At 34.3% G+C, this 115,343-nt stretch carries 94 protein-coding genes, 1 tRNA gene, 1 other RNA gene and 1 pseudogene (1 of these 97 cut by a window edge); 45 read left to right on the top strand and 52 right to left on the bottom strand.

What is annotated here, in order from left to right; genetic code table 11:
• From PI23P_RS08510 to PI23P_RS08480, 7 genes are all read right to left on the bottom strand, one after another.
• Positions 1-806: the 5' portion of a 5-oxoprolinase subunit C family protein gene (locus PI23P_RS08510; protein ID WP_004570399.1), read on the bottom strand. Its footprint begins 46 nt before the window's first position; the window shows 806 of its 852 coding nt (coding positions 1-806); its start codon is at positions 804-806; its stop codon lies beyond the left edge, outside the window.
• Positions 799-1,530 carry a 5-oxoprolinase subunit PxpB gene (pxpB, locus tag PI23P_RS08505; protein ID WP_004570398.1) on the bottom strand — a complete coding sequence of 244 codons (732 nt, stop codon included), beginning with the start codon at positions 1,528-1,530 and terminating at the stop codon, positions 799-801. The genes PI23P_RS08510 and pxpB overlap by 8 nt, the downstream gene beginning before the upstream one ends.
• The gene (pxpA, locus tag PI23P_RS08500; RefSeq protein WP_004570397.1) at positions 1,520-2,254 is read right to left on the bottom strand and encodes a 5-oxoprolinase subunit PxpA; all 735 of its coding nucleotides are present in this window, start codon (positions 2,252-2,254) and stop codon (positions 1,520-1,522) included. Before pxpA ends, pxpB begins: the two co-directional genes overlap by 11 nt.
• Positions 2,255-3,481, bottom strand: coding sequence for an Nramp family divalent metal transporter (locus PI23P_RS08495; RefSeq protein ID WP_004570396.1), 1,227 nt, complete (start codon positions 3,479-3,481; stop codon positions 2,255-2,257). It lies immediately after the preceding gene.
• Positions 3,474-4,763: an amidohydrolase gene (locus PI23P_RS08490; RefSeq protein WP_004570395.1), complete on the bottom strand. Its 1,290-nt coding sequence runs from the start codon at positions 4,761-4,763 to the stop codon at positions 3,474-3,476. Before PI23P_RS08490 ends, PI23P_RS08495 begins: the two co-directional genes overlap by 8 nt.
• 159 nt (positions 4,764-4,922) lie before the next feature.
• Positions 4,923-6,530 (bottom strand): phosphoenolpyruvate carboxykinase (ATP), encoded by a 1,608-nt coding sequence (gene pckA / locus PI23P_RS08485; RefSeq protein ID WP_018941833.1) that lies wholly within the window; start codon positions 6,528-6,530, stop codon positions 4,923-4,925.
• Positions 6,531-6,611: 81 nt separating this feature from the next.
• A complete protein-coding gene (locus tag PI23P_RS08480) occupies positions 6,612-7,001 on the bottom strand; it encodes a DUF423 domain-containing protein (RefSeq protein ID WP_004570393.1) in 390 nt (129 codons plus the stop codon).
• Positions 7,002-7,075: 74 nt separating this feature from the next.
• On the opposite strand from PI23P_RS08480, the gene PI23P_RS08475 reads away from it, so the two are divergent.
• Positions 7,076-8,446, top strand: coding sequence for a saccharopine dehydrogenase family protein (locus PI23P_RS08475; protein ID WP_004570392.1), 1,371 nt, complete (start codon positions 7,076-7,078; stop codon positions 8,444-8,446).
• A gap of 80 nt (positions 8,447-8,526) precedes the next feature.
• Here PI23P_RS08475 and PI23P_RS08470 read toward each other — a convergent pair whose 3' ends face one another.
• The 4 genes from PI23P_RS08470 to PI23P_RS08455 form a co-directional block, all read right to left on the bottom strand.
• Positions 8,527-9,255: a tRNA1(Val) (adenine(37)-N6)-methyltransferase gene (locus PI23P_RS08470; protein WP_004570391.1), complete on the bottom strand. Its 729-nt coding sequence runs from the start codon at positions 9,253-9,255 to the stop codon at positions 8,527-8,529.
• Between the two features lie 131 nt (positions 9,256-9,386).
• Positions 9,387-9,473 (bottom strand) — tRNA-Ser (locus tag PI23P_RS08465).
• The gene (gene rimM / locus PI23P_RS08460; protein WP_004570390.1) at positions 9,472-9,996 is read right to left on the bottom strand and encodes a ribosome maturation factor RimM; all 525 of its coding nucleotides are present in this window, start codon (positions 9,994-9,996) and stop codon (positions 9,472-9,474) included. Before rimM ends, PI23P_RS08465 begins: the two co-directional genes overlap by 2 nt.
• A 19-nt stretch (positions 9,997-10,015) precedes the next feature.
• A complete protein-coding gene (locus tag PI23P_RS08455; RefSeq protein ID WP_004570389.1) occupies positions 10,016-10,558 on the bottom strand; it encodes a 30S ribosomal protein S16 in 543 nt (180 codons plus the stop codon).
• Positions 10,559-11,533: 975 nt separating this feature from the next.
• Here PI23P_RS08455 and PI23P_RS08445 point away from each other — a divergent pair.
• Positions 11,534-12,151, top strand: a complete 618-nt coding sequence (locus tag PI23P_RS08445) for a Crp/Fnr family transcriptional regulator (RefSeq protein ID WP_004570387.1) — start codon at positions 11,534-11,536, stop codon at positions 12,149-12,151.
• Here the strand turns inward: PI23P_RS08445 and PI23P_RS08440 are convergent, their stop codons facing one another.
• The 3 genes from PI23P_RS08440 to PI23P_RS08430 all read right to left on the bottom strand — a co-directional run bounded on the left by PI23P_RS08440 (position 12,152) and on the right by PI23P_RS08430 (position 17,756).
• Positions 12,152-13,501, bottom strand: a complete 1,350-nt coding sequence (locus PI23P_RS08440) for an alkaline phosphatase family protein (RefSeq protein WP_004570386.1) — start codon at positions 13,499-13,501, stop codon at positions 12,152-12,154.
• A gap of 15 nt (positions 13,502-13,516) precedes the next feature.
• On the bottom strand, positions 13,517-14,518 hold the full coding sequence (locus PI23P_RS08435; protein ID WP_238300006.1) for an endonuclease/exonuclease/phosphatase family protein: 1,002 nt from the start codon (positions 14,516-14,518) through the stop codon (positions 13,517-13,519).
• A gap of 64 nt (positions 14,519-14,582) precedes the next feature.
• Positions 14,583-17,756: a TonB-dependent receptor gene (locus PI23P_RS08430; protein WP_004570384.1), complete on the bottom strand. Its 3,174-nt coding sequence runs from the start codon at positions 17,754-17,756 to the stop codon at positions 14,583-14,585.
• A 326-nt stretch (positions 17,757-18,082) separates the two neighbouring features.
• Between PI23P_RS08430 and dnaE the strand changes: the two genes are divergently transcribed.
• A complete protein-coding gene (dnaE, locus tag PI23P_RS08425) occupies positions 18,083-22,420 on the top strand; it encodes a DNA polymerase III subunit alpha (RefSeq protein ID WP_004570383.1) in 4,338 nt (1,445 codons plus the stop codon).
• A 315-nt stretch (positions 22,421-22,735) separates the two neighbouring features.
• Here dnaE and PI23P_RS08420 read toward each other — a convergent pair whose 3' ends face one another.
• The gene (locus PI23P_RS08420) at positions 22,736-22,939 is read right to left on the bottom strand and encodes a hypothetical protein (protein WP_004570382.1); all 204 of its coding nucleotides are present in this window, start codon (positions 22,937-22,939) and stop codon (positions 22,736-22,738) included.
• 301 nt (positions 22,940-23,240) lie between these two features.
• On the opposite strand from PI23P_RS08420, the gene PI23P_RS08415 reads away from it, so the two are divergent.
• Both PI23P_RS08415 and PI23P_RS08410 read left to right on the top strand, forming a co-directional pair.
• Complete coding sequence (locus PI23P_RS08415; protein WP_004570381.1) at positions 23,241-24,545, top strand: D-arabinono-1,4-lactone oxidase; 1,305 nt, start codon at positions 23,241-23,243, stop codon at positions 24,543-24,545.
• 7 nt (positions 24,546-24,552) lie between these two features.
• Positions 24,553-25,227: an HAD family hydrolase gene (locus PI23P_RS08410; RefSeq protein WP_004570380.1), complete on the top strand. Its 675-nt coding sequence runs from the start codon at positions 24,553-24,555 to the stop codon at positions 25,225-25,227.
• 19 nt (positions 25,228-25,246) lie between these two features.
• On the opposite strand, the gene gldA is transcribed toward PI23P_RS08410, so the two are convergent.
• The 6 genes from gldA to PI23P_RS08380 form a co-directional block, all read right to left on the bottom strand.
• Positions 25,247-26,140 (bottom strand): gliding motility-associated ABC transporter ATP-binding subunit GldA, encoded by an 894-nt coding sequence (gene gldA / locus PI23P_RS08405; RefSeq protein WP_026288363.1) that lies wholly within the window; start codon positions 26,138-26,140, stop codon positions 25,247-25,249.
• Positions 26,141-26,188: 48 nt separating this feature from the next.
• Positions 26,189-26,998, bottom strand: a complete 810-nt coding sequence (locus tag PI23P_RS08400; RefSeq protein WP_238300005.1) for a hypothetical protein — start codon at positions 26,996-26,998, stop codon at positions 26,189-26,191.
• 24 nt (positions 26,999-27,022) lie between these two features.
• Entirely contained in the window at positions 27,023-29,776 is a 2,754-nt protein-coding gene (locus PI23P_RS08395; protein WP_004570377.1) for a TonB-dependent receptor, read from the bottom strand.
• A 32-nt stretch (positions 29,777-29,808) separates the two neighbouring features.
• Positions 29,809-30,633: a GLPGLI family protein gene (locus tag PI23P_RS08390; protein ID WP_004570376.1), complete on the bottom strand. Its 825-nt coding sequence runs from the start codon at positions 30,631-30,633 to the stop codon at positions 29,809-29,811.
• 104 nt (positions 30,634-30,737) lie between these two features.
• The gene (locus PI23P_RS08385) at positions 30,738-31,586 is read right to left on the bottom strand and encodes a GLPGLI family protein (protein ID WP_004570375.1); all 849 of its coding nucleotides are present in this window, start codon (positions 31,584-31,586) and stop codon (positions 30,738-30,740) included.
• Positions 31,576-31,941 carry a hypothetical protein gene (locus PI23P_RS08380; protein WP_004570374.1) on the bottom strand — a complete coding sequence of 122 codons (366 nt, stop codon included), beginning with the start codon at positions 31,939-31,941 and terminating at the stop codon, positions 31,576-31,578. The genes PI23P_RS08385 and PI23P_RS08380 overlap by 11 nt, the downstream gene beginning before the upstream one ends.
• A 116-nt stretch (positions 31,942-32,057) precedes the next feature.
• On the opposite strand from PI23P_RS08380, the gene PI23P_RS08375 reads away from it, so the two are divergent.
• The 3 genes from PI23P_RS08375 (at position 32,058) to PI23P_RS08365 (ending at position 34,959) form a co-directional block, all read left to right on the top strand.
• The gene (locus tag PI23P_RS08375) at positions 32,058-33,608 is read left to right on the top strand and encodes a sensor histidine kinase (RefSeq protein WP_004570373.1); all 1,551 of its coding nucleotides are present in this window, start codon (positions 32,058-32,060) and stop codon (positions 33,606-33,608) included.
• Complete coding sequence (locus PI23P_RS08370) at positions 33,601-34,278, top strand: response regulator transcription factor (RefSeq protein WP_004570372.1); 678 nt, start codon at positions 33,601-33,603, stop codon at positions 34,276-34,278. The genes PI23P_RS08375 and PI23P_RS08370 overlap by 8 nt, the downstream gene beginning before the upstream one ends.
• Positions 34,279-34,344: 66 nt before the next feature.
• A complete protein-coding gene (locus tag PI23P_RS08365) occupies positions 34,345-34,959 on the top strand; it encodes a deoxynucleoside kinase (RefSeq protein ID WP_004570371.1) in 615 nt (204 codons plus the stop codon).
• Between the two features lie 69 nt (positions 34,960-35,028).
• Here PI23P_RS08365 and rimO read toward each other — a convergent pair whose 3' ends face one another.
• The 15 genes from rimO to ffs form a co-directional block, all read right to left on the bottom strand.
• On the bottom strand, positions 35,029-36,381 hold the full coding sequence (gene rimO, locus PI23P_RS08360) for a 30S ribosomal protein S12 methylthiotransferase RimO (protein WP_004570370.1): 1,353 nt from the start codon (positions 36,379-36,381) through the stop codon (positions 35,029-35,031).
• 101 nt (positions 36,382-36,482) lie between these two features.
• Positions 36,483-38,132, bottom strand: a complete 1,650-nt coding sequence (locus PI23P_RS08355) for an amidase family protein (protein WP_004570369.1) — start codon at positions 38,130-38,132, stop codon at positions 36,483-36,485.
• A 278-nt stretch (positions 38,133-38,410) separates the two neighbouring features.
• The gene (ftsY, locus tag PI23P_RS08350; protein WP_004570368.1) at positions 38,411-39,364 is read right to left on the bottom strand and encodes a signal recognition particle-docking protein FtsY; all 954 of its coding nucleotides are present in this window, start codon (positions 39,362-39,364) and stop codon (positions 38,411-38,413) included.
• Positions 39,365-39,657: 293 nt separating this feature from the next.
• Positions 39,658-39,810, bottom strand: a complete 153-nt coding sequence (locus PI23P_RS12405) for a DUF4295 domain-containing protein (RefSeq protein ID WP_004570367.1) — start codon at positions 39,808-39,810, stop codon at positions 39,658-39,660.
• 52 nt (positions 39,811-39,862) lie between these two features.
• On the bottom strand, positions 39,863-40,045 hold the full coding sequence (rpmG, locus tag PI23P_RS08345) for a 50S ribosomal protein L33 (protein ID WP_004570366.1): 183 nt from the start codon (positions 40,043-40,045) through the stop codon (positions 39,863-39,865).
• Positions 40,046-40,072: 27 nt separating this feature from the next.
• Positions 40,073-40,312 (bottom strand): 50S ribosomal protein L28, encoded by a 240-nt coding sequence (gene rpmB / locus PI23P_RS08340; RefSeq protein WP_004570365.1) that lies wholly within the window; start codon positions 40,310-40,312, stop codon positions 40,073-40,075.
• An 88-nt stretch (positions 40,313-40,400) separates the two neighbouring features.
• Positions 40,401-41,642, bottom strand: a complete 1,242-nt coding sequence (locus PI23P_RS08335) for a CinA family nicotinamide mononucleotide deamidase-related protein (protein ID WP_004570364.1) — start codon at positions 41,640-41,642, stop codon at positions 40,401-40,403.
• A 55-nt stretch (positions 41,643-41,697) separates the two neighbouring features.
• The gene (locus PI23P_RS08330; protein WP_004570363.1) at positions 41,698-42,306 is read right to left on the bottom strand and encodes a fumarylacetoacetate hydrolase family protein; all 609 of its coding nucleotides are present in this window, start codon (positions 42,304-42,306) and stop codon (positions 41,698-41,700) included.
• A gap of 77 nt (positions 42,307-42,383) precedes the next feature.
• Positions 42,384-43,253: a formyltetrahydrofolate deformylase gene (gene purU, locus PI23P_RS08325; RefSeq protein ID WP_004570362.1), complete on the bottom strand. Its 870-nt coding sequence runs from the start codon at positions 43,251-43,253 to the stop codon at positions 42,384-42,386.
• 41 nt (positions 43,254-43,294) lie between these two features.
• Positions 43,295-44,134: a 1,4-dihydroxy-2-naphthoyl-CoA synthase gene (locus PI23P_RS08320; RefSeq protein ID WP_004570361.1), complete on the bottom strand. Its 840-nt coding sequence runs from the start codon at positions 44,132-44,134 to the stop codon at positions 43,295-43,297.
• A gap of 3 nt (positions 44,135-44,137) precedes the next feature.
• Positions 44,138-44,593, bottom strand: coding sequence for a S1 RNA-binding domain-containing protein (locus tag PI23P_RS08315; RefSeq protein WP_004570360.1), 456 nt, complete (start codon positions 44,591-44,593; stop codon positions 44,138-44,140).
• The gene (gene menD / locus PI23P_RS08310; protein WP_004570359.1) at positions 44,593-46,251 is read right to left on the bottom strand and encodes a 2-succinyl-5-enolpyruvyl-6-hydroxy-3-cyclohexene-1-carboxylic-acid synthase; all 1,659 of its coding nucleotides are present in this window, start codon (positions 46,249-46,251) and stop codon (positions 44,593-44,595) included. The genes PI23P_RS08315 and menD overlap by 1 nt, the downstream gene beginning before the upstream one ends.
• A gap of 137 nt (positions 46,252-46,388) precedes the next feature.
• The gene (gene fsa, locus PI23P_RS08305; RefSeq protein ID WP_004570357.1) at positions 46,389-47,042 is read right to left on the bottom strand and encodes a fructose-6-phosphate aldolase; all 654 of its coding nucleotides are present in this window, start codon (positions 47,040-47,042) and stop codon (positions 46,389-46,391) included.
• 198 nt (positions 47,043-47,240) lie between these two features.
• Entirely contained in the window at positions 47,241-48,044 is an 804-nt protein-coding gene (locus PI23P_RS08300) for an SDR family oxidoreductase (protein ID WP_004570356.1), read from the bottom strand.
• 155 nt (positions 48,045-48,199) lie between these two features.
• Positions 48,200-48,298, bottom strand: an RNA gene (gene ffs / locus PI23P_RS12400) — signal recognition particle sRNA small type.
• Between the two features lie 175 nt (positions 48,299-48,473).
• Here ffs and PI23P_RS08295 point away from each other — a divergent pair.
• The 4 genes from PI23P_RS08295 to PI23P_RS08280 all read left to right on the top strand — a co-directional run bounded on the left by PI23P_RS08295 (position 48,474) and on the right by PI23P_RS08280 (position 53,605).
• Positions 48,474-48,995 carry a DUF4199 domain-containing protein gene (locus PI23P_RS08295; RefSeq protein ID WP_004570355.1) on the top strand — a complete coding sequence of 174 codons (522 nt, stop codon included), beginning with the start codon at positions 48,474-48,476 and terminating at the stop codon, positions 48,993-48,995.
• Positions 48,996-49,060: 65 nt separating this feature from the next.
• Positions 49,061-50,017 (top strand): glycosyltransferase family 2 protein, encoded by a 957-nt coding sequence (locus tag PI23P_RS08290; protein ID WP_004570354.1) that lies wholly within the window; start codon positions 49,061-49,063, stop codon positions 50,015-50,017.
• A 43-nt stretch (positions 50,018-50,060) separates the two neighbouring features.
• Positions 50,061-51,776 (top strand): phospho-sugar mutase, encoded by a 1,716-nt coding sequence (locus PI23P_RS08285; RefSeq protein ID WP_004570353.1) that lies wholly within the window; start codon positions 50,061-50,063, stop codon positions 51,774-51,776.
• Positions 51,776-53,605 carry an ABC transporter ATP-binding protein gene (locus tag PI23P_RS08280; protein WP_004570352.1) on the top strand — a complete coding sequence of 610 codons (1,830 nt, stop codon included), beginning with the start codon at positions 51,776-51,778 and terminating at the stop codon, positions 53,603-53,605. Before PI23P_RS08285 ends, PI23P_RS08280 begins: the two co-directional genes overlap by 1 nt.
• Here the strand turns inward: PI23P_RS08280 and PI23P_RS08275 are convergent.
• Positions 53,597-55,018 carry a CCA tRNA nucleotidyltransferase gene (locus PI23P_RS08275; protein WP_004570351.1) on the bottom strand — a complete coding sequence of 474 codons (1,422 nt, stop codon included), beginning with the start codon at positions 55,016-55,018 and terminating at the stop codon, positions 53,597-53,599. The two genes, PI23P_RS08280 and PI23P_RS08275, sit on opposite strands and share 9 nt — an antisense overlap.
• A gap of 320 nt (positions 55,019-55,338) precedes the next feature.
• Between PI23P_RS08275 and PI23P_RS08270 the strand changes: the two genes are divergently transcribed.
• On the top strand, positions 55,339-57,360 hold the full coding sequence (locus PI23P_RS08270) for an LTA synthase family protein (protein ID WP_004570350.1): 2,022 nt from the start codon (positions 55,339-55,341) through the stop codon (positions 57,358-57,360).
• A gap of 54 nt (positions 57,361-57,414) precedes the next feature.
• Here PI23P_RS08270 and PI23P_RS08265 read toward each other — a convergent pair whose 3' ends face one another.
• Genes PI23P_RS08265 through PI23P_RS08250 form a run of 5 tightly spaced genes read right to left on the bottom strand, consistent with a single transcriptional unit; the run spans position 57,415 to position 59,969 of the window.
• The gene (locus PI23P_RS08265) at positions 57,415-58,392 is read right to left on the bottom strand and encodes a Stealth CR1 domain-containing protein (RefSeq protein ID WP_004570349.1); all 978 of its coding nucleotides are present in this window, start codon (positions 58,390-58,392) and stop codon (positions 57,415-57,417) included.
• Positions 58,393-58,713, bottom strand: coding sequence for a glycosyltransferase family protein (locus tag PI23P_RS08260; protein ID WP_238300004.1), 321 nt, complete (start codon positions 58,711-58,713; stop codon positions 58,393-58,395).
• A 46-nt stretch (positions 58,714-58,759) separates the two neighbouring features.
• The gene (locus PI23P_RS08255) at positions 58,760-58,999 is read right to left on the bottom strand and encodes a glycosyltransferase family protein (RefSeq protein WP_004570347.1); all 240 of its coding nucleotides are present in this window, start codon (positions 58,997-58,999) and stop codon (positions 58,760-58,762) included.
• 11 nt (positions 59,000-59,010) lie between these two features.
• The gene (locus tag PI23P_RS12850; protein ID WP_004570346.1) at positions 59,011-59,139 is read right to left on the bottom strand and encodes a hypothetical protein; all 129 of its coding nucleotides are present in this window, start codon (positions 59,137-59,139) and stop codon (positions 59,011-59,013) included.
• A gap of 14 nt (positions 59,140-59,153) precedes the next feature.
• Complete coding sequence (locus PI23P_RS08250; protein WP_004570345.1) at positions 59,154-59,969, bottom strand: 2,3,4,5-tetrahydropyridine-2,6-dicarboxylate N-succinyltransferase; 816 nt, start codon at positions 59,967-59,969, stop codon at positions 59,154-59,156.
• A 118-nt stretch (positions 59,970-60,087) separates the two neighbouring features.
• On the opposite strand from PI23P_RS08250, the gene ruvX reads away from it, so the two are divergent.
• The 5 genes from ruvX (at position 60,088) to PI23P_RS08225 (ending at position 62,983) form a co-directional block, all read left to right on the top strand.
• Positions 60,088-60,501 (top strand): Holliday junction resolvase RuvX, encoded by a 414-nt coding sequence (gene ruvX, locus PI23P_RS08245; RefSeq protein ID WP_018941831.1) that lies wholly within the window; start codon positions 60,088-60,090, stop codon positions 60,499-60,501.
• A 95-nt stretch (positions 60,502-60,596) separates the two neighbouring features.
• A complete protein-coding gene (gene def / locus PI23P_RS08240; RefSeq protein WP_004570343.1) occupies positions 60,597-61,187 on the top strand; it encodes a peptide deformylase in 591 nt (196 codons plus the stop codon).
• Positions 61,188-61,215: 28 nt separating this feature from the next.
• On the top strand, positions 61,216-61,635 hold the full coding sequence (locus PI23P_RS08235; RefSeq protein ID WP_004570342.1) for a DUF5606 family protein: 420 nt from the start codon (positions 61,216-61,218) through the stop codon (positions 61,633-61,635).
• Positions 61,636-61,742: 107 nt separating this feature from the next.
• Positions 61,743-62,522 (top strand): nucleoside triphosphate pyrophosphohydrolase, encoded by a 780-nt coding sequence (gene mazG / locus PI23P_RS08230; RefSeq protein ID WP_004570341.1) that lies wholly within the window; start codon positions 61,743-61,745, stop codon positions 62,520-62,522.
• A gap of 236 nt (positions 62,523-62,758) precedes the next feature.
• Positions 62,759-62,983: a hypothetical protein gene (locus tag PI23P_RS08225; RefSeq protein ID WP_004570340.1), complete on the top strand. Its 225-nt coding sequence runs from the start codon at positions 62,759-62,761 to the stop codon at positions 62,981-62,983.
• Between the two features lie 78 nt (positions 62,984-63,061).
• Here the strand turns inward: PI23P_RS08225 and PI23P_RS08220 are convergent, their stop codons facing one another.
• From PI23P_RS08220 to PI23P_RS08185, 8 genes are all read right to left on the bottom strand, one after another.
• The gene (locus PI23P_RS08220; protein WP_004570339.1) at positions 63,062-63,919 is read right to left on the bottom strand and encodes a DUF5777 family beta-barrel protein; all 858 of its coding nucleotides are present in this window, start codon (positions 63,917-63,919) and stop codon (positions 63,062-63,064) included.
• A gap of 3 nt (positions 63,920-63,922) precedes the next feature.
• Positions 63,923-64,468: a YceI family protein gene (locus tag PI23P_RS08215; RefSeq protein ID WP_004570338.1), complete on the bottom strand. Its 546-nt coding sequence runs from the start codon at positions 64,466-64,468 to the stop codon at positions 63,923-63,925.
• A gap of 13 nt (positions 64,469-64,481) precedes the next feature.
• Complete coding sequence (locus PI23P_RS08210) at positions 64,482-64,901, bottom strand: OB-fold protein (RefSeq protein ID WP_004570337.1); 420 nt, start codon at positions 64,899-64,901, stop codon at positions 64,482-64,484.
• A 10-nt stretch (positions 64,902-64,911) separates the two neighbouring features.
• Positions 64,912-65,259, bottom strand: coding sequence for a cytochrome c (locus PI23P_RS08205; protein WP_004570336.1), 348 nt, complete (start codon positions 65,257-65,259; stop codon positions 64,912-64,914).
• Between the two features lie 392 nt (positions 65,260-65,651).
• Entirely contained in the window at positions 65,652-68,105 is a 2,454-nt protein-coding gene (gene lon, locus PI23P_RS08200; RefSeq protein WP_004570335.1) for an endopeptidase La, read from the bottom strand.
• A 185-nt stretch (positions 68,106-68,290) separates the two neighbouring features.
• Complete coding sequence (locus tag PI23P_RS08195) at positions 68,291-69,277, bottom strand: Gfo/Idh/MocA family protein (protein ID WP_004570334.1); 987 nt, start codon at positions 69,275-69,277, stop codon at positions 68,291-68,293.
• A complete protein-coding gene (locus PI23P_RS08190) occupies positions 69,264-71,150 on the bottom strand; it encodes a sodium:solute symporter family protein (protein WP_004570333.1) in 1,887 nt (628 codons plus the stop codon). The genes PI23P_RS08195 and PI23P_RS08190 overlap by 14 nt, the downstream gene beginning before the upstream one ends.
• 466 nt (positions 71,151-71,616) lie before the next feature.
• On the bottom strand, positions 71,617-74,118 hold the full coding sequence (locus tag PI23P_RS08185; RefSeq protein WP_004570332.1) for a PIG-L family deacetylase: 2,502 nt from the start codon (positions 74,116-74,118) through the stop codon (positions 71,617-71,619).
• 172 nt (positions 74,119-74,290) lie between these two features.
• Between PI23P_RS08185 and dnaN the strand changes: the two genes are divergently transcribed.
• The 21 genes and pseudogenes from dnaN to PI23P_RS08080 all read left to right on the top strand — a co-directional run bounded on the left by dnaN (position 74,291) and on the right by PI23P_RS08080 (position 106,187).
• A complete protein-coding gene (gene dnaN / locus PI23P_RS08180) occupies positions 74,291-75,409 on the top strand; it encodes a DNA polymerase III subunit beta (protein WP_004570331.1) in 1,119 nt (372 codons plus the stop codon).
• A gap of 92 nt (positions 75,410-75,501) precedes the next feature.
• Positions 75,502-76,550, top strand: a pseudogene (gene amrB, locus PI23P_RS12910) (AmmeMemoRadiSam system protein B).
• 35 nt (positions 76,551-76,585) lie between these two features.
• Positions 76,586-77,191: an acyl carrier protein phosphodiesterase gene (locus PI23P_RS08170; protein ID WP_437438059.1), complete on the top strand. Its 606-nt coding sequence runs from the start codon at positions 76,586-76,588 to the stop codon at positions 77,189-77,191.
• Positions 77,192-77,278: 87 nt separating this feature from the next.
• Positions 77,279-78,970, top strand: a complete 1,692-nt coding sequence (gene ggt, locus PI23P_RS08165; protein WP_004570326.1) for a gamma-glutamyltransferase — start codon at positions 77,279-77,281, stop codon at positions 78,968-78,970.
• A 109-nt stretch (positions 78,971-79,079) separates the two neighbouring features.
• On the top strand, positions 79,080-79,496 hold the full coding sequence (locus PI23P_RS08160) for a VOC family protein (RefSeq protein ID WP_004570325.1): 417 nt from the start codon (positions 79,080-79,082) through the stop codon (positions 79,494-79,496).
• 83 nt (positions 79,497-79,579) lie between these two features.
• Positions 79,580-82,825, top strand: coding sequence for a S41 family peptidase (locus PI23P_RS08155; RefSeq protein WP_004570324.1), 3,246 nt, complete (start codon positions 79,580-79,582; stop codon positions 82,823-82,825).
• Positions 82,826-83,298: 473 nt separating this feature from the next.
• Positions 83,299-84,579, top strand: a complete 1,281-nt coding sequence (locus PI23P_RS08150) for a hypothetical protein (RefSeq protein WP_004570323.1) — start codon at positions 83,299-83,301, stop codon at positions 84,577-84,579.
• On the top strand, positions 84,576-85,658 hold the full coding sequence (locus PI23P_RS08145) for an AI-2E family transporter (protein WP_004570322.1): 1,083 nt from the start codon (positions 84,576-84,578) through the stop codon (positions 85,656-85,658). The genes PI23P_RS08150 and PI23P_RS08145 overlap by 4 nt, the downstream gene beginning before the upstream one ends.
• 5 nt (positions 85,659-85,663) lie before the next feature.
• Complete coding sequence (locus PI23P_RS08140) at positions 85,664-86,839, top strand: THUMP-like domain-containing protein (RefSeq protein WP_004570321.1); 1,176 nt, start codon at positions 85,664-85,666, stop codon at positions 86,837-86,839.
• 182 nt (positions 86,840-87,021) lie between these two features.
• Positions 87,022-87,828 (top strand): formate dehydrogenase accessory sulfurtransferase FdhD, encoded by an 807-nt coding sequence (gene fdhD / locus PI23P_RS08135; RefSeq protein WP_004570319.1) that lies wholly within the window; start codon positions 87,022-87,024, stop codon positions 87,826-87,828.
• The gene (locus PI23P_RS08130; RefSeq protein ID WP_004570318.1) at positions 87,821-90,136 is read left to right on the top strand and encodes an FdhF/YdeP family oxidoreductase; all 2,316 of its coding nucleotides are present in this window, start codon (positions 87,821-87,823) and stop codon (positions 90,134-90,136) included. Before fdhD ends, PI23P_RS08130 begins: the two co-directional genes overlap by 8 nt.
• 420 nt (positions 90,137-90,556) lie before the next feature.
• Positions 90,557-93,145 carry a PAS domain-containing sensor histidine kinase gene (locus PI23P_RS08125; protein WP_004570317.1) on the top strand — a complete coding sequence of 863 codons (2,589 nt, stop codon included), beginning with the start codon at positions 90,557-90,559 and terminating at the stop codon, positions 93,143-93,145.
• A complete protein-coding gene (locus PI23P_RS08120; protein ID WP_004570316.1) occupies positions 93,138-95,861 on the top strand; it encodes a response regulator in 2,724 nt (907 codons plus the stop codon). The genes PI23P_RS08125 and PI23P_RS08120 overlap by 8 nt, the downstream gene beginning before the upstream one ends.
• Before the next feature lie 4 nt (positions 95,862-95,865).
• Entirely contained in the window at positions 95,866-96,900 is a 1,035-nt protein-coding gene (locus tag PI23P_RS12905) for a helix-turn-helix domain-containing protein (protein WP_367888915.1), read from the top strand.
• A 132-nt stretch (positions 96,901-97,032) separates the two neighbouring features.
• Entirely contained in the window at positions 97,033-97,581 is a 549-nt protein-coding gene (locus tag PI23P_RS08110; protein WP_004570314.1) for a DUF4402 domain-containing protein, read from the top strand.
• Positions 97,582-97,644: 63 nt separating this feature from the next.
• A complete protein-coding gene (locus PI23P_RS08105; RefSeq protein ID WP_004570313.1) occupies positions 97,645-98,475 on the top strand; it encodes a fimbrial biogenesis chaperone in 831 nt (276 codons plus the stop codon).
• A gap of 13 nt (positions 98,476-98,488) precedes the next feature.
• A complete protein-coding gene (locus tag PI23P_RS08100; protein ID WP_004570312.1) occupies positions 98,489-99,004 on the top strand; it encodes a DUF4402 domain-containing protein in 516 nt (171 codons plus the stop codon).
• On the top strand, positions 99,004-101,685 hold the full coding sequence (locus PI23P_RS08095; RefSeq protein WP_004570311.1) for a hypothetical protein: 2,682 nt from the start codon (positions 99,004-99,006) through the stop codon (positions 101,683-101,685). Before PI23P_RS08100 ends, PI23P_RS08095 begins: the two co-directional genes overlap by 1 nt.
• Positions 101,686-102,103: 418 nt before the next feature.
• Positions 102,104-103,420 (top strand): ice-binding family protein, encoded by a 1,317-nt coding sequence (locus PI23P_RS08090; RefSeq protein ID WP_004570310.1) that lies wholly within the window; start codon positions 102,104-102,106, stop codon positions 103,418-103,420.
• Between the two features lie 100 nt (positions 103,421-103,520).
• Complete coding sequence (locus PI23P_RS08085; RefSeq protein WP_004570309.1) at positions 103,521-105,434, top strand: DUF8693 domain-containing protein; 1,914 nt, start codon at positions 103,521-103,523, stop codon at positions 105,432-105,434.
• Between the two features lie 207 nt (positions 105,435-105,641).
• On the top strand, positions 105,642-106,187 hold the full coding sequence (locus tag PI23P_RS08080; RefSeq protein WP_238300003.1) for a DUF4402 domain-containing protein: 546 nt from the start codon (positions 105,642-105,644) through the stop codon (positions 106,185-106,187).
• Between the two features lie 636 nt (positions 106,188-106,823).
• Here the strand turns inward: PI23P_RS08080 and PI23P_RS12690 are convergent.
• Entirely contained in the window at positions 106,824-106,991 is a 168-nt protein-coding gene (locus tag PI23P_RS12690; RefSeq protein WP_004570306.1) for a hypothetical protein, read from the bottom strand.
• 493 nt (positions 106,992-107,484) lie between these two features.
• Positions 107,485-108,282 carry an ice-binding protein gene (locus tag PI23P_RS08075; protein WP_004570305.1) on the bottom strand — a complete coding sequence of 266 codons (798 nt, stop codon included), beginning with the start codon at positions 108,280-108,282 and terminating at the stop codon, positions 107,485-107,487.
• A gap of 808 nt (positions 108,283-109,090) precedes the next feature.
• Between PI23P_RS08075 and PI23P_RS08070 the strand changes: the two genes are divergently transcribed.
• From PI23P_RS08070 to PI23P_RS08040, 6 genes are all read left to right on the top strand, one after another.
• Positions 109,091-110,407: an aminotransferase class III-fold pyridoxal phosphate-dependent enzyme gene (locus tag PI23P_RS08070; protein ID WP_004570304.1), complete on the top strand. Its 1,317-nt coding sequence runs from the start codon at positions 109,091-109,093 to the stop codon at positions 110,405-110,407.
• Positions 110,408-110,413: 6 nt separating this feature from the next.
• The gene (locus PI23P_RS08065) at positions 110,414-111,472 is read left to right on the top strand and encodes a GNAT family N-acetyltransferase (protein WP_004570303.1); all 1,059 of its coding nucleotides are present in this window, start codon (positions 110,414-110,416) and stop codon (positions 111,470-111,472) included.
• Positions 111,473-111,482: 10 nt separating this feature from the next.
• On the top strand, positions 111,483-112,562 hold the full coding sequence (locus PI23P_RS08060) for a serine hydrolase domain-containing protein (protein ID WP_004570302.1): 1,080 nt from the start codon (positions 111,483-111,485) through the stop codon (positions 112,560-112,562).
• Between the two features lie 1,199 nt (positions 112,563-113,761).
• Positions 113,762-114,271 (top strand): sigma-70 family RNA polymerase sigma factor, encoded by a 510-nt coding sequence (locus PI23P_RS08050; RefSeq protein WP_004570298.1) that lies wholly within the window; start codon positions 113,762-113,764, stop codon positions 114,269-114,271.
• 1 nt (position 114,272) lies between these two features.
• The gene (locus PI23P_RS08045; RefSeq protein ID WP_004570297.1) at positions 114,273-114,911 is read left to right on the top strand and encodes a hypothetical protein; all 639 of its coding nucleotides are present in this window, start codon (positions 114,273-114,275) and stop codon (positions 114,909-114,911) included.
• Between the two features lie 182 nt (positions 114,912-115,093).
• The gene (locus tag PI23P_RS08040) at positions 115,094-115,294 is read left to right on the top strand and encodes a hypothetical protein (protein ID WP_004570296.1); all 201 of its coding nucleotides are present in this window, start codon (positions 115,094-115,096) and stop codon (positions 115,292-115,294) included.
• Positions 115,295-115,343: the final 49 nt, after the last annotated feature.

Here is a 115,343-nt window from a genome sequence, read left to right as displayed (position 1 = left end):
TGAGCAATACAATTAATAGCCTCTTCAGATAATTGTAAAACTCTTGGGTATCCTCCAGTAACTTGGCAATCTCTCATCAAAATAATTAATTTTCCTGAAGGTGTTAGTTGCACTGTTCCGGGTAAAACAGCACTTGTTAGTATACTTGATAGGGTATTCGGTATTGTTTCATTCAAACGATAGCCCATTCGATTGATGTCCTTAGAAATAGAAAAAAAATTCTCAATTAACTTTTTTTGTTGGTCTGCTTGTAAACGTTCAAACTCGGGACCTTTGTAACATTTTATGTTTGAAGAACTAAAGTGTAATGCATTCACTTTAATGGAGGCATTTGAAACAAGTTCACTTTTTAGTACCTCTAAAATAGCGATCTTCATGCCTCTTTTTAAAAAGACATCTTGCGTAATGCCTTTATAAAAACTCCTACTATTCAATTTAACTTCGGATTGAATTCCGCCAGCAACTGCCAAATAACACCTTGCTCCATATTTTGCTTTTCCAAATGATACAATATCATTTGGAAAAACACTTATTTTCTTATTTAATCCAATTGCTTGATTGTTTATTTTTGCAGAAAAGTCACCCCCCGAAATACAAATAAAAGAAGCACATAAAAACTGAAACTCACAACTACCGCTGTAAATCTCTAAAACAGCGGCCTCTAAAGTATTGTTTAAGACGCTATTTGCCAACTCAGAAGCACTTTCATCCATGACCCCAGCAACAGGAACTCCTATCGCTGCAAAACCAAACCTACCCTTATCTTGAATGCTGTTAAAAAAACCAGGTTTTAGAACGCTAAGCATTGTAAAGAGTTTTAAAAATTTTATAAGAGGTATCTTGTACTTCTTTCTCTATTTGAAGAAATTGGTGTTTATCAATAGCCACAAATTTTATAAAGTCACCTGCTTTTGCAAAACATGGATTGTCCTTATTTATATTGAAAAAATTTATAGGAGTTTTCCCAATAATATTCCAACCGCCAGCACTTTCCGTCGGATAAACACCCGTTTGCTCTCCTCCTATTGCTACAGCTCCTTTTGGCACATGTAATCTTGGATTTGCTTTTCTTTCATTAAATAACTGCTTCTGCAAACCTCCTAAATACAAGAACCCAGGCAGAAATCCTATAAAATATACACGGTATCGTTCTTGTGAATGCAGCTTAATAATTTCTGAGACTTCGAGATTCACCTTCTTCGCCATTTCTTGCAAATCAATACCAAACTCCAAATCATAACACACAGGTATTTCCCAAATAAAAGGCATTTTTTTTAAGGCATTACATTCCGAAAAATAGGTTTTTTTTAAGCTTTTCACCGCATTCAAATACTCCATCTTTCTTTTTTTAAAAACAACCGTTAAAGAACTGTAGCCCATTATAACATCTACGATATTGTCATCTTTTAGGGCTTTTATTTTTTGCTGAAACTCTAAAATATCATTAGAAATTGAAATGGAAATCTCGGCATCCCATGCTATTAATATTGCGGCATCTCCAAAAGGTTTGTATGTGATTTTAAGATTCAATTGCAATGCCTTTCTTTTTTAATTCATCCATTAAAAAGGATGCAATTTCGATGACGTTCTCGGTATCTCCGTGAACACAAAAGGTATCTGCTTTTAATTCTTTTACAATGCCAGAAAAGGTTTTTACTTTATTCATTTTTATAATGTGTAAAACGTGCTCTACCACTTTTTTCGGATTTAAAATCAGCGCATTTTCATGATCTCTAGAAACTAAAGAAGCATCTTCATTATAGTTTCTGTCGGCAAAAGCTTCGTACTTAATTTTAATTTGGTGCGCTAAAGCAATTGTTGCTATTTCGGAAGCATAAGGAACGTATAAAAAACAATCCTTTACATATTTCTTTATAATCCGAATAAACTTCTGCGCCTCCTTTTTATCTGTAGCAATTAAATTATATAGCGCTCCATGCGGTTTTATATGATGCATTTTTTGGTTGAAATTTGCCATACACACTAAAAATAATTCTAACTGTCCTTCGATACTTTCTTTCAAAGCCTCCTCAGAAATATCTAAAATTTTCCTTCCGAAATTGCTTTTATCTGGAAAAGAAGGATGCGCACCTATAAAAACGTTATTTTCCACCGCAAGTTGTATGCTTTTGTCAATGGTTTTTTTATCCCCAAAATGACCTCCACAAGCAATGCTACAAGAAGAAATAAAAGGCATTATAAGATGCTCATTATTCATTCCTTCACCAACATCACAATTCACATCAATTTTCATTTATACCATGTTTAAAACTTCTAAGATTCCTTTTACACCTAAAAAAACAGTTACACAGACAATTAGAATTCCGAAGATATTCTGAATGTTAGAATTTACATAATTTCCTAAAACTGACTTCTTATTGACAATCCAAAGTAAAATCCCTGCAATTATGGGCAATAACATTCCATTAGCAACCTGTGCAAACTTTATAATTTCGATTGGTTTTATTCCTATCGAAGAAAATAAAACACCTAAAAATAAAATAGCAATCCAAACACATCTAAATTTTTTAGATTTTAAACTACCAGACCAACCCAAGCAACCTTTAGCCACATAGGCTGCAGCCAAAGGTGCTGTAATTGCCGATGTTATGCCTGCTGCAAATAAACCCAGCGCCATTAAATATTTTGCAAAGCCACCAAACAAAGGTGCTAAACCTTTTGCTAAATCTGCTGCATTGGCAATATCTTTAGTTTGAATGGCCTCCGCAGAGATTATAATTGCCATAGAAACAAGACCCCCAATAATAATTGAGATAATAGTATCTTTTCTTGCGAATTTTAAATCTTCTTTTTTTTGCCAACGTTCTTTTACCAAAGCTGCGTGCAAAAATAAATTATAAGGCACTACAGTGGTGCCCACCAAGCCGATTATTGTTAAAATACTCTTCTCAGGAAGTTTTGGAATAAAGACGCCGTTTAGCACTTCAAGAAAATTTGGTTTTGTAATTACTGCAGTTGCTACGAAAGAAATACTCATGAATAGCACCAGAGAAATTAAGGCTTTTTCTAAAAACTTATAACTGCCGTGATACAAAAGAATAAACGCAATTAAACCAATAAACAAGCTCATTAAATTGACAGAAATAGTTCCTAACGAAAAACTGTACTTTCCTAAAACACTTTCGAGTCCCAAGACTCCTCCACTAATATTTCCCGCTTCATAAGATGCATTTCCAACAACTACAGCAGATAAAATTAAAACCGTAATCCCTTTTCGTAAAAAAGGAGTTTTAATTTCTTCTCGAATGACTTCAGACAATCCTTTTCGAGAAATAATTCCCAATCTTGCTGCCATTTCTTGTAAAACAAGAGTAGCAATAATAGACAGCAACATTGCCCACAACAAGTTAAAACCGAAGTTTACGCCGGCTAAAGTACACAGTGTTACAGTTCCTGGCCCAATAAAAGCTGCTGCTACTAGAGTACCAGGTCCTGTATTTTTAAAAATATTTTTAATCATTTAAATAATCGAGTGTTAAAGCGGTCATTGTTTTTACTCCTAAAACAAAGCCACTTTCGTCAATTACAAAATCTGGTGTATGATGAAGAGATGCATCTTCTTCCTTTACATTTAAAGATTTTCCACCTAAAAAGAAATATAAACCAGGTACTTCTTGCTGATAAAATGAGAAATCTTCAGCTCCTGTAATTGCACTCATTTTAACAACGTTTTTGGAACCTGCATTTCGTTGTAAGGTAGGCAACATTTTTTCTGTTAATTTGAGATGATTGTAGGTAATTGGTATTCCTTTTGAAATTTCTATGGTTGCTTCTGCTCTATGCACCTTTGCAATTGCAGGCACCATTTCCTTCATCCGATCGTTGATGAATTTTTGCATATCATAGTCTAAAGTACGAATGGTACCCACTAATTTTGCGCTTTCTGGAATAATATTAGAGCGGATTCCTGCATTGATCATCCCTACTGTAATGACGGCACCTTCCTTAGTTAATTCTACTTCTCTACTAATTATGGTTTGTAAACCTTGTATGACAGTTGCTGCGGTTAATATGGGGTCTACGCCACTCCAAGGTCTAGAACCATGTGCTTGTTTTCCTTTGATGTTAATTTCAAAAATTTGGGTTGCTGCCATAATTCCGCCTGACTTGTATTTAATAGTTCCCACGTCTGCTGCAGAATCGATGTGCAATCCAAAAATAACATCTACATCAGGGTTTTTTAAAACATTTTCTTTGACCATTAATTCTGCGCCACCTTCTTCTCCTTTTGGAGCGCCTTCTTCTGCAGGTTGAAAGATGAACTTAACCGTTCCTGTAATTTCGCTTTTCATTTTAGAAAGCACCTCTGCTACTCCCATTAAAATAGCCACATGTGTATCATGACCACAAGCGTGCATTACCCCTATTTTTTTACCATTATATTCTGAAGTAACCACAGACTTATAAGGTAAATTATTTCTTTCCGTAACTGGCAGTGCATCCATATCTGCTCTTAAAGCAACTACTTTTCCAGGTAAATCTCCTTTTAACAAACCAACAACTCCTGTTTTTGCAACCCCTTCTTGAACTTCTATTCCCAATTCTTTTAAATGCTTCGCAATATATTTTGCGGTCTTAAATTCTCTGTTGGACAACTCTGGGTTTTCATGCAAATGTCGCCTCCATTCAATAACTTTAGCTTCAATATTATTTGAAAGTTTATTTATTTTTTCGTCATTCGTTTGGCCGAACGAATTTAAAATAAAGCCAAAAAATAAAAGAATAGATGCGATAGTTCTCATAGTTGAATTTGTTTTAGTTGCATAAAAGTAGATACCACAGATTTGATTATGTTACCTTTTTATGATTCCTTAAATATAGCACATAATAGGATAAAATAACAATCAAAAAAACGCCTAAAAATTTCTTTTTAGGCGCTTTTAATAAAAATACTTTTTTTGTTAAAGTGCAAACCGTTGAGGACCTCCTCTGCGAATGTCTTCACTCGCATTTTCCTCAAATTGCGTGAAATTTTCTCTGAATGCATTGGACAATTTAAAAGCGGTCTTATAATACAATTCATCGTTGTTCCATGTTGTCCTTGGACTTAATAATTCGTCGGGCACCCCAGGACAAGAGCGAGGTTGTGCAACTCCAAAAACTGAATGAATATGGTAATCTTCATATTTATAACTCCCCAAATCACCATTTAAAACAGCGGCAATCATTGCGCGTGTATACTTTAAAGGCATTCTTCTTCCAACTCCATACTGACCACCAGACCAACCGGTATTAATCAACCAAACATTGACGTTTGCATCTTTCATTTTTTTACTCAACATCTCCGCATACTTAGCAGGATGTAATGGCATAAAGGGAGCACCAAAACAGGCGGAAAAGCTTGGCGTAGGCTCTACAACCCCAGCTTCCGTGCCCGCTACCTTTGCAGTATATCCCGAAATAAAGTGATATGCTGCCTGATTTGGAGTTAATTTAGAGATGGGAGGCAATACACCAAAAGCATCCGCTGTTAGAAAAAAGATATTCTTGGGATTTTTGCCAATGGAGGGCTGCTGTATGTTGTCTATGTGATAGATAGGATAGCTAACTCTCGTATTTTGTGTAATAGAAGTATCTGCAAAATCGATGATTCCTTTTTCATCCATCACTACATTTTCTAAAATAGCACCCTTCTTAATGGCTGCAAAAATTTCAGGTTCTTGCTGTTGTGACAAATTAATTACCTTTGCATAACAACCACCTTCAAAATTAAAAATAGTATTCTCTGGAGTCCATCCGTGTTCATCGTCCCCGATTAAACTTCTGTCAGGATCTGTAGAAAGTGTTGTTTTCCCCGTTCCAGAAAGTCCGAAGAAAATCGCAGTATCTCCTTCTTTACCAATATTTGCCGAACAGTGCATTGGCAATGTTTTTTTATAAACAGGGAGTATAAAATTTAATGCAGAAAAAATTCCTTTTTTTATTTCGCCAGTATATCCAGTGCCCCCGATTAAAGCAACTTTTCTTGTAAAATTCAATATCGCAAAATTATGTTGTCGGGTACCATCCACTTCTGGGTCTGCCATAAAGCCAGGTGCATTTATAACCGTCCATTCTGGATCGAACGTTTTTAATTCTTGCTCTGTAGGCCTTAAAAACATGTTGTAAGCAAACATATTACTCCAAGGGAACTCTGTGACTACTCTAATGTTTAATTTGTAATCTGCATCTGCACAAGCATATGAATCTCTGACAAAAATTTCCTTCTCTGAAAGGTAATTCGTCACCTTCGTATACAAAGCATCAAATTTATCTGAATCAAAAGGAAGATTGATCGCACTCCACCAAACTTCATCTTTTGTAATAGCGTCTTTAACAATAAATCTATCGTTTGGAGAACGCCCTGTAAACTCTCCCGTATTTACCGCAATTGCACCGAAAGAAGATTGCACTCCTTGTGCTTTTTCTAAAGTTTCGTGATGTAATTCGTTCGCCGACAGCTGGTAACGTATTGTAGCATTTTTAATTCCTAAGATGGTTAACGAAATCGATTTCGTATTTGTACTCATTTTTTCTCTTTTTAGTTGAATTGATAATTCTAGTACAAAATTAAACATTATTTTTTTACAGCAGACTTATTTCATAGTTTTTTACACTTTCTTCTTTTTCAACCACTTGTTACCGAAAAACAGCAGCATAAGAAACCATGCGGCTACGAGCAAAAGTCCACCCAAAGGAGTTATGAACCAAATCGACTTTGCTGTTATTTTTGTCAATTGAATCAAATAAATAGAACCTGAGAAACAAGCGATGCCGGAAAAGATTAAATAACTAATCGTGTTTTTTTGAAATAAAGAAAATCCGCTGTAAGTATTTACAAAAAGCAATAAAAGCACATGGTACATTTGGTATCGAACGGCGGTTTCAAAACTTAGTAATTGCTGTAAAGTTAAAAGCTCCTTCAACGAATGTGCCGCAAAAGCGCCTAAAATAATAGCAGTCATTCCTAAAAAAGAGGTGATTATAAGATTTTTAAACATTATTACTAGTTTTTGTTAAATTTTAAACAATTAATGTACCTTCGTAAGTCATACAAAAATACATCATTTATCATATGAAAAACATCTTAATTATTGGTGCTGGGAAATCCAGTTCTGCGCTCATACAATATTTACTCAAAACATCAGAAAAAGAAGCTCTTTTCTTAACCATTGGAGACATTGCTAAAGAAAATGCTGAAAAACTAATCAATAATCATAAAAATGCAACCGCAATTATATTAGATGTCTTCGATAAAAAGCAACGCGAAGAACAGGTTAAAAAAGCGGATATTGTTATTTCAATGCTGCCTGCAAGGTTTCACATAGATGTAGCCAAAGACTGCATCACTTTTGGAAAACACATGGTAACAGCGTCTTATGTTTCTGACGAAATGAAAGCCTTAGATTCTTTCGCAAAGGAAAAAGGACTCGTTTTTATGAATGAAATTGGCTTAGATCCAGGAATTGATCATATGAGTGCCATGCAAGTTATTGACAAAATTAAAGATGCGGGTGGAAAAATGCTCCTATTTGAATCCTTTTGTGGAGGAATTGTTGCTCCCGAAAGCGACACAAACCTGTGGAATTATAAATTTACATGGAATCCAAGAAATGTAGTTTTAGCAGGTCAAGGCGGTGCTGCAATGTTCATTCAAGAGGGAACTTACAAATACATTCCCTATCACAAATTATTTAGGAGAAGTGAGTTTTTAGAGGTAAACGGAAGCGGGAAATTTGAGGCCATTGCAAATCGGGATTCTCTAAAGTATAGAAGTGTCTATGGGTTGGATGAAATTCCAACAATGTACAGAGGAACAATCCGTAAAGTAGGCTTCTCAAGAGCTTGGAACATTTTTATACAATTGGGAATGACGGATGATTCTTATACCGTGGAAGCTTCTGAAAACATGAGTTATAGAGATTTTGTGAATTTATTTTTAGCCTATTCACCATCAGACTCTGTAGAACTAAAATTACGTTCTTACTTGAAAATAGATCAAGATGATATCATGTGGGAAAAATTGGTAGAACTTGATCTTTTTAGTACCGAGAAAAAAATCGGATTAAAAAATGCAACGCCTGCGCAAATGCTTCAAAAAATCTTGGAAGAATCTTGGACTTTGGCAGAAGATGACAAAGACATGATCGTGATGCAACATCTTTTCGGATATGAAATGAATGGAAAAAAGCATCAAATAGAAAGTAGTTTTGTAGTTTTAGGAGAAAATCAAACATATACCGCCATGTCTAAAACAGTCGGTTTACCAGTGGGAATTGCTGCCTTAAAAATTCTAAAAGGAGAAATTACAACTCCAGGAGTTCAAATTCCTATTTCTAAAGAAGTGTATGAACCTATTTTAAAAGAACTAGAAGCACACGGAATACAATTTACAGAAAGAACAACTTCTTATTTAGGATACAATCCAAATAATATAACCGGATAAATACAAGTAATTGGTAGGAACGAAATTAGCTTCAATTTTACAAATAAAGCGAATCGTTCCTATCAATAACAAAATAAAAATTACATTTTAAGGTAAAAATCCCGCGTCAAATTCTGATAAGCTTCTGTGTATTGGTGGCGTTCAATTTCGATTACTAAATTTGTTTCGACTACTTCTAAAGGTTGAAAAGAAAATTCCAACAAGCTTCTTTTTATTTCTGAATTTGCATTCCCTTGAACACTACAAGACCTGCTTAAGAATAATTTATTTTCTCCAGCCAATGCAATAAAATTCGCTTTCTCTTTGAAAGGGATAATCACAGAAAAACAACCTGTTTCTGACAAAATTTTTGAAACACCGAGCAGCAACTCTTCAAAAGACATGGACGAAGTAAACCGCGCTTTATTTCTTGCTTCATCTAAAGTTTTAAAAGTATCCGTGTAAAAAGGAGGATTGGAAACAATCAAATCATAAGTTTCTTCCTCTATACTAATTTCTGCTACAAATTCTTGAAAGGAAGCGTTGTAGCAATACAAACGATCTCCCCAATCTGAATTTTCGAAATTTTCTACAGATTGCTCATACGCATTCTCATCAAGCTCAACAGCATCTATCGTCATGGCATCCGAGCGCTGTGCCAACATTAAAGAAAGCACACCCGTTCCTGCGCCGATATCTAAAATAGTATCTGGGTAGTTGTCAACGGCGCACCAGGCACCAAGCAATACACCATCTGTTCCAACCTTCATTGAAGTTTTATCTTGGTGGACTGTAAACTCCTTAAATACAAATGGTTTTGACTGAATCATTTTAAATTTTAAAAAAACTGAAATATCATTTTTAAGCTTCCATAGCGCGCTACATACGACACTCTAAAAAGGCCCATAAACTTTCTTTTAAAAATAAAAAATCTTTGACAAATGCCAAAGATTTTCTTTTGTAGAGAGGAAGGGATTCGAACCCTCGATACCGTTACCGGTATACTACCTTTCCAAGGTAGCGCCTTCGGCCACTCGGCCACCTCTCTATAAGTACAAGTCAATTAACCCCTCTGGAGTTTCAACTTCTATTGTATTGTTTTCTCTATTTACTTTTCTAATAAATTCATCCACCATCGGAATAAAAATCTCTGTTCCGTCTCTATCAATTTCAAAAAGAGGCTGTGCAGCTTTGTCGTTGATATGAACAATCTGACCCACTTCACCAAAATTAACGTCTACAACAGTAAAACCAATTACCTCATGGAAATAAAACTTGTCTCCAGAAAGTTTCGGAAGTAAAGTTGAAGGTAAATAAATTCCGCATTTTAAAATTGAATCTGCTTCCTCATCAGAATATACATCTTCAAATTGCACACGCAATTGATTTCCTTTGTGTAATGAACTTTTTTCAATAAAAAATGGAACCAGGTTGCTGCCAAACTCGACATAAACCGATTCCATCTCTGTATACAACTCAGGCTCGTCGGTATCTAATTTGATTACCACTTCCCCTTTAAAACTATATTTTGTTACAATTTTGCCTAAATAAAAACAATCTTCTTTACGCATCCTCGTAGGTATTTATAATTTATTCTGCTGCTTTTGCTGCTGCGTCATCGATTGTTTCTGGAGCTTCTTCAACTACTTCATCTACTTTCGCAACTTCAATAACCTCTTCAACAACTGGCTTAGCTGCTTCAATTCTTGCCTCGTTTACTGCCTTCTCTGCTGCAAATGCTGCTGCTTTCGCATCAGATTGTGCTTGAGATAATCCTGCTGATTTGTCAGAAATTTTAGCTTCCTTCTCCTCTATCCAAGTTGTGAATTTAGCATCTGCTTGCTCTTTTGTTAAAGCACCTTTTCTAATACCACCAACTAAATGATTTTTTAACATTGCACCTTTATAAGATAAAATGTTTTTTACAGTATCTGTTGGCAATGCACCATTTTGTAACCACTCTACCGCTTTATCAATGTTTAAATCGATTACTGCAGGGTTGGTGTTTGGATTGTAAGTACCTATTTTCTCTAAGTATTTACCATCTCTTTTTGCACGGGCATCTGCGGCAACGATCCAATAGAATGGCTTCCCTTTTTTACCGTGTCTTTGTAATCTAATCTTTACAGACATAATTTGTTAATTTGTGGAGGTTCTCGACCTCAATTATTAAAAACCCTACCATCTCGTAGTAAGTGGGCGCAAAAATACAAAACCTTTTTAATATTAAAGTGAATTTATTAATATTTCTTATCACTTTTTGACACGCTTTCACGTGTTCTTTTTTTCGGCGTCTTAAAAACGTTCTAGTAATAATGAACTTCCAATTTATTTCACTCAGAAACCAGAAAGAGAAACAAAGATACTGAATACAGCTCTTATTCGCCAATTTAAAAAGCCATCTTGAATTGCGATATTTATATTTAGATTGAAGACTACAGTGCTTAAAATCAGATAATTTAAAATTGAAATCTTAAAAAATATTGATCCTTGTGAAAAGTACACGATTTTATTTCTTAAAATAGCAATCAAACGAAAATTATATTTTGAAAGCATCGCGTAAAAATGCCATTAATAACAAGCGTCGAGTAAAATAAATATATTGAATGAACTCTTAAAAATACATTAGAACGTGAAAAATGAGGATTTTAACTATTAAAAAAAATAGCACTTTAAAAAAAACGCCACTTTTGGAAGTATCTAAATAGGAACTCGATCTCATGTTAAATACATAAAAGATGAAGAATTTTTGACGGTAGTTTATAAAAAATTTAAGCAAGATTTATATTTTATCCCCTTAAATAAAAAGATCAAAAGAATGACAGCATAATTAGAATAACAAACCATTACGCAATGCGAACAAAAGTTTTTCTGTAACTGCATACATGCCCTAAAATTCGTTTGTTTTATGTGCTACAACTTCTCTTCATAGACTGATTTTTTCGACCCCTCGAGTAGGACTAACTCCCTTTATATTATGATTTAACGTAAGATAAAAATAAACCTTTAAAATTGAAGCTCTTTGTAAGAGCATCCTCCTTTAAATGATGATTGCTTAACATGGAACTTTTTCAAATCAATTACTTTTATCAAGTAAACTGACACCCCATGAAGAATACAGTACCCCCCATTAATAATGGTTTTGAAAATTTTGATCTTTTTGCACAACTTCAGGATTCAGGGATCCTATTTAACAAACAACAAGTGCTAGAAATAGATGTAAAGAAGAATGGCTATATCTATCTGCCTCAAAATAAAGAAAACTATATCTACGAAATTATTTGTGGTGCAGTGAAACTTGGTGAATATTCTGATGATGGCGAAAGTTTTGTTTATGAAGTTTTACCAGCCACCGAATTCTTTGGAAACTTGAAGTACTTAAATGGTCAATTTCAGGAATATGCAAAGGCGCTGGTAAATAGTAAGATTCGGTTGTATGATTTAGATTTTTTTAAAACAATAATAGGAACGAACCCAATGATTACACATTGGTTTATCACATATCTTGTAAAAAGATGGTGTGCTGCCGAATTAAAGCTAAAATACAGTAAAGAAAAACAAATTGAGGAACGCATAAGCCAGCTTCAAAAGCACTATGATATCCCAATAACAGATACAAAAGGAAGCGCTTATATTCTTTTTAATGTACTCTCAAAAAAAGACATGGGTGACCTTATTGGGGTCACCCGTCAAACTGTTTCTTCTATTTTACAAAAAGAAAAGTGATTAGTCTTTTAAAATTCCTGGATATAAAATACCATCTTTTGTCTGGAAGTTAAGATGTAATAATTCGCTTACAATTGGAGCGATATCTTCCAAACCCAGTTTTGAAATTACTCTGCCTTTAGAGATCCCAGCTCCCCAAGCAACAAAACCAGTTTCTATTTGATGAAAATCTGGGAAATACCCATGTGTACCGCCACTTCTTTTTGTTAAAATTTCTCCTGAAAAACCACCTCCCATTGCAACCCCTGGTATGGGGTTTAAAGCGAATACAGCACTAGGACTGGCACCAATACTTTCTAACTCACTTTTTTCTACAATGCGAAAAAGCTTTTTAATAGCATTTGGAAGATTTTCTAGTTTTTCTCTCACCTTTGCAAGCGTTTGTGTGTCCTGCTGGTCTTTTAAATGTAAAAAAGCTGACGCTCCTTGAGTATGAAACGTTGCTTTCCAATCTCCTCGATCCCCTTTAGCCTCCATTAATCCCTCTTCTACCAACCAAATATTTGGATTTAAAGCAGAATGAATGTCCACAAAACCGTGATCTCCTGTAATTATAAAAGTCGTTTTATCTGCAATACCAGACTGCGCTGCGGCTTCCATAATTTTTCCAATTGCGCGATCAACTGCTGCAATTGCCGTATGTACTTTATCACCATTTCTTCCCTGTTCGTGCTGAAAGTGGTCTGTAGCTATCAAATGCACTGTCATTAGATTCGGTTTGTACTTTCTTAAAATATACGCTGCCATTTCCCCTGTTCGATCCTCTCTACTTAAATTATCTCCATTAAAAGTAACGCGATTCATCTTTCCTAAAACTGCTATCTCCATTTCTTCTAAAAGTCCTTTTGGAGTTTCTTGGTCTCGCATAGGAGTTATTTTTCCATAGCCTTTATCTAAAGTCCAAACTTCAGGAATATTATAATCTACGGGAGCCCCAACAGAAACTGGCCAAATAAGACTTGCACTTTTTTTACCAGATTTTCTAACTGCATCCCAAAGAGTTTCGGTCTGTATTGCATCACTCTCCCAAAACCATTTTCCTGTTTGCCCTTTTGCTTCAAATGGACTGTTGTAGTAAATACCATGACTTGCAGGATAAGCTCCAGTAATAAGAGTGGTATGCGAAGGATATGTTACCGAAGGAAAAATCCCTCTTACACCGTCTGCATGTACCCCCTCTTTTGCCATTTTTTTAATATTGGGTGCTGGCCACTTTGTTTCCTGGTAAAAATTAGGACGAAAACCGTCTATAGAAATCAAAATCACATGCTCTGAAATTGCTTTTTCTTGGGCACTACTATTTTGAGATATTAGAAATAAAACGACTGCCATTACGTAAATGTTCTTCATTGATATTGGTTTTTTCTATTTGATTGTAAAATTAATTGTTACGGGCAAATGATCACTGATTTCTCTCATTTTTAAGGGTGAAAAAAGTGAAGATACTTTCGCTGAGCCCACCTTGTATTCTTTGTACATGTTGGTATTTATTAACACATAATCCAGACGGCGTTTCGGAGCATCCGAAGTATGTGTCATTGCGCTGTCTGGTAATGGATCTATAAACTTTTCTCTTTTATTTTTTTCCTGTAAAAATAAGTTAATTTCCTCACTTCCTTGAACACTATTAAAATCTCCAAGAACTAAAATGTTTTTATTTTTATCTTCTTTTAAAAAACGCTTAAACTGTTGTTTTAAAAAATTAATCTGACCTTTTCTCATGGCGACATTCCTTTCTCCTCTGCCTGCTTTTAGATGAACTCCAGTAAGCAAAAAGTTATAATTAGGGCTGGGATACACGTCTATTGACCACATTCTAGTATTTAAGGTGTTTTGAGTTTCTGTTGCTCCTGAAGCAATGCTAGCCCCAAGAACTGGTGTTGTTACATTACCATAACCATAAATAATACCTAATGGAAATTTACTCATCATCACCACGTTCATATACCAACCATGACTGGGCACATCTGCAAAATATTTATATCCCATGTCTTGCAAATGTTCATTTGCAAGACTTCTTAGAAATTTTGCACTTTCAAATTCTTGCAAAACAACTACAGCTGCATCTATTCTCCTCAAAGCAACAACTAAAGAAGCAACCTTATTTCCCATTAAAGAATCTGGTTGATTTTCTCTTTTTGAATCGATATAAGGGTCGTCAAAAGAATCTACAAAATGCGCTACATTCCAAGAAAGAACTTTAAAGCTATCCTTTTTAAAATATTGATACCCAACAGGCATTACTTCTCCATTGTGTTTGGCAATGTAATTCTGTTTCGAAAAATAAGAATTTTTTTCTATTAAATTTTTAGAGCCAACGCATCCCATTAAAATTAAAAACATTGCACAATACATACTATTTTTCATAAGCTACTAGATAAAAAAGGGCCCAATAGAGAAATATTAAACCCTTGTAAAAATTAAACCAAATTTAATTAAATGAATACCTTACCCCTACTTGCAATCTCCAAGGAATTCCGTTAATAGGTTTTGTACCTGCTCCTTTTTGCACATTGTACTGATAACTTTTGGTTGCTTGATCAAAACCATTGATATTCATCAAATCTCTATTTCCAAAATTATAACTTCGACCCCATTCTTTATTTAATAAATTCATAAAATTAAAAACATCTGCAGAAAGCGCAAAAGTATGGTGGTCATTAGACAAATTAAAACTTTTCTGAAGACGAAGATCTACAATTGCATTGAAAGGGTTTTTTCCTCCATTTCTTTTCGCAAAACCTCCAAAGCTTTTTCTTAGATAGTCTTTGAATCCTTGAGCGGTTTCTGGATCATTTAAAATTTCACGATAACTATCTTTTATATATTGTGGTGTGTTTACATCACTTGGATCAAAAACATATGCTATTTCATTGCTCAAGTTAAAATCTCCGTTTGCACTTCTATTCCCTCCAGATTTCAAGGAATATCTAGTACCACCAGTACCCACAACTGTTGCACCTAAAGTAAATCCTCTCCATGTTGGACTTGCGCCATTCACTACAATTTTAGTGTCAAAATGATTGTCTGAATACCCATAGTTTAAATCTCTAGGATCTCCACTAACAGGTAGAAATGTCGCTGTATTGGCGACACAGCAATTGTAAGAAGAATTGTCTTTTGATTGGTTTATCGTAAAGCTGGCATTTACATACCCATCCGCTCCTATTTTGGCGGCACCCTCTAACACCAAAGCTAAATTGTCTAAAATTCCATCAGAACTTAACACTAAAGTTCTACCTATTAAATTTGAGACTCTAGACGCTCTCCAATCTGTGCGACCATTTTCAGCAATGGTATTTGCAGGTACAAAAACTGCTCTTCCTTGTGGTGTAATAAAATAAGGCGCCGCAACTAAATTAGTCTCCTGATACACGTAATTATTTTTAGTATGACTAAAGACAGCATTCACACCTAAACGATATCTATTCCCAAAGAAATGTGTATAATTAACATTTGCTTTGTAGATCGTGGGTACTTCAAAATCTGGGCTCATCGCATTTATGGTAGAAAACGGAGCAACTCCAGAAGGCACTCCAGGTACAGAACTTGGATCATTTCTATATCCTATAAAATCTGGAATCGGAACATCTGCCCCTGTAATATCAATAGCTCCAAGTAAAGTTCCACTATTCTGAATGTTATTTACTTGGGCGTAATAATGTGGCTGAGACGTAAATACACCACCCCCAATTTTTAAAATATCCGCATCCTTTCCTTTGATATTCCATGTTAATTGAAATCTCGGTTGAATATTATTAAAATCTGCTGGTTTTTCATCCGTACGAATTCCTAATTCTTGAAATACCCTCGGATTAAATTCTGCTGCGTCCATAAATACGGTTGCATCATAACGTATTCCAGCGGTAAGATTTAAACTTGGATGCAGATCAAGCGCTACCTGACTAAAAAGAGAAAGATCTACAACCGTCTGCTTTACTAAAGTAGCACCTTTCAAGGGTACTTCACGTGCATATCTAGCGGCATTTAAATTTTCAAAATCGTCTAGAGAGTCAAAGAAAAAACGCCCATTTTGTTCGTTTGACAGTTGTGTTTTTAAAGACGTAATTAAATTATCTGTTCCAAAAGTAAAATTAAATTTACCGGAAGTGAGATATAAGGTATTTGAAATCTGAATCTGATTTTCTAGATTAGTTTCCGGTGTAAAACGCTGCCCTCCCAATTGCACACTTCTGGTACTATTTTTACCGTTAGGCAGCAGCGATTCTACTTGCACAATTGCCCGAGGTATATTTTGTGAGGGCAATTCTGAATTGGGACTAAAAAGACGCTCTGCCCGCTGATATTGCAATTTAAATTCATTGGTAATGCGAGATGAAAATACAGAACGCAACGAGAGAAACATACTGTTTTCGTGAGATGTAAAATCTGAATATGATTCTGCTATTTCGATGTTGGAGTTATCACTTACGCTTAACGGATTTTCCCACTTGTTGTACAAGTTTCTAAAGGTCAATCGATGTTTCTTATTAATTTGCCAGTCCAATCTTAAAAAAAGATTGTTAGCTTCTGTAACTCTATCAAACTGGCCAATCTGTTGCGAATTACTAACACCGTACTGATCTCTTCCTATTTGCAAAAATCGTTGTAAACTGTCCTCTGAAATACCCAAACGATTTGCATCATTATCATTTTGAATATTTGCGATAAACTGAGGGTCTCCGGCATCTTGTCTTTCATATACTAAGAAAAAATGCAATTTATCTTTAAGTATTGGGCCCCCTAAACTCAAACCATACTGTGAATTATAGAAATCTGCTTTTCGATCCTCTCCTTGTATTGTGTATTGACTTTGAAGATTGTCTGCTCTGTGATAAAAAAAAATACTTCCTTCAAATTTATTCGTACCAGATTTTGTCACAGAAGTAATAGCACCCCCTCCTTGTCGGCCTTGCGTTGCATCGTAATCGTTCGTAGACACCTCAAACTCTCTAATTGCTTCTTGAGAAATCGTATAAGGTCCTCTTCCGATTTCTCCTGCCGTTAGTGTATTTCTAAAGTTCACACCATCAATAGTTACATTTGTAGAAGTTCTCCTTTGGCCTCCTAAATTTAGACTTCCGGCTCCTTGCAAAGGCGATAAACTAGTCAGTCTTGTGAAGTTTCTCCCTTCTGATGGCAAGTTTTTAATTTGAGCTTCCCCAATTTTTGTAGAAGCCCCTATTTGCTGAATACGTCTTGAAATACTGTTTGATGAAATCACAATTTCATCTAGAGAAGTTTCAGATTCTTGTAAAGTAAAATCAACCACAATCACATCACTTAAATTTAGCCGAAACCCAGTATGCACTGACGCTTTAAACCCCAGATATTTAGCAGTAATGGAATAAGGTCCTCCTAAAGGTAACTGCTGAATTTTGTATTTCCCTGTTTCATTTGTTGTGGATCCTGAGGTAAATCCCGTTGAAATGTTTTTAACAATAATCGTTGCCCCCATTAAAGGCTCCCCTTTATTGTCTTGAATGATTCCTTTAATAGAAGCATTTGTTGCCTGACCAAAAGATTGCTGAACGTTTAAAAATAATAAACCAAAAGTTATCAACATGCTAATGGTTACACGTGTTTCTGTTACTGATAATTTCATAATATAAGTTAGTTTTTAGCTCTTCCAAAAATAGATTTAGACACCCAGTTGATTGTGTTAAGTATTAACATTGATATAGATTTAATCATAATTTAAAACTTTGGTAATCTTAAAAAACTGGCAACCATTCTAATAATTCAAAATAACATGCAAAAGAAATCACGCCTATATAAAGAAAAAACTCAAGGAATATTCGTACGCTATAAACACAAAAGAATTTATCTCTGTTAATAAAAGATCTCAATATTGCGTTGTATTTCAATAGCAAATATTTAAATTTACACACTACTTAAACCAGTATACTCCTCTGTAAAACACAACCATATATGTACTTAATTTTTGACACAGAAACTACGGGATTGCCAAAAACATGGAATGCTCCTATTACCAATACAGAGAATTGGCCAAGATGTGTTCAAATTGCATGGCAGCTGCATGATAAAATGGGAAATATCATAGAGCACAACGATTTTCTGATAAAACCAGATGGATATAACATTCCGTATGACGCAGAAAGGATTCACGGCATTTCTACCGAACTGGCAGAAGAGCAAGGGATTTCTTTAGCAGAAGGCTTGCTGCTCTTTAATGAAGTTCTAAGTAAAACAACTTTTATTGTTGGTCAGAATTTGAATTTTGACTTGAATATTATGGGTTGTGAGTTCTACAGACTTGGTGTTGAAGATAAAATGACTCCCCTTCCAATTCTCGACACTTGTACAGAGAAAACGGCATTGATGTGTCAAATTCCTGGAGGTCGTGGTGGTAAATTTAAGTTACCCACATTAACCGAATTACACCAGCATTTATTTGGCGCTGGTTTTGGTGATGCTCACAATGCAACTGCCGATGTCGAAGCAACTACTCGTTGTTTCTTGGAGTTAATTCGGATTCGAGAATTTACGAAAGAGCAATTAAAAGAGGATGTAGCTTATTTTAAAAAGTACTCAGAAGCCAATCCAAAGCCAATTCAAGTACTTGGATTAAAGCATATCAATCTAAAGAAAGAAAGTGATAAAATTCGACAACGTCTTGATAAATTAAAAGATACTGAAAGTACAAAATCTACTTCTGATGGACTTGTAGAATTAGAAAATGTACAGTTTTCGCATTTACACAACCATACACAATATTCTGTTTTGCAGTCTACCATGGAAATTGGTCAAATTGTAAAAGCTGCAGCTGACGATAACATGCCTGCAGTTGCCATGACAGATACTGCCAATATGATGGCTGCCTTTCATTTCGTCAGCGCCATTTTAAATCATAACAAGACGGCCAAAACACCAATGAAACCCATTGTAGGTTGTGAGTTTAATGTCTGTGGAGATCATAAAAACAAGTCGCAAAAAGACAATGGTTTTCAGGTAGTACTCCTTGCAAAAAACAAAAGAGGGTACCATAATCTTGCGAAAATGTCTTCCATTGCCTTTGTAGATGGCTTTTATTATGTTCCGAGAATCGATAGAGAAATTATTAAGAAGTACAAAGAGGATATTATTGTTTTAACTGGAAATCTTTACGGAGAAGTGCCTAGTAAAATTTTAAACCTTGGAGAAAAGCAAGCAGAAGAAGCCTTAATCTGGTGGAAAGAAGAATTTAAAGACGATTTGTATATTGAGTTGATGCGTCACGATCAACAAGATGAAAAAATTGTAAATGAAACTTTGCTTACCTTTTCAAAAAAACACAATATTAAAGTTATTGCAACAAACAATACCTTTTATTTAGAGAAAAAAGATGCAAATGCACATGATATTTTATTGTGTGTAAAAGAGGGTGAAAAACAAGCAACCCCAATTGGAAAAGGGAGAGGTTACCGATACGGCTTGCCAAACCAAGAGTATTACTTTAAGTCTTCAGAGGAAATGAAAACGCTTTTTGCCGATTTGCCAGAAGCAATCAGCAACATTCAAGAAATTGTAGACAAAATTGAAATTTATACGCTTGCCAGAGATGTCTTGTTGCCTGCTTTTGACATTCCTGATGAATTTAAAGATATCGCAGATGAGAGCGACAAAGGAAAACGTGGAGAAAATAACTTTTTAAAACACTTAACTTTTGTAGGCGCTGAAAAAAGGTATGGCGACATTACAGCGTCCATCAAAGAGCGTTTGGATTTTGAGCTGTCTGTAATTGAAAAAACAGGATATCCTGGTTATTTTTTAATTGTAGAGGATTTCATTCGCGAAGCAAGAAACATGGATGTGGCTGTAGGTCCTGGGCGTGGTTCTGCAGCGGGTTCTGTAGTTGCCTACTGCTTGTGGATTACGAATATTGACCCCATCAAATACGATTTACTTTTTGAGCGTTTCCTGAATCCAGAACGTGTTTCTATGCCCGATATCGACATTGATTTTGATGACGAAGGTCGCGGTCGCGTAATGGATTATGTGATTAATAAATATGGCGCTAATCAAGTTGCCCAAATAATTACTTATGGCACCATGGCTGCCAAGTCTTCCATTAGAGATACTGCTAGAGTTTTAGATTTACCTCTTTTTGAGGCAGATAGAATCGCAAAGCTGATTCCCTTAATAAAACTAAAAAATATTTTTGGAGACGATCCTAAAAGTAAAGGCAAAGTAGCAGGTTTAAGATCAGAAGAGAAACAATTGGTTGAAGAACTCCGAAGCATGTCTTTTGGAAATGACTTGGTCTCAGAAACCATCAACAAAGCAACCATGCTGGAAGGATCTGTCCGGAATACGGGGATCCATGCCTGTGGGGTTATTATTACACCAGGAGATATTACCAACTATGTTCCAGTTGCTTTGGCAAAAGATTCCGACATGTATGTGACACAATTTGACAATTCTGTAGTAGAATCTGCAGGTTTGTTAAAAATGGATTTCTTGGGATTAAAAACACTGACCTTAATTAAAGATACCGTTAAAATTGTGAAAGCGAGACATAATGTAGATCTCGACCCAGACAGTTTTCCGCTTGACGATGTAAAAACATACGAGCTCTTTCAACGTGGAGAGACCGTTGGTATTTTTCAATATGAATCGCCAGGAATGCAAAAGCACATGCGGTCTTTAAAGCCTACTGTTTTTGCGGATTTAATTGCCATGAATGCGCTCTACAGACCTGGGCCGATGGAATACATTCCTTCTTTTATTAATAGAAAACACGGTACTGAAGATATCGCATACGATCTGCCTGCAATGGAAGAATATTTGGCAGAAACCTACGGCATTACAGTATACCAAGAACAAGTAATGCTACTCTCTCAAAAACTAGCAGATTTTACAAAAGGGGAGGCGGATGTTTTGAGAAAGGCAATGGGTAAAAAACAAATTGCAGTCTTAAATAAAATGAAACCTAAGTTTTTAGAACAAGCTTCTGAAAAAGGGCACGATGCAGAAAAATTAGAAAAAATTTGGAAAGATTGGGAAGCTTTTGCAAGTTATGCTTTTAACAAATCTCACTCTACCTGTTATGCATGGATTGCTTATCAAACTGCCTATTTAAAAGCGCACTATCCAGCAGAATATATGGCTTCTGTACTTTCGAATAACATGAACGATATCAAATCCGTTTCCTTCTTTATGGAAGAATGCAAACGCATGGAATTGCCTGTTTTCGGTCCAGATTTAAATGAATCCTTTCTAAAATTTTCTGTAAACGATGAGGGTGCTGTGCGCTTTGGTATGGCGGCTGTAAAAGGTGTGGGTGCTGGAGCGGTAAGAGCCATTATTAAAGAACGGGAAGAACACGGAAACTACACTTCTATTTTCGATTTGGCAAAACGTGTGGATTTGCGTGCGGCAAATAAAAAATCTTTTGATAGCTTGGTAAAAGCAGGTGCTTTTGATTCATTTGAGGATACACACAGAGCACAATATTTTCACACCGATGAAAAAGGATTGACCTTTTTAGAGCGTGCAATGAAATACGGAAGCAAATACCAAGAAAACGAGAACTCCGCCCAAGTTTCTATGTTTGGGGAAGCTTCTTCCGTGCAGTTTCCAGAGCCTGACATTCCCGAATGTGATACTTGGGGAACGATGGAACTACTCTCACAAGAAAAAGAAGTTATTGGCATCTATATTTCTGCACATCCTCTGGATGACTTTAAAAATGAATTGAAATTTTGCAACGCTTCCTTAAAATATTTCAAGGCAGATCTTTCTAAATTTATAAATTTAAACATGGCCTTTGCGGGAATTATTACCGATGTACAACATCGAGTGTCTAAAGCAGGGAAAGGATGGGCAATGTTTACTGCAGAAGATTACGGTGACAGCAACGAGTTCAGGATTTTTGGAGAAGACTATCTTAGAATGCAACACTTTTTAGTGCCCAACCAATTTTTGTTTATCCGAGCAACCATTCAACCGGGCTGGACGAGTAAAGAGGGGGTTGTTGGCGAGCCTCGCTTAAAGTTTATAGAAATGAAATTGTTACACGACATTATGGACGAACTTTGCAAAAAAGTAACCATTCAACTTCCGCTGCATCAAATCAAAGAGGATACTATTTTAAATTTAGAATCTATCCTAAAGAATAAACTTGGAAAACAAGCATTAAATTTTACCATTTGGGATGAAAAAGAAAAACTCGAGGTGAATTTACCAAGTAGAAATACAAAAGTTCACATTACGAGTGAGCTGTTATCAACCTTAGAAAATCAGCAAATTGTGTACAAATTAAATTAATAGTACTGCTTTTCAGCCTCACAAATTTAAAAATTTGTGAGGCTGAAATTAAAAAATTAGGCATTAAAGACTTTTAATTTTTCAACCCAATTTAAGTTTTCGTGATTTTCTAAATCAGAGAAGATATTTTTCCTTCCAGAAAAAACAACCGTTATTTCTTTTAACTCTTTCTCTTTTTATAGATACTTATTACTGCTTTTCCTTCTATACTTTCTTATGTTTTATAAAAATGAGGAATTTTATACAATTTTCGTTTCCCAAAATAATGCGAAACTATCAATTGTCTGCACGGTAGCGTTTAAAAAGAACTTCAAATTAATTTTTTTCGAATGCAACCTTTTTATCCTTTGAAAATTCTATAAGAAAAGAATCAATTAAATCTATTAAATATCTTTCTAAGGTTCTTTGAGGTACGCCAATGTGATTTTCTGAAAGAATATTTAATAGTTTTGTTTTAGAAAGGGCAAAAACCGATTCAAACTCCACCTTTAAAATTAAAAGTTTGCTCTTGTTTTTCATCTTTTAAATAATTTGATTCAAAAATAAAATTAAAGAGCGACAAAAGTGTCGTCGGCGAAACAAATACTTCAGACAATTTGAAATTAATGCCGTTTTTTCTGCCTTAAAATATATTATTTCTTAATTTTGCATGGAATATACGTTTTGTGAAAATATATATATTCTGTTGAAATCTAAAAAATAAGTTAAATAAAAAGAAATCCACTTTAACTTAAACTGATTCTAATTAAGAACGTATGGAAAAATTTACATCTGAAAAAAGTACAATAGACTTATTTTTGTAGTCAATTTAATAAGATACATGATAAAAGAAAAAAGTGGTGTTTGGCAAAGTTGGAATGATAATATAAAGTACAATTACAAAACACTTTACAAAATCACATCCGAACGAGATCTGCAAAAAGTAGTAAAGGAGTCAGAAAAAATAAAGTTTTTTGGAACTAAGCAATCCTCAGCGGATATTGCTTCGGGTGTAGAAACTTTAGTAGATATGACCACCTATAATAAGATACTTTCGTATGATGACGATGCAATGACAATTACAGCGCAGTCAGGAGTGATTTTAGGAGATTTACTTGAGGCGATCGAATCGAAAGGTTGGTGTATTCCATGTTTACCAGATATCAATACCATTACCCTTGGAGGGGCATTGGCAACAGGTACACACGGAACAAGCGGAAAATTACTTTCAGAATATGTGACAGAATGCAGCATCGTGTTCGCAGATGGAACACTGAAAAGAATAACCGCAGAAGATCCATTAATAGATGCAGTTCGTGTATCCTTGGGAGTTCTTGGTGTGCTTTCTGAAATCACATTTAAATGTGAGCCAATATACACATTGCATGTAAAAGAAGGCCCAGAGAACGATTCTGAATGGTTGCCAAAAATTTCAGAACGCCTGAAAAAACACGATTTCCTAAGAATCTTATGGCTACCCCATACAGACAACGGATACGTAATTATTGGAGACAAAATAGATCCTGATGCTGAAATTACAGAAAACCTTGGTCCTAAATATTTAAAACATCGAAGAACCGCTTCGAAAGTGTTATATAAATACTCGCATGTATATCCTTGGATGACTGCCATTGCAAACAAGATTTTATTCAAAGCTTTCTTTAGTTCAAAAAAAGAGCACAAAGGATCTTTATATCAGGCAACAGTAACAAAATCTAGAGGATCCACGATAGAATTATCAGAATGGACAATCGGTTTGGATAAGTTTCCCGAAGTATTTGAAGAACTGAAAGCAGAAATCAATAAATGGTCAAACAAGTCTTTTATCCACATACCAATGGATGTGCGTTTCATACAGAAGGATTCTTCTTGGTTGAGTTATGCACACAGTGAAGATATGGTAACCATGGGTTGTGTTTCAAGAAATGCAGCTACTGCAGATACATACGAAGCTTTTAAAAGTATTGAAAAAGTATTTTTAAAGTACGGAGGAAAACCTCATTGGGGAAAACGTTTTGCTGCAAAAGATGCTGAACTTACCAAAATCTATAGTAAGTGGGAAGATTTTAAAGTTTTAAGAAAAGAATTGGATCCAACCAATAAATTCTTAAACCCGTACTTAGCAAAGATTTTTAACGAAAAATAAAGAGACCATGCATCCAAAAGGATTCTTATTTGATTTTGATGGTGTAATTGTTGATAGTTCTGAAAGCCACGGCTCCGCATGGGAGTCGGCTTTCAAAGAACTTTTTCAGCAGCAGATTGCGCCGTTTCCCAGAAGTCATGCTGGAAAATCTCCCATGGTTATTGCTGAGTACTATTGTTCTGTAATAGGAGAAGAAAAACGGACTAAAGAATTGTACGAACTAAAAGATATCCATCTCGATCGTTATTTTAAAGTTCCTAAATTACTTCCTGGCGTACACGAGTTCACAACCTATTTATCACTGCATACATTCCCTTACGGAATTGCAAGCAACGCAACAAAGCAGTTTTTAAAAAATAGTGTGCATCACTTAAATTTAAACTTTACTACTGTTTTTGGTGTACAAGACTATGTAAAACCAAAACCAGCTCCAGAGGCCTATATTACGTTGGCCGAAGCTTTGGGCTTTGAACCTGAAGATTTTAAAAATATTTGGGTTTTTGAAGATAGCTTAACAGGAACCACTGCTGCTAAATCTGCAGGAATGATTCCTATTGGTATTGCCACTCAGTATACTGACGAAGAATTGAAAAAAGCAGGAAGTCACCACGTATTTCCTACCTTGTTTGAGGCATATGAATATTTAATGCTAATTGCGGAATCAGAATCCAAAAATAAATAGAAGAGCATTGCAACACAACCTATTGTGTAATTTCTCTAAATAAGGTTTCTAAATTTTTCCGATGTGTCTGTAAACTAAGTATTTTAAATCCATTTACCTGGGCCAAATCAAATACTTCTGAACGCATATCTTCCTGGTTATCAAAAGTAAGCTTCCAGGTATTGCCTACTGTATTTATAACTGAATTCAACTTTTTAAATACAGAAAACACCTGCGCATCAATTGGAACATTGAAAATTACTTCTATTACTTGAGTTGCATTCTGTTGCAATTCTAGAAGTTTTTTATCTAGAACAATCCTTCCTTTTTTTATAATAATTACACGATCACAAACAGCCTCTACTTCCTGCATGACGTGCGTAGAAAGCAATATTGTTTTGTCTTTTCCCAACATTTTAATCAACGCTCGTATCGCGACCAATTGATTTGGATCTAAACCTGTTGTTGGCTCATCTAATATTAAAACTGTAGGGTTGTGTAAAATCGCTGCTGCCAAACCAACTCTTTGCTGAAAGCCCTTAGAGAGTTCATTTATTTTTTTATGGGCTTCTCCTACTAGACCAACTTGTGCAATACACTTTTCTATTTGTTCTTTTTCAACCTTATAAATGGTGGCTTGAAATTGCAAGTATTCTCTCACATACATCTCTTCATATAATGGATTGTGCTCTGGTAAATACCCAAGAATACGCTGCGCTTCTAATGAATCTTTCAATACGTCTATTTCATCTACAAAAACAGCCCCTGAATCGGGTTTAAGATACCCTGTTAAAATTTTCATCATTGTAGACTTTCCAGCACCGTTTGGACCTAAAAAACCTATAATTTGACCTTTCTGTGCAGCAAAAGAAACCGAATCCAATACGTTCTCTGTTGTATACTTTTTTGATACTGAAACTACATTTATAGACATGCCATTCTTCTGTTTATAATTCAATAAATACCGCACTTATACATTTAACTAACAAATCGAACTCTTTATTTTTCTAATTTCTTTCATTCTTAACCATGCGACCGGATGCCTTTTTTTGTACAGCCACAAAGTACCCAAGTCCAACGCAAAATAGAAAAGGCTAATACCACTCGGAGGATTGTGACTTGGCAAAAAGGGAATCACATCCCAAGCTTTTGTTGGCCACCACCAGCAACCATAGCTTGTTCCTATAATTTCTAAATACGCTACTGTAAGGTACATTGTTAAGTAAAACAAACGTTCTCTTGGTCTCCTGCGAAGAATTACGAGTGTTATTACAGTCATCGCAAAACCAAAAACATCCGTCTTTAATAATAAGAAAAAAGATGCATACACAAGAATGAAAGCTGTAAATATATACTCCAAGCTAGTTTTATTTTTAACGATAGAACTGGCTTTTGAGAAGTATAAAACGCCAACATATACTAGCGCGTGTCCTAAAGGAATATAATGTGGAATATTCTCTAAACGATAAGTGTACATTCCTAAAAACATCGAAAATAAATACTCTCCAAGTACAGCAATAATCACCGCATATATCATTTGCTCTCTTATACGCTGGTGGATACAATAAAAAGTAATCAAAAAACCGACCACCATACTAATATTGGCATAAGTCTGTGCACTATCAGTAATCGCCACCATCCAAGTGCTATCTAAAAACAATCCGAAAATTATAAACAAAAAGAGCAATCCGAGACTTTTAAAAGCTGCGAATAGCGGAGATTTTGATGCTAACAAACTCATGCTGCTAAAATAAGAAAGAAAATAAAAATGACTCAATATAAATTGAGCCATTTTTCAACTAAAAAAATTTGACACTTATAATTGGTATCTTACTCTAAGACTTACAAATCTTGGTAAAATAAAAGTTTCATTTATATTGAAAGAAATATTACTCTGATTCACAGAAGCTCTGGAACCCGTTGCTAGTAAATTACTTCCTACCAACTCATATTCCCATTTCGCGTCTCTGTCTTTTCGATATGCTAATTTTGCATCCCATATTTTATATGAATTTTGAACACTTCCATTCTGCCTTACTTCGTTGAATGAAAAATCTGAAGTTATTGTTAAGGAGTCCCAAACGTACGCATCAAAATTTATCGAAGGAGCATGCACAATACTTTTGATATCAATAGGAAGAGAAGCATCTTGCTGATTGGTAAAGCTCACATTGTATCTTAAACTAACATTGGGTGCTTTTGTGAAATTTGTTCCAATACTTGTATTGAAATTTTGATTGTAAATTTTATTTTCAATACCACCAGCACCTCTAAATCTATAATTCTTATTGTAATTAAAGCTTCCCCCAAGAGACATTTTTATCTTTTTAATTGTTTTCCCTACTCTACCAAAAGCTGAAAATGTTTCATTGTCCTCCGGTGAATTTAAACTTGTAGTGGTAGCCACTACAGAATTTCGAATAAAATTAAAATTATTTACCACCTGATCTATCGTTTTTCGATAGCTCACTCTGGCAAATACATTGCTTGCATTGAATAAATTGAAGCTAGAGTACCTGAGTGCAACGTTGTGAAAACTTGCATTGTTTAGGTCAAAATTTCCCGCAAAAAAAGAATTATAACTATTGGCAACGATTCCCCTAGCAATTTTATTTACGTCTATAAAATTAACCTCTTGTTTGTAAGTCATGGTTAAACTTTGACTCCTTTTAAATTGAGCAATTACTTCGAACTCTGGCAGTAGTTGCGTAAAGTTTGATTCTAAATATTCTAAACCTCCGTATTGCGTATTGTTTGTCATATACGAATGCATGGTAAACCCCGGAGTAAATGTAAAAATTCCACTTTTTACCCGATACCGCAGTCCTCCATAAATGTCTGTAAAATTATAGTTGGTATCATTTGTTGTTTTGGGATCAGAAATCCCTGCAATTGTTGGGTTTGGATTAAATTCATCACCGTTGTCTAAAAGTTGAAAGAAACGGGAATCAAAATTTTGAGTGCTTCGAATGGTTCCAGCAACAAAGTTCAAGTTGCTTTTTTGATTCAAAATATAATAGTAATCAAGCTTTGCGTCTAACTGATTTGACTGTATCTTTCTGTCTTGTTGTAAGTTATAAAAAGGGTTGGACCTATTTAATCCTAACGTTGCTGCTGCATCGTCAAATCCATCATTGTCTTCAGCTTCGTTGTTCGAAGGATCGTTTTCTAAAGAAGCGATATAAAAAGGATCTTCGTCCTGCAGTAAATGCTGCACTTCCAGCGCAAAAATACTTTTCTCTCCTAAAGTATAAAAATAACTTAAATTCTGATTTATTTTAAAGGGTGTTGCACCTTCTCTTTCTGAAATTGCTCCCAAAACTCTGGAGTTTACAGCATCTTCTCTAAATTCATTAGAAAAACGACCGGTAACATCATAATTTAATTGATTGTTAAAATCTTTCTTATACACAGTACTAAAGCGAAATAAACCGGTATTGCTTGTCTGGTCGGTAGTATTCTGAACAAAATCATCTTCAGCATCAATGTCATTATAGTTGATTGTATTGTTGCTTTTTTGACCATTGGTGTTACCTGACCAAATTAAAAAACCACTCAAATCTAATTTTTTATTTGGAGAATAACTGTAGTTAAAAGCCGATAATTTTGTTTCTATCTTATTTGCATTTCTTGCATTTGCATTTAAAAAACCGATTCCTCCGTCTGCAATACTAATATTCGTACCATTTGAGGGACTCTGACTTTGGAAATTTCCTCCAAAACTTCTTAAATCTCTTCTACTCAACACAACATCCCCAATATTATTTACATCCCCTATTACGTTTAGAGTAAACTTTGGCGTGTAGTAAAATAATTTCGGTTGAAACAAATACAATTCTGTATCGGTCGAATTTCCTGCCCCTAGGGTTATATCCCCGAACCAAAAATTCTTTTTACCTTCTTTTAATTTAATATTTATTGCCACCCGGTCTTGGTTATTCTGAACACCACTTAGTTGACTAACATTTGAATAATTTCTTAAGATTTGAATTTTATCCACTGCGCTTGAGGGAATATTTTTGGTCGCCAGTTTTGTATCTCCACTAAAAAATTCTTTTCCATCTATCAATATCTTTTCAACCGCTTTGCCTTCAACTTCAATCTGGCCTGCGGCATTAATTTCTACTCCTGGTAACTTCTTAAGAACATCTTCTAATTTTCTCTCAGAACCATTTTTAAAAGAATCAGCATTGTAAATAATGGTATCTCCACTAATCGTAATGGGCATTTTAGAAATTATTTCTATGCCCGCTAACATATTATCTTCATACATCGCGAAGTTCTCGCGCTTATTTGATGTATTTGTTTTTACAAAAGCACTAATTTCTTTAAAGCCAATGTAACTAATTTTAACATTATATGTAGTATTCCTATTCAACTCTAATTTAAAGTTCCCTTTTGAATCTGTAAAACCATACGATGCAATTTTTTTAGCCACCGTATCTATGGCAATGACATTTGCCATTTCTAAAGGATTGCCAACTGAATCTTTTACAATTCCAGTATATTCAATCTGTGCGGATGCGACTGCAGCTGTCATAAAGACAGCAATAAATAGTATTTTTTTCATATTTATATTTTAAACAACTAAAAATATTCTAATTAATTTCTTCGTCCTCCTCGATTTCGTCTGCTTTGAAAACGTTCTTTTAATTCCTCTGTTTTTGTTTTCACAATCTCATTATATTCTTCTCTAGAAACTTCTTTTCCTTTGCTTGGAGCCTCTATTTCTAATAATTCTTTTGAATTAATAGCAACTTCAACGCACAACATCGTTGTTCTACCCGCATTTATTTCTAAGATTAATCCAGGTAAACCGTAATAGGTATCTGGTCCAGTACTCACTGGAATTTGAGGGGTATACCAAGCGATAACTGTCAACATCTTTTTGGCTGGAATTGCCTCTTTGGAATTCGTACTATCTTTCTTTTTAGCACTACTACTAAAAATACCTCCCCAATCGATGGTGGTATCCTCTTTTACAAGCGTTGCTTTATAGCAGATATATTGTCCTATTTTCTTTGTTTCCACGCCCATTTCCCACTGGAACTGTGCCATGTCTTCAATGACTAAAAAACGTTTGCTAAACTGCTCTACATCTTCTATCATCTTACTTTCTTTGGTGTTTTTGTAAATGGAACCCTGCCCATTACTTCTTCCCCAACTTGGTCCAGAAGATCCAGGAGCTGCCAGCTTCACTTCCTCTTTAAAGCTAGATGCTGTTTTGTTAAATGTCAATGTATATGTCTTTTCTAAAAAACTTTTCATACGTGCCATTCTCTCTTTTTTCTGCTGTTCACTCATCTTCCCAAATCTACTCATGTCCATACTTGTCTTAGACATATAAGTAGCTTTACCTTGAAAATTATTTTGTGCAAAAGAAGTTGCTACAATGAGTATTAATAGAACTGTATAAAGTGATCTCATAACTTTTTTTATTGTTTACGTCAAAAATAATGTTAATGTTTCTAGTTTAAACTTAAAAAAACCTTAAAAGTTTAACAAAAAAAGAAATAAATAAACAAAATAAGTTAGCCACCAAATTTAACATTTAAATCATTTCCCATATCCAAACCGTTTCTACCTTTCATATGATCCATTATTTCTTGGGCTTTTTGTTCTTGTATTTTGACATACTTTTTTTTAGAAACAACTTTGCCTTTTTCAGGCTCTTGAATGCTAACTATATCCATAGGGTTTAGAATAATTTCTATGCAAGCAATCCTATTCCTACCATCGTTAACTTCTAATATCAAACCTGGTAAACCCTGGTAATTTTTAGGACCATTACGAACAGGTATTTGTGTCGTATACCATACCGTAGTGCTGATTATTTCCTTCTTTTTATCTTCAACACTGCTACCCTTTTTTATGGTTACGCTGCTATCTTCTACCTTTTTACTAAACGTAGCTTTGTAACAAGTATAGATGCCAATATTTTTAGTTTCTGATGATAATTCCCATTTAAAATCTTCTAATTTATCCTTTACTAAAAAACGTTTTCCTTGAATTCCTGTTTGATTAGCGAACCTATTCTCTTGAATATTTTTGTAATAAATATCATTAGAACCAGCACCATCAAAAGAAAAAACCATCGCCTTATTTTTTCCTACTTGCGAGTTAGGAACATCCAAAACCGCGTTTTGCTTGTATGTTGAAGTATACTTGGAAAATTCTAGTACAAAAGTCTTTTGATTCATTTTTTGAAAACGTTTTTGCAGTTCTTCTTGCATTTTATTGTCAATACCCGTTTCCTTCTCGAAAGAAATTTTGAAAGAACTCTTTCTGCTAGTTTTATAAACTGCTTTTCCATGAAAATTTTGCGCCTTAACAAAATGTGAACACAGGACAAAAACCACAACATGTAATTTAATCTTCATTCTTTAGGTTTTTAGTTACCTTTTTCAATAATTTAAGTGCCTTTCTCATTCTAGAAACTAAACTATCAATTTCTCTTGCTTTTCCTTGTACTTTTAGACTGTAAGAATATTTTAATTTATTTTTGAATAGCACCTCCTTATTTTTTACTTTAATTTCCAAAGAAATTTCACTTTCAGGATTGTTCTCCTGAAAAGCTTCTTTCACATCCCTCCATTGAATGGTTCCTAATTCTTGTAATGAATCTACACTAAAACTAAGTGCATTGATATTCATATAATTATTGCTGTGTTTTATTTCCTGAGAAAAAATAAAGGAAGACAAAAAGATGCAAATGAAAAGGATAATTTTTGGCATGTTCATTGGTTTTAAGTTGTTACAAAAATGACACAAGTATTCGCCAATTAAAGTTAACGAATGTTAATAAGTGTTAACCCATTCCTTTTTTGCTTTTTAGCAGTTATATTTGAAACATGTTTGAAAAAAAGACACATTGGCTCTTATACTTTATAGCCATAACAATTGTGGCAACGCTTGGCATTCAATTTTATTGGAATTACAAAAACTACGAAGAAAATAAAAGACAAGTAACCAATGAAATTCAATTAAGTTTAGACACTGCTTTAGAAGAATATTATGCAATATTAGCAAAAGAAGAATTTACAACCATTGTAGAATTCAATCAAACAGAAGGAAACTCAAGCAAATACTCAAGCATCCGTTTTGATTCTATTTTTAAATATTCTAAGACGTTTCAAAAATTGAAATCACTTGTAAAGAAAGATACTTCAACAACAAAGCCAACATTTGAAATCACTGATATATCGTTTACTACAGATGATGAAAAAGATGCACAAGAAACGGAACTTATTATAAAAAATGGCCTCAAACATACAAAGGAAACGCTGCAAAAATCTGACAAGCAACAGCCCTCAATTAAATACTTTAAAGGGAAGAAATCTGCAGATAGCCTTCGGTTGATTAAAAATTTAAAACCCATCTTTTTATCAGTGAGCTCCAATTTTATAAATTATAGGGAACTAGATTCTTTAATTAAAAATCAATTTGACAAAAAAAAGCTTCCTGTATCCTTTATTTTTCAACATTTTAAAAGTGATACCCTATTCTATAGTTCAAAAGATTCTTTGCTTTCTGTAACAAATACAAAGAATATTGCTGCAAGATCCACCTATATAAAAAAAGGAGAAATACTTATATTGAAATATCAAAACTCAAACTTTGAGGCCTTGAAAAGGGGGGGTGCAGGTATTTCCTTGTCACTACTCCTCTTTTTTTTAATCATTTCTTGTATGTTTTATTTGCTCAAAATTATCCGACAGCAAACAGAACTGGCAGCTATAAAGAACGATTTAATTAGTAATATTACCCATGAGTTTAAAACTCCGATTGCCACGGTTTCCTCCGCAATTGAAGCATTGGAAAATTTCAATGCTTTAGAAAATAAAGAAAAAACAAAAAAATACCTTTCCATGTCCTCTGTTCAGCTAAAAAAACTGCATCAAATGGTAGAAAAATTATTAGAAACTGCAACTTTAGATAGCCAACAGTTAATTTTAAATAAAGAAACCATCAACATTATAGAAACCATTAAAAAACTTGTTGTAAAATATCAATTTTTGAATGCTGAAAAGGAAATTTCTTTGATCTTTAACGTACAACCTGTTTACATAAATATCGATAATTTTCACTTTGAAAATGCGCTTTCAAATCTAATAGATAATGCTGTTAAATACGGTGGTAATCAGATAAAAATTACTGTCCATTCCATATTAAATAAGACTGAAATAGTTGTTAAAGATACCGGCTATGGAATTGAGAAACACCAACAAGAAAAGATTTTTGAAAAGTTTTACAGAGTACCTAAGGGCAATACACATGATGTAAAAGGATTCGGAATTGGATTGTACTACAGCAAAAAAATCATAGAAAAACACGAAGGCACTTTATCCGTTTCATCTGTAAAAAACAATACTATCTTCAAAATAAATTTGCCAAATGAATAATATAAAAGTGCTCTTAGCAGAAGACGAAGCAAGTTTGGGAATGATTGTAAAAGAGAGTTTAGAGTCCCGAAATTTCGTTGTATTTCTAGCAAAAAATGGCCAAGAGGCACTCGCAATTTACCAAAAGGAAAAACCTAATATCTTAGTATTAGACATAATGATGCCGATTAAAGACGGTTTTACCCTCGCCAAAGAAATAAGAGAAGAAAATAAAAGCATTCCCATTATTTTTCTCACCGCAAAATCTCAAACAAAAGATGTTTTAGAAGGCTTTAAATTCGGTGGTAATGACTATTTGAAAAAACCTTTCTCTATAGAGGAGCTAATTGTTCGAATGAACGCACTGTTAGACCGGACTTTATTAAAAACCAATACCGAAAATATTAAAATTGGTAAATATTCTTTCAATGTCATTAAACAAACGCTCACTTTTTCTGGAGAGGAGCAACAATTAACACACAGAGAATCTCAATTACTATTTTCTCTTTTTGAGAAAAAGAATCAAGTTTTAGATAGAACTCTCATCTTAAATAAACTGTGGGGAAGTGCTGATTTTTTTAATGCAAGAAGTATGGATGTCTTCATTTCTAAATTGCGAAAAAAATTAAGAAGAGATCTAAATATTCAAATTATAAACATTCGTGGTTTTGGATATAAATTGATTTGTTAATTATATTTCAAATTATAAATTTTATGTACCTTTATACTTCCCTTTTAACCTTATACAGACTTACACATGCACGTAGCAATTGCAGGAAATATTGGCGCTGGTAAAACTACGCTAACTAAACTTTTAGCCAAACATTACAAATGGAAGCCACATTACGAATCCGTGGATGAAAACCCCTATTTAGACGACTTCTATACAGAAATGGCACGTTGGTCATTCAATTTACAAGTTTATTTTTTAAATAGTAGGTTTAGACAAATCGTAGCCTTAAGAGAATCCGGTGACAATATTATTCAAGACAGAACCATTTATGAAGATGCCCATATCTTTGCCCCTAACTTGCACGCTATGGGATTAATGACCAATAGAGATTACAGTAATTATAGCTCTTTATTTGATCTTATGGAAAATTTGGTAAGGCCACCAGACTTATTGATTTACCTTCGAGCAGATATTTCTACACTTGTTGGTCAGATTCACAAACGAGGAAGAGAATACGAAAATTCTATTTCCATCGATTACCTAAGTCGATTAAATGAACGTTACGAAGCATGGGTTTCTAATTACAGTAAAGGAAAACTACTAATAATTGATGTAGACAACTTAGATTTTGTTTCTAATCCTGAAGATCTGGGATATATTATAGGTAGAATAGATGCTCAAATAAATGGTTTGTTCTAAAAACCTATTGTATTTCAAAATAAAAAAACCGCCCAATTGAGCGGTTTTTTTATTTTATTGTATTCAAAGCTACTTTTTCTTTTGATTTAAAGAAGTCGGTCTTTCTTGTTGTTTAACCGGTGTTCCATATAAATCATAGTCTCCAGCTTCATGAATTTTAATGTCAATAAATTCTCCAATTTTCACGTAATGTTCTCGAGCATCTACTAAAACATCATTGTCTACATCTGGTGAATCTGATTCTGTTCTTCCATAAAAATACTCTCCGTCTTTTCTGTCAAACAAGCATCTAAAAGTCTTTCCTATTTTGGCTTGATTCAATTCCCAAGAAATTTGAGACTGCAGCTCCATAATTTCATTCACCCTCTTAAACTTTACTTCTGCAGGCACATCGTCTTCTAAAACATAAGCCCCAGTATTCTCTTCGTGTGAATATTCAAAAGCACCCAAACGTTCGAAACGCATTTCTTCTACCCAATCTTTTAATTCTTGAAACATCACTTCTGTCTCACCAGGATACCCAACAATTAAAGTTGTTCGAATGGCCATTTTAGGCACTGCTGTTCTAAATTTGTGAATAAGTGCAGTCGTCTTTTCGTGCGTTGTGCCGCGTTTCATCGACTTTAAAAGCTCGGTGTTTATGTGTTGTAACGGAATGTCTAAATAATTACACACTTTCGGCTCCCGCTTCATTACCTCTAAAACATCCATAGGAAAACCTGTTGGAAATGCATAGTGCATCCGGATCCATTCAATTCCATCTACTCTAGCCAAAGCTTCTAACAACTCAGCCAAAGCTCTTTTTTTGTAGATATCTAAACCGTAATAGGTAAGATCTTGTGCGATTAGCATGACCTCTTTGATTCCTTTTTCTGCTAATTTTGTAGCTTCTGTAACGATGTCTTCAATAGGAGTAGAAACATGTTTCCCTCTCATTAAAGGAATTGCACAAAATGAACAAGGTCTATCACAACCTTCTGCTATTTTTAAATAAGCATAATGTTTTGGTGTCGTTGTGAGACGCTCACCAATTAACTCATGCTTATAATCTGCTTCTAAAACCTTTAATAAATTAGGCAAATCATGTGTTCCAAAATACTGATCTACATTTGGAATTTCTTTTTCTAAATCTGGCTTATAGCGTTCACTTAAGCAACCAGAAACAAATACTTTATCAATTTCGCCCGCTTCTTTTCTTTTTGCATAGTGTAGTATCGTATCGATACTTTCTTCTTTTGCTTTTCCAATAAATCCACACGTATTAATTACTACAATATTTCCATCATCTTCGGGGTCTTCATGCACCACGTTTTTACCATTGGCCTTCAATTGTCCCATTAACACTTCACTGTCGTAAATATTTTTAGAGCACCCTAAAGTAACAACGTTGATCTTATTTTTTTTGATAGTTTTTGTACGCATATTTGTATTTTTGATCTACTGACGCCGGATTGAGGCCGTCTGCTTTCTGTTTTTGTTCTAGAATTGCAAAAATAGTGCTTTTTAAACGATTGCTATTCTTTCTATTGATAGTTTTTAGGCAACTTTCTAACTTTTGTCAATTGCTCAAATATATAGCCTATTTCCAGCAATCTCCTTTCAGAAAAAGGCGTTCCAACAAACGTTAAACTTACGGGTTCTCCAGATTTTCGGTACCCCATTGGAACTGTTAATGTGGGGTGTTTTGCCACTGCAGCAATTCCTGAATGATAATTATTAATGGATAGTATGGCATCTATTTTTTCATCCTTTAAAGCGTGTAAGTACTTTTTACCTTCTTGCATAAGATTGGCTTTTATAAGTTCCAATTCTTCCAATGTAGTATTGTCTGCTACTATCCCATCAAACAACTGCTGCCCATAGGGTGCTCTTAAAATAGAATCTTGAGAATTAAAAAGTACGACATCTGCAACGGATTTTACTGAAATATTTTTAGCTGCATTTTCTGACAAATAGGAAGGTAAGTCGTGCTTCATATCGATGTTTAATAGCGTTGTAAACCCTTCAAAAGAAATTTCTGGAGGTGTAATTTCTACGATTACGACTCCTTCTTTTTTTAATTTCGCAACCGTTGTGCGATAAATAGAGTCTGACAATAGCGATTTTAGTACCCCTAACCTGATCCCTTTAAAATTGGTGTTGAAACCATTTTGAAAATAATCTTGGTCTATTTTCTTGGATGCAGTATCACGTCTATCAAAACCTCGCATAGCATTCATAAAAATAGCATTGTCTATTACATTTTTGGTCATCGGTCCAGGTGTATCCAAAGTCGATGAGATCGGTACAATACCCGTTCGGCTTAAAACGCCAATTGTAGGTTTCAATCCTACTATTGAATTTAGGCTTGACGGAGATGTGATAGATCCCGATGTTTCTGTTCCCACGGCGGCTACTGCAAAATTTGCAGCAATAGTAACACCACTTCCCGCAGAGCTCCCTCCAGTTTCAAAAACCCCTCTTCCATACGGATTTAATGTTTGCCCTCCGATGGCAGAATACCCTAACGGACAACCGCTACAAAAGAAATATGCCCATTCACTTAAATTTGCTTTTCCTAATATTAGTGCCCCTTTTTCACGCAATTTCTGAACAATAAATGCATCTTTCGTGTCTTTATTTTCTGCCAGCACAATTGCACCCGCAGTTGTTGCCATATCTCTCGTATTGATATTATCTTTCAATAAAATCGGCATGCCATACACTGTAAACTCAGTGTTTTCTTTTTTATTTTTATCCCGCGCTCTTGCTTGGTCTAAAATAGTTGGATTTAAACTAATTATACTGTTCAAAGACTTTAAAGAGTCACTCTCGAATTTGCGTATCCTGTATAAATAAAATAAAGTTAATTTTTCGTAAGAAAGTCTACCCGCGATCACATGCTTTTGAAGCGTAGGAATGTCTTGCTCCAAAATTAAAGGTTTTAATGCCGCGTACTGTTCCTCAGAAAAATAAGACAATTCTCTTTCAAAGGGCTTAAAAACTGCATTCATGTCTATATATTTAGACTGAAACAATTTAAATTGCATTCTTTTGTTCTCGTGATTTTGTTGTTTTTGCAATACAGCAGACTCGGAGTATTTTTTAAAAACTACCGGCAATTGTGGCCCTTTTGTCTTTTGACAACTGATAAATACTGAAATTAGAAAGGAAAAGTAAAATAGTTTTTTCATATGTGTAGCTTATAGTTGGTAAGATACTACATTATATACACCAAAAATAAAAGACCGCTAATTGGAACACTATTTAAGTACATACTATCAACAACCTTCATGGTCTCTGATAACAAGTACCAACTACCTCACAAGTCTCAACTAAAATTACTTTTAGCAAGAGTTACACTTCTAAGAGTCAATCTATACTGTTGTCAAAATCAGGCAAAATTGTGCGGAGTATCTTTAAAGGATGACATCCGTCAAAAGAAGCCTCTATACATGTTTACTGTACTTTTTTACCTAAAAAAAGAGGCAACAAATTCATCTTTATTAAAAACCTGTAAATCATCAATCCCTTCTCCCACTCCAATGTACTTTACTGGAATTTTGAACTGATCTGAAATACCAATTACAACACCACCCTTTGCAGTGCCATCTAACTTTGTAACCGCCAAAGAAGTAACCTCTGTTGCCAATGTAAAGTGTTTGGCCTGCTCAAATGCATTCTGACCTGTAGAACCGTCTAAAACTAACAATACTTCATGCGGAGCGTCTACAACCACTTTTTGCATCACGCGTTTAATCTTGGTCAATTCGTTCATTAAATTCACCTTGTTATGCAAACGTCCAGCAGTATCTATAATCACAACATCTGCATCTTGTTTTACCGCAGAAGTTAAAGTGTCAAAGGCGACGGAAGCTGGATCTGATCCCATTTCTTGGCGCACAATGGGCACATCAGTTCTGTCTGCCCAGATTTGCAACTGATCTATAGCGGCAGCTCGAAACGTGTCTGCAGCGCCTAAAACCACTTTTAATCCCTGTTTTTTAAACTGACTTGCCAACTTACCAATCGTTGTTGTTTTACCAACACCATTTACCCCCACTACCATGACTACATATGGTTTCTTATTTGCAGGAATTGTAAACTCAGTTTCGTTCTCAAGGTTTGTTTCTGATAGCAATCCTGATATTTCTTCTTTTAGCAGCGCATTTAATTCGTCGGTACCTAAATATTTATCTTTTGCCACCCGTTCCTCTATTCTTTTGATAATTTTTAGGGTGGTTTTAACTCCAACATCAGAAGCCACTAAAACTTCTTCTAAATTATCTAGAACGGCAGCATCCACCGTTGATTTTCCAGCTACTGCTTTCGATAATTTATCGAAAAAGTTAGCTTTTGTTTTTTCTAAACCCTTGTCTAAAGTTTCTTTTTTTTCTTTGGAAAATATTTTTTTTAAAAAACTCATCTTTCTATTTGTGCTACTTTTTTAAAATATTAAAAACATAGTATTTGTATAATTACGCCAACTGACTACTTGAATGTTTTTTTATATCCAAGTAGTTCCAAACTTTTTTTTAAGATGTAAGTATCATTAATACGCTTTTCTGTTACTGTAACGAGCGTAAAAAGCCTGCAGTGCACTCGCTACTAGGTATCTCAACATCCCTTAAAGTAAAACAAAAATACGCAATAATAAGGCACAAAAAAAAACTACTTTCTGAAAACAGAAAATAGTTTAAATATTTTGTAAAGTAAAAATTACTTTTTTGCTAAAAATGCATCTACTTTTTCTGGTTGCATAATTGCTTCTACAAAAGTATAAGCTCCTGATTTTGGAGACTTCACCATTTTTATAGCTTTACTTAATCTCTTTGAAGTTGTCTGTAAAGATGCTACTGTTTTCTTTGCCATGGTCTTAATGTTTTTAATCTATGTGCTCTGTTCGGAGTTCTAGATGTTATAATTATTTAATTTCTTTATGAACAGTTACTTTATTTAGAATCGAGTTAAATTTCTTAATCTCCATTCTATCAGGACTGTTTTTTTTGTTCTTGGTAGTAATATATCTTGAAGTTCCTGGCTTACCAGTTGCTTTGTGTTCTGTACATTCTAATATTACCTGAACTCTATTTCCTTTTTTTGCCATCTCTGTATAATTTTAAGCTGTACGCCCTTATTTAGTTAAGAATCCGTTAGCTCTTGCTTCCTTTATAACTGCAGAGACTCCTTTCTTGTTAATATTTTTTAAAGCAGATGCAGATACCTTTAAAGTAATCCATTTATCTTCTTCTGGAATGAAAAAACGCTTGGTCATTAGATTAGCGTCAAACTTTCTCTTTGTTCTATTCAAAGCCTTAGAAACATTGTTTCCAACCATTGCTTTTTTACCTGTTAATTCACAAACTCTAGACATCTTTTCGACAGTATTTATAGTGTTATCTCTAAACGAGGTGCAAATCTACACATAATTACAATATTGAACAAAACAAATTGAAAAATTTTTAAAGAATTTCTTTGTGTAATATTTCCAAGGACTTGCTAACGGTCTTATTGATCGTCTTTTCTCTCGGTTGCCCAAAATCAAATTCTTGCACCCATTCCTTTTCATCAGTGATCAAAGCAATATACACCACGCCCACACTTTTATCTGTATTGTCTTTTGTGGGACCCGCATTTCCAGTGACCGCAATCGCATAATTAGTTTGCAACTTCTCTTTGACTCCTCTGGCCATTTCTAAAGCAACCTCTTTACTAACTACAGAGTATTTTTTGATAGTTTCTTCAGAGACCCCTAGTAATTTCACTTTCATTTCTGCTGAATACGCAACAATACTTCCTCTGTAATAAGCGGAAGAACCCGCAATAGCGACTAAAGTTGCAGCTATTTTACCGCCTGTTAAACTTTCTGCTGTCGCAACAGTCTTTTTACTTTTTGTGAGTACCTCTCCAATTTTCTTTTCTAAAGAGGCATCATCATCAATCCCAGTGATAATTTCTGGAATTAATTTATAGACTGCGGCCACTTCCTTGTCAATTGCTTTTTCTAATTGCTCTTTGTAAGCGCCCTTGGCAGACAAACGCAAACGAACTCTCCCAAAAGAAGGCAAATATGCCAATTTTATAAATGCTGGTAAATTGCTCTCTACGGATTCAATTCTTTCGGCAATCGTACTTTCGCCTTGTCCATAAGTCATAATCGTTTTATGAATTATAAAAGGCAATTTAAATTGCTGTTGAATTCTTGGTAAAACCTCTTGCTGAATTAACCCTTTCATTTCGTAAGGAACTCCGGGTAGCGATACGAAAACTGTTTTGTTTTCATAAAACCACATCCCCGGCGCAGTTCCGAAATTATTCATCAATAACGTTGCTTTTGACGGCAGTTGTGCCTGTGCGCGTTGCACCTCTTTGAAAGGGTGATTTATCTTCTTAAAAAGACTTTTAATATGCGCAACAACTTCTGGATATTCGATAACTTGACCGTCTTCAAAAAAGGTTGCAATTGTCTTTTTAGTAATGTCATCTTTGGTAGGCCCTAAACCCCCCGTAATAATTACAATGTCTACTCTTTCTTGAGCTTCTTTTAAAGCATTTAAAATATGCTGTTTATCGTCTTGTATCGAAGAAATTTGATAGATGGAAACTCCAATTTTATTCAGCTGTTTACCAATCCACTGAGAGTTTGAATCTATAATCTGCCCTATCAAAATCTCATCTCCAATCGTTATTATTTCTGCTTTCATATTTTTTTTGAATCTTAAACTTCACCGATTTTATTGACTGTAAGCCACTCTAAATTTATTTAACTCTGATATTAAAAGCCTCTTTATCGGAAATAACTCCTTTTAACTCGTCATTTTCGACAACTTTCCCAACGCCTGCCGGAGTTCCTGTAAATATAATATCGCCTTTTTTTAAAGTAAAATATTGAGATACATAGGCAATTAACGCATCTATCTTCCAAAGCATTACCTCGGTATTTCCGTCTTGCACCAAAGTATTGTTCTTGTATAATTGAAAACTTAAATGTTCTAAATCAAATTGTTCTTTTGGATAAAACGCACCAATAACGGCACTGCCATCAAATGCTTTTGCTTTTTCCCAGGGCAACCCTTTCTCCTTACATTCTTTCTGCACATCTCTTGCAGTAAAATCAATTCCCAACCCGATTTCGTCGTAATATTTATGTGAAAATTTTTCTGCGATGTGCTTTCCTACTTTGTTTATCTTAACTAAAACCTCTACTTCATAATGCACGTCATTAGAAAAGGGTGGGATAAAAAACGGATTTTTTTTCGGCAGTATTGCAGAATCTGGCTTTAAAAAAACAACGGGACTTTCTGGTCTCTCGTTTTCTAATTCGGCGATATGCTTTGCGTAATTGCGCCCAATACAGATTATTTTCATAGTAATAAAAATTGAATGCTTCTACAGATAAATCTCTCGGATAAAATCATACTTAAAAATGCAAATTAGCCGTGCACTTACTCTCCAGCTTCAGGAAAAACAATGGCTCTATTTCCAGAAACTATAATTTGATAATTTAAATGACATTTTACAGCTCTTGCCAACACTAATTTCTCGATGTCTGCACCAATTATTTTTAACGTTGTTGGTGTACTTTCATGTGTTACTGGTTTCACATCTTGCTCAATAATTGGACCTTCATCCAAATCCAATGTCGCATAATGTGCTGTAGCTCCTATCAGCTTCACGCCTCTTTCGTATGCCTTCTTATACGGATTTGCTCCCTGAAAAGCAGGTAAAAATGAATGATGGATATTAATGATTCTTTCTGGATATCTATTGATAAAATTTGACGATAGGATCTGCATATAACGTGCCATAACAACCAGGTCTATTTCGTTGGCGTCTAATACATCCATTACTTGTTTCTCTTGCACTTCTTTGCCATCTTTAGTCACTGGCAAGTAATGAAAAGGAATGTTAAACATTTTGGCAATCGGTCTGAGCTTGTCGTGATTACTCAAAATCACTTTCACATTACAGTCTAAACGCCCTTCTTTTGAACGCTCTAATAAATCGTACAAATTATGACTTGTATGAGAAACCATAATTGCCACATTTTGCTTTTTATCTCCATAATTTACGGACCAGTCAAAATCTAAAGGCGTTGCCAATTCTAAGAAGCTTTTTTCTAAAGATACCTTTGAAATATCAGTCCCGTCTGCATTCAGACGAACTCTCATAAAGTACGTGTCTTCAATTGCATTCACATACTGCTGGCAGCTTACAATGTTAAATCCTTTGTCGTAAAAAAAATTAGTGATTTTTGCAACCAAACCTTTTTGATCTGGACACTTTATTAAAAATGTTACTATTTGTGATTTCATTTTGATTGCGATCGAATTAGTATTTTAAAATTGTGAATTGGCTATGGAATCCATTTTTTCGGGAAATTTGGCTTTCTTTTCTCAAGAAAAGCGTCTCTACCCTCTTTCGCCTCGTCTGTCATATATGCCAAACGCGTTGCTTCCCCTGCAAAAACCTGCTGACCAACCATTCCGTCATCTGTTAAATTCATTGCAAACTTAAGCATTCTTATAGAGGTTGGACTTTTCTCTAAAATCTCTTGTGCCCACTGGTAGGCAGTATTTTCTAAATCTGCATGTGGCACAACAGCATTTACCATTCCCATATCGTAGGCTTCCTGTGCAGAATAACTTCGTCCTAAAAAGAAAATCTCTCTCGCTCTTTTTTGACCTACCATTTTTGCCAAATATGCCGAACCATAACCACCATCAAAAGAAGTTACATCCGCATCGGTTTGCTTAAAAATCGCATGTTCTTTGCTCGCTAAGGTTAAATCACAAACAACGTGTAAGCTGTGTCCTCCACCAACTGCCCATCCTGGAACAACACAGATAACCGCTTTTGGCATAAAACGAATCAATCGCTGTACCTCCAAAATATTCAAACGATGGTATCCGTCTTCTCCAACATAACCTTGGTGTCCTCTTGCTTTTTGATCTCCACCAGAACAGAAAGAATACACGCCATCTTTTGAACTTGGTCCTTCCGCAGAAAGCAATACAACCCCAATATTTACGTCTTCGCCAGCGTCATAAAAAGCGTCGTACAATTCTTTTGTTGTTTTTGGTCGAAAGGCATTTCTAACATCCGGTCTGTTAAAAGCTATTCTCGCGACTCCATTCGACTTTGTATAGGTAATATCTTCGTAAACTTTCGCAGTTTTCCAATCAGCTGTAATCATACTTTACTTTTTATTTAATACAATTCTGTCTTCTTCAATAACAATTAGCTTTTGTTTATATAAATGCCCAACTGCTTTTTTAAATGCTTTTTTACTCATTTTCATATGGAAACGAATGGAGTCTGGCGAACTTTTATCCGTGATTAAAATAAACCCTTCTTTGCTGTTTTTTAACCTCGCCATCACCTTATCAACGTCAGAATCAATCACATTTCTAAAACCTTGTGGTCTTAATGAGACATCTATCTTGCCGTCTTCCCGAATGTTTTTCACGTATCCCGTAACTTCCATGTTCTCTTCTAATGCTTGAAAAACTTCACTTCTAAAAAGTAAGCCGTCAAATTCTTCGTTTATTAGAACCGTATAGCCTAAACCTGTTTCCGTTTCAATGACTAGGCTTACCTTATCGCCCTCTTTCAAATTCATCGCTCCCTCTTGCACATCCTCTTGTAAATCCATTATTGTATCTTTTTAAAATATGTTTTTAAAATTAGATCATTTTCTGCACTTGGCGTAAAAATCTCTAATATTTTTGGTTTTTCTGAGGCTTCAAAAAATCCCTCTAGCTCTTTCGTTACAGATGCTGTAGAATATGCTTGTTGGTATTCAAAGCCAAACATCTTGCACAAGTGCTCTCCAGTTAAACAATGTGGCGTTGTAAAATACGCTTCCGCGTTTGTAGTTGCGGGGCCTGGAATAATTTTAAAAATACCACCACCAGAGTTGTTGATAATAATAATTCTAAAATTCACAGGAATATAGCTATTCCACAGCGCATTACTATCATAAAAAAAACTCAAATCTCCTGTTATAAAGGCGGTTTGATTTTTATTTGCAAAAGCCGCTCCAATAGCGGTACTCGTGCTACCATCAATACCACTAGTTCCTCTATTACAAAAAATATTAATCGATTTTTTAATAGAGAATAACTGTGCATATCTAATAATTGAACTGTTACTGATCTGTAATTCAATAGGTTCTGGAATGCTGTCTAAAACTTGTTCAAATACTTTAAAGTCAGAATGTTTCAAATCCTTAAAATAGCGTGTATGTTTCGCTCTTCTCTGATCTCTAAAATTAATCCATTTTGATTGATAATTACTTTTTAAAGGTTTAATAAAACTATTAAAATGAGCAAAAAAATCTACGGGGGAGGTCTGAATAAATTCTGACAAACAAAAGAAGGTATTTGTTGCTTTTTTCTCATCAATGTTCCAATGATGTTCTGGCGGATATGTCCTTAAAAAACGTTTTATTCTTTTAGAAACAATCATCCCTCCAAAAGTGATCAGAACTGCTGGTTTTAAATCTTGAAACTCTGCGTTTTCTAACGAAAATATAAGCTGGTCTATGGAGTCAATTGCCTTTTCATGGTGCAAATTAGAAGTGGTTTCAGTAAAAATTAACACAGAATCATCTCCAGCATACAGGTCTATTAGCTTGTGTAGTTCTGCATTTGGATAACTAACACCTACCAAAATCATCTTCTTTTCAGCAGCGTTCCAAATGTCTGCCAATTTCTTATAATTGATATTTGAGTTGTCCAAAGAACTCATAGAAATGTGTGGAAAATGATATTTATTTAAATTCGCCACTGTTTCATATAAAGGCTCATCAAAAGGAACATTGATATGAACGGGGCCTTTTTGAGATACCGCTATTTGTAAAGCTTCTCCAATTAGCTGGGAATTCCGCGTTTTATATTTTTCATTTTCAATCAAATTAGCTGAAAATAAAATGTGGTTTTCAAAGACATTTTCCTGTCTAATTGTTTGACCGTCTCCAATATCAATCAAGTGTTTGGGCCTGTCTGCAGAAATAATTACCAGTGGAATATTACTGTAAAAAGCCTCTGCGATTGCTGGATAATAATTTAATAAAGCAGAACCAGAGGTGCACAAAACTGCCACAGGTTTTTGTTTTTGTTGCGCAATACCTAAGGCAAAAAAACCAGCGCACCGCTCATCTACCACGCTTAAAGTTTCTATTTCTTTGTGATTGGAAAAACCGATGGTAAGCGGCGCATTTCGGGAACCTGGAGAAATCACAACCGTATCAATTTTAAATTGAATACAAGCTGAAATTACAATTTGTGCGAGTTCTTTTTTTGGATACATATATGAAAGTGCAAAGGTACAAAGTTTACAAATTATAATGTTTTATTATGAAGACAATTTTTAAAGCCGAAAAAAGTCAGAAAGTAAAAAGGTTTTCCTTTTTACTTTCTGACTTTTTTCAAAAAAAATGAGGTCGCTTAGTTCCCTTTTTGATAATCTGCTAAAAACTGTGCTAAACCACTATCTGTTAATGGATGTCTTAACAAACCTTCAATTGCACTTAAAGGACCTGTCATAACATCTGCGCCTAATTTAGCACAATCTATAATGTGCATTGTATGTCTTACAGAAGCTGCTAAAATTTGAGTTTCAAAACCATAATTGTCATAAATTAAACGAATCTCTGCGATTAAATTTAAACCATCTGTAGAAATATCATCTAAACGCCCAATAAAGGGAGATACATAGGTAGCACCTGCTTTTGCTGCCAACAATGCTTGTCCTGCAGAAAAAACTAAGGTCACATTTGTTTTTATTCCTTTTGAAGAAAAATATTTACACGCCTTGATACCGTCTTTTATCATTGGTACTTTTACCACAATTTGCGGATTTAAAGCAGCCAAAGCCTCACCTTCTTTTACCATTCCGTCAAAATCTGTTGCAATAACTTCCGCAGATACATCACCTTCTACCAATTCACAAATTTCTTTGTAATGATTGATAATGTTTGCCGCTCCGGTAACTCCCTCCTTCGCCATTAGCGATGGGTTTGTAGTGACCCCATCTAAAATCCCTAATGCTTGCGCTTCTTTAATTTGTTCTAAATTTGCAGTATCGATAAAAAATTTCATGTGTATTTATTTAGTTGTAATTATTATTTTGTTGATAGATTCTCAGGTACAAAAGCGATTAGATGTTCCTTTTAACTTTACTTTATAAAAGAAATACGTGCCGAATTAACTACTGTAAAGGTAGCAACTTACACTTCAATTTATGAGCAGCAGTAGAATTATCTTTACAGCACTTATAAACAGAACCACTGATTTTTCTTATAATTTATAGTGCTGCATTACTATTTTCTCATACATTCTATCTGACAGCATTCTTTTTAAAACAATAGAAAATTTTTCCAAAAACCCACCCACTTTGTAATGAATTTTAGGATGCTTTGTATTCAAAATTGCATAGATTTTCTTCGCCATTTCCGTAGGATTTTTCCCGCTATTGACATGGGCATTCATCAGGTCTAAATTTATTTGATATTTTTCTTTGTATGCAGATTGTTCTGAAATTGGTGCGTGATATCTGCCAGCGGCAATATTGGTTGCAAAATCTCCTGGAGCTACGTTCACAACATGTATTCCAAAAGGCTTAACCTCCATACTTAAGGTCTCTGTTATCAATTCTAAAGCCCCTTTTGTTGCAGAATATAGACCTCGAAAGGGCAATCCCGTGTACCCCGCAATAGAAGTAATGTTTATTATAATTCCTGATTTTTGGCGCCGCATTCCTGGCAATACTGCTTTTATAACATCAATAGCACCAAAAAGATTAGTATTAAAAACAGCTCGCATTTCTTCCGTTGGCGTTTCTTCGATAGGACCTGTAATTCCCATTCCTGCATTATTTACCAATACATCAAGCCTACCTTCATTTTTTATTATTAGTTGAACTGCAGTTTGTATGGTTTCTGTGTTTAAAACATCTAGAACGATCAATTTAAAAGGAAAATCTCTTTCATTTTTAGGCTTCCTACTGGTACCATAAACAACATATCCTTTTTCGGATAGGAAGGAAGCAACCCCTTCTCCAATTCCTGAAGAAGCACCCGTAACTAAAACAATTTTATTCATATTCTTTCAAATTATGTCATTGCACAGACCTATTAAGCACTGCTTTATTTATGTAATCTGCACAAATATCAATAAAGTAAAAGAAGGATACTAAAAAGGAGTAAGTTTTATTCAAGTAAACTGTGAAGAAGGTTTTAAAAAAGTTTAAAAGAAAAAAATGGCAAGCGACCTACATCACACCGCTACAACCTAATACCTTTGCTGTGTTCCCACCCTGGAGGATTCAAAGGGAGCTAGTTGTGTAGGACTTGCCAAGGCAAATTTACAATCTATTTTTATTTATACAAATAAAATAATGCTAATTTTTTTCACACTTTTTTAAGGTACTGACTGCTAATCCATTATTTTGAAAACTTATAATAATTTATAAAAAATAAGACTATCTCGATGAAATGAATATATTTGTCTAAATAACAAAAAAAAAATAACATGGAAAATCAGGTAAACAGTAAAAACTTTATGATTAATAACGGCATAATATTAGGCGTTGCTAGTGTCTTATTTTTGCTAGTAATGTATGCCACTGGAAATCATTTATCTCCTCACTGGTCTGCTTCTATAATAAACGCAATCATCTTTATTGGAGTCATTATATATGGAATTAAGCAATTTAAAGCAGCAAATAATAACTTTCTATCCTGGGGCCAAGGCGTTAAGATAGGTGTTGGTGTTGCCATTGTTGGTGGTTTAATTGTAGTTGTTTATAATTACCTCTTCATGAATTTCATTGAACCTGATTTTATGAACCAAATGATGGAAATACAGAATCAAACATTTTTAGATCAAGGTTTAACGGAAGAACAAATTGAAGCTGCAAATGCAATGACTTCAACTTTCTCCTCTCCAGGAATTATGGCTGCCGTTGGTATTATTAGTTATGCAATTGGTGGTTTTATAATTGCTGCAATCGCTGCTGCAATCATGAAAAAATCAGAAGAAGAAAATTATTAAGATTATCATTTTAGTTTGAAAGTTCTAATATAGCGCTTTCAAACTTTAAACTTTGCCGAAAAAACATGGATATTTCTTTAGTAATTCCTCTTTTAAATGAAGAAGAGTCTTTACAAGAGCTACACGACTGGATCGCAAAAGTCATGCAGTCAAAGCAGTACAAATACGAAATTATTTTTATTGATGACGGAAGTACAGACACCTCTTGGAAAGTAATCGAAACAATATCCACATCAAACAAAGCTGTAAAAGGAATTCGTTTTCAGAAAAATTTTGGAAAATCGCAAGCTTTAGATGCTGGTTTTGACATGGCGCAAGGAAATGTCGTAATCACGATGGATGCTGATCTCCAAGACAATCCTGACGAAATACCTGCATTGCACGACTTGATTATTAAGGGAGGTTACGATTTAATCTCGGGATGGAAAAAGAAAAGGTACGACAACGTCATCACCAAAAACATCCCTTCTAAATTATTTAATGCCGCCGCTAGAAAAACTTCGGGATTAAAATTACACGATTTTAATTGCGGACTGAAAGCATACAAAAAGGAAGTTATTAAAAGTATAAAAGTTAGTGGAGAAATGCACAGGTACATTCCTGTATTGGCAAAAAATGAAGGATTCACTAAAATTGGAGAAAAAATAGTGCAGCATCAAGCACGCAAATATGGTGAGACCAAATTTGGTATCGATCGCTTTATAAATGGCTTTCTCGATTTAATCACCATCTCCTTTTTATCTAAGTTTGGCAAACGCCCTATGCATTTTTTTGGCCTTTTGGGCAGTCTCATGTTTTTGTTCGGAGTTACTTCTGCCTTTTATATCGGTGTTTTAAAAATATATCGACTGTCTACAAAGGTGAAAACAATATTAGTGACAGACAATCCTTGGTTTTTTATTGCACTCACCGCTATGATTTTGGGAACTTTATTGTTTTTAGCCGGTTTTATTGGCGAATTAATAATTAAGACCAAAAGCCACGAAAAACACTACTCAATTAGAGAAAAACTCAACTTCTAAAATGTATATTTGCGTATTATTAGCATCAATTATACCTTTATAAATGACTGAAATATTAGACAAAGCAAAGCAGTGGCTATCGCCAACTTTTGATACCGAAACCCGACAAGAAATACAACAATTAATAACAACAAATGCACCTGACCTAGCAGATAGATTCTATAAAGATATGGAGTTTGGTACGGGAGGAATGCGTGGAATTATGGGTGCAGGAACAAATCGTGTAAACAAATATACGTTGGGACGAGCTACTCAAGGGTTGTCTAATTACCTCACTGAAAATGTAAAAAAAGAACAGCTAAAAGTTGTCATCGCATATGATTGTAGACACAACAGCAAAAAGTTCGCAAAAATTGTTGCAAATGTTTTCTCTGCAAATAAGATTAAAGTATTTCTTTTTGAAGACTTGAGAGCTACTCCAGAATTGTCTTTCGCTGTGCGCCACTTAGACTGTGATGCTGGTATTGTGTTAACAGCCTCACACAATCCTTCTGAGTATAATGGCTACAAAGTATATTGGGCAGATGGTGGACAAATAGTTCCGCCACATGATGGTAAAATTATTAAAAATGTAAACGCACTGGACTTTTCTGAAATCAATTTTAATGCAAATACTGCGCTAATTGAAAGCATTGGAGCAGAAGTTGACGACGTTTTTATTGATGCCTCTGTTAAACATGGTTGCTTGTCTAAATCTATTGACCGAAAAAATTTAAAAGTAGTATTTACCTCTTTGCATGGAACCTCTATTGTTTCTGTGCCGGATACCCTTGCGAAAGCAGGATATTCAGATGTACACCTCGTTGCAGAACAAAGTGCTCCCGATGGAGATTTCCCAACAGTTATGTCTCCAAATCCGGAAGAACCAGAAGCTTTAAAAATGGCCACAGACCTAGCTGATAAAATTGGCGCTGACATTGTTGTTGGTACTGACCCAGATTGCGATCGACTGGGGGTTGCGGTAAGGGACACTGACGGAAATATGAAATTGATGAATGGAAACCAAACCATGGTTTTGATGACGGAGTTTTTATTAAAGAAATGGAAAGAAACAGGAAAGATTAATGGCAAACAATTTATAGGATCTACCATTGTCTCTACCGAGTTGGTAAATGCAATTGCATCCAGTTATCATGTTGAAACCAAAGTAGGTCTTACAGGATTTAAATGGATCGCTAAAATGGTGAAAGATTTTCCAGAGCTCGATTTTATTGGCGGTGGAGAAGAAAGTTTTGGATACATGGTGGGTGATTTTGTACGAGATAAAGATGCTGTCACAGCAACTTTATTAGCCTGCGAGGTAGCTGCGTATGCAAAACAAAACGGAAGTTCTTTTTATGAGGAATTATTAAATGTTTACGTTAAAAATGGATTTTACAAGGAGCATTTAATCGCGATTACAAAAAAAGGAATGGATGGTGCTGAAGAAATTCAGCAAATGTTAAGCACAATGCGCAACAATCCGTTAAAAGAAATTGATGGCGAACAAGTGGCATCACTTTCAGACTACCAAGCATCTACAAAAAAAGATTTAATTACTGGGAAAATCACAACTATTGAATTACCGAAATCGAATGTACTGATATATCAAACAATCAACGGAACCAGAATTGCAGCAAGGCCCAGTGGAACGGAACCAAAAATAAAGTTTTATTTCAGTGTCAATGCACTCTTAGATTCAAAAGAGAATGCTAAGAAAGTAGAGTTAGAACTCGATGCAAAGATTCAAAGAATTATTAAGGAAATGAAGCTAGGTTAATGGGATACTTTAGAGACATTTTAAAATATGAGAAGAAGTATCGGAAATTTACGATCCTAAACATCCTGTTTAATATTCTATATGCTGTTTTTAATGTACTCTCTGTACTGGCTTTTATTCCTGTTTTAGGAATTTTATTTGACACTGACAACGCAGTTATAAAAACTCCAGTATACACGGGAATTAAAAGTATTGCTGCGTATGCAAAAGAAAGTTTCTATTATTTTATCTCTCAAAAAATAGAAAATGAAGGAGCAATACATGTTTTATTTTTCATTTGCGCGCTTACATTCACTCTTTTTTTATTCAAAAACTTATTCCGATATCTAGCGTCCTATGTGCTGGTGTTCCTGAGAAATGGAGTCGTAAAAGACCTAAGAGATACGCTGTATCATAAAATCATAACACTACCCTTAGCTTATTTTTCTGAAAAGAAAAAAGGAGATATCATTGCGAGAATGACCATCGATGTGCAGGAAGTAGAAATTTCTTTTTTAACTTCTTTAGAAGCCATTGTTAGAGAGCCTTTAACGGTAATTATTTCTTTGTCAATGATGTTAATTCTCAGTGTAAAATTAACTTTATTTGTATTTGTGCTATTGCCCGTTTCTGGTTTTATAATCTCATCCATAAGCAAAAAACTAAAGGCAAATTCACTCAAAGCACAAAAGGAGACTGGAAATTTCCTATCCTTCATAGAAGAGACCTTAACTGGTCTAAGAGTTATTAAAGGTTTTAATGCCGAGGAAGTAATCGAAACAAAGTTCAACACTTCTACTACAAAGTTTCGAAACTTAATGACGAGCGTTTTACATCGAAAAACATTGGCTTCGCCCATGAGTGAGTTTTTGGGCTCTGCCACAATTATTGCTATTTTGTATTATGGAGGGAAGTTAGTTTTAGAAAATAACAGTCCACTAAAAGCAGAAGAGTTTTTTGGATATATCGTATTGTTCTACACTGTTTTAAATCCAATAAAAGCAATCACAACGGCCTATTACAATATTCAGAAGGGAGAAGCTTCAGCAGAAAGAATTATGGAGGTGCTACATACTGAGGACAGCATAAGAGATGCGCCAAACGCAACGATAAAAGAAGAATTCAAAGCGCATATTGAGTTTAAAAATATCTCCTTCAAATACAAAGATACCTATGTCCTAAAAGATTTCTCTCTAACCATCAAAAAAGGAGAAACAGTTGCCTTGGTGGGACAGTCGGGTAGTGGAAAATCTACCTTAGCCAACCTAATTACACGTTTTTATGATGTTCATAAGGGAGGTATTTATATTGACGGCGAAAGTATCAAAAAAGTAACAAAAAAATCCTTGAGAAATTTGATGGGAATAGTTTCACAAGAATCTATTTTATTCAACGACACCATTGCGAACAACATCAAGTTAGGAGCACAAAATGCAACAGATGCCGCAATTCTAGAAGCAGCTACCATTGCAAATGCGGATGAGTTCATTCAAAATTTACCAGCAAAATACGATACAAATATTGGAGATAGCGGAAACACACTTTCAGGTGGACAGAAACAACGCTTATCCATCGCCCGTGCTGTTTTAAAGAATCCGCCAATTATGATTTTAGACGAGGCTACTTCGGCATTGGATACAGAATCAGAACAGTTTGTCCAACTCGCTTTAGAAAAAATGATGCAAAACAGAACTTCGTTAGTCATTGCCCATCGTTTGTCTACAATTCAGAAAGCAGATATGATTGTGGTCCTTAAGAAAGGTCAAATTGTAGAACAAGGAAAACATGAAGAATTGCTTGCCAAAAAAGGGGAATACTATAAGCTAGTAACTATGCAATCGTTAAGCTAGAATAAATCCTAAACTTTGTCCTTTCTCGATCATAAAATCATAACATTCTTTGTGCTCGTTTGGTATTTGTCCTTCTAAAATAGCCTCTTTAATAGCCTCTTTTATTTGTCCGATCTCCTTACACGGTTTTAAATTAAAGGCAGCAATAATCTCTTGGCCAGAAACCGGTGGTTGAAAATTACGCACGCGATCTCTTTCCTCTACTTCTTTAATCTTCAAACGGACTACCTCAAAATTTTGATGGTATCTTTTAAATTTCTTAGGGTTTTTTGTAGTTATATCCGCCTCGCACAAAGTCATTAAAGAATGAATGTCATCCCCCGCATCAAAAACCAAACGCCTAACAGCAGCATCTGTAACATCCGTTGCTAAAACAATGGGACGGGAACTTAATAAAACCATTTTTTGAACAAATTTCATTTTGTTATTCAATGGCATTTTTAACCTTTTAAATAATCTATACACCATTTTAGAGCCCACAAATTCGTGGGAATGAAAAGTCCAGCCTACCTTTTTACTAAACCTTTTCGTAGGTGCTTTTCCAATATCATGCAATAGTGCAGACCAGCGCAACCAAATATCTTCTGTATTTTCAGAGATATTATCAACCACCTCTAGGGTGTGATAAAAATTATCTTTGTGCTTTTGGCCTTCTACTTCCTCTACTCCTTTTAAATCTATTAATTCTGGAAGCAACTGAGAAAGTAAATTTGTTTGTTCCAATAATAAGAACCCAATAGATGGCTTAGTGGATGCCATAATCTTATTTATTTCATCTACAATACGTTCTCGAGTAATAATTTCTAAGCGCTCTGAATTCTTCTCAATCGCTACTAAAGACGCTTCCTCAATTGTAAAGTTTAACTGGGTTGCAAACCGAATTGCACGGAGCATTCTAAGAGGATCATCAGAATAAGTGATCGCTGGATTTAAAGGAGTTCTGATACATGCATTTTTTAAATCTTCCATTCCATGGAATGGATCTAACAGTGCACCAAAGTTCTCTTCATTTAGACTTAAAGCCAAAGCGTTGATTGTAAAATCTCTTCTATTCTGGTCTTCTTGCAAAGTTCCCTCGAAAACCTCTGGATTTCTACTTTCTTCAGAATAGGATTCCTTTCTAGCCCCTACAAACTCAATTTCAATATCTTTATAGCGCAACATTGCTGTCCCATACGTTTTAAAAATTTGTACTTTTGGTTTGTTAGGTAATAAAGAAGCTACTTTCTCCGCAAGTGCTATTCCGCTTCCAATAGCAACAATGTCGATGTCTTTTGCAGTACCTCTTTTTAAAAAGAAATCTCTCACAAAACCACCAATCACATAGCTTTCTATGTGCAAGTGTTTTGATGCTTCAGAAATTATTTTAAATATATCTGATGATAACGCTGCTGTATAAATTTGTTTCCCCATGAATTTAACTTTTTAAAAATTGGATATTGTTACCTTCAATTTTTAAAATAGTTGATGGTCTTTTAATCACTTTAATACGGTACAAATTTACTATATAATCAACAGAATCCAAAATGGACTACAGAATTTATTAAAATGTTTTTTAGAGCAAAACCATCCCTAAAAAATGAAACCTCACTCCATTAAAAGTTTTTCTAATTCTTCGCGTTTTGCATAGATATCTTGTAACACGTCCTTGAAATTTTAAGTTGTTTATTGTTTGGGAACGGTAGGTACAAAGTATTTCTAAAAATAGTATCTTTGAATTTTATTATAAAAATATGCTTAAAAAAATACCGAATTACATAAAATACATCTTCACAAATGTTTTATTTCTGTTTATTTACATTGCTTTTTTCAGAGGGCTCTTCTACTTGTTTTTCGCACAGCTAGAAAACAATATTGCCTCTGAAATACAAAAAGCAATTCTACTTGGCCTTCGTTTTGACTTAAAATTGGCAGCGCTCACTTTTTTCCCACTTGCACTATTAGTTCTAATTACAAATTATCGCTTTTTTGAAAATCAAATTTACAAAAAAATTGCTGCTGTTTACTTAACCTTTTCGTATCTCATTTTGACGCTATTTTATATTTTTGACTTTGGATATTATGAATATTTATCCATTCGTCTCGATGCATCTTCCCTTCGATTTTTAAGCAATTTCAAAATCTCTTTTCAGGTTTTAATTGAAAGTTACCCTGTTTACAAGGGCGCTATTGGCTTGCTCATCTTAGCTTTTGTCAGCTATCGATATGCTACATTTATATATTCCCTGTTTTCTGAAATTCAGCAAAAAATAACAAACAAACTTAAAGCAGTATTCTTTATTTTAAGTATTCTCTTACTCTCTTTCGGCGTTTACAATAGTTTTACGCACTATCCCTTGCGATGGAGTGAAGCTTTCTTTTCTAAAAACAATACAATAAATCAGTTTACACTAAATCCTGTTTTATACTTTTTTGACAGTTTTGCCTTCCGAAGTGAAGGCGTAGATCTTGAGAAATTTAAAACGTATTACCCTGTAATTGCGAAACAATTAAACCTCCCTCAAGACAGTGTTCATTTTAAGAAAAAAGTAACTTTTAACGATCCGTTTATAGAAAAACCTAATATTATATATGTAATGTTAGAATCTACAGGAACTGCAACCCTAAGTTTCTATGGAAACCCTTTGGATAGTTCTCCGAAAATGGATTCCATTATCAAAAAGAGTTTAAATTTTTCTAAATTCTATGTACACAAGCCAGGAACCGCAGCCAGTGTTTTTGCAAGTATTACAGGTTTGCCAGATATTGAAGATGTAAAAACAGCTTCTAGAAATCCTTTAATCATAGACCAACGAATTATTTTTGATCAACTAGATGGCTACGCAAAACGCTACTTTCTTGGAGGGTCTGCAAACTGGGCAAATATTAGAGGCGTTTTTCAATCAAATATAAAAGACTTGAAGATCTTTGAAGAGGGAAGCTTTGAAGAAGAAAACAGAGCTGATGTCTGGGGTATTGACGATTACGACTTGTTTAAAGAATCTGACAAAGAGCTGCAAAAACTTCATAAAGAAGGAAAACCTTTTGTTGCGTATATACAAACAGCAACCAACCATATGCCTTTTACAATTCCCAATAAAAAGGAGAATTTTAGCGCAATTTCAGAAAATGATATTGATGAAAAAACTTTGTTAAAAGGAGGTTTTCGGTCTTTAGGCCAGTTAAATGGAATTCGATATTTAGACTTTAATGTTGCACGGTTTTTAGAGAGAGCGAAAACAGCGGGTTATTACGATAATTCTATTTTTGTGTTTTTTGGAGATCACCAAGGTGGTATGAAAAAACTGGACTTTTTAAAAAATAATGAAGATGCATTAGGAATTCAAGTACACCACGTTCCCTTTTTTATTCATTCTCCAAGATATGCCAAACCGCAAAAAATAACTAAATATGCAAAATTAATTGATGTGTTTCCTACTGTGACCAGTTTAGCTAAAATAAACTACGACAACTATACCTTAGGACAAGATTTATTAGATAGTATGACCAACAACACGGCTGCCTTTGTGTATCTACAAAATAAAGGTGAGAAAGCGGTAGGACTGCTAAAAGACGGCTATTACCTCGAAAAAACAAACAGTTCTAAAAAGTCAAGTTTATTTAGTTTAGAAACAAACAAAGTGAAAAACATCAAACTTGAGAAACCCGAGATAGCACAAGCAATGGATAGCCTATTATCTGCCTTTTATCACAGCACTAAATATTTATATTTCAATAATAAAAAACAAGCTAAGAAGCTCTCAGAAATAAAATAGGACAGTTTTAAAAATATGAAAAATATAGTATTATTTATTTTTATCCATCCTGTACTACTGGTATTTATTATATAACCAAGATTTGATATACTGTAATTTCTTTTCGGAACTTTGATTTAAACTTTGCATACAAAGAAAAAGTTTATTTTGATCTTTCGCCATATAGTTCAACTTCAACTTTATCCAAAAAAACGGTTTTTTATAATTTTGCAAGTAGATTAATTGACAGTCTTTTTTAAAAATAAAAGTGTTCTTCTTTATTTCTAAATGGTTTGACAAAGAATGACAAACAAACTGACTTGGATGTCTAAATCGGTATTTAATGTTTTTTTCTAATACATTTGAATGTTTCTCAAAATAATTAGATAAAGTACTCTTTCTAAGAGACGAAGGAGTGTGTTTTGGTAAAATATATTTTTCCATTTTTAAGAACTTTGCAGATTTCTGCAAGCCTTGATTGTGACTGTAACTATTCTTTTTCTTCCCTAAAAAATCTTGAAAAAAAGCTTTTAATTTTTTATGCCAAATATCTTCATGAAACAGTTTCCATCTACCTCTAATGATAGGCACTCTTTTTATAAAAAAATCTGTAGCTGTAGTTTTATTAAGAATAAAAAAATCATCATTAAAGTATAAAAAATGCTCTGAAAGATTCGGTATTTTATACAGTAGCGATTCTATAGATAAAGAATTAAAAGTGGGCAAATATTGATGATATCCCGAAAAAATAGTTCTGTGATCTACTATAAAAACCGTGGGATATTCGATTTTAGCCTTTTCAATGTCTTTTAAGAAATCTGGTGTTTGATTGTCAGTAACGATATAAATATTTCTTACAAATTTGGCATACTTAAGAATTGACTTCACTGAAAATTCAATTTCATTTACTTGATCGTAGCGCATTCCAATAGACTTGGTATCTAAAAAGCTACTATTTTCAAGAAAGCCAGCCATTTTTTGCTTGTGTTTTTGGTCATTTCCGTCTACCCAAGTGATAACAGCGTCCACGACAAAATCTTCATCTGTTTGCATTTAATGTGTTTTCTTGTTCAACAACCAAAGTTTAATGTAACGAGTCAGTTCGCCATACGCCTGAGTCTTTGCTACTAAAAATCCTGTAAAGCCGTCTAAAAACCCAAGGCGAATTACATAGTGAATGAAAAACCTAGCAGCTGGTTTTATCATGACATGATAAATAGTTACTTGCATTCTTTTTTCATATAACTCTTGTGCTCTTATGGCTCCGTAATGATTCATTTTAGAAATATAATGACCATAGTTACGATAGGAAAAATGATCAATCTTATTTTTAAAAAAACCCAAGGTTCCCGAAGCTGGGATTCTCTCATGCACAAGACCTTTGTATTTACAATGCTCTTTAAGAAATAAACGAATCACCTTATCTCTTTGAAATCCAGAGTAGTTTACTTTTTTTTGCAAAAATAAAAAGTTCTCCGAACGTAAAAACCAACAAGACCTTTAGTATTTTAACAGCTGCAATTATTTCTTTTACAACCGCAGGAGTAACTCTTTCGTCAGCATTTAAAATATAAATCCATTCATGCGAAACCTGATCAATTGCAAAGTTTTTTTGTGATGAAAAATCATCAAACTTTCGTTTAATGATTTTTACATTCATTTTTCTGCAATTTACAACATTTTATTCGTGCTTAAAGAATCTATAACAATAATTTCATCTGCGAAACCTAAAGATTCTATCGCTTCTTTAATATGAATTTCTTCATATAAGGTGGGTATAATAGCCGTAATTTTTGTCATCGCTTTTTGACGTATTAAACAGCCACATCATATTCACGCAATGCATCGTTTAAAGATGTTTTTTTATTTGTGCTTTCCTTTCTTTTACCAATTATTAGTGCGCAAGGCACATTAAATTCTCCTGCAGCGAACTTTTTTGTATAACTTCCTGGAATCACCACGGACCTTGCTGGAACCTCTCCTTTCGTTTCAACTGGTGTATCGCCAGTAACGTCTATAATTTTAGTACTCATCGTTAGCACAACATTGGCACCTAAAACGGCCTCTTTTCCAATTCTAACGCCTTCAACCACAATACATCTAGAACCAATAAATGCCCCATCCTCTATGATAACTGGAGCCGCTTGTAATGGCTCTAAAACACCGCCAATACCTACACCACCAGAAAGGTGTACATTTTTACCAATTTGTGCACACGAGCCAACGGTAGCCCAAGTATCAACCATAGTGCCTTCATCTACATAGGCACCAATATTCACATAACTTGGCATTAAAATAGTTCCTGGCGCAATATACGCCCCATGTCTTGCAACCGCATTTGGTACTACTCTAATACCTCTTTTTGCAAAATTTCTTTTTAGAGGAATTTTGTCATGATATTCAAAAATACCAGCCTCTAATATTTCCATTTTTTGAATCGGAAAATACAAAACTACCGCCTTCTTTACCCATTCGTTCACTTGCCAACCTTCTGCTGTTGGCTCTGCAACTCTTAACGCACCTTCATCTAATAAGTCAACCACTTTCCGAATGGTATTGATGGTCTTTTGGTCCTTAAGTAAGTCTCTATTATTCCAAGCCAACTCTATAATTTCTCTAATTTCTTCCATATTTTATCTTCTTTCCGCAAATATAAATTTATCTACAAAAACAGAATGCTAAGATACTTTATTTAAACAGATATTTATGCCTTGTTTAAAAAACGTATTTTTGCAAAAACAATTATACATGGCTAGGATTTTAGCAATAGATTTCGGAAAAAAAAGAACGGGAATCGCAGTAACAGACGAATTACAGATCATCGCATCTGGACTTACAACAGTCAACACTGATGAATTGTTACCCTTTTTGAAAGAATACAGTTCCAAAGAAAAAGTAGGACTTATTTTAATTGGTCACCCAAAACAAATGGACAATTCCGATAGTGAAAGTGAAGTACTAATTCTTCCATTTATTAAAAAATTAGAAAAATTATTGCCTCAAATCCCACTAAAAAGAGTGGACGAGCGGTTTACTTCTAAAATGGCTTTTCAGACAATGATTGACGGCGGAATGAAAAAAAAACAACGAAGAAACAAAGCGATGGTAGATGAAATTAGCGCCACTATTATTTTACAATCCTATTTGTATCACCAACATTAAAGCTCGCAAACAGCTTGCTGTTAAATTCACAATTCAAAAATTCGTAATTTGTTATTGTAAATCGTACTTTTGCAAACGTTTTTAAATAAAAATAAATGATTTTACCAATTATTGCTTATGGAGATCCTGTCTTAAGAAAAGTTTCTGAAGACATCCCTGAAGACTATCCAGACTTAGATAAATTAATTCATAATATGAGAGAGACCATGTACAATGCATCTGGCGTTGGACTGGCAGCTCCTCAAATTGGAAAAGCAATACGGTTGTTTTTAATTGATGCTTCTCCTTTTGCAGAAGACGAAGAACTATCAGAAAAAGACAGAAATGTATTAAAAACATTTAACAAAGTTTTTATAAACGCCCAAATTATCGCAGAAGAAGGAGAAGAATGGGTATTTAATGAAGGGTGTTTATCAATTCCTGATGTGCGCGAAGATGTGTCTCGACAGCCTGTAATAAAAATTAAATATCAAGATGAAAACTTTAAAAAGCATTTTGAAACTTTAGAGGGCTTGGCGGCAAGAGTATTTCAACATGAATACGATCACATTGAAGGGATTTTATTTACAGACAAGCTTTCAACATTGAAAAAAAGAATCATTAAAAAAAAGTTAGAAAATATTTCTAAGGGAAAAATTGCAGCTGATTACAGAATGCGTTTCCCAAATTTAAAAAAAGGCAAATAGTCTTCAAGATACAAATAATAAAAAAGATATGGAATTTAACAAGATTATAGCCGTTAGTGGTAAACCAGGATTATTTCAAGTACTCTCACAATCTAAAAGCGCCATTATTGTAACGGCCTTGACAGATGCTAAAAAAATTGCAATTAGTACATCCCAAAATGTTAGTCTTTTAGAAAATATTGCAATTTACACCTATGAGGAGGACATTCCTCTGTTACGTGTGCTAAAAACGATGTTTGAAAAGACAGCGGGACAAGAAGCTCTTTCTCACAAAGAAAATGATGCAAAGTTGACTTCATTTTTTGCAGAAGTTTTACCAGATTATGACGCCGAAAGAGTGTATACCTCAAATATAAAGAAGGTGATACAATGGTTTAACTTATTGGTAAAAGCTGGCATGGATTTTTCTAAAATTGAACTGCCGAAGGCGGCTCCGGATACGGAATAAATTCTTTAAAGTAATTTTTGGTCATCTCAAAACAGCAGTATATTATTAGATAAAAAAATGATTTTTTTATCTAATCACAAATAATACTGTAAAAATAACAACTCATAATGAACTCTAGAAAAGAACAACTTGACGCTTTTAACCGTTTATTAGATATTATGGATGAGCTGCGTGCGCAGTGCCCTTGGGATAAAAAACAGACTTTAGAAAGTTTGCGACATCTGACTATTGAAGAAACATATGAGCTTGCGGAAGCTATTCTAGACAACGATTTGACTGAAATAAAAAAAGAATTAGGTGATCTTTTGTTACACATTGTATTCTATGCCAAAATTGGAAGTGAAAAAAATGCATTTGACATCGGAGATGTGGCAAATTCGATTTCCGAAAAATTAATTCACCGACATCCTCACATTTATGGAGATGTGAGCGTGGAGAATGTTGAAGATGTAAAACGAAATTGGGAACAATTAAAACTAAAAGAAGGTAAAGAATCTGTTTTAGAGGGCGTTCCTAAAAGCTTACCTGCAGTTGTCAAGGCATCTCGAATTCAAGAAAAGGTTGCAGGTGTTGGTTTTGATTGGGAAGAACCTGCACAAGTTTGGGAAAAGGTGCAAGAAGAACTTGCGGAACTGAATGAAGAGATAAAAGCGGGAAATACGGAAAATACAGAAAAAGAATTTGGAGATGTCTTATTTTCTCTAATAAACTATGCTCGTTTTATTGGTGTAAATCCCGAAAATGCCTTAGAAAAAACAAATATAAAATTCATAAATAGATTTCAGTATTTAGAAAAAGCTGCGAAAAAAGAAGGCAAAATTCTCGCGGATATGTCCTTAACTGAAATGGATGGCCATTGGGAAAATTCGAAAGAATTTTTCAAATAATAACAATTGGGAAAATTCTTTCAAATTTTACCAATTGTTATTATTAAAGAGATTCGAAAGCGTTTTATACATATGCATTGCAATACTACATAAAAATATTTCGACCATTCTGCAAGAACGCTCTTCGTTCGAGGATCTTTATTTTTACAAAACCATGTTTTTGCACAGAATAAGTTTCTGATAATGACATAGGTTCAACCCAATGCTCGTATCTTGCAGTTCAAAATAATACTATTATGGAAATAAATTTATTGTCTTGTGATGCACAACGGCCAGATAAAAGAGCGATTGCTAAATGTATTGAAGAAATTTCGACTGCTGTAAATTCTTCTTTATCAAACGAATTGACCTCAATTCTATTAGAAGGAGATGCCGTACAAGTTCAATTGAATGACAAAAACGCTGGAACCGCGCTAAGAGCATTGCGAAAATTAAATATCGACTATGAAATTATCGAATGATTTGAAACGCTTGTAGCGCACCTTTTTTTTGCTGATACAAATGGTATTTGCATTTGCGCTTCCCCCTATAGGATCCTGCTAGAATGTCCTAGAAAGATTAAATCCTAAATGAATATCTCCCGCAAAAAAGTTCCCTGTGGTTTCTGTGATAAAGCTTTTCTCAATCATCGTAATTGAATTGGATAAGATAATTTGAAATACATGCCCACCCGTTTCGATATCGATACCAAAAGCCAGCGAATTTCTCGCTGCTATCGATACTAACTTATCAAATTGCCAATAATATTCTGCATTCAAAGAAACTCTTTTATTCAATTTAAGACGCGTTCCAAAACCCAAGGCAAAAATATCGTGAGGATCTGCATCGATAGTCGTTAAATTTCGATGTACATAGGTAGGCGTTAATTGAAATGAAAAGGAAGCGTTTATTTTTTTTGCTATTAAAATTTGTCCCACATAATACAAACTCTCTGCAAACGTCCGTTCACTACCAACAATTGCTTTTTGGCTTTTCGCAGCAATACTGCCAAAAAGAGACACTGCAAAAGGGAAATGATGTACTCCTTCTTTCTGTTTTATGAGTGCATACTTCAAATAACCATCATAGGTCTTCTCATAACTACTTCTTCCCAAACCCGCTGTTAAATCGTCTGTTAACCCATATTCAAAAGCAAAACGTATGTTTGCTTGGTCAAGGCCAAAAAGTTCTCCAAAACCAGTATTTACACGTCCAAAGCGATGCGCAATAATAAACTCTAACTCTTTACTTTTTCTATTCTTTATAGAATGTCCGTTCACAATCCGAGTTCCCTTGAATGTTGCAGTAACCACGTTGTCTACTTTCGGAGTCTCTTTATCTAAAATATCCAATAAATCTTGAGCCGAAAGCTGAAAGCTGCACAAAAGCACAGCGAATATCATGAAGTAGTTTTTCATTGCTTATTTTTTATAAGGTTTGTGATTGAATAGAAAACTAATCTTTATTTTTTGAGCTATTTTATTTCGCACAATCGAAGGAATATCCACTGCAAAGTCGGATAAGTTAATATAAAACGCTCCTGTCATTACAAGAGTGTCTGCCGTTTTCGTGGCAAGCGCGTCAATTGTAATTTCTATTGATTCATTGTGTATTTCTAACATGCCCACTACTTGTACTTTCTTTTCTACAACTCCAATACTCTTAAAATCGATAATATTTCCTTTAAAGGTTGCTTTTGGATACTTGTCTGATTCTACATAATTCTCATTAAAATGCTCTTGCATGAGTGCTTTTTCGAACAAAAAGGACTGCATCAAAATAGCTATTGCCATTTGTCCACTTGTTGCATCTACAATACTCAAAACCTGGCTATTTTCGGCTTGAATATTTTCCAATGGCAATTTAGAAAAAAAGGAAATAGTTCCCGTCTTTGTTAAGAATCGCTCTTGACCACTCACAAGCGTCGTTAAAAAAAGGCAAAGCAATAAAATATACGTATTTTTCATTCTCTTTTCTGTTTTAATCTAAAATAATACATTTGACGAGAATTACATCCATTAAAAAACCTGTACAAATTCCTTTTAACTGTATTTCTTGACCCAATTGTAAGGCTCTTTTTTGTGCTGATTCTTCTATTGTTAGCGTACAAAGCACAGCTCCAAAAACAGCACCTGTTTCTAACGTAATGCTACATTTACTCTGGACCCTCTCTATTTTAGCAATCACTCCATTTACTTGAAGAATCTTTCCTAAATACTTTAAATTCGCCGCAGTCTCGTCAGAAGAAAAGTCTTCTAAAATCTTAGATGCCGTGCTTACAATTGCAGCTTTTTCTTGCGCAACATTTACATGTGGTTTGTTGTAAATTTTATATCCAATAATTGCTCCGAAAAAAAATAAAAGTAAAATTCCAAAACTAACTTTTTTTTTTGCACTCATACCTATTCTTTTAATTGTCTAAAGCACCTGCATTCACCCAATCTACAATGCTTTTTATTTGTGATTTCGTCAACGGAGCTCCTCTTGGCATTAGACCGCTAACAACCTGTTCTCGAATAGCACCCGCATGCGTTTTTACTTTTTCGAAATTGGAAATATCTGGAAAGCTCCCTCCTGTTGAATGACAAGACAAACACCTGGCTGCTAAAATTGGTTGTACCTCGTCTATATATGAAAGCTTAGCGCTTACCTCTGTAAGCTCTTCTAACTGCTCTTCCACATTGGAAATGCAAGAAAAAGAGAAAAAACAAAGCAGCAATGCCAGCATTGCTATTTGAAATCTTTTATTGTACCTCATTTTAAATTTCTGTTAAATTTTATTGTATGCCCAAAAGCTTTAAAAACAAAACTAAAATAGCTCTAAAAACCTGCTACCTCTCTCTTTTATTGAACACTAAAATACCCACAGAACGCCAATTATTGAGTTTTAAACGTTTGACACCAAATTAAGGGTTGCGCTCTTTATGAAAGTTAAAGATAAGGCTATTCTTTTATTTAAAAAAAACAGCTCTTTTTTTAAAGTCAATTTGACTTTTAAAAAAACTTGCTTATACAATAAATTCAAAGTGGAGACAATGAGGTTCACAAGTTTGGCTATATAGAAATCTAGATTCCTTTATTAAAAAACAATCTTTACTAAAATCGTCTCTAAGTTTTCAAAAAAAAAGCCTCCAAAAGGAGGCTCCTAAGTTATACTAATTTCTTAGCATTTTGTACTTTCTGCTTTGTAAGTGCCAAGGCAATCACCTGTTTCATGTCGGAAACATAATGAAATGTCAATCCTTTCAAATAACTTTCTTTTATTTCCAAGATATCTTTTCGGTTGTCTTCGCACAAAATTATTTCTTTAATATTTGCTCTTTTTGCAGCCAATATTTTTTCTTTAATTCCACCTACTGGCAACACTTTTCCACGCAACGTAATTTCACCAGTCATGGCTAATTTATTTTTAATTTTTCGCTGTGTAAACGAAGAAACTAAAGAAGTTAACATGGTAATACCTGCACTTGGTCCATCTTTTGGAGTGGCTCCTTCCGGCACATGTATGTGTACATTGTACTTTTCTAGCACCTCTGGCTCGATTCCAAACTCATCTGCATTCGCTTTTATATACTGCAAGGCAATTGTTGCGGATTCCTTCATTACCGTTCCTAAATTTCCAGTAATAGAAAGGGCTCCTTTTCCTTTGGATAAAATAGATTCTATAAATAAAATATCTCCTCCAACTTGGGTCCAAGCCAAACCAGTAACAACTCCGGCAACCTCATTACTTTCGAATTTATCTCTAAATCTCGGAGTTCCCAGAATAGCTTCTACCTTCTCACTCGTCAAGGCAATATCATAATCTTCTTCTAAGGCGATTGATTTTGCGGCAAACCGGACTACTTTTGCAATTTTCTTTTCCAAACCACGCACTCCCGACTCCCGAGTATATCCTTCTACAATTTGTTCCAATTGCTTTCTACCTAACTTTAAGTGTTTCGCTGTTAAGCCATGCTCTTTTAATTGTTTTGGTAACAAATGTCTTTTGCCTATTTCTGTTTTTTCTTCAATCGTATAACCTGATACATTTATAATCTCCATGCGATCTCGCAACGCCCAAGGAATTTGACCTAAATTATTGGCAGTAGCAATGAAAAGTACTTTCGATAAATCGTATCCTACTTCTAAATAGTTGTCGTAAAAAGACTCGTTTTGCTCTGGATCTAAAACTTCTAACATTGCTGAAGAGGGATCCCCTTGATTGCTCTGGCCTAATTTGTCAATTTCATCCAAAACAAAGACAGGATTTGAGGTTCCTGACTTTTTTAGATTCTGTATTAAACGCCCTGGCATGGCCCCAATATATGTTTTTCGATGTCCGCGAATTTCTGCTTCATCACGCAAACCACCTAAAGACATTCTTACATATTTGCGTCCTAAAGCTTCTGCAACGGATTTCCCTAAAGATGTTTTACCAACTCCTGGAGGGCCATATAAACAGATAATTGGAGATTTCATATCTCCTCTTAGCTTTAAAACTGCCAAATGCTCAATGATTCTATCCTTTACCTCTTCCAGACCAAAATGATCTCTATCCAGTACTTTTGTCGCGTGTTTTAAATTGAACTTATCCTCTGAATAAACACCCCAAGGCAGTTCTAACATCAGCTCTAAATAACTTCGCTGTACCCCGTATTCTGCCGCTTGCGGATTCATTCTCTTTAAACGATTTAGCTCTTTTTCAAAAATAGTACCTACTTCCTTAGACCATTTTTTAGATTTTGCTTGCGTTCGCATGTCCTCCAACTCCTCATCATTTGAAACACCACCCAATTCTTCTTGAATAGTTTTCAACTGCTGATGTAGATAGTATTCTCGCTGTTGTTGGTCTAAATCTTCACGTGTTTTAGATTGAATATCATTGCGCAATTGCAACTTCTGAAGCTCTTTATTTAAATTTTTTAACGCCAATAAAGCGCGTTCTTTCAAATTATCTTTTTCTAAAATCACCTGCTTCTGAGCAACTGATAAATCCATATTTGAAGAAATAAAGTTCACCAAAAACGAATCTGATTTTATGTTTTTGATAGCAAACGATGCCTCTGATGGCAACATTGGATTCTCCTTAATCACTTCTAAAGCTTGCTCTTTTATCGACTCTATAATGGCTTCGAACTCCTTCTCGTCGTCTATTTCTTTGTCTTCGATTGCCTCTCTTACCGTTGCTTTCAAATAAGGCTTGTCCTGAATAATGGTCTCTATTTCAAAACGCTTCTTGCCTTGAATAATTACGGTTGTATTCCCATCGGGCATTTTTAGCACACGTAAGATTTGGGCAACTACACCCGTAGTATGAATATCCTTTAAAGTTGGCTCTTCTTCATCCTCATTTCTTTGTGCGACCACGCCGATTACCTTATCTCCTTTGTTGGCATCTTTAATTAGCTGAATAGACGCATCTCTTCCCGCAGTTATAGGAATTACTACTCCCGGAAATAAAACGGTATTTCTTAATGGTAAAATAGGTAAAATCGCAGGTACGCTTTCTTTGTTAATAATTTCCTCATCTTCCGGAGTCATCAAAGGAATTAACTCTGAATCTTCGTTCAACATACTTTGAAGCGACAAATTGTCTAATCTCATTATTTTTGGTTTGCTCATTTTTTATATATCTGTCATACTGACATTGGTTTTTTAAATAAAAAAAAACAACGACTGTATCTTGTTTATTAAATCACTGAATATCAATTTATTACACTAAAAAAGGGTCTGTTCTTCCTTAATAAAACTCAATTGTTATGCCAAACGATTCTATTGACAAATAAGAATCATATTTTACGCGCACGTTAAGAGCCGTATTGTAAACCAATTATTTCCCGAACTTTGTCTAGTGTTTGAATTATTTTTAAAGAACGGTCGAAAGACATAATTTTACTTTCTGTTTTATTTTCTCTGAGTAATTGGCTAAAGTGTTCTGCCTCATAATTGTAACCAATTGTTTTGTAATTAAAATTGATTAATTCCTCCTTATTATTCTGACTGACCATCACTGTTGAAGGTTCATGAAATTGCCCATTAATTTTAACAATTGCTTTGTCAAATTTAAAAACTGCCTCTGTCTTAGTCTCTTCCATAAGCGTACTTTTTAAGGTTGCTTTTGCATTTTCATAGTGAAATATCATTGCACAACTCGAATCTGCGCCATTTTCAAAAAACGTAGCTTTTGCATCGATTGTATTGGGTGTCCCTAAAGTAGCCAGTGCTGCAAAAACTGGATAAATTCCAATATCTAATAAACTGCCACCTCCCAACGCTTTCTTAAACAATCTATTTTCATTATCAAATTCTCGGAGAAAACCAAAATCTGCATCCACGTTTTTTAACTTTCCAAACTTTTCGCTTTCAACAAGAGCTACAATATAGATGAAGTGAGGTAAAAAAGCTGTCCAAAGCGCTTCCATCAGCAATACATTATTTTCCTTGGCAAGTGCAATCATCTCAAGAACCTCTGAAGCATTCATAGCAAGCGGTTTTTCGCATAAAACGGCCTTTTTATTTTGCAAACAAAGCATTGTATGCTCTTTATGAAAACTGTGTGGAGTTGCAATATAAACGGCATCAACTTCAGGATCTTTCAGCAATTCATCATACGAATTGTATGCTTTTTGCGAATGGTGCTGCGCTGCAAATTCAGCTGCTTTGTGCGGATTCCTGGAAGCAACTGCAACCAATGTTACATTTTCTAATTTCGCTAAATCAGTCGCAAATTTAGCTGCAATATTTCCAAGACCAATAATGCCCCAGCGTATTTTTTTGATATTATCGTTTTTCATTGATAGCTTTTTTATCAATATTAAAGAACCCGAGAAAGAAAAATAGAAAAATTAGAGTGAACACGTGAGTAAGGTTTAAAGAATCTTGATATACAATGTCATAAGCACTTTTTAAAATTGCCAAAGAAGTAACTATTAAAACAGATTTACTTTGATGGTTCATCGATTTAAAGACAAATAACAAGGAGAAAAAAGAGACTAAAATACAACCAATAAAATTCAACCATAAATAACTCACAATTGGATCTAAGCCCTGAGACTCTAAATTATAAATTCCAAAGTAAAAAATGAAACAAATTAAAACTTGTGTTATTAAAGCTGCTTTAAACACAGCATTCCCATTTACTTTTTTAAAGAAAAATGCCAACAAGAAAATCCCTAAAACATTTCCGTAGAAGATAGACCCTATAATATTAACCAACTCTATTAAATTTTCAAATAAATTAGCCACACAAGCGACTGAAATTGCAACAACTCCCCATGCCAGCGTAAACCATTTAGACGCTTTTACATAATGCGCATCACTTTTTTCTCCTCTAACATTTCGCTTGTATAAATCCATTGCCGTTGTGCTTGCTAATGCGTTCAACTCTGACGCTGTAGAGGACATTGCCGCAGATAAAATTACAGCCAATAACAAACCAATTAAACCCCTCGGTAAATTGTTTAAAATGAAATAAATAAACACATAATCTTTGTCGTTAGACTCAATTTTATCAAGTGTGTTTTCTTCATCAATCTTGTCAATAATCAATTTAGATTTTTCTTTTAAAAGAAAGTCGCGTTGGTTTAGCTCTAAAACTTGCTGCTGTTCTTCCTCTTGAAAACCGTTTGAAAATAATAGCTTTTTAGTGTTTTCTATTTCAGCATGTGCAGCCTCTAATTGTTGATATTCGGAGCTATATTTAGACTTTAATACTTCGTCATTTACACCTGGATTGAAATTTAATGGCGAAGGGTTGAATTGGTAAAAAACAAAGACCATCACCCCTATTAATAAAATAAAAAACTGCATCGGTACCTTTAAGAGCCCATTAAAAATTAAGCCTAATTGACTTTCTCTTACTGATTTTCCAGACAAATATCGCTGTACCTGACTTTGATCTGTTCCAAAATAAGACAACATTAAAAAAGTACCTCCAAGAATCCCAGTCCATATAGTATATCGATTACTTAAATCCGTGGAGAAATCTAGTACTTTCATTTTTCCACTTGCACCTGCAATATCTAATGCTTTTGAAAATGTAATATCCGCTGGAAGCTGATTCATAATGATACAAAAAGAGATGACCATTCCTATAAAAATGATAATCATTTGTTGCTTCTGCGTTACATTTACAGCTTTTGTTCCTCCAGATACTGTGTATACAATTACTAAAAACCCGATGATAATATTTAGAGTTAATAAATCCCAACCTAAAACTGCCGATAATATGATTGCAGGAGCAAAAATAGTAATCCCTGCAGCAAGTCCTCTTTGAATCAAAAATAGAATTGCTGCCAAACTCCTTGTTTTCAAATCAAATCGTCCTTCTAAAAACTCATAAGCGGTGTACACTTTTAATTTGTGATAAATAGGGATAAAAACCACACAAATAATAATCATAGCAATGGGCAATCCGAAATAAAATTGGACAAAGCCCATTCCACTGTGAAAGGCCTGCCCTGGAGTTGACAAAAAAGTAATGGCACTCGCTTGTGTGGCCATTACAGACAATCCAATAGTCCACCATCTAGAATCATTTCCGCCCTTTATATAATCAGCAACGCTGGCGTGTTTCCGAGTAGTATAGGTGCCATAAGCCACTATAAAAATTAAAGTAATGGCCAAAATGATCCAATCTACGGCATGCAACTTACTTTCTATTTCCATCAAACTAAAAGTTAAAGTAAGCGGTAATAAAATAAAACGCAATAATGTAAAACACATTTGCTATTAAAACGAATGAATACTCCTTTTTCCAGACATACTTTTGTTCTTTCATAGTGCTTTAATTTTAAAAACTACTTCCTCTTTTCGCTGCTCGATTTTTTGGATTGTTCTCAAAACACATCCCGTAAAAAATACAACACGAGCGCTCACGACTAAAAGAACTCGAAGCGTTCGAAGACGCTCTACTTTCCGAAGAAAAAGTGCTATCGATAATACTTCTATTGGCTATTCTTCATTTTCTGTGTGTTGCATAAAAAAAACAACTATTGTGTTTCTGAATTTCTATTTTCGCAAGAATCCATACTTCCTATATTGAATTTAATATTCCTATTTTTCTCAGCAAATAGATAAAAAATCCTCATTTATTTACTAAGTTAAAAATTTATTATGCAGGTTCCTTAGCACTTTAATTCGCTGCTCCTTGTTTCCCTAAAGCTAACATATTTGCAAATAATTTATAAGCACCTGAAACTCCTGCGGGCAACTCTCTAAAAAAGCTTAAACCAGTATAAATATAATTGCCCTTTCCGTATTTAGCGACTAATAAACTGCCATTCTTGGCCGGTTCTCCTTTGTCATTCATCGATAGAATTGGTGTGTACTCTGTGCTCCAATTGTCTGGAAAATACAACCCTCGTTCTTGCACCCAGCCCTCAAAATCAGCGTCAGTAATTTTATTGGGGAAATTTAATAAAGGATGTTCTTTTGCTAATACCCGCACTACTGAAGACTCGTCTGTAACTCTGTCTCGAGAAAGTTGAAGTGCAAAAGGGGCCGCAACATCTACATTTCTATTGGTATTGTATTGCACAATCATATTTCCTCCTTTTTCCACATATGCTAACAAATATTTTTGCTTAAACTTTAATTCCTTTAAGACATTATAAGCGCGAACTCCTAACACAATAGCGTCATAGCGGTTTAGATTTTCTCCATCTATTGCTGCTGGTTTTATGATAGTCACTTTGTATCCAATTTGACGCAAACTCTCTGGGACTGCATCTCCAGCGCCTTGAATATAGCCGATATGATTTCCAACTTTTTTAATATTTAAACGCACTATTTTTGCCTGAGAATCCGTCAAAACTGTTTGTTTTGGAATGTGTTCATAATTAATTTCCACCAACTCCTTCGTGTAGTTTTTATCTACGGAAGTCGCAATCACTTCGACAATTCCTTCCGCTTTATTCTTTGGTGGTGTAATCGAGAATACAACCACTTGGCTATCTTTTTTTTGTCGGATCTTAAAAGGAATTTCTTTTGGAAAAACGTTCCATTGCTCTGGCACTTTTAAACGCACTGTACCCTCCACTGTATTCGCTCCTGCGCGAATTTCGACCACCACTTTTTGGGGAGTATTGTCAGAGAAAATAAGTACTTTATTTTTTAATTTTGTAGTTACTTCTGGCACGATTTCAAAGGGTTCATAAACCTCGCCTTTGTCACTTTCTGAGTATCTTCGTACGACCTCTTTTGTAAACGTAATTAAAACTTCATCAATGCTTAAATTAAAATGAATTTTTACGGGTCTTTCGGTTTCTGCATTCCCAATTAAATTCTGGTCATCTACCCGATACATTCCCAAAGAAGCTCGTTTTTGTAACCAATAAGGATCCGAGTACTTCGCGGTATTCAAAGTGATCATTTCTTTAAAGTTCATTTTTTTGTTTCGCTCCAAATCCAACTCTTTAATCACTGTCTTCTTGTCAATTGTAGAATGTATTGAAATCAACTCAATAGCGGCACCACACCTATTCAAAACCTCAAAATTGACGGCTACTTTCGAACCTGGAGCTCCTGTGGCACTCTCTGCCGATCCCTCCAAATACAAACCAGCGCATGCTTCAATAATCTCTTTAATTTGTTGCTCTTTAACAGTGCGCCAATGTGCATCTTCTAAATCTTGGATTAAAAGATAAGCTTCCATCAATTTCGGAATGTGTTTCGCTGGATTTATAAAGTCAAAATTATCTTCAATTTCGTATAAAATCTCTCCTATTTCTCCACCAGCTTTAACACGGTTCCAGGTTGTATTAATTCCTGAAAAAATATCGCTCTTGTCTCTAAGACTGCTACCTTTCAAAAATTCGACATATTCGCGCTCCTCTCCTCTTGAAGTAACCCGGCCAAAACCTTGAGATAAATGCTGACTGCTAGCCAGCGCTGCGAGTTCATTATTAGAATGTCCTTTCAAAGGATAATAGGTACCTACGTCAAACGAGGTAAGTTTTCCTTTTGTTGCTCTATCAAACTCTTCTTTGGTCTTATAAAACCAAGCAGAAGTATTAAAAAATAATCTTTTGGACTCCCAAATGTCCGCATATTTTAATTGAGAAGTATACTGCTTGGAGTCGTTCGCAAGGTCAAAAGCAGCGACACTCAGCATTGCAGAAGCTGTGTGGTGGCCGTGTGTGGTTCCCGGAGTTCGATGATTGAATCTATTAATAATAATATCGGGTTTAAAGGTTCTTATTGCCCAAACCACATCACTTAAAACCTCCTTTTTATTCCAAATTTCAAGCGTCTCGTCTGGATGTTTGGAATAACCAAAATCATTGGCTCTTGTAAAAAACTGCGAACCCCCATCAATTCTTCTTGCTGCCAAGAGTTCTTGTGTTCTAATAACTCCTAAAAGCTCTCTAATTTCTGGACCTATTAAATTCTGACCCCCATCTCCTCTTGTTAAAGATAAATAGCCTGTTCTTGCTTTTACGGTATTTGATAAAAAAGAAATTAACCGCGTATTTTCATCATCTGGATGCGCTGCGATGTACAAAACGGAACCTAAAAAGTTGAGTTTTTGTACGCTCTCATAAATTTCATTAGAATTTAATTTTAAAGGCTTTTGACCACATGTACTAAAACAAATAAGCAAAAACGAAAGTGTGTTAAAAAAAATCTTTTTCATATCATAAAATTACTGCGAAACAAAAATAACCTATTACATCCCTAAAAAAAGGTGTTAACAAAATTATAACGTTTAAAAGCGGTTGTAAATAGTAATAAAAACCTGTTGATAAATTAATTTTTAAAGTCACTTTTTTAGAATATATTTGTAGAACACAAAGAAAACAAATTACATGAAATTTATTGTATCTAGTTCGCAACTATTAAAACAATTACAAGTTTTAGGAGGCGTTATAAATAGCAACAACACACTGCCAATTTTAGACAACTTTTTGTTTGAATTGTCTGAAAATAATTTGAAAATATCTGCCTCTGATTTAGAAACTACGATGAGTTCTGTTGTTACTGTAGAGAGTGACAGTACTGGTTCTATTGCAGTCTCTGCACGTTTGTTATTAGATACCTTAAAAACATTTCCAGACCAACCTCTTACCTTTAAGACAGAGGGCGCAAATACAATAGAAATTAGCTCTGATCAAGGAAAATATGACATGGCTTATTTTGGTGGAGATGAATTTCCAAAAGCGCTTTCATTGCCCTCACCAAGCAAAACAGTAATTCCTGCAAATATTTTAGGAACTGCAATCTCAAAGACAATCTTTGCTGCTGGAAATGATGATTTACGCCCAGTGATGAGCGGTGTCTTTTTTCAGTTTAGCTCGCAAAGCTTAACTTTTGTTGCAACGGATGCACATAAACTAGTAAAATACTCGAGAACAGACGTCACTGCAGATCAAACTGCAGAATTCATTATGCCGAAGAAACCTTTAAATTTATTAAAAGGGATTTTAGGAGGATCTGATAGCGATGTTACCATCGAATACAATGACGCAAATGCAAAATTCACTTTTGACAACATTGTTTTAGTATGCCGTTTAATTGATGGAAAATATCCTAATTACGAAGCTGTAATTCCAAAAGAGAATCCAAATAAATTAACCGTTGATAGAGCTTCGTTTTTAAACTCTGTAAGACGTGTTTCTATTTTCTCTAGTAAAACCACACATCAGATTCGTTTAAAAATGGCAGGAACGGAATTAAATATTTCTGCTGAAGACTTAGATTTTGCAAACAAAGCTGACGAACGTTTAAGTTGCGATTATCAAGGAGATGACATGCAAATTGGATTCAACTCTCGCTTTTTAAGTGAAATGCTGAGTAACTTGAGTTCTACAGAAGTTTTGATTGAAATGTCATTACCCAATAGAGCGGGAATTTTAACTCCTATTGATGGCACTGATGAAGGGGAGCAAGTGACCATGTTAGTGATGCCTGTAATGTTAAACAGTTAACTTAGAAAATACTTTTTTTTTTAGAAAAGTGGATACACCAAACTATTAAAAAACCACAACCTTTAGTTGTGGTTTTTTAATACATTTAAAATATGAAAAAAACAGTCCTGTTAATCACCATTTTACTTGCTGTTAGTTGTACTAAAAAAAACACCAATGCCAAAGAGTTCCTGAGACCAGTTCACGACACAATTGGTTTTGCACAATATGATTGGCAATTAGATACCATCTACAACAGACTGCACCTAAAAGACACACCAAATAGCAAAACTTGGAAAACTGTTATTTCTCCGCATGACGATTATAAATATGCAGGTAAACTATACCACACTTCGTTAACAGGTATCAACGCAAAAACAGTAATTTTGATAGGTGTTGCCCACAAAGCTCGAAATTATAAATTACAAGATAAAATTATCTTCGGGAGTTTTACACATTGGAAAACGCCTTATGGAAAACTTAAGGTGTCTGATTTGAATACTAAAATTCAAGAAAAACTATCTAAAGAGAGCTTTGTTGTTCATGACGGCATGCAAACGTTAGAACATTCATTAGAAGCTATTGTTCCTTTTTTACAAAAAAAAACCGCAATGTTGAAATTGTACCCATTTTAATTCCATACATCAATTACGAAACTATCAAAGCCATAAGCACAAATTTAAGTACGGTAGTTTCAAGTATTTTAAAAGCCAATAATTTACATTTCGGAAAAGATGTAGCCATCGTAATTTCCAATGATGCAGTGCATTATGGAACCGAAAATTGGGGTAAAAACTTAGCTCCCTATGGCGTGGATAGCATAGGAACAGAAAAAGCGATACATCACGATAAGCGATTGATACATGACTTTTTAACTGGAGAAATTTCAATGAATAAAATAGAGAACTTCACAAAAGAAACCGTTCAAGAAAACAACTACAAAGAATATAAATGGGTGTGGTGTGGCAGATATTCTGTTCCTTTTGGATTGGCTTTTGCAAACAAACTGAATCTTTTACAAAGTAAAGTTTCATTGACCGGAGACTTATTAGCTTACGCTTCCAGCATCGATCGCCAATTGATACACGTTGAAGATCTAAGCATGGGAACCACTGCCATTGCAACTCAAAAACATTGGGTCGCATATGCAAGTATTAAGTAAGAATAAACTACTTTTAAAATTATAAAACATTTCTATTGAACTTTCTAGCACACCTTTACCTTTCAGAAAACAACAACAATATTATGATTGGCAATTTTATTGCAGATCATATTAGAGGAAATAATTACAAAAGCTTTTCCAAAGAAATTCAGCAAGGTATTTTTCTACACAGAGCAATAGATACTTTTACCGACGCTCATGAAATTGTCAGAAAAAGCAAAAGACGTTTACATCCCCGGTATCGGCATTATGATGGTGTTATCATCGATATTTTTTACGATTATTTCTTGGCAAAAAACTGGTCTACTTACTCAGCAACACCTTTAGATGTTTATACAAGTTCGATTTATAGTTTCTTTGATACAATAAAATTAGATTTACCCTTAAAATCGCAACAATTTATCAAGTACATGATTGAGTATAATATACTATTCAATTATAAACACAAAGATGGTATTGAAAAAGTTCTAAACGGTATGAACCATCGCACCAAAGGAAAATCTAAAATGAATTTAGCTATTGAAGATTTGCGAAACTTAGAAACCGAACTTCAAGAAGATTTTACATTATTTTTTAAGGATTTAATAGCTCACACGAATCAAAAAACAAAAGAATTAACTGTCATTTCGAACCACAAATAAGGGCACATTAGAAGGATAAATTGATTTCTCCAGCACTTTACAAAGGCATTTCAAAAAAATAAAATGAGCAAAAATTAAAACGACCACATGAAAAAAACATTTTTATTAATTGCACTTTCAATTTTACTTTTCAATTGTAAAACATCAAAGAATAAAGAAATAATCACGGGTTTCATCGCTGAAAAAGCAATGGTTGTCTCGGCTAGAGAGGAAGCTTCTAAAATTGGTACAGACATTCTTAAAAAGGGCGGAAATGCTTTTGATGCAATGGTTGCTACAGAATTAGCTTTAGCAGTTGCATACCCATATGCAGGTAATATTGGTGGTGGTGGTTTTATGGTATACAGAAAAAGTAATGGTGAAACTGGAGCTTTAGATTACAGAGAAAAAGCACCTTTAGCCTCTTCAAAAAACATGTATTTAGACGCTGCTGGTACTATTATTCCAGAAAAAAGTACACTGGGCGCAATGGGTGTTGGAATTCCGGGAACGATTGCTGGAGTTTTTGAAGTGCACAGAAAATTTGGTTCTATGCCCATGCAAACACTTTTACAGCCTGTAATCGCATTGGCTAAACGTGGCGTCGTTGTTACTAAAAAACAAGCTGGAAAAATAAAAAGCTATCAAGCACAATTTTTACGTGCCAACAAAGATTCTATTTTATTTACTAAAAACTGGAAAGAAAATGACACCATAAAATACCATGCTTTAGCAGCCACTTTGACCAGGATTCAAAAAAATGGTAGAAATGAATTTTACAAAGGGGAAACGGCAAAAAAATTATCAGCATTTATACAAGCGAATGGCGGAATTATGACGCTTGAAGATTTGGCAAAATATGAAGCAAAATGGAGAACTCCTATTGCTTTTAAATATGATGATTTAAACATAATTTCGATGTCTCCTCCCTCTAGTGGCGGAATTTGCTTGGCACAAATTATGAACGGAATAGAGATCTATGATCTAGACAAATACGGCCACAATTCAGTCAAAGCAATTCAGGTAATTACGGAAGCAGAAAGACGTGCTTATGCAGACAGAAGTTTCTTTTTAGGAGATCCAGATTTTGTAAACATACCCGTAAAAACTTTAATTAGTAAAACGTATGTCAATGGAAGAATGGATGACTTTTCTTTCGAAAAAGCTACAAAATCGGCTGATATTTCTCATGGTAATATAGCAATGGTAGAAAGTGATGAAACAACCCATTACTCTATTGTAGATCAATTTGGGAATGCAATCTCTGCGACTACAACAATAAATGCAGGCTATGGTTCTAAATTATATTCGAACGAATTAGGTTTCTTTTTAAACAATGAAATGAACGATTTCTCGAGCAAAGCGGGTGTGCCAAATATGTTTGGTTTGATTGGTGCAAAAGCAAATGAAATTGCTCCAGAAAAAAGAATGTTGAGTTCTATGACACCGACAATCGTAGAAAAAAATGGAAAACTTTGGATGGTTGTTGGAACACCTGGAGGTTCTACCATTATTACTTCTGTATTACAAACTATTTTAAATGTTCATGAATTTGGGTTCGGAATGCAAGAAGCGATCAATCAACCTCGATTTCACCATCAATGGTTGCCAGATGTAATTATGATGGAACCAAACCAATTTAATAAAAGAACAACAGACGTATTAAAAAAATTAGGCTATAATATCAACGAAAAAGACAGTCCCGTAATTGGAAAGGTGGAAGGAATTTTAATACTCCCAAATGGAAAACTAGAAGGAGGTGCAGATCCAAGAGGAGATGACAAAGCGATTGGGTTTTAGAAAGACAGCAACCGGTATTGCTGGGATAAAATTAAGACAATCAACCTTTTTAAAATAGCACCTTTACAACACTGAAACTCCAAAACCTTGAAATTCTGAAACTAAAAAAATGATACAACCATTCCACCTTGCAATTCCCGTTCAAAATCTAGCAAATTGTAGAGCTTTTTATCGCGATATTTTAAAATGTGTAGAAGGCCGTAGTACAGCGGATTGGGTAGATTTTGATTTTTTCGGACACCAACTTGTCCTCCACCAAAAAGATGATTTTAAACCACAAAAAATATCAAATTCAGTAGACGGTTACGATGTTCCTGTGCCGCATTTTGGAGTTGTCTTAACTTGGAAAGATTGGCATTCTCTCGCTGATCGATTAAGAACGGCAGATCTAAAGTTTGAAATTGCGCCTTGCATTCGTTTTCAAGGAAAAACAGGAGAACAAGCAACCATGTTTTTTAATGATCCTGAAAATAATGCATTAGAATTTAAAGCTTTTAAAGACATGGGACAATTGTTTGCGAAATAATCGATACTGTTAATTAACAAATATTTTTGGCCAGTTACTATTGGTTTCTCTAACTTCCCAGGCAAACTCCTATAATACGCGTTATGAAAAGAAAACTATTACTTTTTTTTACTTTTGTAGTACTTTATTGTCATTCACAAAACACCCGTTTATTAAGACAACCCGCACTCTCGCAAACTACAGTTGCTTTTGTGCATGCTGGCGATTTATGGAAGGTAGGAATTGCGGGAGGCAATGCCATTCGATTAACCAGTGATGCCGGCTCTGAAACAGATCCACACTTTTCAAAAGATGGCAAATGGATTGCCTTTACAGCGCAATATGATGGAAATACAGATATTTTTTTAGTTTCCACCAGTGGTGGAGAGCCAAAAAGATTAACGTATCATCCATCAAATGATGTAGCACAGGGATGGACGCCAGACGGAAAAATTCTATTTCGCTCAGATAGGGCATCTAAGCCCACACAAACAAACACGTTTTACACAGTTTCTACTGCTGGTGGCATGCCTGAAGCATTTGGTATTCCTAGAGCTGCTTATGGAAAAATTTCTGAAGACAACACCTATATGGCCTATACCCCTATTACCAGTTGGGATGCTGAATGGAGAAATTACAGAGGCGGACAAGCAATGCCCATATGGATTATTAATTTAGAGACAAAAGAACTTACTAAAACCCCTCAGAAAGACGGAGAGCGACACGTAAACCCTATTTGGTACAAGGGAAATGTATATTATATTTCTGAAAGAGATTATACAGCAAATATTTGGTCTTACAATATAAAAACCAAAAAAGAGGAACAAATGACGTTTCACAAAAAGTTTGATGTCAAGAATATTGATGCCAATTCAAATCAAATTATTTATGAGCAAGCTGGCTTTCTTCACTTATTGAATCCAGAAACAAAAGAAACAAAACAAATAAACATTAGTGTAAAGGGTGACTTAAATTATTCTCGAACAAGATGGATGGATGTTCCTGGAAAAAAACTAATCAATCCAAATGTGTCGCCCAAAGGGGAACGTGCTATTTTTGAGTACAGGGGAGAAATTTTTACAGTGCCCAAGAAAAATGGAACTTGGAGAAATCTAACGAACTCCTCTGGAGTTGCAGACCGTTCTCCTATATGGTCTCCAAATGGAGATAAAGTAGCCTGGTTTTCAGATGCTAGTGGTGAATATCAAATGGTCATTGCAGATCAAAATGGCGCTAACCAAGAAACCATAAAATTACCAAATCCAACTTTTTATTTCCAACCAGACTGGTCTCCAGATGGAAAGCATATTGCGTACACCGATACAAATTTTGTTATTTGGATTCTTAACTTAAAAACAAAAAAAATCACAAAAGTAGCTGCTGATGGCTATGCGCACCCAAACAGGACCATGAACCCTAAATGGTCTCCAGATAGCGATTGGATCGCGTATGCAAAGCAAAACAAAAACAATTTCAAGTCGATCTATGCCTATCAAATAAGCACTAAAAAAACAATTCAAATTACAGATCTAATTGCAGATGCTATCACTCCAGTTTGGGATGCCTCCGGAAAATATATATATACATTAGCAAGTACAGACTATGGTTTACAATCGGGTTGGTTAGACATGAGTTCGTATGATTCAAGTGTTACAAGATCTCTTTACTGTATCGTTTTAGATTCCAAAGGGCAATCGCCAATACTGCCAAAAACAGACGAAGAGTTCGCAAAGATAGAAACAACTGAAACCGAAAATAAAAACGCTAAGGAGAATACCAAAGATCTAAAAGACAACAAGACAAGCATCGATGAGAATGGGATATTTGACAGAGCAGTAGTTTTGAAGTTACCTGCGAGAAACTACACTGCTTTATTAAAAGGACCCAAAAACAAAGTATTTATCTCAGAAATAATTGAGAACACTCCAGGTCTTACCCTACAAAGTTATGACGTTCTTAAAGAAAAATCAACAATATTTGCGACCGAAGTTTCAACGATGAATGCTTCAAATGATAGAAACTCCATTTTGATTTCTAAAAAAGGAGTCTGGAGTTTAGAAAATAGTACTGATGAAAAATCAGGAAAAGAGTCGTTACAAACAGCACTAAAAATAAAAGTAGATCCAAAAGCTGAAGCACATCAAATATTTAAGGAAGGTTGGCGTTACATGCGTGATTTTTTATATGTAGACAATGTACATGGTGCTCCTTGGGATGCTATTTACAAATGGTATGCTCCTTGGATACATGACGTAAAACACAGAACAGATTTAAATTACGTGGTAGATATTATGAGTGGTGAAGTTGCCATTGGGCATTCGTATGTTTCCGGTGGAGATTTACCAAATATAAATCGCGTTCCGGTTGGTTTGTTAGGTGCCGACTTAGAAAAAAATAGAGGACGCTATCAATTTAAAAAAATATACAAAGGAGAGCGATGGAATCCAACGATTACAGCTCCATTAGGCGCCCCAGGAATAAATGTACATGAAGGCGATTATTTACTAGCTATTAATGGCGTTTCCTTAACTTCGAAAATGAATCCGTATCTCTTATTGGAACAAACTGCAGGCAGAGAAATCTATATAAAAGTGAACGATATTCCGTCTGAAAAAGAGGCAAGAACAGTTTTAATAACACCAACATCTAACGAACGTAGTTTGAGGTCTGTCGATTGGATTGAAAGTAATCGAAGAAAAGTAAATGCACTTTCAAATGGAAAATTGGCCTATGTATATGTACCCAATACCAGTGAACCTGGTTTTACTTCGTTCAATCGGTATTATTTTTCTCAGCAAGATAAAAAAGGAGTAATTATAGATGAACGTAATAACGGCGGTGGGTCTGCTGCAGATTACATCATTGATATCATGTCACGAGATATAGTTGGCTATTTCAATAGTAAGACGAAAAGCAGAAGACCATGGACCACTCCAATGGCTGGTATTTGGGGACCAAAAGTGATGCTGATTAACGAGAGAGCAGGCTCTGGAGGAGATTTACTTCCTTACATGTTTAAAGAGAAGAAGATAGGTCCTTTAATTGGAACTCGCACTTGGGGAGGTTTGGTAGGAACTTGGGATACACCTGCTTTTATTGATGGTGGAAGAATGGTTGCGCCTCGCGGTGGCTTTTATGACGTAGCTGGTAATTGGGCCGTTGAAGGAGAAGGGGTTGCGCCAGATATTGAAGTACACCAAAATCCCAAAGAAGTTTTATCGGGCAAAGATCCACAATTAGAAAGAGCCGTTGAAGAAGCTTTAAAGCTACTAAAAGAAAAAGAGTTCAAACTAAAAGCAGAACCAATAGCACCCATTCGCTCTAAAAGACCAGCGGGTTATGACGAATAAAAAACTGACAATTCTCGCTTTCGCGGGAATTGTCTTTTAAAATAACATTCAAAATACACCTCGACTATTTTTAAAAACTTACTGCGCAACAAAACAAAAATGGAGTAAAACTTGGACTAAAACAGCGAAAAAAATAAATGCTATCACTAAAAAGTTCACATTATCAAACGCGTTTTATGCAACAAAAAAAGCTGCACAATAAATCAATTTACTAAAAAGCTATTTCCAAATGTCAAGACTTTAAACTTCGAATCCCCTTTTAAAAAACGTACATTTCTAAAAATTAAAAAGAAACACATATAATTTTAAAGAAATTTTACAAACTTAAAAGTGTTTTTTATTTTATCCATACCACGTAAATATTTAAAATATGGGAAAAGCAAAGTTTAAAACATCTTTTAGATTAAGCCTTCAAAGTAAATAAGTTCGTATAAAAAGTAATATTTTAGCTTTTTAAATTTAACAATGTCAAAATGAAGAAATTTTTTAAATTTTTAGGAGTGGTTCTTTTTGTATTAATTGGGGCCCTAATTATCTTATACTTTGTTAAAAACGAGCCACTTCCTGAGGGAGAGCAAGGAAAATCAGCTGATGCTTTGGCTATGAAAATGCTAAATGCACTAAACCATGAGGCGTACAAAAATACTGAAACCATCACATGGAACTTTAGAAATAACCATTTTTATAAATGGAACAAAAAAGACGACATCGTTGTAATTTCTTGGGATCAGAACAAAGTAATTTTACACACAAAAAATTCAATAAAAACAACAGTTTTTATGAACGATGAAAAAGTAGAAAATGCAGCTGTTCTAAAAAAAGCGATAGACTTTTACAACAATGACTCTTTTTGGCTAGTTGCTCCTTATAAAGTATTTGATTCCGGAGCAGAAAGACGGCTCGTAAATTACGAAGGAAAAAAAGCACTTTTAATAACCTACACTTTTGGAGGCAGCACTCCTGGGGATTCTTACTTATGGATTTTAGATGAAAACTACCTCCCTACTTCTTTTAAAATGTGGATTAACATCATCCCAATTGGAGGACTTGCAGCGACCTGGTCTGACTGGAAAAACACAGAATCTGGTATAAAATTACCAACCAAACATACCCTATCTTTATTTGGTTTAGAAATTACTTTGGGAAATGTGAAAGCTGTTAATGAAAAAGCCAATATTTTAGCAAAGAGAATTTTAAAAGCAATACATCACGACGCTTATAAAAACACCCGTTTTTTAGAATGGAGTTTTGGAGGAAAACGATTTTTTAAATGGGACAAGGAAGACAATATTGTAGATGTTTCTTGGGATACTATCCGCGTAAATTTACACACCACAAATTTAAAAAACAGTACTGTTTTCTTCAACAATAAAGAACAGAAAACGCCCGATACTACGCGTGTTAAAAAAGCATGGAATATTTTTAATAATGACTCTTTTTGGTTGGTTGCACCGCACAAATTATTTGAAAAAGGAATTGTAAGAAGCATTAAAAAAGTGAATGGTAATGAAACACTACTAGTGAAATATACCACTGGAGGTTCCACTCCTGGCGATTCCTATCTATGGAATTTAGACGCAACAGATATCCCTACAAGTTATAATATGTTTGTTCCAAGTTTAAACATGGACGGGGTACTTGCTACTTGGGAAGGTTGGAAAAAAACGGAAAGCGGCACACTATTACCTACAAATCATACGTTTTCTAGCGGAAATGAATTGAGTATGGGAACTGTTAAAGCGTACAACAAATGACTTCAAAAATAATCACAAATGGAATTTTAAAAGCTTTTGGAATATCCATCGGGATTTTCCTTTGCGGTGCTTTTTTATTCACAATCCAATCGGTCATCTTCTATATTATTATCGCAGGCATCTTGTCTTTAATTGCAAGGCCGGTCATTTTATTCTTATGCACGCGATTAAAGTTTCCGAATACGCTTGCCGTTATTTTTACAATGCTCTTATTGTTGAGTTTTTTATCGGGCTTGATTGTTTTATTTATCCCATTAATTGCTGAACAAGGGAAAAGTTTGTCGCTACTGGAAGTAGACGATTTGCAAGCAAGTGTGCAAGAAATCTATGCAGAAATCAACAGTTATTTCTTGTCTAAAGGAATTGACGTTTTGAATGAATTAAAAAACATAGACCTCCTTGCTTCCTTTAAAGAAATCCCAAACTTTTTAAATGCAGTTTTAGAGGCTATCGGCTCTTTAAGTGTTGGTTTGTTTGCTGTATTATTTATCTCTTTCTTTTTTATGAAAGACCGACATTTATTAAAAAACGGCATGATGACCCTTATTCCAACTGGAAAAGAAGGTCGATTTTCTAAGTCGTTGGAAGCTATTAATAGTCTATTGTCCCGATATTTTATTGGATTACTGTCACAAATTACAATTCTTTATTTTTTTTATGCCCTTATTTTATTAGTTTTTGACATTGACAACGCTCTTGTAATCGCCTTTTTATGCGCGTTGCTGAATTTAATTCCTTATGTTGGACCCATAATTGGTGCTGTCATTATGTTTATTTTATCCATGACCAGTAATATTGGCTTAGACTTCCAAACAGAAATGTTGCCCACTTCTATATGGATCTTATTTTGGTATTTAATGGCGCAATTGGTGGACAATTTTGTGAGTCAGCCCCTTATTTTTTCCAAAACTACAAAATCACATCCCTTAGAAATATTTTTGATCATCGTTATTGGTGGCTTACTTTTTGGCATTTTAGGAATGATTGCAGCCGTTCCGATGTACACCGCTTTGAAAGTTATTTTAAAAGAATTTTTGTCTGACAATAAAATTGTAAAATCCTTAACTAAAAACATTTAATTTCGTTGAATTTACAGCTACTAAAATCTGATGTACAAAAGTTTATCGACAAGAATCTAAAGTCAGATCTCACCAAACTTATTCTAAAGGGAAGTCCTTTTAAAGAAACTTCTATTCAAGAATTAGCAAATCAGATTGTGGCAAAACAAAAATCTGAAAAAAAACTACCCACTTGGTTTTCTTCCGAAAACATTTACTATCCACCAAAAGTTAGTATTGAACAAACCTCATCAGAAATTACCGCTGACTATAAATCTAAACTATTAAAGGGCGATGTGATTGTTGACATTACAGGGGGCTTTGGAATTGATTGTTATTATTTTTCAAAACAATTTAAAGAGGTTATACACTGTGAAATTGATGCAACGCTTTCCACTATTGTTGCACATAATTATCAGCAATTAAAGCAGCATACAATTGTCACACATTTTGGAGACGGCATTCAGTATCTTAAAAATAAACAAGAAAATTTCGATTGTATTTATGTCGATCCTTCCCGAAGAAACGATCGCAAAGAGAAGGTCTTTCTGCTAAAAGATTGTGTACCAAACGTGCCAGATCATCTTGATTTTCTCTTTAGCAAATCGAAACAGGTGCTTTTAAAAAACTCTCCAATACTAGACATTACAAGTGCCATCAATGAACTGAAATTCGTCAAAGAAATACACGTGGTTGCTGTTGATAACGAAGTTAAAGAAGTCTTGTTTTTATTAGAGAAAGGATTTGTAGGTACCCTTCCAGTAAAAACGATTAACATCCTTAAAAACAAGACGCAGCACTTTAATTTTTTATGGAACTCACCAGCAGAATCTGAATATTCCGAGCCGCTATTGTACCTGTATGAGCCCAATGCTGCACTCTTAAAATCTGGTGGATTTCATCAAGTTTCTGCACAACTATCCATCTTTAAATTACACCAACACTCACACCTGTACACCTCAGAAAATTTAATAGCTTTTCCTGGTAGAATTTTTAAAATTGAAACCGTCCTTTCTTATGATAAGAAGCAAATTGGCAAACTAGTTTCACACAAAAAAGCAAATATTACCACTAGAAACTTCCCAAAGACAGTCGCTCAGATACGACAAGAGACTAAAATCAAAGAAGGTGGTACTTTATTTCTGTTTTTTACTACATCTAAAAACAACCAATTGATCGTTATTTTTTGCTCCAAAGAATAGAAATTTGTTTCTAAGCACCATTGCGTTGTTGCGCTCTTTTTTATTTTATCTTTTCGCACTACACTGTTTTTTTCAGCGTTTGAAATCTAGAGCCTAGTAAAATATACGCATTTCGCTCCTTTAATATTCTTTGCCGCTTACTTTTTCTGTAAATTTGTGAAGAAATCATAATGCTATAACATATGCAGACCGGATCCTATCAAGGGCTGAAAATTACAAACTGCCAAAAAGTACGCGTAACCGACGCACTTGTCGTAGAAGCTCCGCTGCAAATTAATATAAATAAAACGGCCTATACTGTCGTTATGAGAACACCAGACAATGACGAGGAGCTTGTAAGAGGCTTGTTGTATGCAGAAGATATCTATAAGAGGACTGCTGGTTTTACGTTTGAAATACTTCAAGAAGAAGACAAAATTCCCACAATCATAAACGTACAAATTCCAAAAGAGGCGCTGGGGAAAGGGTACTTAAATAAAAGGACTCTTCTTTCTGTTTCTTCCTGTGGAATTTGTGGAAAAAAAGAATTAAAAGATCTTCAGGTGGCGGGTGAGAAACTCATCTCAAATACTTATTTCTCTACAGAAATAGTGCGTGCTATGTTTTCTAACATGCACCTGCTTCAAAAGACTTTTAAAGCTTCAGGAGGAAGTCATGCCGCAGCAATTTTTGATAAAAATCAAGAACTCTTGACCCTCAAAGAGGATATTGGAAGGCACAACGCCGTAGACAAAACAGTTGGCACACTTCTGCTTAAAAGTGAATTGAAAAAAGCAAAATACCTGCTTGTTAGCGGACGGGTTTCCTACGAAATTGTAATCAAAGCATTTATTGCTAAAATACCCGTTATTATTGCAGTTTCTGCTTGCTCTTCTCTGGCAGTAGACTTCGCAAAAGAATTTGGAATTTGTCTTATAGGGTTTACACGCGAACAAAAAATGACCATTTATTCAAATCCTGAGTTTATAAAAAACGTACAGAATGTCTAAAGAAAGAAATGCCCAACCCCCTGAAAAACTAACCGGAATTCAGCTTAAAAAGATTCCTTCAACCGCGGTGGGCCTCCCAGCGATCGTATCTGCATTGACCCATATAAAAAAGGAAGTGGGTGTGCTCAAAGGCATTCAACTGTTAAAAAATCTAAATCAAAAGGATGGTTTTGACTGCCCTGGTTGTGCTTGGCCAGACCCTGACGCAAAACGCGCTTTCTTAGCTGAATATTGTGAAAACGGTGCCAAAGCGGTGGCAGAAGAAGCTACTAAAAATAAAGTATCCCCTTTATTTTTTGCAACACATTCTGTAATCGAACTCTCTAAATTATCAGATTATGAAATTGGAAAAAGTGGCCGTATTACACACCCTATATATTTACCCGAAGGGAAAGATCACTACCAGGAAATTTCTTGGGAAGCTGCCTTTGCGCTGATTGGAAAGGAACTAAATGCGCTGGATTCTCCAGACCAAGCTGTTTTTTATACCTCAGGAAGGACTAGCAATGAAGCCGCTTTTTTATACCAACTGTTTGTAAGGGAGTTTGGCACCAACAACTTACCTGATTGTTCGAATATGTGTCACGAATCTAGCGGCGTTGCCCTTTCAGAAACACTGGGAATTGCAAAAGGATCTGTAACTTTAGATGATTTTAACCATGCAGATGTTGTGATCGTTATTGGCCAAAATCCAGGAACCAATCACCCAAGAATGTTGTCTGCTTTGGGAGAGACTAAAAAAAATGGCGGTAAAATAATTACGATAAATCCTTTACTAGAGGTTGGTTTAATGAATTATAAAGATCCTCAAAATCCGTTAAAATGGATTGGAAAAGGCCAAAATTTAACTGATGTATTTCTACCCGTAAGAATTAATGGAGATGTTGCTTTGCTTAAAATTATTTTAAAATTGATGAAAGTCGAAGAAAACAAGCGTCCCGGGAGCGTTTTCAACCATGCTTTTATCGCTGAAAAAACAAGTGGTTTGCCAGAAATGTTAGCAGATTTAGACCGCTTTTCATATGAAGATCTCCTCCCGCAAACGGGCATTGCAATGGAGAAAATAAAAGAAGCTACCGCCCTAATTATCAATAACGAAAAAATTATTATTTGCTGGGCTATGGGGTTAACTCAGCACAAAAATGCGGTAGACAATATTCAAGAACTGGTGAATATTTTGTTATTGAAAGGAAGTATTGGAAAAAAAGGAGCAGGTACCTGTCCAGTACGTGGACATTCTAATGTGCAAGGAGACCGGACTATGGGTATTTGGGAAAAGCCAAAAGCCTCTTTTCTTGATGCGCTCGAAAAAGAATTTCATTTCAAAGCACCAAGAGCGCATGGCTTAGATGTGGTGGACTCCATTGCTGCTATGCATGCCGAAAAAGCAAAGATTTTCATTGGAATGGGCGGTAATTTTGTTTCCGCAACTCCTGATACCGAGTTTACAGCAGCAGCTTTAAGAAAATGTGATCTTACCGTACAAATTTCAACCAAATTAAATAGAAGTCATTTAATTCATGGGAAAACAGCTTTAATCCTCCCCTGTTTAAGTCGCTCGGAAATAGACCTGCAAAGTGCGATACCCCAATTTGTTACTACAGAAAACTCAATGGGCATCATACAGCAATCGCACGGTCCTTTAAATCCGCCTTCTAAACACTTGTTGAGCGAACCTGCTATCGTTGCAGGAATGGCCAATGCCACGCTGCAACAGACTCGAACAAATTGGACGCAATTAATAAGTAATTATGATGGCATACGCACAAAGATTGAAGCCACAATACCAGGATTCAAAAATTACAATGCGCGCGTTCGGATAAAAGGAGGGTTTTATTTGCCGAATACTGCCCGAGAAAATGACTTCACTCCTAGCCCTTCAGGAAAAGCAAATTTCACTTTAAATATGCCTTCTGATATCTTCTTAGCGACCGGTCAATTTATGATGATGACGCTTCGAACGCATGACCAATACAATACAACTATCTATGGTTTGGATGATCGTTATAGGGGTGTTTTAAATGAGCGGCGTATTATTTTTATGAACCCAGAGGATATGAAAACGCAGCATTTAAAGCCGTTAGATTTGGTTGATTTAACGAGCCACTTTAATAACGAAAAGCGAACTGCTAAAGGTTTTTTAGTAGTATCCTATGCTATTCCAAAACAATGCACTGCAACCTATTTCCCAGAAGCAAATGTATTAGTCCCCCTAAAGAGTGTGGCTAAAAAGAGTAACACTCCTACTTCTAAAACGGTTATTATTTCCATTAAGAAAAGAGAAACTAATAAAAAAAACGAACTTTAATTTACCATAAAAAAGCGCATCCATAGTCATTGAATTCTCGTTTTGAATCAAAATAAGCCCTATTCAATCTTTGAAAAAATATATTCTTTTATCTATTTAAAACCATCAATCTTAGTTTGGTATTCGTATGAACGCAGGTATCCTTTATACACACTTTAAAAAATGCGGTTCGAAAATATCTTGTTGAAAAATTACAATAGCAAGACTAATATTTCTGTTAGTTTTAATTTAAAAAGAAAATTTGACGACATTGTTGTTTAAAAATTATAAATTGGCTTAAAATATCTACTTAAAATTTTAATCTGCTTCAAAAAAACTTCTAAAATCGAAGTTATTACAGAAGGTATTTCGTTCGAATAGGACTATAATTTAGATTGATTTAGCTTTTCTATTTACCTTAAAACCAAAGAGCATACACACATGAGTAAAAACTCAAAGGAAACACTTATAACAAAACGCACAGCGCTCAAGAAGACCCTAATTCAACCTTCAGACGAGAATCACTACGAAGCACTTTACGATTCAATGTCAGAAATGGTTGAAGTCATCGAGCTTATTTATGATGAAAAGCAGCAGCCTGTAGATTTTTATATTAGAAATGTAAATATTTCTTTTGCAAAACTTTTAAATAAAACCAAAGAAGAATTAATTGACAAGAAAATCACCGCTGTAGTTGGCATTATTGAAGACTATTGGCTCAGTTCTTTTGCGAGTGTAGATAAAACTGGAAAACCGTTAAGCTTCAAAAGTTATGGCGCTGAATTTGATAAATATTATTTTGTTTCAGCTTGGAAAATCAGGGAAGGAAGAGTTGGAATCTCTCTTACTTGCATTACAGCGAATGAAAAGGCAGAAATTAAGCTTAAAAAAAAGATAGAAAAAGAAAAAAATGCGCGAAATAAATCAGAAAAGCAACTCAAGAAAAAAAGTTTAGAACTTCAAAATTCTCTTGATGCTTTGCACTCTTTGAATATCAAGCTAGCTTTTCAAAATCAAGAAAAGGACGAAAGGGCAGCTGAACTTGCAAATATTAAAATTGAGCTTGAAGAGCAAATAATTTGTTTGAATGAAGCAGCCATCGTCTCTGAGACAGATGCTGAAGGTAATTTAATCTTTGTAAATGACAACTTTTGTAAAATGTTCGGATATCAAAGGAAAGAGCTCATTGGTAAAAGTCATGCCGTCGTAAAAAGTGGAAAACATCCCAGCAACTTTTTGAAGAACATATGGTCCACCATTAATATTGGAAAAGTTTGGAAAGGTGAAATCATTAACAAAGCAAAAGGAAGTACTGATTTCATTTGGTTAGACATGACTATTACGCCTTTTACAGATATCCATGGAAAAATAGTAAAATATGTAGGCATTCAATTTGACATCACAGCGCAAGTAAAGCAAAGACAGGCTCTTTTAAAGCAAGCTGAAAAATTAGCTTCAGTCAACTTAAAGCTAGCCTCTCAAAATAAAGAGAAAGACAAGCGCGTAAAAGAGTTGGCAAAGGCCATGTATGATCTTTCATATCAAAATGAAGAAAAAGACAAACGATCGAAAGAATTAATATTAGCAAAAGAAGAAAAAGAAAAACGCGCAAGAGAATTGGCCATCGCAAACATTGAGCTTGCTTTTCAAAACAAAGAAAAAGAACAACGCGCAAACGAACTAGCGATTGCGAATGCAGAGTTGGCATTTCAAAATAAAGAAAAAGACAAACGCGCTCATGAGCTAATAATAGCTAAAGAAGAAAAAGAAAAACGAGCGAAAGAGTTGACAATTGCAAATGCAGAACTTGCATTTCAAAATAAAGAAAAAGACAAGCGTGGCAATGAGTTAATTATTGCCAATAAAGAAAAAGACAAACGTGTTGAGGAGTTGGCAATAGCAAAAGAGCTAAGACAATTTATTGAAACTTCAAGTACTCCTATTTTTGGTATTGACAAGACTGGTTTAATTAACGAATGGAATCAAGCATCTGAAAGGGTTACCGGATACCAAAAAGAAGAGGTATTGGGCATTAACTGGCTCATATTTACACCTAAAAAATCAGAAAAAGGAGCAAGACAAGTATTGTATATGGTTTTAAAAGGAAAACAAACCGCAAACTTCGAATTCGCGATAGTGGCTAAAGACAATAAAGAAGTAATCCTGTTAGTAAACTCAAGCACCCGACGCGACATACACGGAAATGTAACGGGTGTATTGGCCGTAGGTCAGGATATTACCGAACTGGTAGGATACCGAAACGAGTTAGAAATAAAGGTAAAAGAAAGAACCTTGAAATTAAATCAGGCTTTAGAAAAGCAGAAAGAATTGAATGAGTTAAAATCAAAATTTGTTTCAACTGCATCACACGAATTTAGAACGCCACTAACAGCAATCAATTTTGCTGCAGGTTCTATTAAAAAATACTGGGGTAAAATGGAACCAGGTATCGTTGAACAAAAACTATATAAAATAGAAAATCAGGTGCTACACATGACCCGTTTATTAGATGATGTCTTAATTGTTGGACAAGCGGGTGCAGGTAAGCTGAAAAATCATCCATCAAATGTGCATCTTGGAGATTTTATGAAAGAAATAATTGAAGAAGTTTCTATTTCTCAAGAACAATCCCACCAAATAGCACTGATAGACCCTAATAATTTGAAAGAGAACATAATTTTTATAGATAAAAAATTAGGCCGAAATGTTTTTACTAACCTTATCAGTAATGCTGTAAAATATTCTGGAAACAGTAAAAAAATTACCGTAGAATTTTCTTCGGAAAAAAATAATATAATCATTTCGGTGACAGATTTCGGAATTGGAATCTCAAAAAGAGAACTCAAAACAATATTCCATCCTTTCTCAAGAGGTCAAAATGTTGACCTAATTCAGGGAACAGGTCTCGGTTTATCGATTGCAAAAGAAGCTATAGAAATAATGAATGGAGAAATAATTATCAAGAGTGCTATTGGAAAAGGGACTACTTTTACTGCAAAACTCCCAAAACTAAACAACAACGATGTTTAAAATATTAATTGTAGAAGATACATTAGCCATAAGAGAAGAAGTTTGTGACATTCTCTTGTTAGAAGGATATCAAGTTTTTCAAGCAGAAAATGGAGAAACTGGTTTTTATATGGCTTTGCAAGAACTCCCCGACCTTATTGTTTCAGACATACTTATGCCAAAGTTAAACGGTTTTGAGATGTTCGAAAAACTACAAAAAAATAAAAAAACAAGTGGGATCCCGTTAATTTTTCTCTCTGCAAAAGGTGAAAAAGAAGACGTTAGAACAGGAATGAATGCAGGTGCCGAGGACTATCTCGTAAAACCTGTAAATACAGAGGAACTTATAACGGTTGTAAAAAGGAAATTAGAAAAACAATTTTTAATTAAAGAAAACCTAGAAAAGCTCGTAAAAGAAAATGAGTACGTTTTGAAGGAAGCTGGTAGAATGGCAAAAATAGGCTACTGGGAATTTGATCAAAAAACGAAAATAACGAGCTGGTCGAAAACAGTGCATACAATTTACGGAACCGATCCTAGAGAAGGAGTGCCATCAGAAAAAATCCTTCTTAATTGTTTTGATGAAGTATCAAAACAACAGTTTTTAAATGCCAGGTCTTCACTTGCTGCGCATGGCAAGCTTTACGACATCGAGCTAAAAATAACAAATTTAAAAAATGAAAATCGATGGATACAACGCGTAGGAGAGCCTTTGTACAATCATAAAAAGGAAATTATTGGCAGTAGAGGTATTATACGCTGTATTACAAATTTAAAAAAAAACCAAGAAAAATTAAAACAATCGAATGAGCGTTATCATTTAGCCACAAAAGCTACAAATGATGCCGTCTGGGATTGGAATCTTGTAACAGGAAAAATTTATCGGAGCGCTGTGGGTTTTGATAAAGTATATGGTTTTGACAAAAAACGACCGATAGATAAAAAAGCAAATTGGAATGCATATATTCACCCTGACGACAAAAATCGAATTACAAAGTTATTGGAAAAAATAATAGCCTCCTCAGATCAAAATAATTTTTCATTTGAATATGGTTTTATAGGACCTACAGGGGATTACAAATACATAAACGACAGAGGTTTTATTGTGCGCAACGAAGATGGAAAAGCTATTAGAATAATTGGCGCTGCAAGTAATATTACCAAACGAGAGGAGATTAAAAATGAACTGATACTAGCAAAAGAGCAAGCGGAAGAATTGGCTGGATTCAAGGATCAATTTTTAGCCAATATGAGTCACGAGATACGCACCCCCTTAAACGGTATTATTGGATTTACTAAGATATTACTGCGCGACAACGCCACTAAAAAACAAAGACACCAATTAAATGCTATTAAAACATCCAGCGATATTTTATTAGTGGTTGTAAACGATATTTTAGATTTATCCAAAATAGAAGCAGGGAAAATGATCCTTGAAAAAACGAATTTAAAACTGCCAAACTTAGTGAATTCTGTACTGAGCACTTTTGAATTGCGCATCGGTGAAAAAGAGCAAACATTAAACACACGATTTGATAAAAATATTCCAAAATGGCTAATTGGAGATACTGTGCGCATCAATCAGATATTACTTAATCTTATTGGAAATGCGCTGAAATTTACTGCTGTTGGTGGAACTATTAATGTACATCTGAATTTATTACACCAAGATGAAAATAAGGTGAATGTAGAAATTAGCGTTTCTGACACAGGAATTGGCATTCCATCCGATAAAATAAAAAATATTTTTGATCCTTTTATTCAAAGTAGTGATAATACTGCAAGAAAATACGGAGGATCGGGACTAGGGTTAAATATTGTAAAGCAATTGATAGATTTAATGCACGGAAGTATTTCTGTAAAAAGTCAGGAATCAATTGGCAGCACTTTTACCCTCACGATCCCTTTAATAAAATCTGAAAAAACGAAAGTTAAAACCAAAAAAAATAGTACCACCCTACATAAATTAAAATCTAAGATTCCTTTAAAGATACTAATCGTTGATGATATCAGCATCAATCAATTTTTAGCACAAACGATCGTGCACGATTTTGGTTTTAAATCAGACATTGCTAGCAATGGTAAAGTTGCAATTGAATTGTTAAAGAAAAATAATTATGATTTAATTTTGATGGATTTACAAATGCCTGAAATGAATGGATGGGAAGCGACCACCTTTATTCGGAATAAAATGGAACCACCAAAATCGACAATTCCGATTATAGCACTTACAGCTGACGTTACTAAAAAAAATGCAGATAAATGCAAAGATCAAGGAATGGATGCCTATGTTTCGAAACCTATTAACGAAAAAGAATTATTAAGTAAAATTCTTCTTCTTGTGAACAAGGAAACTCAAAAAGATACAAGCAAGAAAATTTGTGACTTGGATTACCTTAAAAGTCATGGACCTAACAACCCTAAGTTTGTAACAGAAATGCTACAGTTAATTTTGACACAAACCCCTCTTGTGATGTTCGAACTTAATAAGTGTTCAGCTGCTTCTGATTGGGAAGGGCTACACGGAAATGCGCATAAAATAAAACCAACATTGGATTTAATAGGTTTGCCCAAAGAGATTCGTATAATTGCCAAACAAATAGAAGAATCTGCAAGTGAAAAAATGGACCTTGATTTAATACCTGCAAAATTAGCTCTGCTTGAAAGCACGCTAGCACAAGCATATAATGAGCTAAATAAAGAATTGGAAAAAGAATTAAAGAAAATTAAAACCTAAGGCTTTGAAATTATATATAAAACACATGGTAAGCACCCGTTGTAAAATAGCGGTAAAGGAAGAGTTAACCAAACTTGGTCTCCACTTTAATATAATTGGCTTAGGAGAAGTTGATGTCATGGAGGATATTTCAGGCAAATATCGAGAACAACTGCGCATTGGTTTAAGTAATATCGGACTTGAGCTAATGGATGACAGCAGGGCAATATTGATTGAAAAAATTAAAAACATTGTAATCGAAAGTGTTCATCACTCCACAGCGTCAGTTAAAATAAATTTTTCACATTATCTAAGTGATAAATTAAATCACGATTATCCCTATCTAGCCAGTCTATTTTCTGAAGTTCAAGGAACCACAATTGAGCAATTCTTAATTTCACACAAAATTGAAAAAGCAAAAGAATTACTTACCTATGGTGAACTAACAATTACACAAATTGCCTTTAGACTGAAGTACAGCAGCGTAGCCCATTTATCCAGTCAGTTTAAAAAAGTAGTTGGCATTTCTCCTTCACAATTTTTGAAATTAAAAAATATTAGACGTAAACCACTAGAAGAAATTGGCAAATACCCTAATAGCAGTAGCTTAGAAATGCTAAATGGAGCAAGAGAAAAAAATAAAATAAAACTATTTCTCGTTGATGACGACCCAATTTTTTTAAAATTATTAGAACTTCAGTTTATTGAACATGGTGGATTTATAATAAAAACTTTTACGACAGGCGAGCTTTGCATCGCAAGCTTATCTGAGGATCCACACATTATTATTTTAGACTATCACTTAAATAGTGTTGTTAAAACTGCAATGACAGGTTTGGAAACGCTAGATAAAATTAAATATTTAGATGATAAAATTCCAGCCATAATGCTATCCTCCCAAGATAAAATAGAGGTTGCTGTAGACTGCCTGCATCACAAAGCCGTTGACTATGTAGTGAAAAATGAAACTGCTTTTTTACGATTAAAAAAAATTATTACAACCATTTTAACATATAATAAAATGGAGAAACAATTAAATTGGTTTGAAGACAGAATGTAGTGTGAACTAAATTATGAAAGTTATATCTAAAATTATGTAACATTCATAATCACCTAGCTCAGTACCTTTGTAGCGTACTATTATTGTTAATAATAAGACAATTCAAAAAATAGCGAGGTAAAAAGCACTATCATGAAAAAAATAAACTTTTTTGCTATCCTAATGATAGCCATAATTGCACCAAACACATTTTCTCAAAATTCGGCAACTACAAATGCAAGTGCTGAGTTATTGATCGCAATGAAGCTTACACAAACGAGTGCGTTAAATTTTGGAGCTAATATTTTAACCGATGCTACAGGTGGTACAGTGGTTTTACCTGCTGATAATATAACTCGTAGTTACTCTGGAGGGGTTGCAGCATCAGCTTCAACGCCAGCAGCTTCCAATGCAAGCTATACTGTAAGTGGTAATGTGGGTGAAACCTATGCAATTCTATTACCAACCTCGATAGTAGTGACACATTCAACAGGTGCAACTGGAGCAGGTGTGCGTACTATGAACATCACGGAGATGACAGCACGTTTCAATGGAGCCGCTCAAAATACCATTAATAATTCGAGTACACTAGACGCAAATGGAAACGATTCCTTCAAAGTTGGAGGAAAGTTAACGATAGCTGCAGGACAACTAGGAGGCACATACAACGGTACTTTCCCAATAAGTGTTGATTACAACTAGAATCGATTGTTGAATCTTTTAATTAAAAGTATATTTGTTTCGCTAACTAGTCAACACCTCGTTATGAAGAATAAATTATTATTTTTAATATTAGCCACTATTTTAGGGAATCAACATTATAAAACACATGCACAAGGAGATTTGTTAATCACCCCAAATAGAGTTGTTTTCGAGGGTAGAAAGATAAAAGAGATTCTTAATTTACTAAATACCGGTTCAAAAACAACAACATTTTCAGTCTCCTTCGTTCAACGTCGCATGAATGAGGACGGAAGCTTTTCAGTAATTACAGAACCAGATCCAGGCCAAATGTTCGCGGATCCCTATCTTAGAATATATCCTCGGAAAGTCACTTTATTACCAGGAGAAGCGCAGGTTGTTATGCTACAGCGAAGGATGAGAACCGATATGGAATCAGGTGAATATCGCTCCCACTTATATTTTAGATCTGAAAAAGATTATTCGGCTTTAGGAGACGAAAAACAAGATACCATAAAAGCTTTTTCGGTTAAATTAGTTCCTATATTTGGTATTAGTATTCCCATTATAATCCGAACTGGAGACCTTTCCAATACAACGACGATAACTGATTTAAAAATAATAAGGGAAGAGGAAAATGTACTAAATTTCACTGTTGTTAGAAATGGCAATATATCTGTCTATGGAGATTTCACAGTGGAATACCTTCCAAAAAAAGGAGAATCTTATTTGATTGGAGTCAAGAAAGGGGTCGCAGTTTACACCAATATTAACAAACGATACGTCACAATAAAATTGAATAAATCTTCAGATATAAATTTAAAGCAGGGAATCCTAAAAGTAAAATATATCAGCCGTGAAAATGCAGAAGAACCACAGGTTTTTGCTGCGAAAGAATTGGATTTAGGAATTTAATTTTAAAACCTTTATGAAAAGAGCTAAATTAAATAGATTTTTCATAAAATTATTATTGTCAGTAATAATTTTACTTTCATGCAAAGGAGTTTCTTTTGCACAGCCTGCGTTGCCCGAAAGAGCATTAACTGTGGCTGCCACGCAAGGCCTCTATTTTGGAAAATTTTATGATTTAGGTACCGGTGGCAGCGTTTCTGTAGATTGGCAAGGGATTAGGACAACTACAGGCAGTATCGTTCCAGCACCCAATTCTGTTGCAAGACCTGCAATTTTTGAAGTGCGATTATGCCAAGGAAGAAACGTTGCGATTACGTATGCCCCAACGACTATCCTAAGTGGAAGTAATGGAGGCGTCTTCACACTCAATATAGGTCCCACAGAAAAAGGTATCAATGGAGCATCATTTACAGTGGAAAACAACTGTAATTTTATAACCGTTTTGCGTGTAGGAGGCACCCTTATAATTCCAGGAAATGCTCCACCTGGATTTTATTCAGGAAATTTTGAAATTTCTTTTGACCAACAATAATGAATATATGTATCGCTCTCAAGGTTAAGATAATTGATTTTATTAGAGGGACTTTGTCAAAATTTATAATTCCCATAACACTTTTATTCTTTTTGTATTCACCTAAAAGTGTAGCTCAAAATGTAGAAAAAATAGCAGTTTCTGACTACGATGAACTGTTTATTACCATATACATGGCAAATGGTTTCAATTTTGAGACGGATGTACTCATCTCTGACAAAAACCAACTTTTCTTAAATGTTAAGGATATATTCAAAAAATTAAAGATCAAATGTATTTCTCAAGACGGCGATTTCATTGGATTTATTAAGAATGAAAACAACCTTTATAAAATTGATTTTAAAAAAGATAAAATTACTGTTGGTGCGCAATCCTTTAATATTTCAAATGGTTATGTAGAAATTTTTGGAACTACATATATTGCAGCATCCATAATCTCAGAAGCTTTTGGCATCAACGTGTTATTTAACCCTAGATCCCTTTCTGCAAAATTATCATCCACTTTTGAACTTCCCTTTCTAAAACAATTAAGAATCGAGGAAACTAGAAATAATATTTCAAAATTACGAGGAAAACCGAGTATTGCAGATACCATAATTCAAAGAGATTACCACTTGTTTAGCTTCGGTTCAGTAGATTGGGCTTTTAATTCTGTTCAAACCACGAACAATACAAATACCAATTCTGTTAGTCTAGGACTTGGAACTGAATTATTGTTTGGAGAAGCAAATATATCCCTGACGTATAATGACCAATATAATTTTGATTCCAGACAACTTCAATACAATTGGCGTTGGATTGACAATGACAAAAAATTGATTACACAAGCACAAATAGGCACTCTTTTCAGTCAGAGCATTTCTCAATTAAATGCTCCATTAGTAGGAGTAACTTTTAATAATTCTCCGAATACAATTAGAAAAGCAAGTGGTACTTTTACAATTAACGACAGTACAGAGCCCAACTGGACTGTAGAACTCTATATTAACGATATTTTAGTAGACTACACCGTGGCTGATGCCTCTGGCTTATACGCCTTTAAAGTTCCTATTGTATACGGCTATACTACTCTGAAATTAAAATTTTATGGTCTTTTAGGCGAAGAACGAACGGAAGAGAGAACTATGAATACACCCTACACATTTGTACCTGCAAATACGCTAGAATACAATGCAACATCCGGAATTCTACAAGATGGCCAAGGCAGTCGTTTTTCGCAAATCGGATTTAATTACGGAGTTAACCGTTTTTTAACCGTTGGTGGTGGTTTAGAATATTTATCAAGTATCCCCAACACGCCTTATATCCCTTTTGCAAAAATGGCCATTCAGCCCTTTTCAAAAATGATTTTAAACTTCGAATATGCACACAACGTGAGGTTCAAAAGTTTACTAAATTTCTATGTTACAGAAAGTGCTTTTTTAGAAATTAATTATTCTAAATTCAAAGCAGACCAACTTGCCGTTCGGTTTAATGCGCTAGAAGAATTAAAAATAAGGTTTTCTATGCCGTTTAAAGCCCAACTATTTTCTGGTTTTACAAAATTTAATTTCAATCAATTTAAATATCAATCTTTTATTTATAATCAATTTGACTTCACGTTCTCTGGCTATTACAAACAATTCAATATTAATTCTTCCTCATTTATAAACCGAGTTGGTTCCAGTCCTGCTCAAATGAACTCTATTTTAAACTTGTCATACCGATTTAATAGTGGGCTTGTGATGAGGCCTTCAATAAACTATAATATAAATACAAATCATGTAGTTAGATTTGGTGCAGAAATTGAGAAGCGAATCTCAAAAATGTACTTTTCCGTTTCGTATGAGCGAAATTTACAATTCAAAAACGACAATGTTTTTGTGAATTTCAAATATGATTTGCCTTTCTCTCGCGTTGGCTTGTCAAGTTCTTTTAGCAATAACAACCTTATGTTTTCAGAAAATGCCCAAGGAAGTTTGGCTTTTGGAGCAGGTAATAATTACATACACACAAGCAACAATTCTGCAGTTGGAAAGGGAGGTATTTTATTCTATCCTTTCCTTGATTTGAACCGAAATGGAAAATTAGATCCTGGAGAAAAAAAAGTATTGCTGTCCTCGGTTAATGTTTCAGGAGGAGTTGCAGAAATAAGTGGTAAAGATTTCACTGTGCGAATTTTCGATTTAAATGCTTTTGTAAATTACAATATTGAATTTTCAAATACGTCCTTGGATTATATTTCTTGGAGATTTAAACGCAATACATATCAAGTTCTTGTTGATCCAAATCAGTACAAACGCATATTCGTACCTATTATTTCTGTAGGAGAAGTGAATGGTATGGTATATTTATTGGCAGGTCAAGAAATGAAAGGACAGGGGCGTGTTACGCTCGCTATCTACAATAAAAAGAAACAAAAAGTAGCAGAAGTGTTAAGTGAATCCGATGGATATTATAGCTATTTAGGTCTAGAGCCAGGGGAGTATTCTGTTCAGGTTGATTCATTACAAATGAAAACGTTAGATTACAAAGCCACTCCAATGGCACAACCAATAATCATTCGAATGTCCGAAGAAGGAGATATTGTCGAAGGTATTGACTTTGTACTTCAACCAATTATATCGGAAAAGAAATTAGTTTTAGGAAAGGATTCTATCCAAAAAAATAGTGTTCCACTCAAAAAAATAGAAAAAAATTAGTCTTTACAGTACAAATAGGCACATCAAAAAAAGAAAATAAAAAATTTCAGAATCTAAAGAACATTCGTATTTACAAAGAAAAAGCGTCCACAAAATATAGACTAGGACGGTTCGACACGTATAAAGAAGCAAAAGCGTACATAATTGAATTGATAAAAAAATACAAAGGTGCTTTTGTACAAGCTTTATTAGATGACACACCGATACCGATTCAAGCGGCTTTATTGCACCAAAATAAAAAGGTATATTTTAAAGGATAAAAAAAATAGATTAATAAATAGGTAAAAAACTAGAGAAACACAAGGGAAATAAAAATGCATATCTTTATACCATATTTTGAATTTAAAAATAAGTATTTGTATCCTTTTATGAGCTGAAAAAATAAAAATTTTTAATGGTCACTTTTTAAACAAAACAAATGAAATCAAAATTAAATTTTCTGGGATTGCTCATCATTTTGATGATCAGTAGCAATTATAATATAATAGCACAGTCTGTGGGTATCAGTAACGCTGAAATTACTCCGGATCCTTCTTCGATACTTGAAATGAGAACGAACAGTAAAGGCATGCTGACTCCAAGGATGACAACAGCAGAAAGAAATAATATAACCTCCCCTGCAACTGGTTTAATTCTTTACAACACAACAACAAATCTGTTTACATTTTATAACGGAAACTCCTGGGTAGATTGGGTGCGCCCTGCATATCTTTCTGTTGATGCCGGAACCGCAATCTCCACCTCCTCAACTTCGTATACCGTGGTGGATCAAATGAGTAAGACCATCGCAGAAGCAGGCACATATTCAATTTTTTTTAATGGTCAAGTTAGCATCCCTGCAGCATCCCATACCTATGGATTTAATACATCTACAGGAGTTTCAGAATTAAATTCAATTTATGACGACATTATGGCAATCCCAGTAACAGACACCACACACCCCTTAGTTTTTGGGAGTGGAGAGACCCTTTTTCCTGGGGTGTACGATATTCCTGGAGCTGCCTCCATTGCAAACAGTCTTATTTTAGATGGTGGAGGAGATCCTGAAGCACTTTTTTTAATCAGAGCTACCGGCGCATTCAATACTGGGGCAGGTGCAAGTGTTACTTTGGTAAACGGTGCCAGTGCCAAAAATGTTTTTTGGATTGCAGATGGAGCAATCGGCTTGGGAGCGGGTACAACCATATCCGGGACGCTATTCTCCCATGGATCTGCCGTCGCTGTAGCCGCAAACGGTATCGTAACAGGCCGGTTGCTAACCACTTCTGGGGCAATTTCAAGTGGACCTGGTGCACTTACATTGCCTACTGGTGAAAGTTTGATTGATTTTAAAACATTATCTAATTTTATAATATTTACAAGTTTGGGAGGCATTGCAAATACGGGAGCTTCCACGTACACTGGTAATATTGGCACTAATAGCGGTGCTATCACGGGTTTTACTCCTGAAATGGTTACTGGAAACATTTATGAAGCTGGAGATTCGGACACCATTATTGAAGATGTGAAACACAAGGTCACCTTTAGTCTTTATAAAAATGGCACACTACTACCTAATTCTAGTAGAACAAGAACGCATTTAAAAAACCCTTCAGATATTTCTTTGCATGGTATTTCTTCTTTTGCAGTAGACGATATTATGGATGTAAGATGGAAAATTGACATTCAGGATGCTGATAGTAAGGAGTCTACAGTTTATAATAGAATTTTAACATTGATAAAAGTAGGCAACTAACAAGCAACGATAAGATTGCGCTATTTTAAAAGATAGAAGAACTAGCAGTTCTAAAAACATCAAAAAAACAAATAATTGTATTCGAATCTATAAATTCCGGATGAAAAATTTAAATCTACATAACTTTTTTAACATAAAATGGTTTGCCATTTTATCGATATTGGTGTATTTAGAAATAAACATACAAATACAGGCGCAATACATTTCTAATAACGGTGCTTATATTACAATTTCAGACGATACTGCAGTAACAATAAATATCCTCGAGAATGATACCGATGCCACTCTTTTAAACAAAGGCACTTTAAATGTTAGTGTGCTTCAAAATAACGGAAACACTGTTGGTAACGGAATTTACAATATCACAGGTGATTTTACAAGTACAGGTACTTTTTTTAGCGCATCCGGAAATGTTTACATGAACGGCACCTCTGCCCAAAAGATGGATTTGGGAACGGCTACTTTCTATAATTTAATCATCAACAATACAGCGTCGGTTACCTTAAACTCAACTCAAACGATGGTTACAAATATGCTCACCATCAATGCAACAAAAAAATTTAAAATTGAAGCGGCTAAAAGTTTAACAGTAACAGGTACTATATCGAATCTTGGAGGAACAAATGGACTCATCCTGATATCCAACAGTTCTGGTATGGCTTCTCTGATTCACAATACACAAAATGTACCAGCAACAGTGCAACGCTATATTAGTGGAGCACCCGAGGCCTATCAATTTCTTTCGGCGCCAGTTTCAAATCAAAATATTAGTGGTAGTTGGAATCCTATAGGTACTTATGGAAATGGTACGGGTTATGATTTGTATATTTATAATGAACCTACACCTTGTTGGACTTATCAACTGAATTTGACTGCAATGCCAACGTGGGCCGCTATTCATCCAACGTTAAGTTTTGTCAAAGGGAAAGGATATTTGTACGCCACCCAAGCGCCAAATCCTACAAAGGAATTTATAGGATTGCTCAATAACGGCAATATTAGTTACCCGATTACAAATGAGAGTCCAGATTTGACTGTAAAAGGATTTAATTTCATTGGAAATCCGTATGCTGCTACTATTGACTGGTCGGCACCCACTGGCTGGACACGTTCAGACTTGCTTCTAGCCACCGGTGGTTACAATATGTGGATATGGAATCCAACCGCAAATAACTACGGTGTCTATAATTCCAATGGAGGTACCGGAACAAACGGCGTAAATCAATATATTGCTCCAACACAAGGCTTCTTTATAAGAGCCCAGAATAACGGAAGTATTGCCATGTCCAATGCTATTAAAGTGCAAACGATGGGAAACACTTGGTTAAAAGAAAAAAATAACAGCACAAAAAGTTCTAAAACCAGTCATTTAAAAATTAAAATTTCCTCCAATGAAGGATATGGTTCTGATGAAGTACTACTTCAATTTGGGTTCCCTCAAAATGAAGCGGGCGCATTGAAACTTTCCAGTCCAAATACAGACGCTCCTTCCGTATATTTCAATTACATCGATCAAGATTTATCTGTTCGATATTTAACAGACATTCTAGAAAACTCAAGAATACCTTTGCAATTTAAACCAGGAATAGTAGGAAAAAATAGAGAGTACTCCTTGCAAATTGATCATGCCCATGCACAAGACCATTTGCTTTTATTAGAAGACAAAAAAATGAAAATTATCACTGATTTAAAAATACGCCCTACTTATGAATTTAAAGCTTCAGAAGGAGATTCTGAAGATCGGTTTGTATTGCATTTCCAAGAAATTACTGATAGCTCGTTAGACGTGCCTGTACGCGTATTTTATGACGGAACTAAAATCAACATCGATTTATCCTTTTTTGATGGCCCAGCAGATATTCAAGTATTTGATTTGTTAGGACGATTGCTTACAAGTAGAAAAAATGCCATTGCTACGCTACACCGTTTGAGTGTGCAACAAAAACAGACAGTCTATATTGTAGCGGTATCACAAAACGGAAAAACACATAGAAAGAAAGTTTTAGTGCATTAAACCAATGCTTCTTTAGGTAATTTACCACTATTAAAACGCTGTTGTGCGAAAAAAAACAATAGCACACGTTTATTTAATAACCTTTAAATCAGATTTCATTGAGGAAACACATCCTAAAATCAGCTTATTTCGTTTTTCATAATTAATTATGCTACTTAAAGCTAATTCAATAAATATATGTATCTTTCCCTTGCAAAAAATTTCTTTATGAAAAAACACATACTATGTACCCTTACTATGATTGTAGGGTTTACATTCCCTATAATTGCGCAATCAGGTAGCACTGTAAATGCCACCACGGCGAATGCAAGTCTTTTAGTTGCTATGTCTTTGTCAGAAATCGCTCCTTTGAATTTTGGCTCAAGTCTTTTATCCAATACATCAGGTGGCACTGTAATTTTACCTTCTAATTCGACTACTCGAGGATACACAGGAGGCGTAGTAAACTCCGCAGCAACCCCTGCACCTGCTGTAGCAGCTTACAGCGTAAGTGGCACGGGACTTGAAACATATGTGCTCGTATTACCTGCAATTACAACAGTTTCTCACACGTCTGTTTATTCTGGAGTAAATACAATGAACATCACCGCTATGACCGCACGTTTTAATGGAGCTGTTGCGGACTCAAAAACAAGTACACTAACTTCTGAAGGAAAAGATAGCTTCACATTAGGAGGCACATTAAACGTTCAAGAAAACCAAATTGGTGGCCAGTATTCAGGTACTTTCCAAGTAAGTGTTGATTATAACTAAAAAACAAAACACTCCTTTAAAAAAAAGCTCTCTAAGAGTTCTATTTTAGCAGATTGAAATAAAGCTATTTTACACACCGTGAAATATGTCGTTTAAATATGTATTCTTTAAAAGAAAAGCATTTCAAACATGCTTAGAGTTTCGCACAGAGCTGATTATTTAAATAATGCAGCCTCCAATCTTGTCGGACATGCTATATATTACATACAAACAGTGTATCCACCTTTTAAGAAATACCTTTAGAACAAATCCCCCCTCGTTACCTTTTTTTCACTAGAAGTAGAATACTTTGGCTCTACTATTAATATATTTTCGAAAGACTTCTTTTAAATTCTTTGCTTTCTCTTTGTTTCCGTATTTGCTCAAGTCTATTATTTCTAGTTTATAGAAAGTAGAAAAGAAAAATTCAAACAATTGAGGATATTAAAATTTTTCTGTAAATTCAGATAGTTTGCCCACTAAAAAGTTGACCATATTTTAAAAAAAAAGGTTCGTTTTTCATCCCTTTGGAATTCACACAAATAATAATTTCCATTTTAAATACAGCTACAAAAATTAGTTTATAGCCTAGATAAAGCGCCTTTAATTCTCTAAAATTCTCTAAAACCGATGCTCAAAAAAAAAGATACTTGTTTGTTAGAAAATAGCTGCGTAGAATACTGTAGTTTGCTGCTGCGGTAACAGCGCTTCATCGCTCTCTGCATTTGAAGACTTTACATAAAATAACGTCAGTAAAAAGACGATTGTTACAATTATTGCTGCTATGGCGAAAATAAATTCTTTTTGTCTGTTCTTTTTTTTCATCACTTTTTTTTGTTTGATTGAATATAAGAGTTTTTCCAGACATAGCCAACTTTAAGAGGGCTTCATTTCAAGACATTATCTTAAAAATACTTCATTCTATATGCTTTTTCGACCGGTACCCTACCGTTTATTATAAAATATATTGTGTTTAAGTAAAGGCATACTAATGCAGCTTATTAATTCGTAATTTTCAAAATAAAACCAGCATCAAATTATTTCTTGGAAAGTTTTAGCAATTGCACTGAGTGCATGCACCACATTTAAACGCTTTTAAAAATCACGCTTAGTTGCGTGCAATGTTATATGATTTACTGCTATTTTAAACCATTAATAATTCCTCAATAATACGTAAATATTTTATTTGAATAGAAATAATGACTATTTAACATCGTACAATGCATATTTATTTAACATAAAATAAAAGTCCCCCATTTCTGAAAGGACTTTCTATTCACTGTGTCTTTGGGTTTAATTCTTTGTATTAGGATTTTTTTTATGGCTGTGTGATGGTGGCCATTTGCAAGACTACGGCTGTTTGGGCTAGCATTCTACCATTCGAAGTAGCACCCGTCAACATATTTATGCCCGTCTTACCTAAAATTATTCCTTCAAAATGGCTGGTTGTACCCAGCGTTACCGCTCCTGCAACTTGCCAGAAAATATTCTTTGCTTGTGCACCGCCGCTTAAAGTAATACGTACTGCTGAACTCATAATAAGAGTCTGTGAAATTTGAAAGATCCAAACATCCTCAGGTCCTCCCGAAATGGTTATATCTGCTGGTATAATTAAGGGACTTGTCCATTTGTATAGGCCTGGCTCAAGTGTAAAGCCTCCTATATTTCCTGCGCCCAATTCTAAATAATCTGGATTACTGCGTCCGGCAGCATCCGTGTAGGCCGTTCCCATATCCCCAACCGCTGTGGTCAACCTCGTAGCGCTATTAACCACACAAGGCAATGGACCTGCAGCATTGACGGAGTATATTGTACCTTCAACCTCTGCACATGTCACCAGGATCGCTGCACCGGTAATTGGACTTGATCCAACGTCTCCAGTAATGATAGAAGGGTATACATCTGTAACACCCGATTGCGATAAAATGGCAAATTCACCCGCAAGCCCTAAATCTAACGCTTGCCGAACTCTTTTAACTTTAACTAAATTTTTTGCTGCTAACGTTGGTGCTAAAATCTCATTTTCTGGATATAAAACATCACTCTCTGATTGACAACTCAATAAAACCCCTACTAAACATATGGTTACAAAAGGCACTAATTTCTTTAAATACATAATTTCGTATATTAAGTGAAGGGGAAACTGCAAGTTAGCAAATCTAAATTTATAAAGGTTAAAAATGTTACATAATTGTAAAGAATACTTATATAATTCTCTAAAAGACAATTAGTTCTCTTAAGAAACCTATTTTTATTTAAAAGCACAAAAAAAGACTTTAGTCCTTTTTCTACCGCTCTAAATTCTAAATATATCTTTTTTGTGTGTTTAGAAAAGAAGTACGTCTTCTATTTCTCTGAGGCCTGTAGTAAACGCAAATAACAAAAGTTAAATTTTTAGTGAGGACATTAAATCGTTTTAAGTTTGCCGAATATAAAAACAAAATATCTTGAAAGTATGACATTCCTTCTTATTAGCGCCCACTTGTTTGTCGAAATTTAAAAACATAACAGGAAATCCAAAATTACATGTTCAAAGCCGGCCACACGCATACCCCGATTTGCATTCCTTGAAACGCAATTTTTCCACTTACATATCAAAAGAAAGAGTACATATCTGATCATACAAGAACTCTAATGACAAGACAGCTAAAAAGAGTGTGGTTTGTGTACACATCCCAACAAAGGATTTAAAAAAAACTAAAAATCCATTCGATACTTTGTTTTATTCCCTTATTTTTATGCAAAGACCAGGGCGTACTATAAACACTAAACTTCCGCATATCCCTCCAATATGGACTGTAATGCGGATAAAAGGTAAGCCTATAAACACGTTGGCATTCATTTCCTTTATAAGTGATTTAAAACATAGTAATGATTGTGTTTATCAATTTAAATTGTATTATTACAAAACATCAAAACGTTTTATGATTCATAAATTATCTCAAAAAAATTCACTAACAAAAAAACATACACAGAATTACAGAAAACATTTTGCTTTAAATAGAAACGCAGCAGGTTTTAATATCAAGAAAAAAGAACTTATTTACACTTTAGTTTCGGATAAATCTGATGGTGCTTTTATTTGGGATATTGACGATAATAAATATATAGATTTAACAATGGGTTTTGGCTCTATTCTTTTTGGTCATAATTATTTACCTATTCGCAAAGAAATTGAAAACCAATTAACTAAGAGTTGGTCTGTTGGCCCAATATCTCCATTAGCAGGTATACTAGCAGAAAAAATTACATTGGCTACAAATACAGAAAGAGTTGCCTTTTTTAATTCTGGAACAGAAGCAATTATGGTATCTTTAAGAATTGCAAAAGCAGTTACAAAAAAGAAATATGTTGTTTTTTTCAAAGGAGCCTATCATGGTACATTTGATCCATTACTTACACTTCGAAGAGATCAGCAAACAAATATTGCCAGAGAATCTATTCCCGGAATTACACAATCTATTTTAAATGAATCTTATTTCTTTGATTATGGTTCAGAAGAATCTTTAGATTTTATTAAAATAAATAAGAATAACATTGCAGCTGTTCTTGTTGAACCAGTTCAGAGCAGAAACCCCAGTTTTCAACCAATTGCCTTTTTAAAGGAAATACGAAGTATTACCGAGCAAAATGATATTGCACTTATTTTTGATGAAGTAATCACTGGTTTTAGAATTGATATTGGTGGTTGCCAAAAACAATTTAACATACAAGCTGATATTGTTACTTACGGAAAAGTAATTGGCGGTGGATTACCAATTGGTATAGTTGCGGGTAAATCAAAATTTTTAGATGCCATTGATGGTGGCTTTTGGCAATATGGAGATCAGTCCGTTCCAGAAGCGAAATCAACTTTTGTTGCAGGTACATTTTGTCATCATCCTTTAGCAATGGCGACTTCGTTAAAAACATTAGAAATACTCGATGCTACTAACGGCGAATTACTAAAAGAGATAAACATAAAAACTTCCAATTTCTGCAAGAAAATGAATGCATTTTTTGCAGAAAACTTTCCGAAGTTATCAATTGTTCACTTCGGATCTTTATTCAGATTCATAACACCTGGTAAGTATACAGAACTTTATAATCAACTTCTTTTAAATGGCGTTTACATTTGGGAAGGTAAAAACTGTTTTTTATCAGCAGCCCATACTGATGAAGTAATTGCTTTATTGGAAGATAAAATAAAGTTAAGCTGTAAACAACTAGTAGAAAACGGTATTATAAAAACGCAAGTATAGGCCATTATGAAAAAAGAGATTCTATTCACTGATGGAAAATATTCCATTCAAAGGCATCAAGGTATTCCAAAAGAAGCTTTACATTTTTTAGATAGTATTGCTTGGGGAAATGAAGGTGCTATCTATGAACACAAAAATACAGAAGAACATATTAAATTGATAAAAAAACCAGTGCTTCTTGCTATTTATGAAGGTGAAAAAATAAGAGCAACTGCTGTTTTCTGTATGACAACTGTAACTACTAGTAGTGAGCAATTTAATTGTAATTATATCAGATATTTTGCTTCATCAAAAGAAATACGTGGCAAAGGAGTTATGAAAAAATTCTCCATAAAAGTGATGGAATTAATCCGTGAAAAGGAAAAAGAAAAAACCATTTATTTTGCTTGTATAGAGAGAGCTAACAAAAGTTCTTATAGCGTTGTAGAAAGTGCTGGTTATAATCCTATCGGAACGGTAAAAACTTTAGGTTTTAGTCGTTTTTTTCCGAAGAGAAATAAAAAAATTACACAAATAACTTCAAAAGAAGATAAAGAAGAAATTTTAAACTTACTTTATATAACCTATAATAACTATACTTTAACCCAATTTGATTCTTTATTTATTAAAAATAATTATTTTGTTATTCGAGAAAAAGGAGAAATTATAGCTGGATGTCAATATCATCGTGCGCATTGGGTGATTAACAATATGAAAGGTTTTACAGGAAAGATAGTAATGAATGTGGTTCCTTTAATACCTGTGCTTAATAAATTATTTAATCCAAAACGGTTCGAATTTTTAGCATTTGAGGGTCTCTATTTTAAACCTGGATATGAACAACAATTATATAATTTATTTGAAGGATTACTGGCTAAAGAAAAATTAAAATCTTCTATGTTTTGGTTAGGAAATACCTGCCCAATTCGTGAAAAAATTCTAACAAAAGGTAAATTAGGTATGATTCATTCTTTTATAAAAGATTCGGATGTTGAAATTATGGCAGCTTATAAAAACATAGATGAAACTAAAATTGAGAATTTAAAATTGAAACCAATATTTGCTTCAGCTTTTGATTACATTTAATAGTAGCTTTATGAAACAATATGAAGATTTCGCTAAATTACTTATCAACCCTAATGGTGCTGCTCCTATTTATAATTGCCTCCTGAATATAAATAATAAAAAAAAGAATATCAATTATAAAATTGCTGTTGGACAAATAGATGCCTCTGATAAAAAAATAGCTAGTAATTATCGTTTTAGAACAGGGAGCATTACGAAAACTTTTACGTCAACTATTATTTTACAATTGATGGAGGAAGGATTGCTAAAATTAGAAGACCCTTTTCTCGATTGTTTTGAAAATAATGAAACCAAAAAAATCTTGTCAGAAATATTGTTTTTTGATGAAATTAATTACTCTAGTCACATAACAATCCAAAACTTATTACAACATAAAAGTGGTCTTAGAGATTACTTTGCTGATGATGAAAGATTCTTTGCAAATATCAAAAAATATCCAAATCAAGATTGGAATTGGAAAAATATTTTAGAAAAATATTTTGAATATAATTTAAATAAAAAAGGAGTATCTAAGCCAAGTGAAAGCTTTTATTATTCTGATACAAATTATTTATTATTAACTATTCTAATTGAAGAGTTAACGCACAAATCATACTATGAAGTACTAGAAGAAAGACTATTAAATACACTCTCGCTTAATGATACTTATTTAGAATTTTATCAAAATAAAAAAAGTTCTACACCAATTGCATTTCCATATCATGGAACATATTCATTAAAAAAGGTAAACACATCATTTGATTGGGGAGGTGGTGGTTTAATGTCATCAGCAAGTGACTTGAATATTTTTATAAGATCACTTTTAAGAGGCCAATTATTTCAGAAAGTTGAAACGCTTCAGTTAATGATGAATTTTGAAGATGACAATATTGATGTTCCTGCGAAAAAAGGTAAAATTGCTTATGGAATGGGTCTTCAACAAAAGAAAATAGGAAAGCATAAACTTATTGGACATAATAGTGCGTATGGAGGTATGGTATTTTATAATTTGGAAACTGATTCTAGTTTTATTCTTAATATAAATCAAGTTTTAGCACCTCATAAGGCTGAATGGCTTCTGAAAAAAATGGTAGAAACTTTTTTCTCCTAAACAAATACATAAATTATTATAAACAAAATGCCAACAGCGCATAACCAAAATTGCTAAATAGAAAAATACAAAATAATTCTAAACTCTAAAAAATATAAATTTTACAAACGAAAAATCCAATAACCAAACCACAACTTTGGTTATTCTAAACCGTTGGCATTCATTGGCGGAACGTACTCAATACAGAAAAAAATAGTAGATTATGGATAAAAAAAAGGAGGACAAAGGAAGTTTGATTTCAAGTATTGGAGACTATTTACAATAATTGTAATGACATTATAAGCGATAAAAAGTTCAGCAATACTTTATATATCTTTTGCAACAATTGGTATGGTTTTAACTGGTTATGGAGTTTTATGATTATAAACGCTGGACAACTAAAAAAAGGAAAAATAATTTAGTCCCCACGATCTTACTAAATTTCATAGCAAAAACCGAACTGAAAGCGGAAATCATTCTTGCAGAATTTCTCATTCAAAAGGATTTGAAAAATATTGTTGGATATAACGCTGGCTGAATTTACTCAAGTGAAACAAATCGAAAAAAAATATAAAATGAAAAAGCATAGCAAAGTAGTTTTAATAATAATTGTTGTGCTTTTTTTAATAGAAATAAGTTACTATTTTTTTAAAGGAGCTTTTTTTCCATACACTTTGAATTAACATCTAAATTTAATAAAAAAACAAGAATTTAATCAAATTCTTAAAATTATAAAAATAAATTTGAAGGAATCATTTGAATTCTAAAAATAACAGACTCTAACATCGGATAAAATAATTGCTATCAAATCGCTTATTTAGGAAAGTCCAAACAAACTTTCTTGGTTCGTGTTTTATTTAGTAAATTAGTGTGTTAAAATACGCAACAAACCATATAGAAACGCGTTGGCAGTAATTTAATAGCACTCTAAAATAAAATATCAGTTTTCCTGTCATATTTTCTTAAAACTTGTCACTAACAAAATAGAGACACTAAAAAAAACAATAATTTAAATTTTAAGAAGATGGAAAACATAAAGAAATTAATTCAAATTTTAACACGAATTCAAATCATAAGTAGCATTGTTTGGGCTATAACATTAATCGTTTGCTACCAAATTCTTGGGGAGTCATATAAAAAAATTAGTCTTATACTTATCTGTGGATTTTTTATTGAGTTTTTACTTATAAGCTCATCTAAAAACAATTTAAAAAAACAGAATGCAAAAAAGGAAAAAGGATAAATATTTTGAAGAAATTCTTGAAGGGAATAAGCACAAAATATACAGAATTTGTAATATTTATGCTATTCCTCCAATAGAACCTCAAGACCTCTTTCAAGAAGTAGTTTATCAAATTTGGAAATCTCTTGACTCCTTTAAAAGTAATTCTTCTATAGATACTTGGGTGTATAAAATCTCTCTTAATGTTTGCTTACGTTCAAAAATGAAACTTGATAAAAATTATAGCAAGACATATAGGTTTGAATCTATCTATTTTACACCAATAGAAAAAGAAATTGACACTTCTGTACAAGAAAAGCTCAAGTATTTAAAAGAGTGTATTTCAACTTTAAATGGAACTGACACATCTCTTATTGTACTTTATTTAGATGATTTGTCTTATAAAGAAATTGAAGTAATCACTGGGTTAACAGAAAACCATATAGCAGTTAAAATGAAGCGGATTAGAAAAAAATTATTTGAATGTATCACTCCAAAAATCAACTAAAATGTTAGAACAAGAATTAAAAGATATTTGGAATAATTCTTCTCAATCTGGTCAAATATCAATTGAAACAAAACAGTTGACTGAGGAATTGAGTATTAAAATAAAGAGTTTTCAGAAAAAAATAAGAAGTAGAGATATCAGAGAAATTTCTGCCTCAACAATTGGAATACTCATTTTTGGATATTTATTATTCGAAATCCCATTTCCCGTTACTAAAGTAGCTTGTGGTTTGGCAATTGCTTGGTTTGTATTTGTTATTGTAAAATTTAGAAAATCAAAAATACAAAATACTAAAACTGATTTCTCGCTAACAATAGCTGAACAGCTTAATAATCATAAAACAATGATGTTACAACAATCTAATTTATTAGATTTTGCTTTGTATTGGTATGCTATTCCACCGTTTATAATGAATTTTGTATTTATTCTAGGGTTAGAAAATCCAATCGATTACAATTGGACAAATAGTGTTGCTAAAAGCTTATTACCACTTACTTCCAATTTTAAAATAGTAACCTTAATAGGTCTTGCTTTATTTTATGCGTTTACTTATTGGATAAATAAAAGAGCTTTAAATAAAGATGTAAAACCAACTTTAGAAAGCATTGAAAAAATGCAACAACAAATAAAGAATGAATAAAAACTACTGCCAACAATGTTTATAAGAAATAGGCAAAATAGTGCGAACTTCAAGGCTTTTGGTGCGTGTAAAACTTTGTGCTTAACCGGAAATTTCGTGCTTCATAATCGGCTACTTCTCATATACTAAGCGTTGGCATTCATTGGCGGAACGTACTCAAAACAGAAAAAAAATAGTATATTATGGATAAAAAAAAGGAGCACAAAGGAAGTTTGATTTCAAGTATTGGAGTACTATTTACAATAATTGGAACGACCTTATTAGCAATAAAAAGTTCCGCAATACTTTATATCTCTTTAACAACCATTGGTATGATTTTAACTGGTTATGGAGTTTTTGTAATGATAAACGCTGGACAACTAAAAAAAGGAAAAATAATTTAGTCCTCACGAACTTACTGAATTTCATAGCAAAAACCGAACTATAAGCGGA

The sequence above is a fragment of the Polaribacter irgensii 23-P genome, from assembly GCF_000153225.1.
GTDB lineage: Bacteria > Bacteroidota > Bacteroidia > Flavobacteriales > Flavobacteriaceae > Polaribacter > Polaribacter irgensii.
Note: the sequence above shows the minus strand (reverse complement) of the source record. Positions and strands in the feature narration are given on the sequence as shown.

Coding starts and splice junctions, on each gene's coding strand:
- PI23P_RS08495 (WP_004570396.1), bottom strand. CDS start 3,481: ATGATTAAAAATATTTTTAAAAATACAGGACCTGGTACTCTAGTAGCA.
- PI23P_RS08210 (WP_004570337.1), bottom strand. CDS start 64,901: ATGAGTGCAAAAAAAAAAGTTAGTTTTGGAATTTTACTTTTATTTTTT.
- PI23P_RS08415 (WP_004570381.1), top strand. CDS start 23,241: ATGATAAAAGAAAAAAGTGGTGTTTGGCAAAGTTGGAATGATAATATA.
- PI23P_RS08225 (WP_004570340.1), top strand. CDS start 62,759: ATGGAAATAAATTTATTGTCTTGTGATGCACAACGGCCAGATAAAAGA.
- mazG (WP_004570341.1), top strand. CDS start 61,743: ATGAACTCTAGAAAAGAACAACTTGACGCTTTTAACCGTTTATTAGAT.
- PI23P_RS08130 (WP_004570318.1), top strand. CDS start 87,821: ATGTCTAAAGAAAGAAATGCCCAACCCCCTGAAAAACTAACCGGAATT.
- PI23P_RS08270 (WP_004570350.1), top strand. CDS start 55,339: ATGCTTAAAAAAATACCGAATTACATAAAATACATCTTCACAAATGTT.
- ruvX (WP_018941831.1), top strand. CDS start 60,088: ATGGCTAGGATTTTAGCAATAGATTTCGGAAAAAAAAGAACGGGAATC.
- PI23P_RS08480 (WP_004570393.1), bottom strand. CDS start 7,001: ATGTTTAAAAATCTTATAATCACCTCTTTTTTAGGAATGACTGCTATT.
- PI23P_RS08295 (WP_004570355.1), top strand. CDS start 48,474: ATGGAAAATCAGGTAAACAGTAAAAACTTTATGATTAATAACGGCATA.
- dnaN (WP_004570331.1), top strand. CDS start 74,291: ATGAAATTTATTGTATCTAGTTCGCAACTATTAAAACAATTACAAGTT.
- PI23P_RS08080 (WP_238300003.1), top strand. CDS start 105,642: ATGAAAAAACACATACTATGTACCCTTACTATGATTGTAGGGTTTACA.
- PI23P_RS08220 (WP_004570339.1), bottom strand. CDS start 63,919: ATGAAAAACTACTTCATGATATTCGCTGTGCTTTTGTGCAGCTTTCAG.
- PI23P_RS08430 (WP_004570384.1), bottom strand. CDS start 17,756: ATGAAATTATCAGTAACAGAAACACGTGTAACCATTAGCATGTTGATA.
- PI23P_RS08265 (WP_004570349.1), bottom strand. CDS start 58,392: ATGCAAACAGATGAAGATTTTGTCGTGGACGCTGTTATCACTTGGGTA.
- rimO (WP_004570370.1), bottom strand. CDS start 36,381: ATGCGTACAAAAACTATCAAAAAAAATAAGATCAACGTTGTTACTTTA.
- fsa (WP_004570357.1), bottom strand. CDS start 47,042: ATGAAATTTTTTATCGATACTGCAAATTTAGAACAAATTAAAGAAGCG.
- PI23P_RS08145 (WP_004570322.1), top strand. CDS start 84,576: ATGACTTCAAAAATAATCACAAATGGAATTTTAAAAGCTTTTGGAATA.
- rpmG (WP_004570366.1), bottom strand. CDS start 40,045: ATGGCAAAAAAAGGAAATAGAGTTCAGGTAATATTAGAATGTACAGAA.
- PI23P_RS08470 (WP_004570391.1), bottom strand. CDS start 9,255: ATGATTCAGTCAAAACCATTTGTATTTAAGGAGTTTACAGTCCACCAA.
- PI23P_RS08085 (WP_004570309.1), top strand. CDS start 103,521: ATGAAAAATTTAAATCTACATAACTTTTTTAACATAAAATGGTTTGCC.
- PI23P_RS08105 (WP_004570313.1), top strand. CDS start 97,645: ATGAAGAATAAATTATTATTTTTAATATTAGCCACTATTTTAGGGAAT.
- pckA (WP_018941833.1), bottom strand. CDS start 6,530: ATGAGTACAAATACGAAATCGATTTCGTTAACCATCTTAGGAATTAAA.
- PI23P_RS08320 (WP_004570361.1), bottom strand. CDS start 44,134: ATGATTACAGCTGATTGGAAAACTGCGAAAGTTTACGAAGATATTACC.
- def (WP_004570343.1), top strand. CDS start 60,597: ATGATTTTACCAATTATTGCTTATGGAGATCCTGTCTTAAGAAAAGTT.
- PI23P_RS08380 (WP_004570374.1), bottom strand. CDS start 31,941: ATGCCAAAAATTATCCTTTTCATTTGCATCTTTTTGTCTTCCTTTATT.
- PI23P_RS08335 (WP_004570364.1), bottom strand. CDS start 41,642: ATGAAAGCAGAAATAATAACGATTGGAGATGAGATTTTGATAGGGCAG.
- PI23P_RS08455 (WP_004570389.1), bottom strand. CDS start 10,558: ATGTCTGTAAAGATTAGATTACAAAGACACGGTAAAAAAGGGAAGCCA.
- PI23P_RS08365 (WP_004570371.1), top strand. CDS start 34,345: ATGCACGTAGCAATTGCAGGAAATATTGGCGCTGGTAAAACTACGCTA.
- PI23P_RS08215 (WP_004570338.1), bottom strand. CDS start 64,468: ATGAAAAATACGTATATTTTATTGCTTTGCCTTTTTTTAACGACGCTT.
- rpmB (WP_004570365.1), bottom strand. CDS start 40,312: ATGTCTAGAGTTTGTGAATTAACAGGTAAAAAAGCAATGGTTGGAAAC.
- PI23P_RS08285 (WP_004570353.1), top strand. CDS start 50,061: ATGACTGAAATATTAGACAAAGCAAAGCAGTGGCTATCGCCAACTTTT.
- PI23P_RS08040 (WP_004570296.1), top strand. CDS start 115,094: ATGGATAAAAAAAAGGAGCACAAAGGAAGTTTGATTTCAAGTATTGGA.
- PI23P_RS08410 (WP_004570380.1), top strand. CDS start 24,553: ATGCATCCAAAAGGATTCTTATTTGATTTTGATGGTGTAATTGTTGAT.
- PI23P_RS08050 (WP_004570298.1), top strand. CDS start 113,762: ATGCAAAAAAGGAAAAAGGATAAATATTTTGAAGAAATTCTTGAAGGG.
- PI23P_RS12850 (WP_004570346.1), bottom strand. CDS start 59,139: ATGACAAAAATTACGGCTATTATACCCACCTTATATGAAGAAATTCAT.
- PI23P_RS08255 (WP_004570347.1), bottom strand. CDS start 58,999: ATGAATGTAAAAATCATTAAACGAAAGTTTGATGATTTTTCATCACAA.
- PI23P_RS08185 (WP_004570332.1), bottom strand. CDS start 74,118: ATGAAAAAGATTTTTTTTAACACACTTTCGTTTTTGCTTATTTGTTTT.
- ggt (WP_004570326.1), top strand. CDS start 77,279: ATGAAAAAAACATTTTTATTAATTGCACTTTCAATTTTACTTTTCAAT.
- PI23P_RS08280 (WP_004570352.1), top strand. CDS start 51,776: ATGGGATACTTTAGAGACATTTTAAAATATGAGAAGAAGTATCGGAAA.
- PI23P_RS08475 (WP_004570392.1), top strand. CDS start 7,076: ATGAAAAACATCTTAATTATTGGTGCTGGGAAATCCAGTTCTGCGCTC.
- PI23P_RS08110 (WP_004570314.1), top strand. CDS start 97,033: ATGAAAAAAATAAACTTTTTTGCTATCCTAATGATAGCCATAATTGCA.
- PI23P_RS08120 (WP_004570316.1), top strand. CDS start 93,138: ATGTTTAAAATATTAATTGTAGAAGATACATTAGCCATAAGAGAAGAA.
- PI23P_RS12690 (WP_004570306.1), bottom strand. CDS start 106,991: ATGAAAAAAAAGAACAGACAAAAAGAATTTATTTTCGCCATAGCAGCA.
- PI23P_RS12405 (WP_004570367.1), bottom strand. CDS start 39,810: ATGGCAAAGAAAACAGTAGCATCTTTACAGACAACTTCAAAGAGATTA.
- PI23P_RS08370 (WP_004570372.1), top strand. CDS start 33,601: ATGAATAATATAAAAGTGCTCTTAGCAGAAGACGAAGCAAGTTTGGGA.
- PI23P_RS08235 (WP_004570342.1), top strand. CDS start 61,216: ATGGAATTTAACAAGATTATAGCCGTTAGTGGTAAACCAGGATTATTT.
- PI23P_RS08190 (WP_004570333.1), bottom strand. CDS start 71,150: ATGGAAATAGAAAGTAAGTTGCATGCCGTAGATTGGATCATTTTGGCC.
- PI23P_RS08315 (WP_004570360.1), bottom strand. CDS start 44,593: ATGGATTTACAAGAGGATGTGCAAGAGGGAGCGATGAATTTGAAAGAG.
- PI23P_RS08445 (WP_004570387.1), top strand. CDS start 11,534: ATGAAGAATACAGTACCCCCCATTAATAATGGTTTTGAAAATTTTGAT.
- PI23P_RS08400 (WP_238300005.1), bottom strand. CDS start 26,998: ATGGCTCAATTTATATTGAGTCATTTTTATTTTCTTTCTTATTTTAGC.
- PI23P_RS08205 (WP_004570336.1), bottom strand. CDS start 65,259: ATGAGGTACAATAAAAGATTTCAAATAGCAATGCTGGCATTGCTGCTT.
- PI23P_RS08065 (WP_004570303.1), top strand. CDS start 110,414: ATGAAAAAAGAGATTCTATTCACTGATGGAAAATATTCCATTCAAAGG.
- purU (WP_004570362.1), bottom strand. CDS start 43,253: ATGAAATCACAAATAGTAACATTTTTAATAAAGTGTCCAGATCAAAAA.
- pxpA (WP_004570397.1), bottom strand. CDS start 2,254: ATGAAAATTGATGTGAATTGTGATGTTGGTGAAGGAATGAATAATGAG.
- PI23P_RS08160 (WP_004570325.1), top strand. CDS start 79,080: ATGATACAACCATTCCACCTTGCAATTCCCGTTCAAAATCTAGCAAAT.
- PI23P_RS08355 (WP_004570369.1), bottom strand. CDS start 38,132: ATGAAAAAACTATTTTACTTTTCCTTTCTAATTTCAGTATTTATCAGT.
- PI23P_RS08075 (WP_004570305.1), bottom strand. CDS start 108,282: ATGTATTTAAAGAAATTAGTGCCTTTTGTAACCATATGTTTAGTAGGG.
- PI23P_RS08045 (WP_004570297.1), top strand. CDS start 114,273: ATGTTAGAACAAGAATTAAAAGATATTTGGAATAATTCTTCTCAATCT.
- PI23P_RS08385 (WP_004570375.1), bottom strand. CDS start 31,586: ATGAAGATTAAATTACATGTTGTGGTTTTTGTCCTGTGTTCACATTTT.
- PI23P_RS08250 (WP_004570345.1), bottom strand. CDS start 59,969: ATGGAAGAAATTAGAGAAATTATAGAGTTGGCTTGGAATAATAGAGAC.
- PI23P_RS08095 (WP_004570311.1), top strand. CDS start 99,004: ATGAATATATGTATCGCTCTCAAGGTTAAGATAATTGATTTTATTAGA.
- dnaE (WP_004570383.1), top strand. CDS start 18,083: ATGTACTTAATTTTTGACACAGAAACTACGGGATTGCCAAAAACATGG.
- PI23P_RS08435 (WP_238300006.1), bottom strand. CDS start 14,518: ATGAAAAATAGTATGTATTGTGCAATGTTTTTAATTTTAATGGGATGC.
- rimM (WP_004570390.1), bottom strand. CDS start 9,996: ATGCGTAAAGAAGATTGTTTTTATTTAGGCAAAATTGTAACAAAATAT.
- PI23P_RS08150 (WP_004570323.1), top strand. CDS start 83,299: ATGAAGAAATTTTTTAAATTTTTAGGAGTGGTTCTTTTTGTATTAATT.
- PI23P_RS08090 (WP_004570310.1), top strand. CDS start 102,104: ATGAAATCAAAATTAAATTTTCTGGGATTGCTCATCATTTTGATGATC.
- PI23P_RS08155 (WP_004570324.1), top strand. CDS start 79,580: ATGAAAAGAAAACTATTACTTTTTTTTACTTTTGTAGTACTTTATTGT.
- PI23P_RS08070 (WP_004570304.1), top strand. CDS start 109,091: ATGATTCATAAATTATCTCAAAAAAATTCACTAACAAAAAAACATACA.
- menD (WP_004570359.1), bottom strand. CDS start 46,251: ATGTATCCAAAAAAAGAACTCGCACAAATTGTAATTTCAGCTTGTATT.
- PI23P_RS08290 (WP_004570354.1), top strand. CDS start 49,061: ATGGATATTTCTTTAGTAATTCCTCTTTTAAATGAAGAAGAGTCTTTA.
- PI23P_RS08375 (WP_004570373.1), top strand. CDS start 32,058: ATGTTTGAAAAAAAGACACATTGGCTCTTATACTTTATAGCCATAACA.
- lon (WP_004570335.1), bottom strand. CDS start 68,105: ATGAGCAAACCAAAAATAATGAGATTAGACAATTTGTCGCTTCAAAGT.
- PI23P_RS08125 (WP_004570317.1), top strand. CDS start 90,557: ATGAGTAAAAACTCAAAGGAAACACTTATAACAAAACGCACAGCGCTC.
- PI23P_RS08440 (WP_004570386.1), bottom strand. CDS start 13,501: ATGAAGAACATTTACGTAATGGCAGTCGTTTTATTTCTAATATCTCAA.
- PI23P_RS08275 (WP_004570351.1), bottom strand. CDS start 55,018: ATGGGGAAACAAATTTATACAGCAGCGTTATCATCAGATATATTTAAA.
- PI23P_RS08330 (WP_004570363.1), bottom strand. CDS start 42,306: ATGAAAATAATCTGTATTGGGCGCAATTACGCAAAGCATATCGCCGAA.
- PI23P_RS08100 (WP_004570312.1), top strand. CDS start 98,489: ATGAAAAGAGCTAAATTAAATAGATTTTTCATAAAATTATTATTGTCA.
- PI23P_RS08420 (WP_004570382.1), bottom strand. CDS start 22,939: ATGAAAAACAAGAGCAAACTTTTAATTTTAAAGGTGGAGTTTGAATCG.
- PI23P_RS08390 (WP_004570376.1), bottom strand. CDS start 30,633: ATGAGATCACTTTATACAGTTCTATTAATACTCATTGTAGCAACTTCT.
- fdhD (WP_004570319.1), top strand. CDS start 87,022: ATGCAGACCGGATCCTATCAAGGGCTGAAAATTACAAACTGCCAAAAA.
- PI23P_RS08195 (WP_004570334.1), bottom strand. CDS start 69,277: ATGAAAAACGATAATATCAAAAAAATACGCTGGGGCATTATTGGTCTT.
- ftsY (WP_004570368.1), bottom strand. CDS start 39,364: ATGAGTTTTTTAAAAAAAATATTTTCCAAAGAAAAAAAAGAAACTTTA.
- PI23P_RS08060 (WP_004570302.1), top strand. CDS start 111,483: ATGAAACAATATGAAGATTTCGCTAAATTACTTATCAACCCTAATGGT.
- gldA (WP_026288363.1), bottom strand. CDS start 26,140: ATGTCTATAAATGTAGTTTCAGTATCAAAAAAGTATACAACAGAGAAC.
- PI23P_RS08395 (WP_004570377.1), bottom strand. CDS start 29,776: ATGAAAAAAATACTATTTATTGCTGTCTTTATGACAGCTGCAGTCGCA.
- PI23P_RS08300 (WP_004570356.1), bottom strand. CDS start 48,044: ATGAATAAAATTGTTTTAGTTACGGGTGCTTCTTCAGGAATTGGAGAA.
- PI23P_RS08490 (WP_004570395.1), bottom strand. CDS start 4,763: ATGAGAACTATCGCATCTATTCTTTTATTTTTTGGCTTTATTTTAAAT.